Here is an 83,582-nt window from a genome sequence, read left to right on the forward strand (position 1 = left end):
CCTCCGGCACCCGTACCTCAAGCCGGCCCATCAGGACGCCGCGCACGGGAATGTCAACGCTGACCACCGTTTTGCCGGGCCGCCCGGCCCCGCCGGCAGGGCTGCCATGAGCGCCTGGTCCGGAGCCGTCGTCGTCCGCTGGTCCTTCCCCGGCGTCCGCGTCCACCCCGCTGCTCCACCCCTCGGGGACGGCGCTGCCCATGGTTACTCCCCACGGGGAGGTGAGGTGCACGGGGGACCCTGTGATGCCTGCCAGCACGGCCAGGATCTTGTCCAGCGAGGCCCCGTGGGCCAGTTCCGCCGCCATGGCGCGGGTAGCGGCGTCTGCCTGCTGCAGGTGCCCCACCGACTCGCTGACCAGGATGGAATTGATGGCCTGCATGACGCCTACAAAAGGCACCACCTCCCGCAACTCAACTACCGGGAGGCCGTATTCCTCAGCCGTCCGCAGCATGTCCGCCGGGATTTCCGGCAGGGCGCCCCCCGTCTCGATGGCGAGCGCCGCGATACCCCGCTGGGCCAGTTCACGGACGTAGTCCTCGCGTTTGGCGGGGGTGGCCGTGGCCAGGGTGATCCCGCCGCAGAGCAGCAGCTCGCCGCCACGGAGCAGGGGAGCGATGTCCAATACCTCGCTGGAGTGGACCCAGCGCACCGGCTGCGCATCGGCCACCACGCCCAAGGGATGGAGCACGGGATCGGCGGCCGCAAGGGCGGGATGGGCGAGTATTTCGCCAAGAAACACTGACACGACATTCCGTAACGTAGTAGGGGAATCTGTTCGACAGATTGTATCTTGTTCCTTGTGATGGGGGCCACATAGCCTTTGAGTACTTATCCACCTCACGGAGGCCCCCATGCAAGAAAAGCTTTCACCAGCAACGCACGGGCACGCGGCCCCTGCCGGCCAGGACCACAACGTCGTGGACCACGAAGCCTGGCTGCAGCCCATCCCCGAATCAGCGCGCACACGCAAGGTATCCGGCCAGTTCTGGATCTGGGCGGGCGCCAACCTGGCTCCCATCAACTGGGTGCTGGGGGCACTCGGGATCCAGCTGGGACTCGGGCTGGCGGACACCGTCACCGTCCTGGTCCTGGGCAACCTGATCGGCATGCTCCTCTTTGGCTGCTTCGTCCTCCTGGGCCAAAAGACCGGAGCCACCGGCATGGTCCTGGCCCGGGCCGCCTTCGGCCGCCGCGGCAACTACCTGCCGGCCGCCATCCAGGCCCTGCTGGTCATCGGCTGGTGCGCGGTGAACACCTGGATCATCCTCGACCTGGTCATGGCACTCTTCGGAACCCTCGGCTGGGTCGACCCTGAAGCCCCCAACTACGCCTGGAAGATCGGCGTCGCCACCTTCATCATGGCCCTGCAGGTCGCCATCGCCTGGTTCGGCTACAAAGCCATCGCGGCCTTCGAAAAATGGACAGTACCGCCCACCATCCTCATCCTCGCCGTCATGTCCGCCGTCGCCTGGTTCGGCATGGACATCGACTGGGGCTACGCCGGACCGGCCGGGCACATCCTGGAAGGCTCCGAGCGCATCGCAGCCATGAGCGCCGTCATGACGGCCATCGGCATTGGCTGGGGCATCACCTGGTTCACCTACGCCGCCGACTACTCCCGGTTCGTCAGCACCAGCGTCCCCAAGAAGAAGGTCTACCTCGCTTCGGTCCTGGGCCAGTTCATCCCTGTGGTCTGGCTCGGCGTCCTCGGTGCCAGCCTGGCCACCAACTCCGGGGAAATCGATCCCGGCAAGCTGATCGTCCTCAACTTTGGCGCCATGGCGCTGCCCGTGCTGCTGATGGTGCTCCACGGCCCCATCGCCACCAACATCCTGAACATCTACACGTTCTCGGTCGCCACCCAGGCCCTGGACATCTCCATCAGCCGCCGCAAGCTTAACCTGTTCGTCGGCGTCTTCTCGCTCGCCGCCGTCGTCTTCTTCATCTTCCAGGAGGACTTCGCGGCGGTGCTTGACGCCTGGCTGATCGGCCTGGTGGCCTGGGTGGCCGCCTGGGGCGGAATCATGCTGGTGCACTACTTCTGGCTGGACAAGCGCTGGCCCGGTGAGCCCGAGCGCCTGTTCGACGCCGTAGGCACCAAGCGCCTGCCCGGCGTCAACTGGGCCGGTGTTGTCTCCCTCGTGGCCGGCATCGTCGCCACCTGGCTGTTCATGTACGGCCTGATCCCCATCATGCAGGGCCCCATCGCCGTGGCCCTGGGCGGCTGGGACCTTTCCTGGCTGGCCGGCGGACTGACCAGTGCCGGGGTGTACGCCATCCTCGGACCGCGGCAGCACATCCGGTACCTCGCAGTGAAGCCCCGGACGGCCAACGCCGTGAACCCCGCTCCCGGGGCAGGCGGCAAGGAAACGGACACCGCGCCTGCCCTTCCCGCCCGCTAAGCCGCACAGCTTCCCTTCCCACAAAACCTGGCGGGCGCCCTGCGCCCGCCGAAAGGATTTCCCGTGAACCAGCCCGCCATCGCGGACGCCCTGCATCCGGTCACCTGGCCCGACGGCGCCAAAGCCGCAGCCTCCTTCACCTTCGACGTGGACGCGGAGTCCTGCACGATCGCCCACGACCCCACCTCCACCCGGCGCATGTCGCTGATGACCCACCAGTCGTACGGTCCCAAAGTCGCCGTGCCGCGGCTCCTGAAAATCCTCGAGCGCCAGGACATCAAGGCCACCTTCTTCATCCCCGGCTTCACCGCCGAGTCCTATCCGGACGTGGTCCGGCAGATCGTCGACGGCGGGCATGAGGTGGGCCACCACGGCTACCTGCACGAACCGATGCAGGGCATCGACGCGGCCACCGAGGCCGGCTACCTTGACCGCGGCCTCGAAGCCCTGGCGAAGGTGGCCGGGGTACGGCCGGTGGGATACCGGGCACCGTGGTGGGAACTGAACTGGCACTCCCCGGGCCTCCTCGCCGACCGCGGCTTCCTCTACGATTCCAGCCTGCTCGACGGCGATGCCCCCTACCGGTTCGCAGTCGCCGCCGATGATCCCAGGGACATCGTGGAGATCCCCGTGGACTGGACCCTTGATGACTGGGAGCAGTACGCCTTCTACCCCGGTGTGACCGGCAGCGGCGTCATCGAAAGCCCGGCGAAGGTCCTGGAAATGTGGACCCTCGAGGCGCAGGCCCACCACTCCCAGGGCAGCTGCTTCGTCCTGACCAACCACCCGTTCATCTCCGGCCGGCCCTCCAAGGCCGTGGCCCTTGAGCAGCTGATTGAGCGGGTGAAGGCGATGGACGGCATGTGGGTCGCCACCATGGAACAGATTGCCCGGCACACCAAGGCCTCGGTCACGGAGGTCCACACCCACGCGCGGATTGACGTGCCGGTATTCCCGGGCGTGGGTGCACAATTCCAGCCGGCCGTGGTGCGGCAGGGGGTGCTGGCCTAGCGTTTGCGGATGAAAGATGAGGCCGGCGGCGGGGTTACCCGCCGCCGGCCTCAGTGGTTCTCCGAGACGGTCACCCGTCTGACAGCAGGGACCGCATCTGCGCGGCCGCGTCGCTGCCCGGTGCGGGGGTGTACACCACGATGTGGAGGTCCGGCCGGTCGGACGGGGACACCTGGTGGTGTTCCAGCTGGAGCACGCCGACAGCCGGGTGGTGGAAAAGGCGCTCGCGGGATTCGAAACCCAGGATGTCGTACAGGTCCCAGCCCTGCCGGAATTCCGGGCTGGCTTCCTTCAGCCGTTCCACCTGGTACTGGATGTCCGGATCACCGAGCCGCTGCCCGGCTTCGGCGCGGAATTCGGCAAGGAACCGCTTGCTGGTGGTTTCCCAGTCCGGCAGGAGGTTGCGGACATAGGGATCGGTGAACACCAGCCAGAGGAGGTTGCGGTCCGCCGGGGCCACGGTGGCGATGTTCGGAAACAGGGCGGCGTAGGCCGTGTTCCAGCCGGCCACGCCCCAGTCCGGGAACAGCGCGAAGCTCGGGTTGGGGTCCAGCGCATCGAGCAGGCGCTGGATGTGGGGCGGCGCAGAATCCGCTGCGGGGCCGGCTGGGGCCGCCGACGCGTACCCGCCCAAGGACAGGACGTAGCCCACGCCGGTTGCCGAGAGATGCAGTGCCCGGCTGACCGCCTCCAGGACCTGCCGGGACGGGCTGATGTCCCTGCCCTGCTCCAGCCACGTGTACCAGGTGACGCTGACGCCCGAAAGGAACGCCACCTCTTCGCGGCGCAGTCCCCGGTCGCGCGCCCGGCCGATCGGCGGCAGCCCATAATCCGCCCGGAGGGCCTGGTCCCGGCGGGCGCGGAGGAAGAGGCCCAGCTCTTTGCGGCGCCCTGGTTCAGTCACCAGGAAATACTATTACTCTGGTACTCCTACTACTAGTAGTAAGAGCGTCTTCCGCATGGGGGGCCATGCCCGCAGGATGGTAAGCATGCCTGCACTTCGCTCGAAAACTGTCACCCACGGCCGCAACATGGCCGGAGCCCGCGCACTGCTGCGCGCCTCCGGCGTCGCCAACGCGGACATCGGGAAGCCGATCATCGCCGTGGCCAACTCCTTCACCGAATTCGTCCCCGGCCACACCCACCTCGCGCCCGTGGGCAGGATCGTCTCCGATGCGATCCTCGCCGCCGGCGCCGTGCCCCGCGAGTTCAACACCATTGCCGTGGATGACGGCATCGCCATGGGCCACAGCGGCATGCTGTACTCGCTGCCGTCCCGCGACCTGATCGCCGACTCCGTGGAGTACATGGTCAACGCCCACTGCGCCGACGCCCTGGTCTGCATCTCCAACTGCGACAAGATCACCCCGGGCATGCTCATGGCGGCACTGCGCCTGAACATCCCCGTGGTCTTCGTCTCCGGCGGCCCCATGGAAGCCGGACGCGTCACCCTCACCGACGGCTCCGTCCGCTCCCTGGACCTGGTGAACGCGATTGCCGACGCCGTGGACGAGTCCATCTCCGATGCCGACATCAACCTCATCGAAGAGAACGCCTGCCCCACCTGCGGTTCCTGCTCCGGCATGTTCACCGCCAACTCCATGAACTGCCTCACCGAGGCCATCGGCCTGTCCCTGCCGGGCAACGGCTCCGTGCTGGCCACCCACACCGCCCGCAAGGCGCTCTACGAGAAGGCCGGCGCCACCGTCGTCGAGCTGGTGAAGCGCTACTACGACGGCGACGACGAGTCCGTGCTGCCGCGCTCCATCGCCACCGCCAAGGCCTTCGACAACGCCATGGCCCTGGACATCTCCATGGGCGGCTCCACCAACACCATCCTGCACCTGCTGGCCGCCGCCCAGGAGGCCGGCGTGGACTACGGCCTGGCCGAGATGGACGCCAAGTCCCGCCAGGTGCCCTGCCTGGCCAAGGTGGCACCCAACGTCGCCAAGGATAAGACCTACTACATGGAGGACGTGCACCGTGCCGGCGGCATCCCGGCCCTGCTGGGCGAGCTGAACCGCGGCGGACTCCTGCACAAGGACGTCCACTCGGTCCACTCCAATGACCTGGACGGCTGGCTGGATGACTGGGACATCCGCGGCGGAAAGGCCACGGAAGAAGCGAAAGCCCTCTGGCACGCGGCCCCGGGCGGCGTCCGTTCCTCCACGGCGTTTTCGCAGTCGAACGAGTGGACTTCCCTGGACACGGACGCAGCGGAAGGCTGCATCCGCTCCGTGGAGCATGCCTACTCCAAGGATGGCGGCCTGGCCGTGCTCCGCGGCAATGTGGCCGTCGACGGCGCCGTGGTGAAGACCGCCGGCGTGGACGAGTCCATCTGGGTCTTCTCCGGCCCGGCCGTGGTGTGCGAATCCCAGGATGAAGCCGTGGAGAAGATCCTGAACAAGACCGTCAAGGAAGGCGACGTGGTGGTCATCCGCTACGAAGGCCCCCGCGGTGGTCCCGGCATGCAGGAAATGCTCTACCCGACCTCGTTCCTCAAGGGCCGCGGCCTGGGCAAGAAGTGCGCCCTCATCACTGACGGCCGTTTCTCCGGTGGCACCTCCGGCCTGTCCATCGGCCACATCTCCCCGGAGGCTGCCTCCGGCGGAGCCATCGCCCTCGTGGAAGACGGCGACATCATCAGCATCGACATCACCCAGCGCTCCATGCAGCTGGAGGTCTCGGACGAGGTCCTGGCCGAGCGCCGCGAGAAGCTGGAGGTCAACGGCGGCTACAAGCCCAAGGACCGGGACCGCCAGGTTTCCGCTGCCCTGCGCGCCTACGCCGCCATGGCCCTCTCCGCGGACAAGGGCGCCGTTCGGGACGTGTCGCTGCTCGAGCGGTAACGCTGGTTCCTGGCGGGGGAAGGGCAGGTCCATTGGCCCTCCTCCGCCAGGGAATATGGCGCCACACTTGAGGGGTCATCGTCGGGCCCGGGGAGGTGTGGTGCGCAGGTTCGAACCGTCCCTCGCGGCAGCCGTCCTTGTGGTGGTGCTGCTGGCCGGATGCTCACCGCAGCCGGCGAGCCCACAGCCCTCGCGGTCCTCCTCTGCTGCCTCCGCACCGGCGACCGGGGCCGCCCTGCCGACGCCGTCGGAGGTTCCGTCTGCAGCATCAGCCGTGCCCGGCACTCCCGCGGCGGGTTCCGCTGCGGCGGCCTGGACCACGTTTACGACGGCGGATGGCACCATGGCGTTCGACCTTCCCGCCGACTGGCGCGTCAAGGACCCCGCGGGGGAACTGGCCGAGGGTGGCGGGGCATTCGCCGAGGTCCGGAACCAGGCCGGAAAGTTTATGGCCACGCTGAGGACCAACATGGCCACCGGATCGACCTGCACCGAAAGGTACCCCTACGAAATCCTGGACACAGTGGACGTCCCGGCACTGGTCCAGGGCGGAGTGGTGCCGGAGTTCGTGTTCGAATCCCGTGCGAATGCCCAGACCCCCGGCCTTTACAGCACCCCGGCTGCCGGTTACGGCATCACCTCGGGACCGGCGGCCAGCGGACCGGACGCGTGCCCCATCTTCCAGTTCTTCAGGTGGCCCCCAAACGCTGCCATGTTCGGTGCGTCCTATGATCCCAACAACAACGCGACGCCCGGAGACCAGTCGCTCCCGTACCTTGAACTCGCACGGAAGTACCGGGGCACGGCCGAGTATTCGGACATCAGGAAAATGATCACGTCGCTGCGGCCCGTGCAGCACTAGCCGGACGCTGGCAGGGGGCCGCCCGGCCAATGGGGGGACCAACGCCCCGCCCTGCCGTCCTGCCCCTCCGGTACCCTTTTCACATGGTGCAGGAAGCAGCCGATTACCGGGCGGAAGGCATCCTGCTCGCCGGGGCGGGACGGGCCATCCTGCTGCAGCTTGCCAACCCCGCCATCGGCCGCGGGGTGGCGGCACACAGCACCTTCACCGAACGTCCCGTCAACCGGCTCAAGGGCACGCTCACCTACGTTTACGCCGTCGTGTACGGAACTGATGAGCAGGTGCATGAGGTGCGCCGCAGGGTGAACCGGGCCCACGCCCCCGTGCGGCGGGCTCCCGACGAATCGTCCGCCGGGTACAGCGCCTTCGATCCCGCGCTGCAGCTGTGGGTGGCGGCCACGCTCTACGACACAGCGCTCACCGTCATCGAGAAGATCTACGGCCCGCTCGATGACGCGGCCGCGGACGCCATGTACCGGGACTATGCACGGCTCGGTACGGCACTGCAGGTTCCGGCGGCCATGTGGCCTGCGGACCGGGACGCGTTCGGCCGCTACTGGCAGGAGCAGCTCGCCGCCCTGCGGGTGGAAGCCGAAGGCGCCCAGGTTGGCCGTGGCCTGCTGTACCCGGAAAACACCGCCCTCTGGTACCGGGCCATCATGCCCTCGGCCCGGTTCCTGACCGCCGGGCTGCTGCCGGGCCAGCTGCGGAAGGACTTCGGCCTCACCTGGAGCGACCGTCACGAACGGCGATTCAACCTGACCATGCGCGTCCTGGCGGTGGCCTACCCCAAACTTCCACGGCGAACCCGGCACTGGTTCAAGGACTACTGCCTGGGCGAACTCGACAAGGACCTGCGCGGGACCGGCCGGCTGCAGCAGCGCCAGGGGAGCCGTGCGTAGTTCCACCCCCGTCGAACAGAGGATCGACGACTACGCCCGCCGCTTCCTGGCCACCGCCCCGGCCCGCGGCGCCAGGGCACGGCTCACCGAGTTCACCGTTTTCGGCCTCAAACAGGGCTGGGCCTGCATCTTCGGAGCAGCGCTCCTGGCCGTGCTCATGGCCGCCCGGCTGTGGTACCCGGACACAGCGGTGCTGGCGCGGAACGATTTCCTGACGCTCGCCGCCGTCGTCATCCAGGTCCTCATGGTCGCGTTCAAACTGGAAACCCTGAAGGAACTGCGCGTCATCGTCCTGTTCCACCTGGTGGGGACAGTGATGGAACTGTTCAAGACAGACGTCGGCTCCTGGTCCTACGAGGCCGAGGGCGTCCTCCGGATCGGGGCTGTACCGCTCTTCAGCGGCTTCATGTATGCCGCCGTGGGCTCGTACATGGTGCGCGTCTACCGGCTCTTCGACCTCAGGTTCGATGCCTACCCAAGGCGCTGGATCACGGCTGTCCTCGCCGGCGCCATCTACGCCAACTTCTTCACCCACCACTACATCTGGGACCTGCGCTGGGTGCTGCTGGCCGCCGTCGTGATTGTGTATGGCCGCTGCGTGATGCACTTCCGTGTCTTCCGCAGGGAGTTCCGCATGCCGCTGGTGGCCTCCTTCCTGCTGGTGGCCCTGTTCATCTGGATCGCCGAGAACATCGCCACCTGGTCCGGGGCCTGGCTCTACCCCAGCCAGGCCGCCGGCTGGCATCCGGTGGGCCTGGAGAAACTCGTGGCCTGGTTCCTGCTGATGCTCATCTCCGTGGTGCTGGTGGCCTGGGTCTACAAACCCCGGCCGCCGGAACCACGAGGCATGCGACGCCGGGACATTCCGTCGGCTGCATCGCGGCGCTAAAAGGGGGTCTGCCAAGACCCGTTTCAGCAGGGCCCTCGCTACGGCTTCGGGACCACGCTTTGATGGACTGTATGCCTCCCGAAACCACAACCAGCAGAACCAGCACGCCGCAAAAAACCCACGGCAGCGAGCATCGCCAGGCCCACTGGGGAGGCGTCTTTGCGATGTCGCTGTGCGTCTTCGCCCTGATCGCCTCCGAGTTCATGCCGGTCAGCCTGCTCACGCCAATGGCAGCGGAGCTCCAGGTCTCCGAGGGGATGGTGGGGCAGGGCATCTCGGTGTCCGGCCTGTTCGCGGTCCTCACCAGCCTGTCGGTCTCCCGCCTGGCCGGCAACCTGAACCGCAAGGCCGTGCTGCTGGGCCTCACGGCATTGATGGCGGTCTCCGGGGCGCTGGTGGCCCTGGCGCCGGGATACCTGATCTTCATGACCGGCCGCGCCCTCATCGGCGTGGTCATCGGTGGATTCTGGTCCCTCTCCGCGGCCACCGCCATGCGGCTGGTCCCGCCCCACCAGGTAGCGCGCGCCCTGGCGATCTTCAATGGCGGCAATGCCCTCGCCACCGTCCTGGCCGCCCCGCTGGGCAGCTGGCTGGGCGCCGTCATGGGCTGGCGGGCGGCCTTCTTCTGCCTGGTTCCATTGGCCGCCGTTGCTTTGGCCTGGCAGTGGTTCAGCCTTCCGTCCATGTCGGTGGACAAGCCGCGGGAAGCAGGCAGCGTCCTGGCGATCTTCGCCGCGTTCAAGAACCGCCCGGTGGCTTGGGGCATGGCCGCATGCGGGTCCTTCTTCATGGGACAGTTCGTCCTGTTCACCTACATCCGCCCGTTCCTGGAACGGGTTACGCGGGTTGATGCCGCCACGGTGTCCCTGGTCCTGCTGGTGCTTGGCGTGGCAGGCTTTGCCGGCACCATGCTGATCGGCCGGTTCCTGGGGAAAGCCCTGTACCGGACGCTCGCCTTCGTTCCCGCGCTCATGGCCGTCATTGCGGCGCTGCTCGTGCCGGCCGGCGGCTGGTTCGCCGCCGTGGTGGTTTTGTTGGGTTTGTGGGGCTTGCTGTCAACGGCCGCGCCGGTGGGCTGGTGGAGCTGGATCGCCGAGGCCATGCCGCACGACGCCGAGGCAGGCGGCGGCCTGATGGTGGCCGTAGTCCAGACCTCGATCGCCATCGGCTCAACCCTGGGCGGTGTCCTGTTCGACTCCGCCGGTTACGGCGGCACCTTCATCGCGAGCGCAGCAGTCCTGTCCGTCGCGGCCGCCTTGGTGGTCGTGACAGCCCGGGCCACTCGCCGGTCGGCGTGACCAACAGATTTCCAGTTAACCGAAGCAACAGGAGGAGACCATGAAGTTCACCAAGAGCGGCGGCCAGACCGGCGCCGGGCCAAAGGAATGGTTCACGGGAACGGTGCAGATCGACGGGATCCGCAACCCCGATGAACAGTCGGCCATCGGCTGCGCCCATGTCCGGTTCGCCCCGGGCGCCCGCACCGCGTGGCACCACCACCCGAAGGGCCAGACCCTCTACGTCACCGACGGCATTGGGCTGGTTGCCCGCCGCGGCGGCGAGGTCCAGGAAATCCGTCCGGGCGACGTGGTCTACATCGAGCCCGGCGAGGAACACTGGCACGGGGCCACCCCCGAGCGCTTCATGGCGCACGTGGCCATGCAGGAAGCCGACGCGGACGGCCAGGTGGTCACCTGGCTCGGCCACGTCACTGACGAGGAGTACGGAGCGTAGCTTCCGCCCCGGGCAGGAAAAGAGCGGACGACGCCGGAAGAATCCGGCGCCGTCCGCTCTCCTCGTCGCGGGGGAGCGTCAGTCGTCGTAGGTGTTGGCGATGTAGACATCGCACGGGGCGTTGTGCGCGACGCTGTTGGCGACACTGCCCAGGAGCCGGCCGATGCCGCGCATCCTGCGGTTGCCCACCACGATCAACCGGGCGTCCAGGCGGATCGCTTCCTTGATCAGGGAATCGGCGGGCTTGCCCCGGGCAGCGAAGTGGGTGACCTCCACTCCGGGCCGGGAGTTGGCCAGGTCCCTCGCCACGATCTCCGAGCTGTCCGCATTGGAAATCCTGACCTTGTCCGAACCCACGCCGAAAGTTTCGGCGGTTTCGCTTTCAAACCCGGTCACCACATGCAGTGACGCGCCCAGCGATTCCGCCAGGCCCAAGGCCACTTCCGCAGCCTTCCGTGCCGACGGGCTCGCGTCCACGCCTACAACCACTACTCCACTCATCCTGCACTCCTTCGTTAGTCCTGGCGCAATGTCCACCTGCCAGTCTAGGGAGTACCCCCGTCATGCTTCGGTATCACACAGTTGCTGCCGCAAACGCCGCCGCTGCCTGTCCATCAGAACGCCGAACCGATCGAGGCCAGTTCAGGGGCGGCAGTTCCGGCGTACCGGTTTTCCGGACGCGCCAACCCGTAGTGCTCCCGCAGGGTCCGTCCGGTGTACTCGGTGCGGAACAGTCCGCGCTCCTGCAGGATGGGAACCACCTGGTCCACGAAGGTTTCCAGCCCGGAGGGGAGCACCGGCGGCATGATGTTGAATCCGTCCGCCGCGCCGCCGTCGAACCATTCCTGGATGGCGTCCGCCACCTGTACGGGCGTACCGGTGAAGGTGCGGTGCCCGCGGCCGCCGCCCAGCCGGCCGATCAGCTGACGCACCGTGAGCTGCTCGCGGCGGGCCAGCTGCACGATCAGCGTGTAGCGGCTCTTTGCCCCCTCGATCTCATCCTCGCTGGGCAGGTTGGCCGGCAGTTGGCGGTCCAGGGGCAGGTCCTCCGGGTCCACGCGGAGGGTCCTGGCCAGCTGGATCCGGGCGTACTCCGGCTTGATCAGCCGGTCCAGTTCGCGCTCCAGTTCCAGGGCCTCCTCCTCGGTGGCACCGATGACCGGGACAATGCCCGGCAGGATCTTGATGGTTTGCGGGTCGCGGCCGGCGGCGGCGGTGCGGGCTTTGAGGTCGCGGTAGAAGTCCTGCGCGTCGGCCAGGGTCTGGTGGGCGGTGAAGACGGCGTCCGCGTAGCGGGCGGCGAGGTCCTTGCCGTCCTCGGACGATCCGGCCTGGACAATCAGGGGATGGCCCTGCGGTGAGCGGGGGACATTGAGGGGACCGCGGACTTTGAAGTGCGTGCCGTGGTGGTCGATGGTGCGGATCTTGTCCGCGTCGCCCCATACGCCGGCGGCTTTGTCTGCGAGCACTGCGTCGTCCTGCCAGCTGTCCCAGAGTTTCTGCGCCACCTCGATGAATTCGGCGGCACGCTCGTACCGGACGGCGTGGGCGGGCTGATCGTCCACGCCGAAGTTCCGGGCGGCGTCGGGGCCGGCGGTGGTTACCACGTTCCAGCCGGCGCGGCCGCCGCTGGCCCAGTCCACCGAGGCGAAGCGGCGGGCCAGGTTGAACGGTTCGTTGTAGGTGGTGGAGGCGGTGGCGATCAGCCCGATGTGTTCGGTGGCGCCGGCGATGGCCGTCAGCAGCACAGTAGGCTCCAGCTTGCCGGCCGGGCGGCGGCCCACCTCGCCGAACAGGACGGGGGAGTCGGCAAAGAAGATCGAATCGAGTTTGCCGCGCTCGGCAGTTTGGGCGAGCTTTTGGTAGTGCCCAATGTTCGTGCCCGCGTGCGGGTCGCTTTCCGGCAACCGCCAGGATGCTTCGTGGTGGCCTGTGCTCATCAGGAAGGCGTTGAGGTGAAGCTGGCGGTCGGTGGGCTGGTTGTTGGCAGTCATGGCTGTTTCCTTGCTGGATGGAGGGAAGGGGCGTGGGTTTTGGCAGGCGCAGCCACCGGGGTCAGTGGCCCGCCGTTGCATCGACGCCGAGTGCGGCCAGGAGATCGCGGCGGAGGGCCTCGTGTCCGGCGGCGTCGGCGGAGGTGCGGATGGGTGGCGCCACGGGCCGGACTGTGGCGATCCGGCCCTGGTCCAGGACCACGATCCGGTCAGCAAGCGCAATGGCCTCGTCCACGTCGTGGGTGACCAGCAGGACGGCGGGACGATGGACTGCCACCAGGTCCTGGAGGAGGCCGTGCATCCTGATCCGGGTCAGCGCGTCCAGGGCACCGAACGGCTCGTCCGCCAGCAGCAGCTGCGGTTCGCGGACCAGGGAGCGGGCCAGCGCCACGCGCTGCTGTTCGCCGCCGGAGAGTTGGTGCGGCCAGGCCTTTTCGCGCCCGGCGAGCCCCACCTCGGCGAGGGCCTTGCGCGCCCGGGCCTCGGCGTCGTGCTCGCGAATACCCAGGGTGACGTTGCCCAGGACGGTGTCCCACGGCAGCAGCCGGGAATCCTGGAAAACCACGGAGACGCGGTCCGGGACGCTGATCACGCCGCTGCCGCGGACCTCGTGGTCCAGGCCGGCCAGGGCACGCAGCAGGGTGCTCTTCCCGCAGCCGCTGGGTCCCAGCAGGGCCACGAATTCGCCGGGCGCGATGTCCAGGTCCACACCGTCCAGGACACTCTTGGTACCGAAGCTGCGGATGAGCCCGCGGACTGAAACAGCGGCGCCGGACTTGGTGCCGGCGGGGGAGGGGGCGACGGCGGTCAGCCCGCCAGGGTGCGCTGCCATGAGAGGGCCTTTCGTTCGATGAAACGGACAATTCCGTCGGAGAGGAGGCCAAGGATGCCGTAGACGGCCAGGCCCAGGATGATGATGTTGGTCTGGCCGTAGGTGCGGGCGAGCTCCATCATGTAGCCGATCCCGCTGGTGGCGTTGATCTGTTCCACCACCACCAGGGACACCCAGGCGCCGGTCACCGCGAAGCGCAGGCCCAGGAAGAAGCCCGGCAGGGCGCCGGGGAGGACCACCTTGCGGATGAAGCCGGCCCGGCCCAGGCCCACCGTCCGGGCAAGTTCGACGAACCGCAGGTCGATGCCGCGCAGCCCGGCATGGGTCTGAAGGTAGACGGGGACGAAGACGCCCAGGGTGATGGTGAGGACCTTCATGGTCTCGTCGATGCCGAACCACAGGATGAGCAGCGGGATCAGGGCCAGGCCGGGGATGGCACGCTTGATCTGCACCGGACCGTCAATCAGTGCTTCACCGATCCGGCTCAGCCCGGACAGCAGGGCCAGCACCGCTCCCACCAGGATGCCGAAGAACAGTCCCAGGCCGGCGCGCTGGGCGGAGATCGCCAGGTTCTCCTGGAGCCGGCCGTCGGCGATGAGCTCACCGGCGGTGGCCACGACGGTCCAGGGTTCGGAGAGGATGCGCGGATCCAGCGCCCCGGTGGCGGACGCGGCTGTCCACAGCAGCAGCAAAGCGGACGGACCCACCCAGGCGAGCCGCCGTCGTCGTCCGGGCCCCAGCCTCCTGCCCGCGGGCCGCACGTCCGGACGGCCAGCCTGCGCCGGGTCCTGGTGGGGTGCGACGACGGGACGGTCCAGTACCGCGCTCATGCCGCGCCACCCTTGGCGGCGGAGGCGAACGCCGTGCCGGCGATGGCCTCGAAGCGGGTGTCATACAGGTCCGCCGCCGTCAACTGCGGCTTCTTCTGCTCGCGTGCCAGCAGGTCGATGGTTTCCTGGTGCCGGGCGATCGCGTCGGTCCACGTGGTGGGCAGGTCGCGCTTGCCCGTGGCGTCGATCAGGTACTGGCCATCCTCACGGGACAGGCCCTGGTCCTTGACGTAGTAGCCCGACAGCCACTCGGCGGGGTGGTCCTCAATCCAGCGCTGCGCCTTGCCCCAGACCTTCGCGTAGGCGGCAAGGGCGGCGGCCTTGGCGGGATCGGCCAGGACTTTGGCAGGGGAGTAGAGGAGGCTGGGATCATCGCGGAGCCCGTGGCGGAGGGTGGTGGCGCCGTCGGCCTTGTACTTGGCCAGGTAGCGCTTGATCTGGACGCCGCCCAGCGGAGCCGCGTCCACCTGCTTGCTGGCCAGCGCGGTGGCGTAGGCGTCCCCGGTGCTGGGGAGCTCCACGAGCTTGACGTCTTCCTGCTTGAGGCCGGCTTTGTCCAGGATGCGCAGCACCAGGGCGCCCTGTGCCTGGCCGGGGGAGTAGGCCACTTTCTTCCCGCGCAACTCCTCGAGCTTGCCGATGCCGGCTCCCGGTGCCACACCGAGCTCGTAGATGGGATGGTTCACCGCGTCCTGCCGGTAGCCGGCGGCGATGATGCGGACGTCCAGCCCGGTCCACGTGGCGTGGATGGGCGGAATGTCCGCCACTGACCCGACGTCCAGGGCGTTGGCGCGGAAGGCCTCGGTGGTCTGCGGGCCGCCGGAGATGTTGGCGAATTCCACCGTAAATCCGTCCAGGTCCGTGATCAGGCCGGACAGTTCCAGGGCCACTTTGATGCTGGGATCTCCCACCGTGATGGTGGTTCCGGCGGGGACGGAGGCGCCCAGCGGGCCAAGGGATGACTGGCTGATGCGTTCGGCGCCCGCGGTGGCGGCACCGCCGCAGGCTGAGAGCAGCCCCGCGGCAGGCAGGGCCAGGAGGGCGCCCAGGGCGCGGCGGCGGGTAAACGCCCGAGCGGGGCCGGGTCGGGGCGGGGATGCTGGGAAGGACATGGTGTTCCTTTCGGGAAGATTCCGGGTACGACGACGGCACCCGGGATGGGTGCCCGGGTGGGCGTGGGAGGTTGGTGGGGGTGCCTGAACGGCGCTGGGTGCGTGGTTTTGCGCTGATGTCCCAGGTGGTGCGTACGGCTTGGCCGGTGCCGTGGAAACACCTAAACACGGCTTGCGGGATCTTGGCCAGCATCACGCAACGGACGCTCAACGCGACGAAACGGCACTACTCATGGCGCCATCCTGGAGACAAAGCAGGCAACCCGGCGCCATGAACCGCAACGGACGTTAATGTGACTGGACGTCCGCGAGGGGCCGGCGTCAGGTGCGGAAAAGCTTCCTGCCCAGGCCCTGGAAGAACCCCGGTTCCAGCGCAGGGTCGATCACCGCCGGCCGTGCGCCGGTATCCGTCCCCCAACGTGCCACCGGCCGGCGCCTGTTGTTCCAGTCGACGGCCCCGAACTGCGGGTTGTAGAGCGGCGGGTCTACCCCTTCCGCCGTGAAGATGGCCCACATCCAGTCAGGGATGCAGTCCGCCGTCCGGGGGTAGGCCAGGAGTTGCCGTGCCCAGATGGACGCACCAGCCGGTTCCGCGCCGGGGTGCCACCGGCCGTCGTCCGTCTTCTTGAGAAGTTCTTCATCAAACAGTTCCACGGCTCCGGGGCGGTCAGGGTATACATGGACCTCCGCCGAGGTCCAGGTTCCGATACCCGGTTCGTAGGCCCGGCTGCGGTATTCGTCCAGCCATACGATCAGCGCCTCGTAGGAGAACTCTTCCTTGCCATCCACAAGGTCACGAAGTTTGCCGCCGGTGCGGGCATAGCCGTGGCCAAGGGTACTGGAGCCCCGGTGGACCAGCACCTGCACCACTTCCTCCGCGCCACGGGCAAACCCGGCGGGGCCAAAAGCCTCACGGCTGAGCTGTTCAAGGCCCTCAATGACGAACGGATCAGCTCTCAGGTCACGCACGGGCAGGTCGCCGGCTTTCTTTGGTCGGAGGGTGGAACGAAGGGTCCGGTGTCAGGCCCGTACGTGGCCCTGGGCCAAGCCGGCAATGTTCTCGGTGACCGCCCAGGACGCCAGGAGCTTGAGGGCTTCCTCGGAGGCGCTGCCGGGGGTTGCGGGATACACCGTGAGGGTATGTCCGGGGTCTTCCTCCAGTCCGAGGACCTGGTAGTTCAGCTCAAGGAGCCCCACCACCGGGTGCTGGAAGAACTTGGTGCCCGCATAGTGGCGCCGGACGTTGTGCGCGGCCCACAGGGTGCGGAATTCGTCGCTGCGCATGGACAGTTCGCCGATGAGTTCCGCGATCCCCTTGTCATGCGGGTTGCGGCCGGCCTCGCGGCGGAGGATGGCCACGTTGGTGTTCGCTGCCCGCTCCCAGTCCGTATAGAAGTTGTGGGCGCGGGGGTCCAGGAAGATGAACCGCGAGTGGTTGGCCGGCCGCGACGGAGTGCGGTACATGTCCGAGTAGAGGGCATACCCCAGGGTGTTGGCGGCCACGATGTCCAAACGGTTGTTGCCGATAAAGGCCGGCGCCCCCGTGATGGTGTCCAGGAGGAACTGCAGCTCCGGCCGCACCGCCGTGGACGCCGAACCGCCGGCGCTCGCAGCCCGCTTGCGTCCCGAGGTGTTGGCTGCCCGGGCCAGGTCGTAGAGGTGGTCGTGCTCGGCCCGGTCCAGTTCCAGGGCGCCGGCAATGGCATCCAGGACGCTGTCCGAGACGCCATTGAGGTTGCCCCGTTCCAGGCGGGTGTAATAGTCCACGCTGACGCCCGCCAGCCGGGCTACCTCCTCGCGCCGCAGCCCGGGAACGCGGCGCCGGCCGCCGTACGGTTCAATGCCTGCCTGCTCGGGGGTGATGCGTCCACGGCGGGAGGAGAGGAACTGCCGTACCTCGGCTCGGTTATCCATAGGGACCACGTTACGACGATTCCGCGAACCCTAAGGAGGGTCTGCCAAAACCAGTTAGGGCAGGGCCCTCGCCAACTGCCCGCGATGCGGGTTTCATGGGATTGTCCGCTTTCAGCCTTTCAGCATTTGGAGGACCCAGCATGCGCGCAACCATCATGCACGCCCCCGGAGACGTCCGCGTCGAGGATCGTGACAAGCCAGCCATCCAGCGGCCCACTGACGCAGTCATCAAGCTCGTGGCCGCCTGCGTGTGCGGGTCCGATTTGTGGCCCTACCGGGGCGCCGACAAGCTGGCCCGGCCGCAGCCCATGGGCCACGAGTACGTTGGCATCGTCGAAGAAATCGGCGCCGACGTGAAGAACGTCCAGCCCGGCCAGTTCGTCGTGGGGTCCTTCTTCGCCTCGGACAACACCTGTGAGATCTGCCGCTCCGGCTACCAAAGCGGCTGCGTCCACCGCCAGGGCGTGGGCGGCGCCCAGGCCGAATACCTGCGCGTCCCGCTGGCGGACGGCACTTTGGTGGCCACCCCGGAAATTCCCGACGACGCACAGATCCCATCCTTGCTTGCCGCCTCCGATGTCCTGGGCACCGGATGGTTCGCCGCCAAGGCGGCCGAGGTGGGCCCCGGCAAGACCGTAGCGGTCGTGGGCGACGGCGCCGTGGGGCTCTTGGGGATCCTCGCAGCCAAGCAGATGGGCGCCGCGAAGATCATCGCCATGTCCAGGCATGCCGACCGGCAGGCCCTGGCCCGTGAGTTCGGTGCCACCGACATTGTCGAAGAACGTGGCGACGCAGGCGTGAAGAAGATCAAGGAACTCACCGGCGGCCTTGGCGCGCATTCGGTGCTCGAAGCCGTGGGCACCCAGGAATCAATGCTGCAGGCCATCCACGCCACCCGCGCCGGAGGCCACGTAGGGTTCGTGGGCGTCTCCCATGATGTGGCGCTCCCCGGCCGGGACCTCTTCAATTCGCACGTGCACCTGCATGGCGGCCCTGCCCCGGTCAGGCAGTACCTGCCCGAGCTGATCGACCTGATCCTCCGCGGCGAGATCAATCCCGGCAAGGTCTTTGACCTTGAACTGCCACTGGAACAGGCAGCGGACGCATACAAGGCCATGGACGAACGCCGGGCCATCAAGGTGCTGCTGCGCCCGTGACCACGGTCCTGCCTTCGACAGGCGGCCGGCAAGGGTAGGACTCCCAAGACCAGTTACAACAGGGCCACCCTGGCTGCGCCCACACACAGGGTTTCACCAGGGAAGCCCTTGTAGCATCGAGTTATCCCCCAACAGATCAGAGGAGAACCATGACTACCGTCAAGGCTTATGCATCCCCGTCCGCAACGGAGGACCTGGTGGCCACCACCATTGAACGCCGCGAGGTGGGTCCGCACGATGTCATGATCGAAATCAAGTTCGCCGGCATCTGCCACTCGGACATCCACACCGTCCGCGGCGACTGGGGCCCGCAGCAGTACCCGCTGGTCCCCGGCCACGAAATCGCCGGCATCGTCACCGAGGTTGGCTCGGCCGTGACCAAGCACGCCGTTGGCGACCGCGTGGGCGTTGGCTGCATGGTCAACTCGTGCAAGGAATGCGTCAACTGCCAGAAGGGCGAGGAGCAGTACTGCCTCAAGGGCAACGTGGGCACCTACGGCGCCGTTGACCGCGACGGCACCATCACCCAGGGCGGCTACTCCACCCACGTCGTGGTCACCGAGGACTTCGTGGTGACCATCCCCGAGGGCATCGACCTCGACGTTGCCGCGCCGCTGCTGTGCGCCGGCATCACCACCTACTCCCCGCTGCGCCACTGGGGTGCCGGCCCCGGCAAGAAGGTCGCCGTCGTCGGCCTGGGCGGACTCGGCCACATGGCCGTCAAGCTGGCCCACGCCATGGGCGCCGACGTGACGGTCCTGTCCCAGTCGCTGAAGAAGCAGGAAGATGGGCTGCGCCTGGGCGCCGACAACTACTACGCGACCAGCGACGAGAACACCTTCTCCGAGCTCGCCGGATCCTTCGACCTGATCATCAACACGGTCAGCGCCTCGATCGAGATCAGCTCCTACCTGGGCCTGTTGAAGCTGGACGGCGCGCTGGTGAACGTCGGTGCCCCGGCCGAGCCGCTTCCCGTCAACGCCTTCGCCCTGATTGGGGGCCGCCGCTCCTTCGCCGGTTCCATGATCGGCGGCATCCGTGAAACCCAGGAGATGCTCAACTTCTGCGCCGAGCACCACCTGGGCGCCGAGATCGAGGTCATCCCGGCCGAGAAGATCAACGAGGCCTACGAGCGGGTCCTCGCCTCGGACGTCCGGTACCGGTTCGTGATCGATACCGCCACCCTCTAAAGCACCACCATGTGCGGCGGGCCGGCTCCGAAAGGGGCCGGCCCGCCGTAGTGCTTAAACCGTGGGTGAAGGACGACGCCGGACCGGCCTCAGGGCGCGAGGCTTCGCAGGATCGACGCGGCCGGGCCCGCCATGGTGGTCCGGTAGTTGATGCCTGCCCAGAGGTTCAGCCCTTCCGGATCCCCCGCGGCTGCCGCCGCGGCACGCAGGGGAGTGGTGAGGTGATGGATCTCCGGGTACCCGTAGGGGGCATCGGCGTCATGGCGGCGCATGAACGCGTTGTACAGCCCGCGGGCATTGCGGCCGGAAAACGCGCGGGTAACGGCGGTGGTGGTGAAGTGGTCCGGGGACGCCAGCGCCGCCCGGTGCGCCGGTTTGGTTCCAGCTTCGTCGGCGCGGAGGAACGCCGTGCCGGCCTGGACGGCTGCTGCACCGACGCTGAGGGCGGCCCGCGTTTCGTCCGCGGTGGTGATCCCGCCGGCCGCGACCAGGGGCACTTCGAGGTCGGACAGTTCCTCGAGGATCCCGTGCAGGGGCACCTCCGGCGGGGCGCCGGCGGCGTTGAAGGTGCCGCGGTGGCCGCCGGCCTCGGGACCTTGGACGCAGAGGGCATCAGCACCCCGGGTAAGTGCCTGGAGTGCCTCGTCTCGGCCCGTCACCGTGGCCATGACGTATACGCCGCGTTTCTTCAGGGAATCCACAACGTCAGCACCGGGAAAATCGAAAGTAAAGGACACCACCGCCGGTGCCAGGTCCAGCAGGACCTCCAGCTTCCTCTCCCAGCCGTCATCGTCGTGCCGTGGATCCCCCAGTTCGACGCCGAAGCGTTCGGCGTCCGGGGCAAGCGAGGCGGCATAGCGCTGCAGGGCCTCGGGAGTGATGACGGAGGGCTGGGGGACAAAGAGGTTGACCCCGAAGGGTGCGCCCGTGTGTTCCCTGACGGCTTCAATGTCGGCGCGCATCGCGTCCGCCGTCTTATACCCGGCGGCCAGGAAACCCAGGCCGCCGCCGGCGCTGACCGCTACCGCCAGTTCCGGAGTGGACGGCCCGCCCGCCATGGGCGCCTGGATAACGGGCAGTTCCAGGGACCCGGGACTGAACCGACGTGGTTTCCGCTCGCTGTTCAACTCATGCCTCCCGGGCCGGCTGCGCCTACCTGACGAATGCTACGCCGGTCCGGCTTCCGGCACGAAGCGGCGAATCAGGAGCCGGTTGTCTGAACCCGCCGTGACAGGGCCGGGCCGGGCGGCGGAACGTCCCTAGGCGTCGTGGCTTCCGTCCTGGACCGGGCCTGCGGGCGCGATCCGCGCCACCGTGACTTTTACGGAGACGTCCGCCGGGGCAAAGTGCTTCCGGACCGCGGCGGCAACACCCCGGACCACGTCCGGGGTACGTGCCTCCGCGCTGACGCCTACCCGCACGGTCACCTGGGTGCGGCCGTCCTGGTCACGGACGTCCACCAGTGCGTCGTCCTCCGGCTCAGTGCCCTGGCGGTTCAGTACTGCGACGGCCCGGGCCGGAAGCCGCTGCCACAGGGTCCGTGCGGGAAATACTTCCGTGACGCCGTCGACCGCCATGACGACGTTCTTCAAGGGTGTGGTCACTGTTCCTCCCGGGGGGCGTCGATGACGTCGGTGATAGTGATGTCGATGGCCGCAATGGTCAATTCCGTGTGCCTGGCCAGCGCCTCGGCCAGATCCTGCCGCAGCGATGCCGCGCTGTCCATGAGATGCTGGCCGAACAGCACGGCGAGGTCCACGCGGACCGTCACCGGCGCTCCCGGGAGGGTGACGTCGCCGTCGAGCTTTACGCGTCCGGCGACTGTCCCGGGCAGGTTGTCAGCCACGGACCGGACCAGCGCAAGCACTGCCCCTTCCGTTTCGGACAGCGTGTCGGCGGGGTCCTCGGACTGCAGCGGAATGGTCCGGCCGGGCCGCAGTTCCAAGGCCAGGTTCGCCAGGATGTTTTTCATCCAGTCGTCCGTACCACTGCCGGCCGCGGCAACGTCGCTGGCAAAGAGCTCGTTGCCGGCGGCGGAAAGCCGGCGGAGGGAGTCGAGGCCGTTGCGGCACTCCGGGCAGGATTCGAGGTGGTGCGGGTCAGCGAATTCACCGGTGTCCAAGTAGACGCTGAGTTCCTCAAGTGTGTGGCCGCACTCGAATGTGTCGTGGGGCATGCTCATCGCCAATCCTCCATTTCGCGGACCAAGGCGGTCCTGGCACGGGCAAGCCGCCCCCGGACGCTGGCTGGGCTGATGTTCAGGGTTTGCGCAATTTCTTCGTAGCTCTGTCCGTTGATCTCTTTCAGGATCCAGCAGCGCCGCTGCTCTTCGGGCAGGGTTGCCAGGGCCGCCTTCAGCGATTCAATGCCGGCGCCGGCCACTACTGCGGTCTCGGGCCCGGCTCCGGGCGAGACAGTGTCCGGCGGCGCGTCGTCCTCCCCGCCGGCCAGGCTGGTGTGGTTCCTGCGGCGGCGCAGCAAATCGATGCTCCGGCTGCCCGTAAGCCGCAGCAGCCAGCCTTTGACGGCCGCCGGGTCGCGCAGGGTGTCCAGTTGCTTCCAGGCTTGGACCAGTGCTTCCTGCACGGCGTCGTCGGCGTCCGCGTAGGAGCCTGTCAGCCTGCGCGCGGAGGCCCGCATGTGGGGGCCGTAGCGCCGGGCGAGGGCTTCGAAGGCCGCCGTGTCGCCGTCGGCCGCCCTGCCCACCAAAATGGCATCGGGGACCAAATCCAACTGGTCCCGCATCAAGGGTGAACCTGTCACCGAACCCTGCTTTCACTATCGCCGCGAACGCCGGACGCGCGGCAGGCAGGTCCGCGGACCGCCGTGGCGGTGCCGCGGGCCTGCCGCTGGGATTGGCTAGTCTTTGCGGAAACCTTCTTTGACCTTGGCTGTAGCGTCCTTGAGGTTGCTGCCGATGCCCTTGGCTGCGTCCTTGACCTTTTCGCCGGCTTCCTGGAGTTTCGCCTGCGCCTGGTCCCGCTGGCCTTCGCGTTCCAGTTCCTCGTTGCCGGTCAGCTTGCCGGCACCTTCCTTGGCGGCGCCGAGGTGGTTGGTTGCCGCGTTGTTGAGCTTGTCGTCGAGTCCCATGAGGGTGTGCCTTTCTGTCGTGTTCGGTTCCTGCTAGCCCGCGCGCAGTGCCCGGGCCAGTTTGGTCCTGGTTCCAGTTCCTATTCGGACCAGGACGTCATTGCGATGGCCCAGCAGCGCATCGATGGCGCTGACCAGGTCCTCGGCCACGTCTGCCACCTCCCGCGGCGAAGCGCCGCGGCGTGCCTGGAGGGTCAGGCGCAGGGAGGTGCGCGCGGTATTTTTCGAGCCGCGCCGGCGCCAGGCGGTCAGGGAGCTCCCGACGACGGACCGGTTGCCTTCCAGCGCCGCCTCCACGGCTGCCGCCAGGTAGGAGATCTCTACCGCCGTGTCGCCCAGTTCCGCGTCATCCTGCCGCGCCGCTGTCCTGGTCCTGCCACCGCCTTGGCGGGCCAACCAGAGAATGGTGATGAGGGCCCCGAGCAGCAACACCGCCGGCGCCGCCAAAGACCACCAGCTGCCCACCGGTTCCGGCGACGGCGCGGTGTCCCGCAGGGCCTGCCACGCCGTCAAGGCGCTGCCGGCTGCGGCGCTCCAGCCCGTGCGCACGTCCGCGTTCAGTCCGGCGGCCGCCGCCAGGATTCCAGCGCCGATCAGGATCACTCCGGTAAGCGCCAGGAAGGTCCGGTTCATTGCCCTGTTCGTGTTGTTCATTGTCCTACTGCCCCTTCCGCGGCGATGGTCACGTCCGCTGCCAGGTTCCTGGCCAGCCGGCAGGAAGCGACTTCCCGGGCTGCCGCTTCGGTGAGCACTTCCCGGTCAAGGGGCTGGCCCGACGTCGGCCGGACCGACACGTGCGCGCGGCGCCGTCCCACCGTTGTGCTCACCTGCTCCGGCGCCAGGTTGGCGGCCAGGCGCACTTGGCGTGAAACGGCGGCGGCAATGGCTTCGTCATCCACCACCAGCGCCAGGCGTTCGCTGTGCATGGCCCGCCGGCCCCGGCGGCCACCCTTGACGGCAGCCACGAGAAGCGCGGCACCGAGTACCGCCGCCGCGGCGCCGGCTGCTGTCATCACGGCCGGTTGCACCGCCTGGGGCAGGTCCCTCACGGCAGTCGCCATGGCATCGGGGCTGGCCACGAGCGGGCCGCGGCCCAGGAGCGCGAGGACGCACTCGGTCCCCAGCCACAGGAAGCCGGCGAGTAGCAGCACGGCCGAGGCCACGGACAGTCCGGTGCGCGATGAGTGCGTCTCCCTCCGGAGCATCCGCTTTTGCATGCGGCCCTGGTTCATGGCTACCTCCCGTCCTGTTGCTGTGCCCGGTCCGTGCGGGCTTCCTTGGCCGCCCGTGGTGCCGCGGTGAGCCGGATGTTGATCCGGCCAATGTCCATCCCGGTGATCCGCCGCCCGGCGAAGGCGATCCTCAGCCGGGCAATGTTTGCCTGCTCGAAGGTGGAGTGTTGCTCCCTTCCCGCCGGGGCCGGGTCCAGGAGCGGGGGAACAGGGAGCCGCATCTGCAGATCGACCCCGAGTTTTCCGGCATCGTCCCGGAGGGCGGCGGAAGCGTCATCCCGCGGGACGCCGTACGCGCCGGCTGCCACGGCCTCCAAGGTGTGCCGCAGGGCAGCCGGGGCGATCCGGGTATGGCCCCGGCGGGTCACGACGACGAGCGCCGGCCGCGCAGGGCGTCCAGCACGGCGCCGAGGTCCAGTTGCCCCTCGGCCGCCCGGCCCAGGAGCGCGCCGATGGCCATGAAGATGGCCGTCAGCAGGAAGCCCCAGAAACCGAAGGCGAGGGCGGCCAGAGCCAGCACGGCCCCTGCGGCCGTGCCGGCGACGACGGGGGTCATGCGACCCTCGGTTCGCGCTCGGCGTCGTCCGCGTCATCGCCCTCGGACGGGACGTGGATATCTGTGATGGTGATGTTGACCTCGGTGACTTCCATGCCCACCAGGTCTTCCACTGCCGTGTAGACGGCATCGCGGGCCCGGTCCGCCACCTGCTGCAGGGGGTGCGGGTACTCGACCACCAAGGTGACATCCACGGCCACCTGGGTCTGGCCGACCTCCACGCTGACGCCCTGGGTGAGGTCCTTCTGGCCCACCTTCTCGCGGAGGGTGCCAATGGCGCGGGCTGCCCCACCGCCCAGCGCGTACACGCCGTCAATTTCCTGGATGGCGATGCCGGCGATCTTTGCCACCACGCCGTCGGCCACCGTGGTGCGTCCGCGGCCGTCCGCGCCGTTGGCGGGGGACAGTTCATGGCCGGGTGCGGTGGCTGCCTTCTTCTGCTGGACTGCTGCGGGGTTCTGCGCCTGGGTAGTCATTGCGTCACTCCTTGTTTGCTCTGGAATAGGGTTCCAAGGGCGCGTTCTGCGCCTTCACAAGTAAGGACGGGGCCAGGGCGGAAAACGTCACGCGGTTTTTGGTGTGACCCTTGTCACATCTGACTAAAGGCGTGAAAAAGGGGAGTGGGCGGCGATGTGAGGTCCCGTCGTCGTCCACTCCCCGCGGGGTGCTGTTTAGACGGCCGCGAGGGCCGCTTCGTCGCTTCGGACGCTCAGCGTGAAGGTGTTGGGTCCGCTGCACGTGACGGCGATGCGGCAGGTGGTGGTGTTGTGCCGGGTGGAAAGGTCCGTGACCGCGGAATCAAGGGTCTCGTGGAAAGAGGCCCGGTCCCAGATCTTCAGCGTCACGGATTTGGCAGCGTTAAACGTCATTGTTCAGTACTTTCCTTCGTCAGTGCGGCCCCCTTCGGGCCGCTGGAGTGGCCTGTCCACGCTTCGGGGATCGGTGGCCTGCGCTCACCGGTGGGCCTCGTTGCGTCACCAGGATTTCGGGGCGGGAGCTTGCCCGCCCTTCATATCCATAGTGCCCAAGCCGGAACGGCGCCCGGAACCAAAAAGTGCTTTGTTGCGGGTGTTTTTCGTCACGTTCGAGCCAGGGGCGCGGCCCTTGTCCTTCGACATGCGACTCTTTCGGAGGGCGGGGCAACCGTAGGATAAAGCCATGCTGAATCCTGTCGATAACGAGACCGTTCATCACCTGCAGGAGATCCTGGTGGGCGCCGGGAATGCCGTGGAATTCCTGTCCGGCCTGTCCGGCTTGGCGGCAGAGGCAGTATCTGACGCCGCCGGGTCCAGGATCGAGTGCGCCGTCACCCTCCAGCTCCGCCGGCGGCCCTCCACTGCGGCGGCAAGCAGCGCCCGTGCGCTGGAACTGGACCAGGTTGAACAAATGTTGGGCGACGGGCCCTGCCTCCGGGCCCTCCGGGACATGGCCCCGGTGCTGATTGACGACGTCGCGCAGGATTCGCGGTGGAAGGCTTACAACCAGGAACTGGTCAAACGCAACGTCCACAGCACCCTCGGTGTGCCGCTGGAAATCACCAGCGATGCCGGAGCTGCCTTGAATTTCTTCGCCACCCGGCCTGGCGTTTTCACGGCGGACGTGTATGGCAAGGCTGCGGGTTTCGCGGCTGCGGCCCGCAATACGCTGCACCTCTCGGTGCGGATCGATACGGCCCGGAACCGTGCGGACGACCTGGAAGCTGCCCTGGAGAGCAGGACCGCCATCAACCTTGCCTGCGGGGTGATCATGGCGCAAAACCGCTGCTCCCAGCAGGAAGCGATGGATATCCTCACCCGGGTCTCCAGCAACCGCAACCGGAAACTCCGGGATGTCGCCAAGGAACTTATCGAGCAGCTGCCCGGCAATGGCGTGAAGACCCACTTCGACGCGTAGAAGCGCAGGCCCTGCCGGCGTCCTGGGTTTTCGGAAATCCATTGACACCCGGATTTCGGCGGACTAACGTGCAACCAAATGGTTGTAGATCAGCTCCGCGAGTCCGAACTTGACCGCCTCTTCCAGGCGTTCGCCGATCCCACCCGGCGTGACATCGTCCGCCGGGTCACGGTGGGCGAGTACACCGTGTCCGGGCTCGCGGCCTTCTATGCCATGAGTTTCGCCGCAGTCCAGAAGCATGTGGCGGTGCTGGAACGCGCATCGCTGGTCACGAAGGAAAAACGCGGAAGGGAGCAGGTTGTCCGGGGCAACCACGAAGGGCTCCAGGAAGCCCGGCGGCTGCTCGACGAATACGAACAGATCTGGCGGCAGCGGGCCGCCAGGATGGCAGACATTCTTGCTGAAGGTTAGGAAGGCACGGCCATGACAGTCATCAGTATGGACAAAAATCCCGAGGCGCTCTCCCTCACGCTCGTCGCCGAGTTCGACGCCGGCGTCGAACGGGTCTGGCAGCTCTGGGAAGATCCCCGCCTGCTCGAGCGCTGGTGGGGCCCACCCACTTGGCCGGCCACGTTCCACAGGCACGACTTCGTCCCCGGCGGGCGCGCCAACTACTACATGACCGGCCCGGAGGGTGAGAAGGCCCATGGCTGGTGGGAGTTCACGGCCATCGAGGCTCCCCGGGAGCTTCAGTTCGACGACGGGTTCGCGGACAGCGACGGAAACCCTGCGGGTGACTTGGGCGTCACCCATGCGACGGTCACGCTCGAGCCGCTGGGGGAGCGGACGCGCATGACCATCCACTCCGCGTTCGAATCCGAAGAGCAGCTGGAACAGATGGTTGCCATGGGCATGGAGGAAGGGATGACGCTGGCCGCCGGCCAGATCGACGGCATCCTCGCAGAGCACGCCAACATCTGAAACCGGGCAACCAGCAGGAGCCTTGCGGCGGCCCCAGGCGGGCAGGCGACGGCGGGACGTCCCGCCGTCGCCTGCCCGCCGGTGGGCGTTGAACGCAAAAGCCGGCGCCGCAATACTGGAAAGCGGACCAACCTGAGGTGAGGCGGTGGCGGCAATGAGTGGCGGGTCGGCGGGATTCCGGAGGCGGCTGGAGCGGGCAGCCGAGGTGCGCTCCTACCGGGGCGCGGGCATCAGTGCCGAGGAAGAAGCCGCGTTGGACGCCCTGGATGCCCAGGAGCGAGACAAGCGCCGGAAAGTCAGCGACGCCGCCCGGGCGGAGTACCTGGTCCGCGATGCCATGGCACAGGGCAAGTTCGACAACCTCAAGTACGCCGGCAAACCGATCCCAGGCCTTGGCGATTCCTATGATCCGGATTGGTGGGTCAAGGGGCTGATCCAGCGGGAGAATATCAGCGGCCTGGGGCCGGCCGCCATCCTGCTCCGTGCTGAGGACGCCCAGCTCGATGCAACGCTCGACGCCCTGCCCACGGAACAGCAGGTCCGGGACCTCCTGCAGGACTTCAACAGGCGGGTGGTCGATGCGCGCCGGCAATTGCAGGGCGGTCCGCCCGTCATCACGAAGACGCGGGACGTCCAAGTGGAGCTGGACAGCTGGCGGAGCCGCCGGGCAGCGCGCTTTGTGGAAGTTCCCGCGGAGCCGGAACCCGCGCGTTCCTGGTGGCAGCGGCTGTGGAAAGGGCCCGGCCGGGGGTAGCGCAGTTTATGGCGCAGGCCGATCCCGCGCTGGTATCAGGCCTTCGGATACTAGGGCTTCGGTGTCGGATTTGGGCCGATCATCGATGCAGGTGGCGGCGCGAACGGTGCTGCGGGATACAGGGCCGCCACCTTGAGCATGTAGTCGGCCCACTGCGGCCCGGCAATCATGTATCCGTCCAGGCTGGGATAGAACGTGCCGTTGATGGTGACGTTCTGGCCCGCACGCTTCTGGCCTCCCAGGGCATCCCCAAAGTAGGACGCGGTGACCAGGCCGGTGGTGTAGCCCACCACCCAGGTGGAGCCGTTGTTGTTCGACGTTCCGGTCTTGGCTGCGGTGGGGAACTTGTCCTGCACCTTCGGGTTGATCCATACACCTGATCCCCGCTTCAAGACGTCCTGCAGCACCGAGTTCACGCCACGGGCTACATCAGGCTTGACGGCGTCACGGCAGTCCGGGGCCGGTACGGGAAGTTTCGCGCCAGCGCCATCAGTGACCTCCACCAGGGCAATGGGCGTGCAATAGCGGCCCTCGGTGGCGAAGGTGGCAAAAGCGTTCGCAAGGGTCAGGGGCGCGACTCCTGTGCCGCCCAGCAAGTTGCCCAGCTGGTGCATGTTGACCGGCGTGCTGTCCAGCCCGCTATGCAGGCCCACCGAATCCACCATCTTCTGGATGCCACAGAAATCGAGCTGTGCTGCCGAGGCGAACGTAGCGGTGTTGATCGAGTTGTAGAGGCCGAAATTGACAGGCATTGGCCGGTAGAAGCCGTCCTCGGCATTCTGCAGGTCGTCCGCTGCGCCGAGCGTGGGATTGTTCTGCGCAGTGTCATAGGCGCCCAGTACTTTGCCGCAGCTGTCCTTCCACGGGAAGTCGAGGGGATAGACCCGGCGTGACGCGTCCACCACCGCCGTAAGGGCCTTCCCCTCGTTCAGCCACTCGGCAAACGTGAACGGCTTCATGGTCGATCCGGGCTGGAACCCGCCCGCCCCGTTGAGGTCGTTCCCCTGCGCGTCCTTGGCGTCGACGTTGAAATTCAGGTTCGTGTCAAACTTGCCAGGGTGCGGAAGGAACACCGTGTTCTGGGCCATCGCCAGGATCTTGCCGGTGCCCGGCTGGATGCTCACCAGGGATGCGGCCCAGCGGTCCGGGTTGGCGCCTGCCGTCCCGTCCACCTGTGCCTGGGCCGCAGCTTGGAGCCTGCTGTCCAGGGTGGTCACGATCGTGAGTCCGCCACGGTACAACCGCCGCTCCCGTTCGGCCTCGCTTGGCCCGAACGCGGGATTGTCCAGGATCAGGTGGGAAATGTAATCGCAGAAGTATGGCGCCGTCGCGGCATTAGCGCACCCCTGTTCCGGGGGCGTGATCTTCACTTCGATGGGAGCGGCCACGGCCTCGTCATGCTGGGCCCGGGTGATCTTGCCCAGGCGCAGCATTTCGGACAGGACCTGGTTCCGGCGCACTGCCGAGTTGTCCGGATGGGTGTCCGGATTGTAGAACGTGGGGCTGTTCACCAGCCCGGCCAGCAGGGCCGCCTGCGGCAGGGTAAGGTCCTTTGCCGTGGTGCTGAAGAAGTATCGGGCCGCCGCCTCGATCCCGTAAGCGTTGCTGCTGAAGAAAACGATGTTCAGGTAGCCCTCAAGGATCTGGTTCTTGGTGTACTTCTTCTCGAGGGCGATGGCCAGCTTCATCTCCCGCAGCTTGTCACCGAGGTTTTTCTGCCCGCTCAGGACCACCGCATCAGGCCTGTCCTGGGAAAGCTGCGCTTCATTGAGCACATTCGTGACGTACTGCTGGGTGATGGTTGACGCCCCTTGCTCGCCGCCTTTGGTCAGGTTGGAAAACAGTGCGCGGAGGATGCCCTGCGGATCCACCCCGGCATGCTCGTAGAACCTGCTGTCCTCGATCGAAATAATGGCGTCCTTGATGAAGGGTGACATCTGGTCCAGTGGCACCCGAACGCGGTTCTCCGCATAGAGGGTCGCGATCGGCTGGCCGTCGGCGCTCAGGACCCTGGTGGCTTGCGACGGCGGCTGCACCGTCATTTCCGCAGGCAGGTTGTCAAAGAATCCAATGGACGAGCTGACGCCGAGGCCCGCGGCCGCCACTGCCGGGACCACCAGGCTGGCAGCCAGTACGCCACACAGGATGCTGGCTGCAATGAACCCCACGAGCCGTCCCACGGCTGCGCCGAATCCATGCCTGCGCTTCCGCTTCTTCGCCATTCCTCAGCCCTCGTGCTCCAGGGTGTGATTAGGATACGCCGCCGGCCACCGGCGTAACAGAGGCCCGAAGGTCTGGATTTGGTCACGCCAAAGTCTTGACCAGCGATAGTTACCGACATATCGTTAACTATCGCTGAAGGAATCAGCGAGATACCTGAAGTGAAAGGACGATGCCGCTATGAAAGGCATATTCGACGACAAGCACTCGGGCCCGGAATTCGCCAAAGGCCGCTTCGAACGGGGGAGGGCCCATAGGGGTCCGCACGGGCACCGCGGGCCAGGCTTTGGGCCCGGCTTCGGTCCTGGTTTTGGACCCGGTTTTGGACCCGGGTTCGGCCCGGGCTTTGGTCCCGGTTTTGGCCGCGGCGGCCGGCGGGCCAGCCGGGGGGATGTCCGCGCGGCCATCCTCTCCCTCCTGGCTGAGGCGCCTTCCAACGGTTACGGGCTGATCAAGACCATCGCCACGAAGACCGGTGGCATGTGGCGGCCCAGCCCCGGATCGATCTACCCCACCCTCCAGCAGCTGGTGGACGAAGGGCTGATCGAGGCGCTCAGCGAGGGCCGGGGAACTGAGTTCGCGCTCACGGACGCGGGCAAGGCGTATGTGGCAGAGCATGCAGAGGAGATGGAAAACGCCTGGAATGCTGAGCCCGACAGCGCAGACCGGGACTTCCACCAAAGCATTGGGAAGCTGCTGGGGGCCATCCATCAATTCCGTACGGGTGTTACGGAGGAACAGCGTGCTGCAGCCGTCGAAAAGATGGATGAAACGCGCCGGGCCCTCTACAAGATCCTTGCCGACTAGCAGCTCCGGGCGGGCCGGGCCGGCGGGCGCCGGCTCCGCCCGGACCCTAGTCCCGGGAAAGGAGTTCCCGGGCCGGGAATCTATGCGAACGCGTCTTCCTTGGCGGGGACGTCGGTCTTGGTTGGTGCCGCGGCTTTGGCTGCGGTCGCGGAGGCGTGGGCAGTGTGGTGGGTCAGCATGTGGCCCAGGGCGCTGAAGCCCGAACCCATTTCCCCGAAGGCGTAGGCGGTTTCCGCATGCTCGGACAGGTCCACGCCGGCGGTTTCGGCCTCATGGCTGACACGGAATCCGACCGTCTTGTTGATGACCAGGCCAATGATTGCCGTCCCGATTCCGGAGAGCAGCAGGGTGATGACGACTGCGGCCGCCTGGGCCACCAGCTGCTGGATGCCACCGCCGTAGAAGAGTCCGCCTCCTTGGCCGTTTACGGGCAGGGCAATGAATCCCAGCGCCAAGGTGCCGATGAGGCCCGCGCCCAGGTGGACTCCCACCACGTCCAGGGAGTCATCGAGGCCGAAGCGGTACTTGAGGTCCACGAATACGCAGCAGGCAACCCCGGCAACCAGGCCCAGGCCGACGGCCGCCAGCGGGCTGATGTTCGCACAGGACGGCGTGATGGCGACCAGGCCGGCAACCACGCCGGAGGCGGCACCCAGGGAGGTCGGGTGCCCGTGGCGGACCTTTTCGGTCACCAGCCAGCTCAGCATCGCCGCGGCGGGGGCTATCAAGGTGTTGACCCAGATCAGACCGGCCTGCTCCACGCTGGTTGCGGCGCCGCCATTGAAGCCAAACCAGCCGAACCACAGGATGGCTGCGCCCAGCATGATGAACGGGATGTTGTGGGGGCGGTGGTTGGGGTCCTTCGCGAACCCGTGCCGCTGGCCAACGATGATGGCGAGCACCAGTGCGGCCGTGCCGGAGCTGATTTCCACCACCGCGCCGCCGGCGAAGTCGATGACCTGGCCGAAGATTGCCGTGACGGCGCCGCCTGCACTCATCAGGCCGCCGCCCCAGATCATGTAGGCGAGGGGGCAGTAGATCACCGTGATCCAGACGGGCACGAAGAGGGCCCAGGCACTGAATTTGGCGCGGTCGGCGATGGCACCGCTGATCAAGGCCACGGTGATGATGGCGAAAGTGGCGCTGTACCCGGCCTTGAGCAGGTCCGGCGACCCAATGAGGTTCTGCAGGCCGAAGCTGGCGAAGGGATTGCCGAAGATTCCCAGCACGCCGTCGCCGGTGGTCATGGAGTAACCCCACAGGACCCAAACCACGCCGACGATGCCGGAAGAGATGAAGCTCATCATGATCATGTTCAGGGCGGCCTTGGCGCGGGTCATGCCGCCGTAGAAGAGGCCAAGGCCAGGAGTCATCAGCAGTACCATCGCGGCTGAAATCATCAGCCAGACGTGTTGGGCAGTGATTTCCACTGGTGGGTCCCTTCGCAGCGTGAACGTTGTGCGGGGCCCTTTTGGCCCCGTGGCATTTCCCCCGCGGTCTATTTTTCGTGCCGCGTGTTTCAGCCAGTGCCGCTTAAAGTTGCGGCTGCGTTACACAAATCGCTCCTGCGTGAAGTTCACGTATCAGCTATGTTTCGGGAATGTAAACGCGTCCCCACCGTGACGGGTCGCCCTGGGCGCCTCACCCCGCGATCCTGCGGAATTCGCGGGGTTCCGGCTGCTCCAAGGGTGAGAACCCGCCGTCGTACGTCTTTTTGCCCTATGTTTCCGGGCCGTGAACGGCGATTCGCCCGTTCAGAAGCTGCGGGCGTTGGCCAGGACCGGCAGCGTGGCGCGCACCGACTCCACGGACGCCGGATCGATGTCGACGACGGCGAGTTCGGGTTTTCCGCCGAGTGACACCAGGGCGGTACCCAGGGGAGTAACGACCGCGCTGTGCCCGATTCCGGTGGGTGCCGCACTTGCGGGGCCGGCGCCGATGGTTTCAGGATCACCCTGGCCGCACGCCACCACAAACGTGGTGCTGTCCAGCGCCCGGGCGCGCACCAGCAGGTCCCACTGTTCGGCTTTGCCCTCACCGGCTCCCCAGGACGCGCACACAATGTTGACGTGTGCTCCCGCGTTGGCGTTGGCCGTGAACAGGGCCGGGAAGCGGACGTCGTAGCAGGTGGCCAGGCCGAACACGGTGCCGTCGAGCTCGAACGTTACCGGCGCCTTCCCGGCGTCCACCGTCTTGGACTCGGTGAAGCCGAAGGCGTCAAACAGGTGGACCTTGTCGTAGGACGCCTCCACGGCGGGGCCGGTGACCAGCAGGGTGTTGCGGACGCGGCCTTCCGCTCCAGGGGTGAACATCCCTGCCACGATGGTGATGTCCAGGTCCTTGGCGACACGGCGCACCTCGCCTGCCCACGGGCCGTCAAGTGGTTCGGCAATGTCTTTCAGCGAGTTTCCGAAGGCCCGCATTGCCGCCTCCGGAAAGACCACCAGCTGTGCGCCGGCGTTTTTCGCCTGGGCCGCGTAGTCCCTGATGATGCCGAGGTTTGCTGCGGTGTCGGCGCCGCTGATGATTTGGGCGATGGCGATACGCATGGAAGATCTCCGATCTGTTGTATACATAATGTATGGTAAAAATTTCGGGTTCGGCCGCCTCGGGCCGCGAAAAGGCGTACGCCTACCTGCGCGAGAACGTCCTGACGGACCCGGAACTCCAAGGCCGTTTCCTCAACGAACAAGAACTTGCGGCGGACATCGGGGTGTCCCGCACTCCGGTCCGCGAGGCGCTGTTGCTTCTGGTCTCCGACGGTCTGGTGGAGCTCATTCCGCAACGGGGCGCCTACGTTCCCGTGGTCACCGGCCGGGAGATTTCCGAACTGATGGAACTTCGCGGCGTGCTCGAAAGCCATGCGGCCAAGCTTGTCATTGACGAACACCGGGTGCCTGCCAGACAAATGCAAGACACCCTCGAGCAGCAGGCGCAGATTCCGAACAACAATGAACCGGACGATGCCCGCGAATTCATCCGCCTGGACACGCTCTTCCATCAGCAGCTCATCGACGCCGCCGGAAACGAACTCATTTCCCGAACGTACAGCAAGCTCCATGTGCGGCAGGTCCTGGTGGGCGTTGCCGCGCTGTTCCGCACCGGAGGCAGGCGCCAGGCGGTGTGCGCCGAACACCAGGACATCCTCGATGCCCTGGTGGCCGGCGATTCCACCCGTGCCAAGGAGGCTATCGACCATCACCTCGCGGTGACGCGGGACATCCTCCTGCGGAGCTGATCACCGGCCTTCGCCTGCTCCGGACACGCGGGCCGCTTCGCCGGCCGCCCGGGATTCGGCGCTGCCCTCCAGCAGCAGGCGGTAGTCCTGGTCCTCCACGGTGTTGCTGTCCCGGCCAAGGGCAAGTCCCACGAGGGTCACGGCCGCTGCGACCGCAACGTAAATGGCCACCGGAATCCAGGTGCCGAACTGCGACAGCAGCACGGTGAACAACAAGGGTGCGATGGCACCGCCGATGACGCCAGCGAACGTGTAGGCCAGTGAACTGCCCGTGGACCGCAGCCGGGGTGAGAACTGCTCCACGATGAAGGCCGCCTGCGGCCCGTACATAAAGGAGTGCGCCGCCAGGCCCAGGACGATGCCCGCGATCAGCATCGGCTCATTGTTTCCGCCAAGGACGCCAAAGAAGACAAAGGTCCAGACGGCGCCGGCCACGGCGCCCACACCGTAGACCAGTCGCCGGTTGAATCGGTCCGAGACTGCGCCGGCCAGGGGAATCATGAACAGCTGGAAAGCCGAGCCCACCAGCACGGCGGTGAGCACCTGGTTGCGTTCGTAGCCGAGCGCCTGGATGCCATAGGTGAGGGTGAAGACGGTGAACAGCGCGTACAGCACGTCCGGGCCCACCCGGCACAGGATGGCGGCAACCAGCGGCCGCAGTTCCGTGCTGAACACTTCCCGGATAGGCGCGGCCGGCTGTTCGCCATGGGCTTCGATCGCCTTGAAGATGGGGGTGTCCTCCAGCTTGAGCCGTATCCACAGGCCGAAACCGACCAGCAGCGCGGAGACCAGGAACGCGATGCGCCACCCAAAGCTGATGAACTGTTGCTCGGTGAGCATCAGGGTCAGGACCGCCAGCGCACCGTTGGCCAGCAGGTTCCCGGCGGGCGGACCGACCTGGGCGGCCGAGGCCCAAAAACCCCGCCGCTGCGGGTCGCCGTATTCGCTGCTGAGCAGCACTGCGCCGCCCCATTCACCGCCCACTCCCACGCCCTGGGCAAAGCGCAGGAGCACCAGGATGATCGGGGCGGCTATGCCAATGCTGTCGTAGCCCGGAAGGATACCGATCAGCACCGTTGCCACGCCGATGATCATCAGGGTGGCGACCAGGACCTTTTTGCGTCCGATCCGGTCGCCGAGCCGCCCGAAAACCACACCGCCCACGGGCCGTGACACATAGCCGACCGCGTAGGTGGAGAAGGCGAGGATGGTGCCCGTCAGGGGATCTGAGGACGGAAAGAAAACGATGGGGAAAACGACGGCGGCCGCCGCGGAATAGACGGCGAAGTCGTACCACTCCAGGGCCGTGCCGGTCAGGCTCGCCGCAAAAGCCTTGACCAGGCCTTTGGGGCGGATTGGCGGGCCTGGCTGGGACGCTGCGCCCGCACCAGAAACCGGAGAATTGCTCATTGTGTCCTCCACGGTGGATTTTGAGGTGACGCCTGTCACGCTGGCGTTAAATGTATACATTACGCATACTGGATGTACATTGGCGACTGTTTCCGGTTTCCGGTTTGTTAATTTTCCCGCGGTGCACCGGCTCCGCGGCCTTCGAAAAGGACGGCACCATGACGGCTCTCAGCTTTGAACTTCCCGACGGCAGCATCAAGAACGTGCAGGTCCGGCACCTCCTCAATGCCGGCTACGCAGGGCGTGAGCAGGATGAGGTGCAGGCCCACATCGCAGAACTTGCCGAGCTCGGCGTGCCCGGCCCCACCACCACTCCGGCCATGTACCCCGTCTCGCCCTACCTCGCGCAGCAGGTATCAGAGGTCCGGGTCCAGCACGGACGGACGTCCGGCGAGGCGGAATGGGCGCTGGTCATCACAGACGACGGCGTCCTGCTCACCGTCGCCTGCGACCACACGGACCGTGAGCTCGAAGTGCACGGTGTGGCGTGGAGCAAGAACGCCAGCCCTGACGTCCTTGGCCGCAAGGCGTGGCGGCTTGACGATGTGCGGGACCACCTGGACCGCATCACGCTTCGCGGCTGGGTAGGGGAGGGGGAGACCCCGGACACCCTCATCCAGGACAGTTCACTCGAGGCCCTGCTGACCCCCGACTACTGGCTGGAGGTGCTGGCCGCGCGCGGGCTCAACCAGCCGGGCACCGTACTGATTTCCGGCACCGTGGCGATGACCGGCGGTGTCAACCAGTTCGCCCGCAGCTGGAAGGTGGAGATGGCGGATCCGGAGACGGGAGAATCGCTGGACGTCCAGTACGTTGTGGAACAGATGCCGCAGCCGATCGGCTAATCGCTCCGCCGGCGGCGTTTACGGCATGGAAAAGGGTTCTGCGGCCCCCGCAGGGGCGGCAGAACCCTTCCGTGCCGCGAAGCTACTGCCTGTAGCCCTCCACTTCACTGATGGGGCGGGCCTGGGCCTCGTTGGGGTTTTCGCCGGAGTCCTTCTTGGCCCGCCTTTGTCGCAACAGGTCCCAGTATTGGTCCAGGCTTTCTTCCACGTACTTCAGGCGGGCCTGGTCCGGGGCCTGCCCTCCAGTGGACCCCTCGCGCAGCGCATGCTCCTCTTCAACGAGGGCTTGGATGTGCGTCAAAATATCCTGATCATTCATTGGCTTCCCCTCACTCCGGTCCGGTCACCTTCAGCCTACGTAGCCGGTGCTGAAGCCACCAGTCCCCGCGCTGTACCATCGATTTCATGCCCACTGCGCTCGATATGGCAGGTCCCATCCTGGAAGTACTGACCTGGTTGTGCCTGCCCGCCGGGCTGGGACTGCTGTTCTACACCGGGTTCCTCCGCCGCTTCATCAATCCGTGGGACGTGGCCGAAGCCGTGGTGTATTCGGACTCCACCGGCGTGGGGTTCCGCTGGTACGACCGGAAGCACCAGGTGCACAACGCCCCCATGTCCCCGTACGACATCCGCGACATGGCCGTGGGGGACACGTTGCCCATCTACTACCACCCCAAACGCCCCACCCAGTGGCAGGCCACCGTGCCCGAAGAGGCCGGCAGGACGGCGTCAGTCCTGGGCCGCTGCCTGACGGCCATCGGCACCGTAGCCCTGTTGGGCGGCTTCGTCCTGCCGATGTTCTAGGCTCCGCACCTAACCCGCCGCCACCACCACAATGCCCAGGGCACCGAGGACGACGCCCGCGACCGCGGTCCAGAGCACAGCCGAAAGGTCCGCTTCGATGCTCTCCCCGGCCAGGCCGTGCGACCTCGCCCGGTAGCGGCGGCGCTGGGTGAGGTAGATGGCCAAGGCGGCGCCCCCGGACACCGCCGGGAGCATCAGGATGGGCGGCCCGTAGGTGGGAAGCCAGCGCAGGAAGAAGGCGCTCGCCGTCACCAGCGCCAACATGGTCCGGCCCCAAGCCAGCGCCGTCCGTTCGGGTTGGAGGCCCGGATCGCCGTGCGGCCGGGGTGCGCCGGACGCCATCAGCGCAGGAGGATAAAAACGAGGACGACGGCGGCTGCCAGCGCGCCTGCCCCGGCCAGCAGGGGGACGAAGAACGGCAGGGGAAGCGGTGCCTTGTTGCGCATGCTGCGCTCCACGCGAAGCCACCGCACGGCGGCGCCACCGCTGAGCATCATGCCCATCAGGAGCAGGACGACGGCCAGGCCTTTGCGGACCGGCTCGATGAAGAGGCCTGAGGTAAAGGCCTCGATGGCAATGCCACCGGCGAGCAGCGCAAGGGAGGTGCGGATCCATGCGAGGAAGGTGCGTTCGTTCGCGAGGGTGAATCGCGGGTCCGGTTCCTCGCCGCCTGGCAACAGGCGTTCGGCGAGCCGTCCGCGCGGCGGCGTGGGCGCGGTCCCGGGCGGATGCTCACTGTTGGTCACGGGCCCAGTGTAGCCGCGCCGTCAAAGCAGGGACTCCGGTCAGGCCGCCCGTCGGAGTGCCGCTTTGGCGGCCAGATGCTCACCGATGGGGAGCGCGGCGGTGGCTGCGGGGGACGGGGCATTCAACACGTGGAGCATCCGGTCCGTCCCTGCCAGCAGGAAATCGTGGAGGAGGGTCCCATCCCGGCGGACCGCCTGCGCCCTGATGCCTGCCTCTCGCGGCAGCAGGTCCTCTTTGGCCAGGCCTGGCGCGTATTTGCGGCATTCCTGCAGGTAGCTTCCCTTGAACAGGGAGTTCCGGACCTCCCGCACGGCGGTGGCGGCATTGGATCTCGCCACGTGCCACAACCCCGGAAAGCGCAGGTAGCGGGCCACGTCCTTCGGATGGACCGAGAACTTGGCGTACCCCTCCCGGGACAGGCCCAGCACCGCGTTGGGTCCTACGGTGATGCCGCCGTCGATGGTGGGGGTCAGGTGCACGCCCAGGAAAGGCAAGTCAGGGTCGGGTACCGGGTAAATAAGGTGTTTGACATAGTGCGATTTTGCGGACGCCAGCTCAAAATACTCGCCGCGGAAGGGAATGATCTGGACGTCGATTTTCATTCCCGCCACTTCGGCGAGCCGGTCCGATTGAAGCCCGGCGCAGGCCACCAGGCGGCGGCAGGCATAGACGTCCCGGTCCGTGCCAACCTCCACGTGGCTGGCGTGCTCCACGATTGAGGTGACCCGGGCTCCGGTGTGGACGCGTCCGCCGGCGGCCGTGATGAGTCCGGCCAGCTTGCGCGCCACCTCCTGGTAGTCAACGATGCCGGTGCTGGGGATGAACAGGGCCCCCAGCCCTGCAACGTTGGGTTCGCGCCGGTTGAGCTCGGACCCGTCGATCCGCTCGCAGTCCAGGCCGTGGATGGCTGCGCGCTCCTCGAGGCGGTCCAGCCGTTCCAGTTCCACCGCCGAGGTTGCCACCAGCAGTTTGCCCGGCTCGGCGTACCTGATGCCTTGGTCCCGGCAGAATTCCTTGGTCTGGCGGGCTCCGGCCTTGCTGAACCGGGCCTTGAGGCTGTCCGGGGCGTAGTAGATCCCCGAGTGGATGACCCCGCTGTTGTGCCCGGTCTGGTGGGAAGCCAGTGCTGGGGCCGCCTCCAGCAGGACCAACGACGCGTCGGGCTCTTTCCTCAGGAGTTGCCAGGCGGTGGCAAGGCCCACGATTCCGCCACCAATGATGCAGTAGTCCGTCCGGTCCACGGCTCTCCGCCTTTCGTCGTGGCTAGAGTCTAGCCACCCGTCACGTCCCGCTCCGCGGTGCGAACATGATCAGTGCAACGCCCAGCAGGCACACCACGGATCCGGCGATGTCCCACCGGTCCGGACGGAAACCGTCGAATGCCATGCCCCAGGCCAGGGAACCGGCCACGAACACTCCGCCGTACGCCGCCAGGATCCGGCCGAAGTGCGCGTCGGGCTGGAGGGTGGCCACAAAGCCGTAGGCGCCCAGGGCGATCACGCCCAGTCCGGCCCACCACCAGTCCCTGCCCTCGCGGACGGATTGCCATACCAGCCAGGCGCCCCCGATTTCGGCTGCGGCGGCCAGGACGAACAGCACAATCGTCTTGAAGACACTGACGGTTTCTTCGGGAATATCCACGCAGCCATCATGCCAGCCGGGAATTCAGCAGGCCGCCGCGCGGTTGGGAGGAAGTATGGAGCGCATTGGATTTCTTTCCTTCGGCCACTGGGGTCCCGGACAGGGTTCCCGCACCCGGACAGCGGCCGACGCCCTGCTCCAGGGGATTGAGCTCGCGGTAGCTGCCGAAGAGCTCGGGGTTGACGGCGCATTTTTCCGTGTCCATCACTTCGCCCGCCAGCAGGCCTCGCCGTTCCCGCTCCTTTCAGCCATTGCCGCGCGCACCAGCCGGCTGGAAATTGGCACGGGCGTTATTGACATGCGCTACGAGAATCCGCTGTACATGGCCGAGGAAGCGGCTGCGGCAGACCTGATCAGTGGCGGCAGGCTGCAGCTGGGAATCAGCCGCGGCTCACCCGAACCTGCCCGGGACGGCGCATCGGTTTTTGGCTACCTGCCGCAGCCCGGGGAAACCGACGCGGACATGGCCCGGCGCCATACCGCGGCTTTCCGCCTGGCCATTACGGGTGCGGGCGTGGCCCAGGCAGACCCCCGGTACGCCGGCGGTGCCACCGGACTCCTGCCCGTCCAGCCCCAGTCACCAGGCTTGGCGGACCGGATCTGGTGGGGTGCCGGCAGCCGGAAGACCGCGGTATGGGCGGCTGAACTCGGCATGAACCTGATGAGTTCCACCCTGCTCACGGAGGACACAGGCGTTCCGTTCCATGAACTCCAGTCCGAACAGATCCAGCTGTTCAGGGAAGCATGGGCCGCGGCAGGACATGCACGCCCTCCACGGGTGTCGGTCAGCCGCAGCGTCCTTCCCATCGTGGATGACGAGGACAACTACTACTTTGCCGACAGCGCTCTCCGTGACGGCCGCGACCAGGTGGGAGTAATTGACGGTTTCACCGCACGGTTCGGCAAGAGCTATGTTGGCGCTCCTGATCTCCTGGCGGAGCAGTTGGCGGCAGACACGGCAGTGCAGGCGGCGGACACGCTGCTGCTGACCGTCCCCAACCAGCTGGGCGTGGAGTACAACGCCAAGCTCCTGGGCGCCGTCGTGGAACACGTTGCGCCTGCCCTGGGATGGCGCCGCCGCTGAAGCCGGGGAACTTTCGGTGAGACCTAACCGTTACTCTTGAAGAGCGTGGTGGGGGCTTCGCGCCCCTACTACTGTGTGACTGCGGAACGGTCATATGACGGAGAGAGAGAAATATGGCTCACACCGCCTTAGGCTTGATCGCATGATCCGGCTACGACAGCTGGCCCAAGCGGCCTCCGTGCTGACTACACCCTTGGCGCCAGAGGACATTCTGTCCCTGTTCAACCCGGTCTACTCGGCCCGGCAGCTACGGGGCGTCGTGACCCGCGTGGTCCAGGAGACTGCCCAGTCGGCCACGATCTTTTTCCGTCCCGGGCGCGGCTGGAAGGCGCACCTTGCCGGGCAGTGGGCGCGCATCGGCGTCGAACTCGACGGCGTGCGCCACTGGCGTTCCTACTCCCTCAGCGCCCCGGCGGGCAAGGACCCCGCCATCACCGTTACGGATGTGGGAGCTGTTTCCGGCACATTGGTGCGTACCACCAAGCCGGGCGATGTCTTGTTCCTTGCCCCGCCGCAGGGTGATTTCGTACTTCCGGAGCACCCCCGGCCCCTGCTCATGGTCACGGCCGGCAGCGGCATCACCCCGGTGATGTCCATGATCCGCACCCTTGTCCCGCGGCGGCCCGATGCCGACGTCGTCCTGGTCCATTCCGCCCGCACCCCGGGTGACAGCCTGTTCCGCGAGGAACTGGCCGAGTTGGCGGACCAGTTCCCCAACTTCCGCCTGGCGCACTGGTACACGGGCGAACAGGGCCGGATGGACTTCTCCAGCACCCGGGAGCTGGACGAGATCTGCCCCGACTGGAAGGAAAGGTCAGCGTACGCCTGCGGCCCGGACAGCTTCCTGGACGACGCCGAAGCCCTGTGGAAGCGGGCAGCCCTGACCACCCGCGCGCCCGGGACGGACGTCGCGGTGGCCGGAGACCCCGGCAACCTGATGATCGAACGCTTTAACACCACCTTCAATGCCGGTGTAGGGCACGACGGCGGCCTGGTCACCTTTGAGGCCTCCGACCGCGAGGTGGAGGCCGACGGCGACACCCCCATCCTGGACATCGGCGAGGACGCCGGGGTCCTGATGCCCAGCGGGTGCCGGATGGGTATCTGCCACAGCTGCCTCACCCCGCTCCTGGCCGGCCAGGTCCGCGACCTCCGCACCGGAGAAGTCCATGGCGAACCCGGCGAACTTATCCAAACGTGTGTCTCGGCAGCCGCCGGACCCGTCAACCTCGAAATCTGAGGAGCACCACGGTATGTCAGTAATCTCACCCGCCAAGGCCACGGCCACGGGAAGCTCAAGAACGCGCCCCGGCAAGCTCGCAGAATCCGGCAGCCCCACGGTCCGGCCCCCGGCGGCAGCGCACCTCAGCGATGAACAGGTGGCGGAGCTGGGCCGTGAGCTCGACGCCATCCGGGACGAAATCCTGGGGAAGCGCGGTGCGGAAGACGCCGCTTACATCCGCCGCATGATCAAGATCCAGCGCGGGCTCGAAATCTCCGGCCGGGCCGCCCTGCTGGTCAGCAAGAACAAGGCTGCCTGGGTTACCGGCACCACCCTCCTGAGCCTTGCCAAGATCCTGGAAAACATGGAGCTCGGCCACAACATCCTGCACGGACAGTGGGACTGGATGCGGGATCCGGACATCCACTCCACCACGTGGGAGTGGGACTTCGTCACCCCGTCGCGCTCCTGGCAGCACACGCACAACGACCTCCACCACCGCTGGACCAACGTGGTTGGCAAGGATAACGACGTTGGATACAACCTCCTCCGGATGGATGAGAACCAGCCGTGGAAGCCCATCAACCTGGCCAACCCGCTGTTCAATGCGATCCTTGCGCCGGTGTTCGAGTGGGGGATCGCCGTCTACGACCTCGAACTGACCGAATACAAGGAAGGCACCAAGTCCAAGGAGGCCCTGCTCAAGGACCTCAAGGCCCTTGGCCGCAAGGTGATCACCCAGTTCACCAAGGACTACGCTGCCACGCCTGCCCTCGCGATGCTCACCGGCTCCGCCAAGCAGGCGCTGTTCGGCACCATCGCCGCGAACGCCATCCGCAACGTGTGGGCCCACGCCGTTATCTTCTGCGGCCACTTCCCGGAAGGCACCGACACCTTTACCGAAGAAATGGTGGAGGGTGAAACCCGGGGTGACTGGTACGTTCGCCAGATGATCGGCTCCGCCAACATTTCCGGGTCCCGGTTCATGCACCTCATGACCGGCAACCTGTCGCACCAGATCGAGCACCACCTCTTCCCGGACCTGCCCTCGAACCGGTACGCGGAGGTAGCCCCCAGGGTCCGCGAGATCTGCCAGCGCTATGGCCTGAAGTACACCACCGGTCCGCTGCTCAAGCAGGTGGGTTCGTCTTGGGCGAAGGTGTTCAAGCTGGCGCTGCCCGGCAAGGCTGCCCGGGCTTAGGAACCACACGCACGACGCAGGAAGTGGCCTTGCCGGAGGTGTCCGGCGGGGTCACTTCCTGCGTTTGGGCCCTAGCGCCGGGCTTCAGGCGCCAGGAGCATGTGGTCCAGTTTCGGCAGGGCGTGCCGGAGCCGGTGCTCGGCGCGGTCCAGGGTCTCTGCCGCCTGCGACAACCCGGTTTCGGCCAGTTCCAGGCGGGCAGACCCCTGCAGCCGGTGGCCGGACCACCGCAGCTGCAGCTGCCGGACCGCGAGGACCCCGGGAGTCTCTGCGAGTGCGGCCTCGGCGAGGTCCACCAGTTCCGGCTCGATGCCGTCCATGAGCCGGCGCCCGATGCTGCGGACCGTCCCCCACAGGAGCACCATGATCGCGGCGGAAATGACCAATCCCACGATCGGGTCCGCCAAGGGGAAACCAAGCATGACGCCAACGGCGCCGATCACCACGGCCAGCGACGTGAAGCCGTCCGTCCTGGCGTGCACACCGTCCGCCACGAGCGCCGCAGAACCGATCCTGCGGCCTACCCGGATGCGGTAGATTGCCACGGCCTCGTTCCCGGCGAAGCCAATCAGGCCCGCCGCCATGACCCACCCCAGGTTTTGCAGGGGCTGCGGATGGATAAGCCGGTCAACGGATTGCCAGCCCGCCACAATGGCGGAAAGGGCCACCACGGCCACGATGAACAGGCCCGCGAGGTCTTCTGCCCGGCCGTACCCGTACGTGTACCGGCGATTTGCGGCCCTGCGCCCCAGGATGAAGGCGATCCACAGTGGCACTGCGGTCAGGGCGTCGGAGAAGTTGTGGATGGTGTCCGCGAGCAGGGCAACGGAACTGCTGAACAGGACCACCAGGAACTGCAGCAGCGTGGTGGCCAGCAGGACGAACATGCTGATCTTCAGCGCCCGGATGCCCTCGGTGCTGGCCTCCATGGCGTCATCGATGGAATCCGCGGCGTCGTGGGTGTGCGGCACGAACAGCTCGAAAAGCCATCCTTTGAAACCGGAATGGTGATGGTGCCCGTGGTCATGGACGTGGTCGTGCGCATGGTGGTGATCGTGATCGTGCCCATGGTCGTCGTCGTGGTGGTGGCTGGCGTGGCCGTCGTCGTGATGGCTGTGCGCATGCGTCGATTCCTGGTGCGGCCCGCTCATGAGGCGCTCCCCGGTGCGTGGTGGGCGGGTGCGCGGTGGTGCGCCGGTTCGCCGCCGAGTGCGTGTTCGGTCTGGAAGATGGCGTCGGCCACCAGCTGACGGGCGTGTTCGTTCTCCAGCCGGTACAGCACCCGCGTCCCGTCCTGCCGGGTGGACACCATCCTGGCCAGCCGCATTTTGGCCAGGTGCTGGGACACGGCGGCGGGGGATTTGCCTACCGCGTCGGCCAGCGCGCCCACTGCCATTTCGCCGTCGCGAAGGGCAAGGATGATCCGCACCCTCGTGGCGTCAGCCAGCATCGAGAAGACCTCCACGGCCAACTCCACGTACTGGCTGTCCGTTCCCAGCGAGCAAGCATTCTTATCTGCATTCATGCGCATATAGTGTCACAACAAAGTCCCGGCCGCATGTTGACGGCAGGGGTCAAGCGTCGCTTTGGCTACTCTCCACACAAGGGTTCATGGGGCGCCGGCGGGACTTCCGACGTTGCCGTTGCCCGTCCGCTCAGCAGAGGGAGGTGCCGGTGGTGCTGGGCTCCTCTGCCAAGGGTGCGGGGCACAACTGCCCGGCCAGCGCTTCGAGTTCCCGCGGGTGGAAAGGCTTGGTGAGGTAGGCGGCGGCCCCGGACGCCATGCCTGCCAGGACGTCGTCGCCCTCCGAACGGGCTGTGAGGAAGAGCAGCGGGGCGGAACTCCTGGCACGGATGGCACGGGCAACCACATGCCCGTCCATGTCCGGGAGGCCAAGGTCCAGGGTGATCAGGGCGATGCCGGGGTCGGACGCCGCGGCGATGGCTTCCGCTCCCGTGCCGACGGTTTTCACGTCGAAGCCCGCACGTGAAAGGACCAGTGAAATCAGTCCGCGGATGTCGACGTTATCTTCAACGACAAGGCAGGTGCGCTGCTGTTCCATCCAAGCCCCCCGGCGAAAAAGTTGGCAACAGTCTATCGTCCCCGTGCCGGGTTTCCGGGGCCTTGGCCTTATCCGTCGTAATGTGTCCGCGCGGGCCCCTGGCCCAGGGAGTTGACCACGGCAGCGGCCACATCGTGAAGCTTGGAATTGCGGGTGCTTGACGCGGTCTTCAGGATGTCGAAGGCGTCCTGCTGGCTGCACCGGTTCTGGGCCATGATGATCCCGACGGCCATGTCAATGACGGTCCGGCTTTCCAAGGTGGCGCGGAGGTTCGCCGCCGTTTCGCTAAAGTGCGCAAAGCGGATCGCCAGCCGCAGGGCCAGCGAGGTCTGGCTGACAAAATCCTCGGCGCATTTCATGATGCGGCCCTCGAAACGGTGCGCACGGCCGGAATAGAGCAGCAAGGCTGCCTTGGTGTCGCCCTCCAGCCGGAACGGGAGCGCCGCGACGGACCGGATCCCCTCTGCCTGCACAGCTGAGGAGTAGTCGGGCCAGCGGCCATCAGCGTTGAGATCCGGGACGTGGACAGTTTCCTGGGCTGTTGCTGCAGTCATGCCCGGTGTCTCGGTGAACCGGTGCTCAAACCGTCCAATGACCCGTGCCTCATCGCTGCTGCTGGCTACCGTGGTGCCCTTCCGCTGCCTGAGCAGGGTGACGGCGCACAGCATCTCATCGCCGGGTTCGGAGAGGTTGCGCGCGGAGACCTGCGCCAACTCATTGAGGAAGTCCTCGACGTCGGAGCTGTCCAGGACAATTTCATGCAGGTACTCGGTTATGGATGTATCGGGTTTAGCTGTTGACTCGCTGGCCACTGTTTCTTGGTGCCATTCGCTCAGGTCAAAACGAGCCGGCAACACACAAACGCCCCGCAACGTGGGCGGGGAGTCGGTGATGGTCGCTGGATCGAAGAACTTTCCAACGGCCCGCTGCTAAACCGATAACCAGAGTATATACATCCGCAAGGAAGGCGAAACGTCATGCCCGCTCCGCCGTCACAGCCCGGACGCTGGCGCCATGCAGGGGGTAACCGGCACAATGAAGCGGGAGCCGGCCACCGGATGCGGCGCCAACCCAAAGGCTGCCCGCCGGGGAGGACAGGAACATGACCAGGCTTCTTATCATCGGCCCGCCGGGCTCCGGCAAGGGAACCCAGGCTGAACACCTGGCCAGGCACTTCGGGGTCCCGGCGGTGTCCACAGGGGATATCTTCCGCAGCAACGTCAGCCGGAAGACGGAGCTGGGGAACCAGGCTGCCGAATACCTCGACGGCGGCCATTTCGTTCCCGACCACCTCACCAATGCCCTCGTGAAGGACCGCCTCCTTGACGGCGACGTCAGGGACGGTTTCCTGCTCGACGGTTACCCGCGCACGGCGCCGCAGGCCACGGAACTGGACAGTATGCTCGCCGCCCAGGGGCAGGGGCTGGACGCTGTCATCGAATTGCAGGCCCCCGACGCTGAACTGGAAGAGCGCATGCACCGGCGGGCGCAGGAACAAGGCCGCACCGACGACACCATCGACGTCTTCCGCCGCAGGTTGGACCTCTACCACCGCCAGACGCATGAAGTAGTCTCGGTGTACGCGCGCCGGGGAATCCTGGTATCCGTCAACGGCAGCGGGGATCCGGGGGAGATTACCGCGTTGGCGATTGCCGCCGTCGAACAATTCCTGGCAGCACCGCGACGGCCATCCTGACCGGAGCAAAGCATGGTGGACTCGAACAGAAGGAAACACTGATGAGAATTGCGGTTACAGGCGGAAGCGGAAAACTTGGCCGGCACGTGGTCCGCCGGCTAAACGATGACGGCCACGAGGTCCTCAACCTTGACCGCGCCGGTACCCGGAGCCCCGGCCTGCTGGTGGTGGACCTGCGCAACTACGGCCAGGTGGTGGATGCGCTGCTGGGCGTCGATGACCGCCATGACGGATTCGACGCCGTGGTGCACCTTGGCGCCATCCCCGCCCCCGGCATCCTTCCGGACGCTGCGACGTTCGAGAACAACATGCTCTCCACCTACAACGTCTTCCAAGCCGCGCGGCGGGCCGGCATCAAGAAGGTGGTGTACGCCTCCAGTGAGACCGTACTGGGCCTGCCGTTCGACATCGATCCGCCCTATATCCCGGTCGATGAGGAATATCCTCCCCGCCCGGAGAGCACTTATTCCCTGGTGAAGACGCTGGAGGAACGGATGGCGGTGGAACTGACCCGCTGGGACCCGGAGCTGAGCATCACCGGGCTGCGCTTCTCCAATGTCATGGACGAGTCCGACTACGAGCGGTTTCCCTCGTTCGATGAGGACGCCACGCTGCGCAAGTGGAACCTCTGGGGCTACATTGACGGCAGGGACGGCGCGCAGGCAGTGGCCCGGGCACTGGAGAATGCGAAGCCCGGCTTTGAAGCCTTCATCATCGCCAACGCAGACACCGTTATGAGCCGCTCGAGCGCCAGCCTGGCCGCGGAGGTCTTTCCCGGCGTGAAGGTCACCAAGGAACTCGGCGAACACGAAACCATGCTTTCCATCGACAAGGCCCGCCGCGTGCTCGGCTTTGAACCCGAGCACAGTTGGCGGAACCACGCAGCCGCTGCCTCCGGCCCGGCAGGCGGCATCGGGTAGCGCCTGCGGTTTTCCCGCGGCCGCCGCGATTGCCGGGCACATGATGGAGTGAATGGGCCTTCACCGGGATAGTGTTCAGCCTTAAGCATTTATCACGGCGCAGGGACAAGGCAGCACATTGGTACAGAGATCATCAGGGTCCGGGGTCGCGGAGAACAAGGCCGGCAAGTGGCATACCTTCAACGAGAAGTTCGTGGTGGAGGAGCGCTACGTTGACGTGGCGGACCGGCGCGGGCTTTACCGGGCGTCGGTCATCCTTTCCGTCGTGGGGCTGGCGCTCTTTATCGCCATCCTTGTCAGCGTGGTGCAGTCCACTGGATTGCACGCGATGGACGAACCCATCCATGACTGGCTGGTGACCACCCGTTCCGGTGCCCTCACCGCCTTCATGATCTTCCTGGCGGTGTTTTTCGGCCCCATCGCGCTTCCCATCATTGTCCTGGTGGTGGTCGTCGTCTGGGGCGTCGCCGCCAAACATGCCTGGCGGCCCATCCTGCTGGCATCCGCAATGCTGGCAGGGGTGATCGTGTCCCAGATCATCCTCCACATCGTGCAGCGCTCGCGGCCGCCTGTGGACCAGATGTTGTTCGGAGCGGACCAGACGTTCTCGTTCCCGTCCGGCCACGTCCTGGGTGCCTGCGACTTCCTGCTGGTGGGTGCATACCTGATCGTCTCCCGGCGGAGGAGCCGCCGGGCTGCCGTCATCGGATTCGCCGTTGCCGCCGTCGGAATCATCCTGGCCATTTCCAGCCGCCTTTACCTGGGCTACCACTGGCCCACTGACACCTTGGCGTCCTTCTCCCTCTCGCTGATGATCCTCGGCGGAGTCATCGCCCTGGACACGTGGCGGACGGCCAGGATCGAAGGTGAACCGATCACCGGGGAGCTCTCCAAAGGGGAATCACCGCGGGAGTGAACCGGCGCGACGAACCGCTTCCCTTCCTGCCCCGCTAAGGCCTGGACTGCGCCCGTTTCAGTGCCCGGTGCAGTTTCAGGTTTGCTGCCTCCAACTCCAGGACCTTGGCGACACCGGCGAGGTTCAGGCCCTCCTGGAGGAGTTCGCCAATCCGGAGCAGCACCGCGATGTCCTCTGCACTGTATTGGCGCGTGCCGCCTGCGGTCCGGGCGGGCGTCAGCAATCCTTTGGCCTCGTACAGCCTGATGTTCTGCTGTCCGGTGCCCGTCAGTTCCGCCGCTACCGAGATCGCGTACAGTGCGCGCGGGCCGGGGGAGCGGCCGGGCCGGCCGCCCGCAGGTTCCGTCATGGGTTCTCCCAAAAATCCGCCGAAAAGGGTCTTGCCCGATTTTCCCACTGGTGCTATAAAAAATCTACATTCACCACCATAGATACGTTGATGGTGGATGGCCGGATATCCGACACCTTGAAGCTGAAGGAGTGGGAAATGATGTTGATGCGTACGGACCCGTTCCGTGAGCTTGACCGGCTCGCGCAGCAGGTTTTGGGAACCGCCGCCCGCCCGGCAGCCATGCCGATGGACGCCTGGCAGGAAGACGGCGAATTCGTGGTGGCGTTCGACCTTCCCGGCGTGGACGTGGACTCCGTGGACCTGAACGTGGAACGGAACGTCCTGACAGTGCGGGCCGAACGCCGGGACCCCACCCAGCCCAACGTGGAACTGGTGGCGTCCGAGCGTCCACGCGGCGTGTTCAGCCGCCAGCTGATCCTTGGCGACACCCTGGATACTGACAGGATTAAGGCCGCTTACGACCAAGGCGTGCTCACCCTGCGGATCCCGGTTGCCCAGCAAGCCAAGCCGCGAAAGATCGAGATCCAGACCCAACAAGGCGGTATGCAGCAGATCGACGCCTAGGAGCCGTGGCGCTGTGCCGGCGTCCTTGCCTTCGGGTGGGGACGCCGGCGGCCATTGGCGGGCACAGAGGACTTCATCCAAGGAGGCGGAAACCCCATGAGTGAGTGGCGGCGCTACGATTCACCGCTGATTCCTGCATTCCATGAGCGCTTCGAGCAGCGGTGGGGGCCGGGAACCGCGCCGTTTTTGGACCCGGAGGCCCATGAGCAGCCCATGCCGCGGGCGCAATGGATCAATCCGGCCACCGGTGCTGCCTTGGCGGTGGTCCCCATCTGGACTGCCGATGAGGCGCAGCAACGGTCCTTCGGTGTGTTCTACCTCCCGCCGGCCGGCGATATCTGGGTCCTGCGGCCGGGCTACACCGGGTACCTGGAACCGTCCGACGGCGACACGGAGCATCTGGTGACCCTGCGCAATGACGCCTTCCGCAAGGCGGTGGCGCACGCCAAGGAGTTCCTCTTCGGCTCGCAGTAGCCAACGTGCCGGGTCAAGGGAGTTGCTGCTCGTCAGCCGGTCCCTGCTGTGTAATCCTGAGACGTACCCGAACCACCGCAACAAAGGCTGGCCTCCATGCACAAATCCGCCAAGGACCTCGCAGCGCTTATCCCCCCGGGGTTCACGCTTGGCGTCGCCACCGCAGCTTTCCAGATTGAAGGGGCGCTGGACGAAGACGGCCGCGGCAAGTCCGGCTGGGAGGTGTTCGCTGCCAAACCGGGGATGATCATTGACGACCACAGCCCGGCAGTCTCCACGGACCACTACCACCGCATGCCGCAGGACGTGGCCTTGCTGAAGCAGCTGGGCGTGGACTCATACCGTTTCTCGTTCTCCTGGCCCCGCATCCAGCCTGGCGGAACCGGGCCGGTAAACCGTGCTGGCCTGGCGTTCTACGACCGGCTCCTGGACGAGCTCCTGGCCAACGGGATCTCGCCCATGGCCACCATCTACCACTGGGACACGCCGCTGGAGCTGGACGAGGCGGGTGGCTGGATGAACCGGGACATGGCCTACCGGCTGGGGGAATATGCCGGCCTCGTGGCCGACGCGTTCGGCGACCGGGTGGCACGGTGGGTCACCATCAACGAACCGGCAACGGTGAGCGCCAACGGCTACTCGCTGGGAGTGCATTCTCCTGGCAAGGAGCTGGCCTTGGGGGCATTCCCCACCGTCCACCACCAGCTGCTCGGCCACGGCCTGGCGGTCCAGGCCCTCCGTGCCGCGGGGGTGCCGGGAGAGATCGGCATGACCAACGTTTATTCACCCATGGTGCCGAACTCCATCAACCCGCTGGACAAGCTCAGCGCCGGCCTCATGGACCTCGGCCAGAACCGGCTGTACGCGGACCCGGTCCTGACCGGCAAGTACCCTGACCTGATCCGGGCGGCCAAGTTCTTCAGCTCCTTCGAGCATCCCGAGGAGGACATGCAGATTATTTCGCAGCCCCTGGATTTCTACGGGTTGAACTATTACATGCCCACCAAGGTCGCCGTGGGGCCCGGCAGTGGAGCGGTGCCACCGAGCATGGCGGAGGCGATGGGGAGCGACCTCAACGCAGGCGGAGGTGCCACACCGTTCCACGTCGAGGCGTGGCCTGAAGCGGACATCACCGCCTACGGGTGGCCGGTCAAGCCCGAGTACATGGCGGTCGCCCTGAAGGAGATGGCGGAGCGGTACCCCAACCTGCCTCCGGTGATCATTACCGAGGGTGGTGCGAGCTTCGAGGACATCATTGTCCGGGACAAGTCCACCAATACCAGGTTCATTCCGGATGAGCGGCGGCTGAAGTACATTTCCGACCACCTTGAGGCCGCCTTGAAGGCCACGGCCCCTGGCGGGGAGGCCGAATCGGTGGACCTCCGCGGCTACTACGTCTGGTCCTTCCTGGACAACTTCGAATGGTCCGCCGGGTACAAGCAGCCGTTCGGCCTCCTGCATGTGGACTTCGAAACCCTGGAGCGGACGCCCAAGGCCTCCTACTTCTGGTTCCAGGAGCTCATCGAAGAACGCGACCTCGCCTTGGCTGCGGATGCCGCCATCGCCCAGGCCGTCGTACCGGAGGTCCTGGACGGCAGTGAAGCGCCCGACGACGGCGCGGCGCTGGGTGCCAGCGCCTAGACGGTGCGGGGCTGGGCCGGTTCCGGGTCAGCCCCGGAGCAGGTCCAGCATGGCCAGCTGCTTGGCGATGCCTGCCCCGTCCGGGGAGTAGATCCACGGAACCCGTGATGAGGTATGGTCACCGTCTTCGGAGTGGCCGCCGGCGAACACCGATTCGCTGACGGACAGCTGCCGGATGGCGATGGCCGCCACTTTGTCGGCGTTTTCCGCGGCGAACGCCGAATAGATGGCTTCATCGTGCTGCCCGTTGTCACCGATCAGGAGCCACCGCATGTCCGGGAATTCCTGGGCCAGCCGCTCCAGGTTCCGCCGCTTGTGTTCCTGGCCGCTCCGGAACCAGCGGTCCTGGGTCAAGCCCCAGTCCGTCAGGAGCAGCGCGCCCTTGGGGTACATGTTGCGGGTCAGGAAGCGCCCCAGGGTGGGGGCCGCATTCCAGGGGCCGGTGGAGAGGTAGATGACGGGGGCGTCGGGATGCTCGATGGTCAGCCGGTCCAGCAGCACCGCCATGCCCGGAGTGGCCATCCGTGCCCGTTCGCTGAGCACGAAAGTGTTCCACAGCGCCAGGAACGGCCGGGGCAGCGCGGTCACCATGACGGTGTCGTCGATGTCCGAGACGATTCCGAACTTCACCTCCGGTGCGATTACCTGGATCAGCGCCTCGGCCGGTTCGGTTCCCTCCGCGCGCAGGACCGCCGTGTGCCAGCCGGGGGAAAGCTGGACGTCCACTTCGGTGTCGATCAGGCCGCCCCGGTCCGCGGTCATGTGGGTGACGACGTCGCCGATGGTGATCTCGACGTCGGAAAACTGCAGCGGCACGCCGGTGAAGGCACGCCAGCCGCGGATGTTCTGGTTGCCGACTTTCGCTTCCTGCTCCGCCCGGCTTCCCGGCAGCGGCTTCTGCGTCAGCAGCACCCGGCCCAGCACACGTACCCGGGCGGTGGAACCGTACCCCTGGTAGGCGATGGTCTGCGGGACGAAATCCCAGCGCTTCGCCAGCCGGATTCGCAGGCTGTTGACCGCGTCCGAGACCCGGTGGGCCAGCCGGAAGGCCTGGTTCCCGGAGAGCGCGTACTGGGCCAGCACCGCCTGCGTGGGCTTGCGTGCGTACTTCCGGGCCGGATGCTGGGGAGCCGTGTCCATGGCACCACTCTGCCACAGCGTGGAGTATGGATCAGCCGGCGCCGAGGATCCCGCGCAGTGTTTCGGCGTTGCGCACGGCGTTCCCGCCGCCGTCGTTGTTGAAGTACGCGTAGACGTCGAGGCCACCGCTGTCCCATTCGCGGATCCGGTCCGCCCACCAGTGCAGGTCGGCCTCCGAGTATGAGCCGCCATACAAATGCTCGTGGTCGGGACCGTGCAGGCGGACATAGGTAAATGGCGCGGTGGCGCGCAGGATGCACGGCAGGTTGGCGCCGCTCATGATGCAGTAGGCCGCCTGGTGCCGCTCCAACAGGGAAAACACCTCCGGGCAGTCCCAGCTGGGGTGCCTGAACTCAACGGCAACCCGGATCCACTCCGGAACCGCTGCCAGGAAGTACTCCAGCCGTGCGTCATCGCGGCCCAACTGCGGCGGCAGTTGGACCAGGAGCACCGCCCGTTTATCCCCCAGTTCGTGCCAGCACCGGGCGATGCGTTCCACCCAGACTTCCGGTGCGTACAGCTTGCGGGCGTGGGTAAGGCCGCGGGGAGCCTTGACGGACATGCTGAAACCGGGTGGCAGCCGCCTGTTCCAGCCGGCAAAGGTGGTGTCGCGGGGCCACCGGTAGAAGCTGGCATTCAGTTCAACTGTGCTGAACCTGGCGGCATACCGCTGGAGCCGGTCCCGGACCGGCAGGCCGGGCGGGTACAGGACGTTCTCCCAATGGTCGTAGCTCCAGCCGGAGGTACCGATGTGTACTGCCATTCTTCGATGTTCCTACAGTGTTGTGTGGCAGGGTAATGCCATGGCGCGAATTGAGGATTATGCGGTCGTCGGCGACCTTCACACGGGTGCCCTCATCAGCAAGGAGGGTTCGATCGACTGGCTCTGCCTGCCGCGGTTCGATTCGCCTGCGTGTTTCAACGCTTTGCTGGACTCGCCGGACGCCGGGCGATGGCTGCTGGCTCCGGAAGGCGGTGGTACCTGCACCCGCCGAAGCTACCGCGACGGAAGCCTGATCCTGGATACAGAGTGGGAGACACCGGACGGAACGGTGCGCGTCACAGACTTCATGCCGCCCCGCGATTCGGTGGCCGACATCGTCCGGATCGTCGAGGGCGTCAGTGGCAGCGTAAAGATGCACGGCGAGTTGGTGCTTCGCTTCGACTACGGGCATATCGTGCCCTGGGTGCGCAAGGACAAGCGTGGCCTGCACGCCATCGCCGGCCCGGATGCCGTCTACCTGGTGACCCCCGCACCCTTGCATGGCGAGAACATGCATACCGTCAGCGACTTCACGGTCCACGCGGGCGAGAAAGTGCCGTTCGTGCTGACTTGGGCTCCCAGCCATGTGGGCCGGCCGGTGTCGGTCGAGTCGGAGAAAGTCCTGCGCAGCACGTTCGAGTTCTGGCAAGGCTGGTCCTCCCAATGCACGGTCCAAGGGAAGTACCAGGATGCCGTGGTGCGCTCCCTGGTAACGCTGAAGGCCCTCACCTACGCCCCCACCGGGGGGATCGTTGCCGCTGTCACCACATCACTGCCCGAACAGCCGGGCGGTCAACGCAACTGGGACTACCGCTACTGCTGGCTGCGGGACGCCACCATGACCCTCCAGGCGCTGCTGGCTGCCGGGTACAAGGCCGAAGCGGCCGCCTGGCGGGACTGGTTGCTCCGTGCTGTGGCGGGAGACCCCGCGGACCTGCAGATCATGTACGGGATCCACGGTGAGCGGCGGCTGCCGGAGATGGAACTGCCTTGGTTGAAAGGCTACGAGAATTCCGCCCCGGTGCGGATCGGCAATGCGGCGGCCGAGCAGTTCCAGCTGGACGTGTGGGGCGAGGTCCTTGACTGCCTGGCGCTGACCCGGAACTCCCTGCTCAAGCACACGGACGAGGCCTGGGACGTCCAGATTGCCTTGATGGAGCACCTGGAGACCATCTGGGACCAACCGGACAACGGACTCTGGGAAATGCGGGGGCCCCGCCGGCACTTCACGCACTCAAAGGTCATGGCATGGGTGGCCGCGGACCGGATGGTGAAGGGCGTCCGGGACTCCGGGCTGCCGGGGCCGGTGGAGCGCTGGGAGGCGTTGCGGGACCGGATCCGGCAGGACATCCTGGCCAACGGCTACGACGCAGAGCGCAACACCTTCGTCCAGTCCTATGGCCGGCCTGAGCTGGACGCCAGCCTTCTGTTGATTCCCCGGGTGGGCTTCCTGCCCCCGGACGATCCCAAGGTGGTGGGGACCATCGAGGCGATCCAGCGGGAGCTGACCCAGGACGGGTTCGTGCTCCGGTACCGGCCGGAACAGAGCGACGACGGCCTGCCGGGGGACGAGGGCGTTTTCCTGGCCTGCTCGTTCTGGCTGGTGGAGGCGCTCCTGGGCGCCGGACGTCATGAGGAGTCACGGGCACTGTTTGAACGGTTGCTGGAACTGCGCAATGATGTGGGGCTGCTGAGCGAGGAGTGGGCTGTCAAAGCAGGCCGCCAGTTGGGTAACACGCCGCAGGCGTTCAGCCACTTCGCCCTTGTGACTAGCGCGCTGGAGCTGCATCAGGATACGGTTCGGCGCAGCGACGCTCCCATTCCGCCGGAAGGGGCGGACTCGCGCTGAGGCGGCGCGGGCCGGGGCCGCAACTTCTCCTTCGCAGGATAGATAAGTATACTTACTAACACCTCATGGAGTGCTCCCCAGCACAATGCCGTGATTGACGGAGGAGTGATAGTTGTGGCCGGATTTTTTGAACTCGTGGATGCCCCTGACGGCGGATACCGGATCAGGATGATGGACGGAAGCGGGAACCTGATGGCCATTTCAGTGACTTTCCCGACCAAACGGGCGGCCGTCGCAGGCGTTGCCATGGCCAGGGAGATCGCGGGAACGGGACTTATCCGGGACAAGAGCCTGGACGGTGCGGGATCCGTGATCCGGGAGCGGGTGCGGCCTGTCAGCTCCCCTAAAGAAGACGCAGCGAAACGGAAGAAAGCGCCGGATGTGCGGCGGACGGCTGTCGGCTGATGCCCGGCGCCTCTTCCCCGCCTGACAATGCACGCAAGGGTGTCCTTTTTGACGTTGACGGGACGCTGATCGACTCTTCCTATATCCACACCCTCGCCTGGTGGGGCGCGTTCCGCCAGTATGGACACGATGTCCCCATGGCGGCCATCCACCACTTTGTCGGCATGGGCGGCGCCCGCCTGGTGGACAACCTCCTGCCGCAGGACCGTGACCGCTCCGAAGACGACGACATCATGGCCAGCCACGGCGCCCTGTATGCCTCGCACTGGCCCTCGCTGCGTGCCTGCACAGGGGCAAAGGAGCTCCTGGAGCGATGCCACGCGGACGGCCTGGCGGTGGCGCTGGCTTCCTCGGCCCGGGAAAAGGACTTGCAGGTAATGCGTTCCGTGCTGGACGCGGACGCCGTCATCGATGCCGCCACGAGTTCCAACGACGCCGAGGAAAGCAAGCCGGCGCCGGACATCCTCGTTGCGGCCCTTGAATCCCTCGGTATTGACGCCGTGAACGCCGTCTATGTCGGTGACGCGGTGTGGGACATGAAGGCTGCTGCGGCGCTGGATATTCCCGCGATCGGCGTTACCTGCGGCGGAATCAGCGCGGCGGAACTCCGGGACGCGGGCGCCGTCGAGGTCTATGGAAGCCCCCGCGACCTGCTGGAGAACCTTGGCTCAAGCGCCATTGGCCGGCTGTTGGCGCGCCAGGACCACTGACCAGGATCACTGACGCGCCTCCGCACCCGGGGTGCGCGCCTAAGTGAGTTTCACCTGGCGGTTCATGTCCTTGTACAGCAGGTAGCGGAACTCGCCGGGTCCGCCGGCGTAGCAGGCCTGCGGGCAAAACGCGCGCAGCCACATGAAGTCACCCGCTTCCACCTCCACCCAGTCGTTGTTCAGCAGGTACATGGCCTTGCCCTCCAGGACGTACAGGCCGTGCTCCATGACGTGGGTTTCAGGGAACGGGATCACCCCGCCGGGCTGGAACGTCACGATGTTCACCTGCATGTCGTGGGCGAGGTCGTTGGAGTCCGTGAACCGGGTGGTCTTCCAGACGTCATCCGTGTCCGGCATGGACGTGGGCTCCACGTCCTTCTCGTTGGTGACGAAGGACTTTGCTTCGTATCCTTCGAGGCGTTCGTAGGCCTTGCGGATCCAGTGGAAGGACACGACGTCGTCCGAAACGTTCTCCAGGCCCCACTCCGAACCCGCGGCCAGGTAGGCGTAGCCGCCTTCCTCCAGCGGGTGCAGTTCGCCATCCAGGGTGAGGTTGACCTTGCCGCGGGTTACAAAGATGACGCCTTCTGCGCCGGCCTCGAACTCGGCCTTGGGAGCCCCGCCGCCCGGGCCGATTTCCACGATCAGCTGGGAGAAGGTGGTGGCGAAGCCGGAGATCGGACGGGCAATGATCCAGGACCGGGTGTTCGAAAAGCCGGGGAGGTTGGACGTGACGATGTCCGTCATGACGCCCTTGGGGATCACCGTGTACGCCTCGGTCACGATGGCGCGCTCGGTGGTCAGGTGGGTCTGTGGCGGGAGTCCGCCGGTGGGGGAGTAGTACTTGCCCATGAGAGGGATCCTTTGCCTAGGAGTTGGAAGTGGTGGCGAGCCGAGGATGCGCCAGGCCGGTCAGCTGTGGAATTCCGACGCCGGCAAGCGCCTGGACTTCCTCGGCACCGACGGCGCCGCATTGGACTCCGCGGAGCACGAACGCGGCCAGGGCCCGGGCGGTGGCGGGCTCGTCCATGACGCCGCCTTCGGTCCGTTCCACGTAGTTGCGCAGCCGGGCCGCCGCGGCGGGCAGGCCCTCGCGGTAGAAGGCGTAGGTGGCTGCGAAGCGGCTGGCCAGCTGGGCCGGGTGCAGGTCCCAGCCCTGGTAGTAGCCGCGCTCCAGCGACCGCCGGACCAGCCTGCCGTGCAGCTGCCAGGCGTTCTCCACGTTGTCGCCCACCGGGATGATGTTGGTGGACCCGTCGGAGAGCCGGATGCCGGTACCGGCCACGGCCAGCTGCATGACTTCCTTGGCGAAGTCGGCCACCGGGTGCTCCATGGACTGGTACTCCGCGGAGATCTGCAGCGAGGCCGAGTAGTCGTACGTGCCGTAGTGCAGGCCGCTGATCCGGCCGGGAACGGCGTGCGGCAGCTGCGCCACCGGCGAGGTTCCCTCCGGGCCCAGGATCAGCTGCGGGGTTTCCACCTGGACTTCGAACCGCAGCCGCCCCGCGGGCAGCGAGTGGACTTCCTCCAGGCGGGACACCGCGTAGTCCATCGCCAGGACCTGGGCAACGGTGGTCACCTTCGGCAGGGTCAGCACCAGGCCGTCCGGCAGTTCTCCGGCGGCGGCAAGGCCGGAGATGAACAGGTCCAGAGTCCGCAGGCCGCGGGCCCGTGTGGCGGCCTCGAAGCACTTGAAGCGGATGCCGATGAACGGGGGAGCGGACCCGGCCGCGACCGCGCCGGCCACGGCGGCCGCCGCGGACGCCGCGGCGGCGTCCTCAGCGTCCTCGCCGCGGTCCCCGAAGCCGTCTTCGAAGTCCAGCCGCAGGTCCTCGATCGGCTCCGCAGCCAGCTTGGCCGCCACACGGGTGGCTACCGCTCCTGCCAGGCCTTCGTCCTGGCCCAGGAGCCGCCCCAGCGTTTCGAAGCCGCCGTGCGCATCCGCCGTCGCGGTTGCCTGGGTGCCCCAGTCCGCTGCGAACGACGACGTGAAACGGTCCGCGGGCACGTACACGGTGTGCACGGGCTGGCGTGAGCCGTCGTCACCGGGGTAGTTCTGCTCCAGCAGCCGGTCCGTGGCGGCCAGCTGTCCGTCGATGTGCGCGAGGTCCGCGGCTGAAAGGGAGGGCTTGGGTGCTGCCATCTCAGCCCACCAGTTCGTAGGCGGGGGTGGTGAGGAAGTCCGTGTAGCCGTCCGAGAGGCAGATGTCCGCGATCAGGTCGCTGGCAGGCTGGTAGTAGCGGCGGAACGCCTCGTCGCCGAACTCGGTCCGGAGCCGCTCCGTTTCCTCGCCCAGGATCCGTTCCACCAGCTCCTTGGTCACCGTGTTGCCTGTGTCCGCCAGGATAGACTTGTTGCGGATCTGCTGCCACACCTGCGAGCGGGAGATCTCCGCGGTGGCGGCATCCTCCATCAGGTTGTGGATGGCCACTGCGCCGTTTCCGGACAGCCACACCGCCGTGTAGGCCACGGCCACGTAGAGGTTCAGGCGCAGCCCGGCCTCGGTGACCTGGCCGTCGGCGGAGGAGACGTCGAGCAGCTGCTCCGCCGTGACCGATACCTCCGGGCGCTGCTTGTCCACCTGGTTCGGCTTGTCGCCCAGCACGGAGTCGAAGACCTCCCGGCAGGTGGAGACCAGGTCCGGGTGCGCAACCCAGGAGCCGTCGAAGCCGTCGTTGGCCTCGCGGGTCTTGTCCGCCCGCACCTTTTCGAACGCGGCTTCGGTCACTTCCGGGTGGCGCCGGTTGGGGATGACCGCGGCCATGCCGCCCATGGCGAATGCGCCGCGCTTGTGGCAGGTCTTGACCAGGAGCTCGGTGTAGGCGCGCATGAACGGGGCGGTCATCGCCACGGAGGCGCGGTCCGGGAGGACGAATTCCTCGCCGGCATCGCGGAAGTACTTGATGATGCTGAAGAGGTAGTCCCAGCGGCCTGCGTTCAGGCCCGAGGCGTGGTCCCTCAGTTCGTAGAGGATTTCGTCCATCTCGAAGGCTGCCGGGATGGTCTCGATCAGGACCGTTGCCCGGATGGTGCCCTGGTGCAGGCCCAGGTAGTCCTGGGCGAACACGAACACGTCGTTCCACAGCCTGGCCTCAAGGTGGCTCTCCATCTTGGGCAGGTAGTAGTAGGGGCCCTGGCCGTTGAGCACCAGCTGCTTGGCGATGTGGAAGAAGTGCAGTCCGAAGTCCACCAGGGCACCCACGGCGGGTTCGCCGTTGAGCAGCAGGTGTTTCTCCTGCATGTGCCAGCCGCGGGGCCGTGCCACCACGACGGCCAGCGGCGCGTCGGTGCGGAGCCGGTACTCCTTGCCTTCATCCGAGGTGTAGCTCAGGGTGCCCTGGGCGGCGTCCCGGAGGTTCAGGATGGCGTCAATGACGTTGGCCCAGGTGGGGGTGCTGGCGTCCTCGAGGTCCGCCAGCCACACCTTGGCTCCGGAGTTCAGGGCATTGATGGCCATCTTCGCCGGTGAGGCAGGCCCGGTCATTTCCACCCGGCGGTCCTGCAGGGCGGCGGGTGCGGGCGCAACTCTCCAGTCGCCGTCGCGCACGTCCTGCGTCTCCGGCAGGAAGTCCAGCTTGCCGGTCTCTGCCACCTGCTGCCGCTTGGCGGCGCGGGCCGCCAGAAGCTCGTTGCGGGTGCCGGCGAACCGGTTGTGGAGCTCCTCCACGAAGGCCAGTGCCTTGGGGGTGAGGATCTCCTCAGCGCGGTTGATCGGCCGGGGATCTGTGACGGTGATGGCCATTTCTGGTCCTTTCCTTGTGCGGGAAGTCGGGCGGTCAGGCGGAGGCCAGTGCTGCCACCGGCTCCTTGGCGGAATCGGCGGGAACGGCAGCCGTTGCCACGTTCGAGGCGTGGGCCGCGGCCGCGACGGCTGCCGCGACGTTGGCGGTCACGTGCGGGTCGAAGATGCTCGGGATGATGTAGCTGGCATTGAGCTCATTATCATTCACCCGGTTGGCGATTGCCTCCGCGGCGGCCACCAGCATTTCCGGGGTGATGTCGCTCGCTCCGACGTCCAGGAGCCCGCGGAAGAGTCCCGGGAAAGCGAGGACGTTGTTGATCTGGTTGGGGAAGTCGCTGCGGCCGGTGGCCACGACGGCGGCGTGCCGGGACGCGATGGCCGGGTCCACTTCGGGGGTGGGGTTGGCCATGGCGAAAACGATGGAGTCCTTTGCCATGGAGGCCACGTGCTCTTCGCCGAGGATGTTCGGGGCGGACACTCCGATGAAGACGTCCGCGCCTGCCAGGGCCTGGTGCAGGCTGCCGGAGAAACCCTCCTGGTTGGTGTTTTCAGCGATCCAGGTGCGGTGCGGATCGTTGTAGGTCTCGCCCTGGTGGATGGCACCCGAGCGCCCTGCCGCCACGATGTGGCGGGCGCCCTGGGCCTTGAGCAGCTGGATAATCGCTGAGCCCGCGGCGCCGACGCCGGAAACCACGATCTTCACGTCCTCGATCTTCTTGTCCACCACACGCAGCGCGTTGACGAGTGCCGCGAGGGTCACGATGGCGGTGCCGTGCTGGTCGTCGTGGAACACCGGGATGTCCAGTTCCTCGCGCAGGCGGGCTTCGATTTCGAAGCAGCGCGGCGCGGCGATGTCCTCCAGGTTCACGCCGCCGAAGACGGGGGCCAGGAGCTTGACGGTGCGGATGATTTCCTCGGTGTCCTGGGTATCGAGGCAGACCGGCCACGCGTCCACGTTGGCGAACTGCTTGAAGAGGGCGGCCTTGCCTTCCATGACCGGGAGGGCGGCGGCGGGGCCGATGTTGCCCAGGCCAAGCACTGCGGAGCCATCGGTGACGACGGCGACGGTGTTGCGCTTGACGGTCAGGTTGCGGGCGGCGGCGGGGTCTTCGGCGATGGCCAGGCAGACGCGGGCCACGCCGGGGGTGTAGGCGCGCGACAGGTCGTCGCGGTTGCGCAGCGGGACCTTGGGGACCACTTCAAGCTTGCCGCCGAGGTGCATCAGGAAAGTGCGGTCCGAGACGTGCTGGACGGTGACCCCGTCGAGGGCGTTGAGGGCGTCCTTGACCCGCGCGGCGTGGGCGTCGTCGGTGGTGTTGCAGGTGACGTCGACGACGAGGGTTTCGTGGTGGGACTCGGTGACGTCCAGTGCGGTGATTGCGGCGCCGGCTGCTCCGACGGCTGCCGCGAGTTCGCTGGTGGCGCTGAAGCTCGACGGTGCTTCCACGCGCAGGGTGATCGAATTTCCGGGGCTGGGGTTCGCCATTGAATGTCCTCCTGTTAGGCCTTGTCCGGCTTCTGCTCTGATCCGAATATTTTCGTATTATGGATATTATTATCTACTTTATGGAAACACAACCCCTTCGCGATGTGACTGCCGAGGGACATCGCCGCGCGTCCTGCCGTGCTGTATGTTGGGTGGTCTAAGCAACTCTTTTCACGATGCGGATAAGAGTTGTCGGATTCCGAGCCATAGGAGACAACGGAATGGCAGAAAAAGCCTCCGGCGGAGTGCAGTCGGTGGAGCGCGTCTTCGAGCTGCTGGAGCTCATCACGGATGCCGGCGGCGACGTCACGCTCAGTGAACTGTCCTCGTCGACCGATTTGCCCCTCCCCACCATCCACCGCCTGCTCCGCACGCTGGTATCGCTCGGCTACATCCGCCAGCTGCCCAACCGGCGCTATGCCCTGGGTCCCCGGCTGATCCGGTTGGGCGAAGGCGCCAACAAGCAGCTCGGCGCCCTGGCCCGCCCCCAGCTCAAAACCCTGGTGGACCGCCTGGGGGAGACCTCCAATATGGCCGTGCTTGATTCGGACATGGTGATCTACGTGGCCCAGGTCCCTTCGCTGCACTCCATGCGCATGTTCACGGAGGTGGGCCGGCGCGCCCACACCCACGCCACCGGCGTCGGCAAGGCCATCCTGGCCCAGCTTGACGACGACACCGTCCGCGGCATCGTGGCCCGCGCCGGAATGCCCACCCCCACCGCCAAGAGCATTGGCGACGTCGAAGAACTCCTGGCCGACCTCAAGCTCATCCGCGAACGGGGCTACTCCATCGACGAGGAGGAGCAGGAGCTCGGTGTCCGCTGCTTTGCGATGGCGGTGCCCAACGCCCCCACGCCCACCGCGATCTCGGTGTCCGGCCCGGTGTCCCGGGTGGACGAAAACTTCGCCGACAAGGCCGTTCCCGTCCTCCGCGAGGCCGCCGAGGCCATCTCCCGCGAGCTCAACCGCACTTGATACTGCGGAACTGCTGACGACGACGGCCCGCACCTTCGCTGGAAGGTGCGGGCCGTCGTCGTTCGCTGTGTCCTTGCTAATGCTCCGATGCCTTTTCGGCTGAGTCGATCCGGACTTCCTTCCCGTCGCAGTCGATGAGCTTGCCGTTCTCGAACCTGTCGCCGTCCGCCAGGGAACGGAGGGCCTCCGCCTTGACCAGCCGCTCGGTGCCAGCGACGAAGACGGACTGGTTGTCCGAATTTCCAGCCCGGAAGTGGTTGAAGAGAAGGTTCAGCAGGATGGCCATGACGGCCGCGGAGCTGATGCCGGAGTGGAAGATGGTGCCGAACCAGGACGGGAACTGGTCGTAGAACGTGGGTGCGGCTATGGGGATCATCCCGAAGCCGATGGATGCGGCCACCACGATCAGGTTCATGTTGTTCTTGTAGTCCACTTTGGACAGGGTCCGGATGCCGCTGGCTGCGACCGTGCCGAAGAGCACCACGCCGGCACCGCCCAGGACGGGCGTCGGCACCGCGGCCACCACCCGGCCAAGGACGGGAAGCAGCCCGAGGACCACCAGGATTACGCCGCCGGCGCTGACCACGAACCTGCTCTTGACGCCGGTGATGGCCACCAGGCCCACGTTTTGGGCGAAGGCGCTCTGGGTGAAGGAGTTGAAGAGGGGCGAGACGGCGCTGGACAGCATATCCGCGCGCAGGCCGTTGCCGATCCTCTTGGAGTCCACCTTGGTGCCCACGATCTCGCCCACCGCGATGATGTCCGCGGACGTCTCCGTGAGGGTCACCAGGATGACGATCAGCATGGAGACGATGGCTGCGATCTCGAATGTGGGGGGTCCGAAGGCGAAGGGGGTGGGAAAGGCGACAATCTCGCCCTGGCCCACCTTGGAGAAGTCGGTCATGCCGAAAACCAGGGCGATGAGGGTGCCCAGGACCATGGCAAGGAGGATGGAGAGCCGGGAGATGGCCGCACTGCCCACCTTGCTCAGGAGCAGGACAATGCCCATGGTGCCGGCGGCGAGGCCGATGTTGGCCACGCTGCCGTAGTTCGGAGCCTTGTTGTTGCCGCCCATGGCCCAGTTGGCAGCCACCGGCATCAGCGTCAGGCCGATGGTGGTGATCACGGTTCCGGTCACCACCGGCGGGAAGAATCGGATGATCTTCGAGAACAGCGGGGTGATCAGCAGGCCGATCAGGGAGGCTGCGATGACGGATCCGAACACCGCCTGGATCCCGCCGCCGCCGTGCACGATGGCCACCATGGTGGAGACACCGGCAAAAGACACGCCCTGCACCAGCGGCAGCTGCGAGCCGAAGAACGGAATGCCGACGGTTTGCAGGATGGTGGCGAGGCCGCCGACGAACAGGCAGGCGGCGATGAGCAGGCCGATGTCCTGGGAGTTCATTCCCGCGGCGGCACCGATGATCAGGGGAGGGGCAATGATGCCGCCATACATGGTCAGGACGTGCTGGAAGCCGTAGGCAAACATGCTTCCAACGGGGAGCCGCTGGTCCTCGGGACGGGCAGGCCGTGCGCCTTTTCCAGCGGCTGCGGCGGCAAGTTTCTTCTTGGTGTTCATGGCAGACTTTCTTGGTTCATGGCAGACGTCATCGTCTGGCTAACTGGTGTCTGGCTAACAGGTGTTGTGAAGATGCGGGAGTGGTGCCGGGTTTGGCTTCGACAGGCTCAACCACCGGTGGCTGAGCCTGTCGAAGCCATGAGCGTGGCTTCTTAGCAGAAGCCGGCGATGCCCGACCACGCCGCGGGTGCTGAAGTTGCGTCATCACGCTGGACGGTGGCCTCGATCAGGCCGTACGGCCGGTCGGCTGCGAAGAAAACCTCGTTGGGGTTGTCCAGGCCAAACGGGGAGAGGTCCACCAGGAAGTGGTGCTTGTTGGGCATGGAGAACTTGATCTCGTCGATTTCGCTGTGCGCCTCCAGCACCTTTGCGCCCATGTCGAACAGGGTCTGCTGAAGTGCGTGGGAGTACTTCTCCGTAAAGCCTTCGAGCAGGAGGCCCTTGACGTCGTCGTAGCTCTTGTTGAAGTCCAGGCTGCTGAAGTCGGTGCCGGCCTTGAAGCGCCAGCGGGCTGAAACGTCCGTGGCGAGGATGCGGTCGGTGGTCTCCGGAAGCGTCGTGTAGCGGTCGCGGGGGTAGCCCACGAAGCCGGACTCCGTGGACTTGAGGACGGTCAGGTCCTTCAGTCCGGAGATCAGGTGGCTGGCGGCGCCGTCGCGGACCAGGACCGCGGTTCGCACTTCCTGGCCGTTGCGGACGAATGAGTGGTCGTGTTCGCTGCCGTGTGCCTGGATGCGGCTCCAGGCGTACGATTCCGCTTCCCAGCGGCCGCCGGAGACCCAGTCGAAGCTGGAGGTGAAGTGCTCGCCGAGCCGCAGCAGGAACGCCTCGGGCGAACCGATGCCGTCCCGGGCGAAGGCGTAGATGGTGTTCTTCTGGGTATCCGTGGCCACCACGTGGGCGTTGTCGCCTTCAAGGTGGGCCGCGGCGAAGTCGCCCCGCAACTGCGAGGTGACGTTCAGGTCTTCGATCTCGTGGCGGTTGGTGTCCCTGGTGATTTTGACGACGCGGACTTCGGCCTTGCCGTACTGGTTTTCGCCGAGAATGATCTTGCTGCTCATGGTCTTTTCCCAATCTCCGGTAAGTGGAACCAAGGTTCCATCACTGAAATTAAGCGCGCGTTTCAAGCGCGTTTCCGGTGGAGCCGACCCAACAAAAAAGAGCCGGCATCCATTGATGCCAGCTCATTACGACCCTGCCTGCTGCTCCCAGGTTACGTGACGTGCGCCACGAGTTGCCTACCAGCGTACCCCCGCCGGCCGGTGGTGTACATCACAACCCCAAAATTCAGTTTGTGACCGGGTTGCCCGGGCTGGGGTTCCCGAGCGACTGTTGACGGCCCGGCGCGTTGATCCTAAACTTTCACAAAGTAGAATTTGCTTTCCGTATTACGAAATTAGGAGGTTTCGATGTACCAGCAGGACACCCCTCCCGTGCCGGCCGCCCCGGCAGCGGGAACCGGCGCGCAGGAGTTCTACCTCCCGATCGGCGGCGGGATCGACCCGGACCTGTTTGTGCCGGAAGAACGGCACCATGAACGCGGGTTGTTCTCGCGTTGGGTCCACTCGTTGCCGGTATTCGGCCGGCGGATGTGAGTACCGCCCCTGCCTACCTGCGGAACCGCACCGGCTAAACACAAGTAGTGGCTACTGGCGACCCCGAAAGGGAACTCCCATAGCCTGAGGCGGTAAGTCGTTGCCCGGAGTTGGGCTTGCGTGCCTGCCCGGGCCGGATTTCCGTTGAGCGCCGGGGAGGCGAGGATGCAGGAACGCGTGAAGCAGCCCGATTCCCGAGATGGGACGGGCGGGGCATGCCCATGAAGACCCGCCTCCTGCAATGCGTGTGCTGCCTCCTGGTGGTTGGCGGCCTTTCGGCCAGTGCGGTCCTCGCCCCGGCCGAGTCCGGCCTGCCCGCAGATCCCGCGGAGGCGGCCTCCGGGTCGCCCGGGGTTATTGTCCCCGCCCCTACTGGCAGTCTGGGGCCGACGGGCTCAGTCGCGCCGGCAGCGCCGCCGGCGGCCCCGGAAACGCCCGGATTGGATGCCTCAACCGCGGCCGCAGCGCCGGCCGACGCGGCCCCCTCCGGGCCCGTTCCTTCCGACGCGCCGCCCGCCGATGACACAGCCCAGGGCGACTCGTTGAATGGCAAGCCCGTCGTGTCCAGCCAGGGACTGGGCCCCGCCGGGGTTCCCGGCGCGTGGCACTTGGTGTTCGATGAGGAATTCAACACCCTGAACCCGGCTGTCTGGACCCCTTACTGGTTCAACGACTGTGATCCCAAGTCCAAGATGAACGGTGTCAAAACCTGCTCCAGCAACATTACGGTCGCCAACGGCGAGGCCGTCCTCCAGCTCTCCGACTCCGATTCCGGGGCCCTGCTGTCCACGAACCCCAAGGACGGGGTCCCCGGCCACGTGGGCTTCCAGTACACCACGGGGTACGTCGAGGCCAGGATCTATTTTCCCGGTACCTGCTCGGGCGGCATCTACAACTGGCCAGCCTGGTGGTCCACCGGACAGTCCTATCCGAAAACCGGCGAGATTGATATCGCGGAGCCCTTGGCCGGAAACATGAGCACCGTCTACCACTCTGCGAGCGGCGGCGAAGTGGGCAGTGCCATCGTGGGGTGCTGGGCCGGTGGATACCATACCTACGGCGTGCACCGGATGGCGGGTGTCAACGACATTTACTTCGACGGCCGCCGGGTCTACTCATATTCGTCCCAGGACGGCAACTCGCCGCACTACCTGCTCCTGAACGTGGGACTCAACCCCAACCAGAGGACGTTCGGATCCGCCGGCGCCATCAAAGTGGACTGGGTGCGGGCCTGGCAGTAGCGGCAAGGCTCAGGAGCCGGGGCGTCCCGGCCACTGCTTGCCTGCCCAGGGGTCGTAGTCTGCGATGAGGTCTTCCTGCGGAGGGCGTTCGTCCTCGGGGACGTGCTGGAGGTTGACGCGGACCCGGTACCAGAGCGAGCTGGACCCGCGCATCCCGTCCACAAGGACATCGGCCGGCTGGAGCGCGCCAACCGCTGCGGGATGCCGGTCCTTCCACTGGTCAAGGGCTGCCAGCGCCTCGGGCTTGGTCTTGGTCCGGGCAACCTCGATAAGCGGCATGAGCGACTGCCGGCGGCCGGTTCCATTGCCGCTGCGGGGCGCCTTCTCTGCCGGGCCCAGCTTTTCGGCCAAGGCAAGGAGTCCGTCGAGTGCGCCCACCGCGTCATCGATTCCGGCGTGCGGGTCGCCCATGTCCGCGAAGCGCTGCGGTACCGTCTGCACCGTGAATTGCTCCGGCCGGGCGGTGCGGACCTCCTCCCACGTGAGCGGCGCAGACACCCGGGCGTCCGGCAGGGGCCTGACGGAGTAGGCGGAGGCCACGGTGCGGTCCTTCGCGTTCTGGTTGAAGTCCACGAACACGCTCTCGCCGCGCTCCTCCTTCCACCACCGTGCCGTGGCGAGGCCGGGCGCGCGGTTTTCCACCTCCCGTGCAAGGGTTTCGGCGGCGAGCCGGACATCGCGGTACGACCACTGCGGGGCGATGCGCACCAGGATATGCAGTCCCCGTGATCCGCTCGTCTTCGGCCAGCCCACCAGCCCTGCGTCGGCCAGGACCTCCCGGGCCACGTAGGCGACGTCCACGATCTGCGACCAATCCACGCCGGGCATCGGATCGAGGTCCACCCGCAGTTCGTCCGGGTGATCCAGGTCTTCGGCCCGCACGGGATGCGGATTCAGGTCCAGGCAGCCAAGGTTGATGACCCAGGCCAGGCCCGCCGCATCCCGGATGACAGCTTCCTCCGCCGACGTTCCGGACGCGTAATGCAGTGTGGTGGTGTCGACGAAGGATGGATGGTTCTCCGGCACGCGCTTCTGGAAGAACGGCTCGGCGTTGATGCCCTTCGGAAACCGCTTGAGCACCATCGGCCGGCCACCCGCGCCGCGCAGCGCCCCGTCCGCCACGGCCAGGTAGTACCGCACCAGGTCCAGCTTGGTCAGCCCGGGGTCCGGGAATACCACCTTGTCCGGGCTCGAGATCCGGACCTCAACACCTTCGATATCCAGGACCTCGGCCGGCGTCTTTGACGGAGTCATGCCGCCACGGTAGCAGTGGCCCGGACCCGTGTCAGCCGATCACCGGCCCCCGTTTACCAGGCGCTTGGCCGCCGCTGAGTGCTCCGCGATGAGCCCGGCGATGTCCAGGCCGGGGATTTGCCCATCCACGACGCGCCACTGGCCGCCCACCATCACGCGGTCGGCGCGGTCGGCGGCGCACAACAATAGAGCGGCGACGGGGTCGTGGCTGCCGGAGAAGCGCAGGTCATCGAGCTTGAACAGGGCAAGGTCGGCCTGCATCCCTGGCGCCAGCTGGCCAAGCCCGGGCCGTCCCAGCACTGCGGCCGAACCACGGGTGGCCCAGCCGAGTGCCCGCTCCACGGGGACATCAGCGCCGTAGCGGAGGCGCTGGAGGTACAGCGCCTGCCGGGCCTCCAGGATCATGTTGGAAGCATCGTTCGACGCCGAACCGTCCACTCCCAGCCCCACCGGAACGCCCGCGTCCTCGAGTTCCAGGACCCGGGCCGTGCCCGAGGCGAGCCGCATGTTGGAGGTGGGGCAGTGGGCGACGGCGGTCCCCGCCGAACCGAGGCGGGCGATTTCGGTGTCGCTGAAGTGGATCCCGTGCCCCAGCCAGGTGCGGTCCGTCAGCCAGCCCACACTGTCCAGGTAGTCCACGGCCCGCAGGCCGAACATCTCCCGGCAGAAGTCTTCCTCGTCAAGGGTTTCGGCCAGGTGGGTGTGCAGCCGGACGTCCAGCCGTTCGGCGAGTGCGGCACTCTCGGCCATGATTTCCTTCGTGACGGAGAATGGCGAGCACGGCGCCAGGGCGATCTGGATGACGGCGTCCTCCCCACGCTCGTGGTACGCGCCGATCAGCCGTTCGCTGTCCGCCAGCACCACCTCCGGTGCCTGGACCGTTGACTGCGGCGGCAGGCCGCCGTCGTCCGTTCCCAGCGTCATGGAGCCGCGGGTGAGTGTTGCCCGCATGCCCAGCCGGCGCACGGCCGCGACCTCGATGTCGATGGCGTCTTCCAGGCCGGCGGGGAAGAGGTAGTGGTGGTCGGCGGCGGTGGTGCAGCCGCTGAACAGCAGCTCCGCGAGGGCGGCGGTGGCGGCGAGCTCCACATCCTTGGGGGTGAGCCTGGCCCAGACCGGATAGAGGTTCTGCAGCCAAGGGAACAGCGGGGCGTTGGCCACGGGACCCCAGGCGCGGGTGAGGGTTTGGTAGAAGTGGTGGTGCGTGTTGATCAGTCCCGGCAGCAGCACGTGGCTGCCGGCGTCGAACGTCTCGGCACAGGGTTCGGACGGTATCTGTCCGGCGGCCAGGACCTCGGTGATGACGCCGCCGCTGATGACAATCCCGCCGGAGGCGTCAAGGTTGTTGGCGGTGAACGCGGCCTGCGGATTCCGGATCCAGAGCCGGTGGGCGGGTGTGGGAAGGGGCTGGTGCATGGGATGTTCCTGTCCTGAGCGCGGTGGCAGTTGTTCCAGCTCAGTGAGGCCCTGTCTGCTGATCCAGGTGGCCGCGGCGGGCCGCGGATCCGATGAGATTAGCCAGCCCGGGCGCGGAGCGTCAATACCGGCGGGATGTGACTGGCAGGGGTTAGCGGACCGAAACATGGATTTCACATAGCGAAATTAAATTTCCAGAAACTATGGCGCGGGCCACAAACCGGTGCTAATCTCGATTCTGCCAAAGGCGGGCACCCGAACCCGGGAAGCTATCTACCAGGCGCAACTTAACCTTCACAGCACATGCTGAAGCCTGGTAACCGTCGCACCTGGTTCTACTGGTCCTTGCACGGCATCAGGCTTCCCGGCAAAAGGAAGTCGCATCATGAGTACCACCGTCACGGCCGAGCAGTTCCTGGCCAGATCCATCCGGCTGGCAACAGCCAACGTCCTGAACAGCGGCGGCCCTTTCGGCGCCATGATCGTTACCGCGGACGGCAAAACGTTCGACGGCGTCAACCGCGTCACCGCGGACAACGATCCCACGGCCCACGCCGAAGTCACCGCCATCCGCACCGCCTGCCGTGAACTCGGCACCTTCGACCTCAGCGGTGCGGTCCTCTACACCAGCTGCGAGCCATGCCCCATGTGCCTCGCCTCCGCCCTCTGGGCCCGGGTTGACCGGGTGGTCTACGCCGCCGACCGGCACGATGCCGCCTCCGTGGGCTTCGACGACGCCGTCTTCTACGAATACTTCGAAAACCAGGACAGGGACTCCCTGATGCCGGTCTCCAAGCTGGAACTGGGCGATCCCCAGGCCCCTGCGCCGCTGGAGCCGTTCAATACCTGGAACACGCTCGAATCCAGGATCGACTACTAGGCCGGGCGGCTGAGATGACCATCCTGGACCATTCCCACGAGGAGCATCCGGCTCCAACCACCAGCACCTCGCGGCGGTCGCCGCGTACCCCATCCGTACCCGGCCCGCCGGCGTCGGGATCCTTCCTGGACCGCTTCTTCCAGATAACCCGCCGTGGCTCAACCGTTGCCCGGGAATTCCGGGGCGGCCTGGTCACCTTCTTCACCATGGCGTACATCGTCATCCTGAACCCCCTCATCCTCGGCGGGTTCAGCGCGGACAACGCCCCCACCGACGTCGCCGGGGGCTGGTTGTCCGCATCCCAGGTGGGTGCCGTCACCGGCCTCACCGCCGGCGTCATGACCATCCTGTTCGGCCTCATCGCCAACCTGCCGTTCGGACTCGCCGCCGGACTGGGCATCAACTCCTTCCTGGCCGTCTCGGTGATCCACGACGTCACCTGGCCCGAGGCCATGGGGCTGGTGGTCATCAACGGCATCCTGATCGTCCTGTTCGGCGTCACCGGCGCCCGGACCGCCATCTTCAGGGCCGTTCCCAAGGAACTCAAGGCCGCCATCACCGTGGGCATCGGCCTGTTCATCGCCTTCATCGGCTTCGTCGACTCCGGCTTCGTCCGTCCCACCACCGGCGGCCCGCCCGTCCAGCTGGGCGACGGCGGTTCCATCACCTCGGTGCCAACGCTGGTGTTCGTCGTCGGCCTCCTGGCCATGGGGATCCTCGTGGCGCGCAAGGTGCAGGGCGGCCTGCTCATCGGCATCGTCGGCACCACCGTGCTGGCCGCCGTCGTGGAAGCCATCATGAAACTGGGCCCTGCCGGCACCACCAACCCCGGCGGCTGGCACCTGAACACCCCTGTCCTGTCCGGCCAGCTGGTCTCCGCGCCCGACCTGGGGCTGGTGGGGCACTTCGACCTCTTTGGTTCGTTCAGCCGGATCGGCGGGCTTGCGGCCACCATGCTGGTGTTCACGCTGGTGTTCACCAACTTCTTCGACGCCATGGGGACCATGACCGGCCTGGCCAAGAGCGCAGGCGTCGCACACAAGGACGGAACGTTCCCGCGGCTGAAATCCGCCTTCATCGTCGAAGGCTTCGGCGCCGTGGCGGGCGGGGCAACCTCCGGTTCGTCCAACACTGTGTACATCGACTCCGCAGCGGGTATTGGTGAGGGCGCCCGGACCGGCCTGGCCTCGGTGGTCACCGGACTGCTGTTCCTCGGCTCCATGTTCCTCACCCCGCTCACCAGCGTGGTGCCGCTCGAAGTCGCCGCCGCCGCGCTGGTGGTGGTGGGTGCCATGATGATGGCGCAGATCCGCGAGATCAAGTTCACCAAGTTCACCGTGGCGCTGCCGGCCTTCCTCACCATCGTCACCATGCCGCTGAGCTACTCGATCGCCAACGGCATCGGCGTCGGCTTCGTGAGCTGGGCGGTCATCGGGGCGGCGTCAGGCAAGGCGAAAAAGATCCACCCGCTGATGTGGGTGGTGAGCGCCGGGTTCCTGGTGTACTTCGCCCGCGGACCGATCAACCTCCTGCTGGGCGGCTGATCGTTGCCCCAACCAGACCAGGGGCCGGGCCAACCCTTGGCCCGGCCCCTGACAGGACAGACAATGGACACCACCGCCGCGCGGAAGAAGGAGTGCCGCCATGCTTGACCTGATCCCTTCGCTCGCCCCCTGGCTGCCCCGCCTCGCGGAGAAGAAGTTCGCCGTGGCCACCATCGTTGCCGCCTCGGGTTCAGTGCCCCGCCCCGTGGGGACCTCCATGCTCGTCACGGAATCCGGTGAGGTGCTCGGCAGCCTCTCCGGCGGTTGCGTGGAGGGCGCCGTGGTGGCGCTCGCCCAGGAGGCAATGGACGACGGCGGCCCGCGCCACCATGTCTTCGGCTTCAGTTCCGCCGATGCCTTCGCCGCCGGGCTCACCTGCGGGGGACAGCTGGAGGTCCACATCCAGCCGGTGCCTGCAGCCGTTACCGGTGAACCGGAGCAGCCGCTTCGGGCGGCCGTCCGGCAACTCGCTGGCCTCCGCCACGACGAACCCGTGGCCCTGGTAGGGCTGCTGGGCGCACCGGGCGGCGCCGCCGTCGTGCTCTTGGACCCGGCGCAGCACCATGGACCGGTTTCCCCGGAACTGGCCCCGCTGCTGCACGGGGAGTCCGCGCGTCGGGTGGAATCCATCCTGCGCAGCGGCGGCGCCGGTGTGGTCCCGTTGGTCCCGGCAGGGCAGTGCCTCCCGGACCGCGACGGCCACAGCCGGCATCCCGGGGAGCCCGCCGTCCTGGTGGAGTCCCGGATCGCCCCGGCACGCATGCTGGTGTTCGGTGCCAACGACTTCGGTGCGGCCCTGGTGCCGGCCGCCAAGCTGCTCGGCTACCACGTGACCCTGGTGGATGCCCGGCCCGCTTTTGCCGGCCAGCCACGGTTCGCCGCCGCAGACCTAGTGGTGACGGACTGGCCGCACCGGTACCTCGCAGCGGAAGCTGCAGCAGGCCGCCTGGACAGCCGCACCGTGGCGGCCGTCTTGACCCATGACCCCAAGTTCGATCTTCCACTGCTGGAGGCCGCACTAGCCCTGGACCTCGCCTACGTGGGCGCCATGGGATCGCGCCGCAGCCACCTCCAGCGGATCGAGGAACTCCTCAGCGCCGGAGTCCTGCCGGAACGGATTGCCCGGCTGCACTCACCCATCGGCCTGGATCTCGGCGCCACCACCCCCGCCGAGGTGGCGGTATCCGTCACCGCCGAGCTCATCGCCGCACGCAGCCGCGACGCCACCTGCGCGCCGCTGCGCGACACCACCGGCACCATCCACCACCGCGCGCCGGCAACGGCGCCCACAGACCTTACCCCGCAGGAGATCGCATGGACATGAACACCATCGAGGCGGTGGTCCGCACCACCGACCCCGCACAATGGCGCGACGGCGACGCCTGGCTGGCCGGCGGAACGGTCCTCTTCTCCTACGGCAGCTACGCCTTTGGACCCGAACCCCTCAAACGGCTGCTGGACCTCGGCTCAGCCGGCTGGACACCCATCACCGTCAGCGACGACGGCATCAGCCTCGCCGCCACCTGCACCATCGCCGAGCTGTATACCCTGCCTGTCACGGCCCGCGCGGACGGCCGTGGCTGGTCCGGTCTGGACCTGGTCCGGGCCTGCTGCGATTCCTTCGTGGCCTCGTTCAAGGTGTGGAATATGTCCACCGTGGGCGGCAATCTTTGCACGTCCCTGCCCGCCGGGCCCGTCATTTCGCTCTGCGCCGGGCTGGACGGCGTGGCCACCATCCTCGCTCCAGGCGGCGGCAGCCGCACCGTTCCCGTGGCGGGCTTCGTCACCGGTGATGCCACCAACTGCCTGGCACCGGGCGAGCTGCTTCGCAGCGTCCACCTCCCGGCGTCGGCCCTTTCCTCCCGGGTGGCGTTCCGCCGCCTGTCGCTGAGCAACCTGGGCCGGTCCGGGGTGCTCCTCATCGGACGTCTCGACGCCGGTACCTCCCTGGTCCTGACCGTCACCGCGGCCACCAAGCGGCCCGTGCAGCTGCGCTTCGACGGCCTGCCCGATGCCGACCGGCTGGCAGCTGCCCTGGACGACGCCATTCCCGCGGACCTCTACCACGACGACGTCCATGGCCTGCCGGCCTGGCGCCGGGACATGACCTACCGATTGGCCGAAGAAATCCGCGCCGAGCTCGCTGCGCCGTCGGGGACGTCCGGGCTGCCCGCGTCCGGTGATTTCTGGCCGCCCCGGAGCGACTCCGCTCCCGGTTCCACGGCACTTCCGAAAGGGGCCTGAGCATGGCCATCGAGATCAACGGCACCGCGGCCGAGGCGGCTCCGCGCCCGGGCCAATGCCTTCGGACGTTCCTGCGCGAGCAGGGCAACACCGGCGTAAAGAAGGGCTGCGACGGCGGCGACTGCGGCGCGTGCACGGTACATGTGGACGGCACGCCCGTCCACAGCTGCATCTATCCCGCCGTCCGCGCCGAGGGGCGTGCAGTGACCACTATTGAGGGGCTGGCCGATGCCACCGGCGGCGGCCTGCATCCGGTGCAGCAGCAGTTCATGGAGCGCCAGGGGTTCCAATGCGGCTTCTGCACGGCCGGCATGGTGATGACGGCTGCCACGTTCGACGACGCCCAAAAGGACAACCTGCCCCGCAACCTCAAGGGCAACCTCTGCCGGTGCACGGGCTACCGCGCCATCGCCGACGCCGTCTGCGGGAACCCGGGGCACCCGGCTCCAGCCGGGCCGGGCTCGGGCATCGCAGGGGAGGGGCAGCCGGATCCGGAGCCGGGCCGGCTGGGTGACGACGTCCCGGCGCCGGCCAGCCGCGCCGTGGTCACGGGCGCTGCCCGCTACACCCTGGACCTGCCCAAAGACCAGCAGCAGGGACTCCTGCACCTGAAGATCCTCCGTTCCCCCCACCCGCACGCCCGGGTGCTGTCCATCGGCAAGGACGCGGCGCTGAACGTGCCGGGCGTAGTGGCGGTCTTCACGTCCGAGGACGCCCCGGAGCAGCTGTTCTCCACCGCCCAGCACGAACTCTTCACCGACGACCCGGACGATACCCGGGTGCTCGATGACGTGGTGCGGTTCATCGGGCAGCGGGTGGCCGCCGTCGTGGCTGAATCGGTCGCCGCCGCGGAAGCCGGCGTCCGCGCACTCCAGGTGGAATATGAGGAACTTCCCGCCGTCTTCTCACCGCAGGAAGCGCTGCTGCCTGGTGCCCCCCTGGTCCACGGAGGCAAGGATGCCGTGAAAGCGCGCATCTCCCGCCCGGAGCGTAACGTGGTGGCTGAACTCCATTCGGAACTGGGCAACGTCGCCGACGGCTTCGCCGCCGCCGACTTCGTCCACGAACAGACCTATCAGACCCAGCGCGTCCAGCACGTCGCCTTGGAAACCCATGCGGCCATCGCCACCGTAGACGACGACGGGCGGCTGCAGGTGCGCACGTCCAGCCAGGTCCCCTTCCTGGTCCGCCGCACGCTGTGCCGGGTGTTCGGGCTCGAAGAGGACCGCGTGCACGTGGTGGCCGGACGCGTGGGCGGCGGATTCGGCGGCAAGCAGGAAGTCCTCACCGAGGACCTCGTGGCGCTCGCGGCCCTGAAACTGAAGCGGCCGGTCCAGCTGGAACTGACCCGCACGGAACAGTTCACCGCCACCACAACCCGGCACCCCTTCACCATCAAGCTGAAAGCCGGTGCCGCCAAGGACGGCCGGCTGACAGCCCTGCAACTGGAGGTGGTGACCAACACCGGCGCCTATGGCAACCACGGCCCGGGCGTCATGTTCCATGGTTGCGGTGAATCGCTGGCAGTCTACAAGTGCGCCAACAAGAAGGTGGACGCCCGGTCGGTCTACACCAACACCGTCCCGGCCGGCGCGTTCCGCGGCTACGGCCTGAGCCAGATGATTTTTGCGATCGAGTCCGCGATGGATGAGCTGGCCGCCGGGATCGGGATGGATCCGCTCGAGTTCCGCCGCCGGAACATGGTCCGCGAAGGGGACCACATGCTCTCCACCCAGCCCCAGCCGGAGGAGGACGTCCACTACGGAAGCTACGGTTTGGACCAGTGCCTGGACCTGGTCCGGGACGCCCTGGACCGGGGCAGCGAACGCTACCGGCAGGCAGGCCTTGAAGACCTCGGGCCGGACTGGATGGTGGGCGAAGGCGCGGCCCTCTCCATGATCGATACCGTCCCGCCTCGCGGCCACTTTGCCCACGCCCGGCTCCGGCTCCTGCCGGACGGAACGTACCAGGCCGACGTCGGGACCGCCGAGTTCGGAAACGGCACCACCACGGTGCATGCCCAGCTTGCCGCCACGGCGTTGTCCACTGAGGCATCCCGGGTGGCGGTGCGGCAGTCGGATACCGACCTGGTGGAGCACGACACGGGCGCGTTCGGTTCGGCCGGAACCGTGGTGGCCGGTAAAGCCACCCTTGAAGCTGCCGAAGAGCTGGCCGTCCGGATCCGGGCGTTCGCGGCCGGCATCCGCCAAACGCAGGCCTCCGCGTGCGTCCTCGACGGCGACGCCGTGGTGGCCGACGGAACCCGCGTGGCACTTGCTGAGCTGGCGCAGGCCGCCGAGGAAGCCGGCGTCGACCTCGCCGCCGAGGGACGCTGGGGCGGCACGCCGCGTTCGGTTGCCTTCAACGTGCACGGGTTCCGGGTGGCGGTTAACCGCGCCACCGGCGAGCTGAAGATCCTGCAGAGCGTCCAGGCGGCCGACGCCGGCGTGGTGGTCAACCCGCGACAGTGCCGTGGACAGATCGAAGGCGGGATCGCCCAGGCCATTGGTGCCACGCTCTACGAGGAAGTGGTGGTGAACGACGACGGCAAGGTCACCACGGACATCCTGCGTCAATACCACATTCCGACCTTCGCGGACGTGCCGCGAAGCGAGGTGTACTTTGCGGACACCAATGACACGCTGGGGCCGCTGGGTGCCAAATCGATGAGCGAGAGTCCGTTCAACCCCGTGGCCCCGGCGCTCGCCAACGCCATCAGGAACGCCACCGGCGTCCGCTTCGCACAGCTTCCCATCGCCCGGGACCGGATCTACCTGGGGCTGAAGGAAGCAGGCCTCGTTCCGGCTGAGGCGGGCGTGGTGCGGTGATCGACGTGTTGCCCGCGGCTTGGCGGGCGAGGCAGCGGTGGAGGGGGCCGGGGCGGAGGCATGCCGGGCCCGGCCAGGCAAATTCCTTCGGAGGATTCACCCAGCTTTGCGCCAAACCCATATAGTCAGGGGATGGAACAGCGGATTTTAGGCAAGACCGGACGGAACGTCTCCATCGTGGGGCTGGGCACCTGGCAGCTCGGCGCTGACTGGGGCACCGTGGACCCGGCACAGGCCCAGGCCATCCTCGCCGCCTCCGTGGAGGCCGGCGTCACCTTCTTTGACACGGCCGATGTCTACGGCGATGGAAAGAGCGAGCAGGCCATCGGTAAGTTCCTCGCGGACAACCCTGGGCACGGCGTCACCGTTGCCACCAAGATGGGCCGCCGGATGGAGCAGCGGCCGGAAAACTATTCACTGGCCAATTTCCGCCAGTGGGTGGACCGGTCACGCAAGAACCTGGGCGCCGAAACCCTCGACCTGGTCCAGCTGCACTGCCCGCCCACTGCCGTCTACAGCAACAACGAGGTGTATGACGCGCTGGACACGCTGGTCTCCGAAGGCGCCATCCGCAACTACGGTGTCAGCGTGGAACGAACGGACGAGGCCCTGGAAGCGATCCGCCACGAAGGAACGGCATCGGTCCAGATCATCCTGAACGCCTTCCGGCTCAAGCCGCTGGATGAAGTCCTCCCCGCAGCCAAGGCTGCCGGCGTGGGCATCATTGCCCGGGTGCCCCTCGCGTCCGGACTGCTGTCCGGCAAGTACTCGAAGGACACCACCTTCGCGGAGAACGACCACCGGAACTACAACCGCCATGGCGAAGCGTTTGACGTGGGTGAGACCTTCTCCGGCGTCGACTTTGAGCTGGGCCTGAAGGCAGTGGCGGAGTTCGAGCAACTGGTGCCCGCCGGGGCCACCACGGCACAGGCCGCTATCGCGTGGATTGCGGCGCAGGACGGCGTCAGCTCCGTCATTCCCGGCGCGCGCAACGTGGAGCAGGCCCAGGGCAACGCCGCCGCTGCCGGTGTAAGTGTCGGCAAGGAGTTCGACGACGGCGTCCGCTGGATCTACGACCACTACTTCCGCGAGGCCATCCACCCCCGCTGGTAATACCTGTCCGCAGCTATCGGCGTGCGTTCCGGCAGCGGCATCAAGGAGTTCGTGGAGCGGCTGGCAGCCACGGAAACGGGACCGGCCTGCACCAACTTCTTCTCCGATGCCGTGCCGGAGAATGCGCTGCGCCGCCGGAACCTGGAGATTTACCTGCAGGAAATGCGGGACCGGCAGCCGGGCGTGCTGTTGGTAGGGGAGGCACCGGGTTTCAGGGGCATGCGCATTACCGGCGTTCCGTTTACCAACCGGACCATCCTGGAAGGCCCGGCAAACAGCTTTGGGCTCTTCGGCCCGGGCAAGGGTTACGTTGTGCCGCCCGAAGCTGTTGGGGTAGCTGCCGAGCCAACGGCAACGGTGCTGTGGCAGGTCCTCGAGGAAGTGAATTTTCTCCCACTGCTGTGGAGTGCCTTCCCCTGGCACCCGCACCAACCCGGAAAGCCGTGGTCCAACCGCACGCCCAAGCCGTCCGAAACCAAACTCGGCACGCTCTTCTGGCAGGAACTGGCCGGATTATTCGGTATCAGCTCCATCGTGGCGGTGGGCAACGTGGCCCAGAACAGCCTGCAACGCAGCGGGGTGTCTGCGCCCAAAATCAGGCATCCGGCCCACGGCGGCCGCTCTGGCTTCAAGCAAGGGCTGCAGGAATTGCTCGCCGCTGGTGGTTGAGCGCGCCGGTGGTTGGGCTTGCCGAACCCCCGGCGGTTGAGCTTGTCGAACCTGGCACCTGGGCTTGTCGAAACCCGAAACCTGGTGGTGGGGCTTGTCGAAATCTGGAACCTGGTGGTTGAGCTTGTCGAAACCCAATCTGCCTTCTGTGGGTGACCGGCTGTGGTGGGCGGCCGCTTAAATGTCGTACCTCCTTGCCATGATGGGTTTATGGGGAAAGCGGCGGTGGTGGAGGCGTTGGCGGATATTCGTGCTGCCCTTGCCGTGTTGGTTGCCGAGGTGGACGGGTGTGGTGGGGAGCCGTTCTGTGCTTCTGATCCGTTGGCTGGTTTGGCGGATGGCTGTCTTGATGTTCTGGCCGGGGCCAGGGAGGTGGAGGCCCGGGTCGCGGGTTTGAAGGCGCGGGCTGCGGTGGCGTTTGCGGATGCTGCCGGTGTTGTGGCGGGGCCGGGGGTGCCGGTGGTGGCGCAGGAGATGGCGGTCGCTGCGGAGATCGGGTGTGTGTTGGCGCTGGGTCCGCGGGCTGCGTCTTCGTTCCTGGTCACCTCGCAGGCTGTGGTCAAGGGGTTGCCGCGGACTGCGGCTGCTTTGAACAACGGGACCCTGTCCTGGCAGCACGCCACGGTGATGGCTGATGAAACGGCCGGGCTGGATGCTGCGGGGGTGGCGGGGTTGGAGGCTCATTTCCTGGACCCTGGTGCACCGGATGCGGTGCGGGGGTGTGCGGTGGGGGAGTTGCCGGCGCACCGGTTCCGGGCTAGGGCCAGGGTTTGGCGGGAACGCCACCATGCCGGGAGTATCGAGCAGCGCCACGCCAAGGGGGTGGTGGACCGGCGGGTGGAGTACCGGCCGGACCGGGACGGGATGGCCTGGCTGGGGGCTTATCTGCCCGCGGACCAGGCGGCGGCGGGGTGGAATCGGCTCACCGCTGTGGCCCGCGGACTCCAGGGCACGGGCGAGGCCAGGACCCTCGCCCAGCTCCGGGCGGATGTGTTTGCCGCAGCGATCCTTACCAAGGGGCTCGCCCCCGGCCGCGCCACAGGGAGCGGTACCGGAGGCGGTGGCGGAGGTGGTGCTGAGGGGCTGAGCACGGGACAGGCGGCCGGGAGGGTAGACGTGGGGCCAGGCGAAGGTTGCGCCAGCCCCGATACCTTCGAGAGGCCTGCCGATGTCCCGCCTGATGCGGTCCGGGCGCAGGTGTTGGTGACCGTGCCGGTGTTTTCGTTGTTGGGGTTGACGGATGAGGCGGCGGTGCTGGATGGGTATGGGCCGATTCCGGCGTCGATGGCCCGTCGGTTGGTCGCTGAGGGGGCGGGCTCGTTTTACCGGGTTCTCGTGGATCCGCGGGATGGGGCACCGTTGGAGATTGGCCGGAAGAGTTACCGGGTGGGCAAGGCGATGCGGAACTGGCTCCGGATGCGGGACGGTAAGTGCCCGTTCCCGGGCTGCAGCAACAGCTCACTGGATACCGAGGCCGATCACATCCTGGCCTGGGCTGATGGTGGGACCACCGGAGTCAGCAACTTGGGACAGCCCTGCCCGAAACACCACCGGCTCCGGCATACCACCGGTTGGAAACCCACCCCGGCCAGCAAAACCGAACCACCGGGCTGGACCTCACCGGCCGGCCGCCACTACCACAGCGAACACCAGGACTGGGAACCCACAAAGTGGCCCCATGGATGCCTTGGGGGTGCCGCAGACATTGTCCGCCACCGCGGATCTCCTTGGGAGGATGCCTTGGAGGGGTTCCTGAGCGCCCATTCCTGAGTACCTGAGTGTTTACCGGAGAAGGCGGAGCTGGTCCGGGGTGTCGATATCCTCGCCGCTGGACTGGTCACTGCAATCCACTTCATCTACGAGTTCCGGATGGGTACGGAGGAAGATGCGCGCGCCGGCGTCACCGGTCACCGTTGCGGCCACCGAGGCCCGCAGCGACCCGTCGATGAGCAGTGGATGCCCGCGGCGCAGTTCCCATGACTGCCCTCCGTTGCCGCCGTGGCCGGCACTGCCATCCGGGCTGTGGGTGTCCGGCGAGCCGCCGAGCGGGCTGCCGGCGTCCGGAAGGCCACCGAGCTGGCCGCCGTCGGACTCAGGACCGCGGTAGGCTGCAGCCGTGATCCGACCCGGACGGTGGGCGGCCAACAGCCGCCGTACGATCTCAGGGGTCAGCCCTGGCTGGTCCACGAGGGCAATGAGCAGGTGGTCTTCAGGATCCGCGGTGTTGTTACCCAGCAAGAACGAGCTGCCCATGCCGGACTGCCATTCCGGATTGACCACCACGCGGCAGCAAGCGAGGGCGGCGGCAGCCTGCACCTCGGATGCTCCTGCGCCAACGACAACTACCACCTCCCGGCAGCCGCCCTTCAGCAGCTTGCCGGCGAGCACCTCCACCAGGGGCCGCCCCCGGTATGAAAGCAGGGCCTTTGGGCCCAGCCCCAGGCGGGTGCCCGCCCCCGCGGCAAGCAACACCCCCGTCACCCGCACGCCCGGCCCTCCGGATTCCTCAATGTTCTCCATAGCTGCACCCTAGCCAACGCCAAAGCAGTCGGGGCAGCTTCCCCCGGAAACTGCCCCGACTGCCGCCGACGTGGACTTAGGCGTCCCCGCCAGCCCCGCCGGTAGTGCCGGCGTTGACGTCCAGGAGCTTGTACCGGTCCATGGCGTATGACGGGGCGCCCTCCTCAACCTCCCCACGTGCCGCGAGCATCTGCAGCGCTTTGACCACGATGGAGTGGGTGTCGTTTTTGAAGTAGCGGCGGGCTGCTGCGCGGGTGTCGGAGAAGCCGAAGCCGTCGGCGCCGAGGGTGGCGAATTCGTTGGGGACGAATTGCCGGATCTGGTCGGGGACGGCTTTCATGTAGTCGGTGACGGCGACGATGGGGCCGGTGGCGCCTTCGAGTTGCTGGGTGACGAACGGGGTGCGGGCGGGTTGGCCGGGGTTGAGGAAGGCTTCTTCTTCGGCGGCGAGGCCGTCGCGGCGCAGTTCGTTCCAGGAGGTGACGGACCAGACGTCGGCGGAAACGTTCCAGTCGTCGGCGAGGATGCGTTGGGCGTCGATGGCCCAGGGCACGGAGACGCCGGAGGCGAGGATCTGGGCGCGGGGGCTGTTTTCGTTCAGTCCTGCGGCCTTCGCTGGGTTGAGCAGGTAGATGCCCTTGATGAGGCCTTCGATGTCGAGGTTTTCGGGTTCGGCGGGTTGGACGATGGGTTCGTTGTACACGGTGAGGTAGTACATGAGGTTTTTGTCCGTGGAGTCCGGCCCGTACATGCGTTCGAGGCCGGAGCGGATGATGTGTCCGATTTCGTAGCCGTAGGCGGGGTCGTAGGTGAGGACGGCGGGGTTGGTGGAGGCCAGCAGGGGGGAGTGGCCGTCGGCGTGCTGGAGGCCTTCGCCGGTGAGGGTGGTCCGTCCTGCGGTGGCGCCGATGATGAAGCCGCGGGTCATTTGGTCCGCGGCGGCCCAGAAGGCGTCGCCGGTGCGTTGGAAGCCGAACATGGAGTAGAACACGTAGACCGGGACCAGCGGCACGCCGTGGGTGGCATAGGCGGTGCCGGCGGCGGTGAAGGCTGCCACGGCGCCGGCTTCGTTGATGCCGGGGTGGATCAGCTGGCCGGCGGGGGACTCTTTGTAGGCCAGGACGAGGTCGCGGTCCACGGAGAGGTAGTTCTGGCCGCCCGGGTTGTAGATCTTCGCGGTCGGGAAGAACGCGTCCATCCCAAACGTCCGGGATTCATCCGGCACGATGGGCACAATCCGGTCCCCGAACTTCTTGTCGCGGAGCAAATCCTTCAGCAGGCGCACGAATGCCATGGTGGTGGCAGCCTGCTGCTTGCCCGAACCGCGCATGGCAACCTCGTAGGACTTCGGCTCAGGCAGTTCAACCGCCTCATGACGGGAACGGCGCTCCGGAACGGACCCTCCCAGCGCCCTGCGCCGCTCCATCAGGTAGGCAATCTCCGGGGCATCGGGGCCAGGGTGGAAGTAGGGAGGGCGGTAGGGGTCGGCATCCAGTTGTTCATCCGAAATGGGAATGCGCAGGTAATCCCTGAAGTCCTGGAGGTCCTCGACCGTCAGTTTCTTCATCTGGTGCGTGGCATTCCGCCCCTCAAACCGTGGTCCGAGTCCGTAGCCTTTGACGGTGTGGGCGAGGATGACGGTGGGTTTGCC

87 protein-coding genes (1 of these 87 only partly in view) are annotated in these 83,582 nt (G+C 66.8%); 41 read left to right on the forward strand and 46 right to left on the reverse strand.

The genetic code is table 11. From position 1 onward, the window contains the following. On the reverse strand, positions 1-748 hold the beginning of the coding sequence (locus tag QRM95_RS15270) for a PucR family transcriptional regulator (protein WP_285248387.1). The gene continues 863 nt to the left of window position 1, outside the view; the window shows 748 of its 1,611 coding nt (coding positions 1-748); the start codon lies at positions 746-748; its stop codon lies off the left edge, out of view. A 106-nt stretch (positions 749-854) separates the two neighbouring features. Between QRM95_RS15270 and QRM95_RS15275 the strand changes: the two genes are divergently transcribed. Beyond that, positions 855-2,405 carry a purine-cytosine permease family protein gene (locus tag QRM95_RS15275; RefSeq protein WP_285248388.1) on the forward strand — a complete coding sequence of 517 codons (1,551 nt, stop codon included), beginning with the start codon at positions 855-857 and terminating at the stop codon, positions 2,403-2,405. A 63-nt stretch (positions 2,406-2,468) separates the two neighbouring features. Further along, positions 2,469-3,416: a polysaccharide deacetylase family protein gene (locus tag QRM95_RS15280; protein ID WP_285248389.1), complete on the forward strand. Its 948-nt coding sequence runs from the start codon at positions 2,469-2,471 to the stop codon at positions 3,414-3,416. A gap of 70 nt (positions 3,417-3,486) precedes the next feature. On the opposite strand, the gene QRM95_RS15285 is transcribed toward QRM95_RS15280, so the two are convergent. Next, positions 3,487-4,320, reverse strand: coding sequence for a helix-turn-helix transcriptional regulator (locus QRM95_RS15285; protein ID WP_285248390.1), 834 nt, complete (start codon positions 4,318-4,320; stop codon positions 3,487-3,489). An 85-nt stretch (positions 4,321-4,405) separates the two neighbouring features. On the opposite strand from QRM95_RS15285, the gene ilvD reads away from it, so the two are divergent. The 6 genes from ilvD (at position 4,406) to QRM95_RS15315 (ending at position 10,652) form a co-directional block, all read left to right on the forward strand. Beyond that, positions 4,406-6,265 carry a dihydroxy-acid dehydratase gene (gene ilvD / locus QRM95_RS15290; RefSeq protein WP_133831760.1) on the forward strand — a complete coding sequence of 620 codons (1,860 nt, stop codon included), beginning with the start codon at positions 4,406-4,408 and terminating at the stop codon, positions 6,263-6,265. Positions 6,266-6,362: 97 nt separating this feature from the next. Continuing rightward, positions 6,363-7,127, forward strand: coding sequence for a hypothetical protein (locus QRM95_RS15295; protein WP_502934977.1), 765 nt, complete (start codon positions 6,363-6,365; stop codon positions 7,125-7,127). A gap of 83 nt (positions 7,128-7,210) precedes the next feature. Next, on the forward strand, positions 7,211-8,029 hold the full coding sequence (locus tag QRM95_RS15300) for an oxygenase MpaB family protein (protein WP_285248392.1): 819 nt from the start codon (positions 7,211-7,213) through the stop codon (positions 8,027-8,029). Beyond that, positions 8,022-8,918: a DUF817 domain-containing protein gene (locus QRM95_RS15305; protein WP_285248393.1), complete on the forward strand. Its 897-nt coding sequence runs from the start codon at positions 8,022-8,024 to the stop codon at positions 8,916-8,918. The genes QRM95_RS15300 and QRM95_RS15305 overlap by 8 nt, the downstream gene beginning before the upstream one ends. Positions 8,919-8,989: 71 nt before the next feature. Continuing rightward, the gene (locus tag QRM95_RS15310) at positions 8,990-10,216 is read left to right on the forward strand and encodes an MFS transporter (RefSeq protein ID WP_285248394.1); all 1,227 of its coding nucleotides are present in this window, start codon (positions 8,990-8,992) and stop codon (positions 10,214-10,216) included. Positions 10,217-10,256: 40 nt separating this feature from the next. Then, the gene (locus tag QRM95_RS15315) at positions 10,257-10,652 is read left to right on the forward strand and encodes a (R)-mandelonitrile lyase (RefSeq protein WP_285248395.1); all 396 of its coding nucleotides are present in this window, start codon (positions 10,257-10,259) and stop codon (positions 10,650-10,652) included. Positions 10,653-10,730: 78 nt separating this feature from the next. On the opposite strand, the gene QRM95_RS15320 is transcribed toward QRM95_RS15315, so the two are convergent. The 7 genes from QRM95_RS15320 to QRM95_RS15350 all read right to left on the reverse strand — a co-directional run bounded on the left by QRM95_RS15320 (position 10,731) and on the right by QRM95_RS15350 (position 17,334). Next, a complete protein-coding gene (locus QRM95_RS15320; protein WP_285248396.1) occupies positions 10,731-11,153 on the reverse strand; it encodes a universal stress protein in 423 nt (140 codons plus the stop codon). A gap of 113 nt (positions 11,154-11,266) precedes the next feature. Next, complete coding sequence (locus QRM95_RS15325) at positions 11,267-12,646, reverse strand: LLM class flavin-dependent oxidoreductase (RefSeq protein WP_285248397.1); 1,380 nt, start codon at positions 12,644-12,646, stop codon at positions 11,267-11,269. Between the two features lie 61 nt (positions 12,647-12,707). Then, positions 12,708-13,478, reverse strand: a complete 771-nt coding sequence (locus QRM95_RS15330) for an ABC transporter ATP-binding protein (protein WP_285248398.1) — start codon at positions 13,476-13,478, stop codon at positions 12,708-12,710. After that, a complete protein-coding gene (locus QRM95_RS15335; RefSeq protein WP_285248399.1) occupies positions 13,454-14,308 on the reverse strand; it encodes an ABC transporter permease in 855 nt (284 codons plus the stop codon). The genes QRM95_RS15330 and QRM95_RS15335 overlap by 25 nt, the downstream gene beginning before the upstream one ends. Beyond that, the gene (locus QRM95_RS15340) at positions 14,305-15,420 is read right to left on the reverse strand and encodes an ABC transporter substrate-binding protein (RefSeq protein ID WP_285248400.1); all 1,116 of its coding nucleotides are present in this window, start codon (positions 15,418-15,420) and stop codon (positions 14,305-14,307) included. Before QRM95_RS15340 ends, QRM95_RS15335 begins: the two co-directional genes overlap by 4 nt. A 321-nt stretch (positions 15,421-15,741) precedes the next feature. Then, entirely contained in the window at positions 15,742-16,389 is a 648-nt protein-coding gene (locus QRM95_RS15345; RefSeq protein WP_285248401.1) for a hypothetical protein, read from the reverse strand. Positions 16,390-16,440: 51 nt separating this feature from the next. After that, positions 16,441-17,334, reverse strand: coding sequence for a helix-turn-helix transcriptional regulator (locus tag QRM95_RS15350; RefSeq protein ID WP_285248402.1), 894 nt, complete (start codon positions 17,332-17,334; stop codon positions 16,441-16,443). A 140-nt stretch (positions 17,335-17,474) separates the two neighbouring features. Between QRM95_RS15350 and QRM95_RS15355 the strand changes: the two genes are divergently transcribed. Further along, positions 17,475-18,491 carry a zinc-dependent alcohol dehydrogenase family protein gene (locus tag QRM95_RS15355; RefSeq protein ID WP_285248403.1) on the forward strand — a complete coding sequence of 339 codons (1,017 nt, stop codon included), beginning with the start codon at positions 17,475-17,477 and terminating at the stop codon, positions 18,489-18,491. A gap of 149 nt (positions 18,492-18,640) precedes the next feature. Next, positions 18,641-19,681, forward strand: a complete 1,041-nt coding sequence (locus tag QRM95_RS15360; protein ID WP_285248404.1) for an NAD(P)-dependent alcohol dehydrogenase — start codon at positions 18,641-18,643, stop codon at positions 19,679-19,681. A gap of 89 nt (positions 19,682-19,770) precedes the next feature. Here the strand turns inward: QRM95_RS15360 and QRM95_RS15365 are convergent, their stop codons facing one another. The 11 genes from QRM95_RS15365 to QRM95_RS15415 all read right to left on the reverse strand — a co-directional run bounded on the left by QRM95_RS15365 (position 19,771) and on the right by QRM95_RS15415 (position 25,428). Continuing rightward, positions 19,771-20,808, reverse strand: coding sequence for a nitronate monooxygenase (locus QRM95_RS15365; protein WP_285248405.1), 1,038 nt, complete (start codon positions 20,806-20,808; stop codon positions 19,771-19,773). Between the two features lie 132 nt (positions 20,809-20,940). Then, complete coding sequence (locus tag QRM95_RS15370) at positions 20,941-21,285, reverse strand: hypothetical protein (RefSeq protein ID WP_285248406.1); 345 nt, start codon at positions 21,283-21,285, stop codon at positions 20,941-20,943. After that, entirely contained in the window at positions 21,282-21,857 is a 576-nt protein-coding gene (locus QRM95_RS15375; protein WP_285248407.1) for an anti-sigma factor, read from the reverse strand. The genes QRM95_RS15370 and QRM95_RS15375 overlap by 4 nt, the downstream gene beginning before the upstream one ends. A gap of 2 nt (positions 21,858-21,859) precedes the next feature. After that, positions 21,860-22,426 carry an RNA polymerase sigma factor gene (locus QRM95_RS15380; protein ID WP_285248466.1) on the reverse strand — a complete coding sequence of 189 codons (567 nt, stop codon included), beginning with the start codon at positions 22,424-22,426 and terminating at the stop codon, positions 21,860-21,862. A gap of 114 nt (positions 22,427-22,540) precedes the next feature. Beyond that, entirely contained in the window at positions 22,541-22,771 is a 231-nt protein-coding gene (locus tag QRM95_RS15385) for a CsbD family protein (protein ID WP_285248408.1), read from the reverse strand. Positions 22,772-22,804: 33 nt separating this feature from the next. Further along, positions 22,805-23,425 (reverse strand): hypothetical protein, encoded by a 621-nt coding sequence (locus QRM95_RS15390; RefSeq protein WP_285248409.1) that lies wholly within the window; start codon positions 23,423-23,425, stop codon positions 22,805-22,807. Next, positions 23,422-24,003: a hypothetical protein gene (locus tag QRM95_RS15395; protein ID WP_285248410.1), complete on the reverse strand. Its 582-nt coding sequence runs from the start codon at positions 24,001-24,003 to the stop codon at positions 23,422-23,424. The genes QRM95_RS15390 and QRM95_RS15395 overlap by 4 nt, the downstream gene beginning before the upstream one ends. Positions 24,004-24,005: 2 nt before the next feature. Beyond that, on the reverse strand, positions 24,006-24,371 hold the full coding sequence (locus QRM95_RS15400) for a hypothetical protein (RefSeq protein WP_285248411.1): 366 nt from the start codon (positions 24,369-24,371) through the stop codon (positions 24,006-24,008). Further along, positions 24,368-24,559, reverse strand: a complete 192-nt coding sequence (locus QRM95_RS15405; RefSeq protein WP_285248412.1) for a DUF2273 domain-containing protein — start codon at positions 24,557-24,559, stop codon at positions 24,368-24,370. The genes QRM95_RS15400 and QRM95_RS15405 overlap by 4 nt, the downstream gene beginning before the upstream one ends. Next, positions 24,556-25,035: an Asp23/Gls24 family envelope stress response protein gene (locus tag QRM95_RS15410; RefSeq protein WP_018761007.1), complete on the reverse strand. Its 480-nt coding sequence runs from the start codon at positions 25,033-25,035 to the stop codon at positions 24,556-24,558. Before QRM95_RS15410 ends, QRM95_RS15405 begins: the two co-directional genes overlap by 4 nt. A gap of 195 nt (positions 25,036-25,230) precedes the next feature. Then, entirely contained in the window at positions 25,231-25,428 is a 198-nt protein-coding gene (locus tag QRM95_RS15415) for a hypothetical protein (protein WP_285248413.1), read from the reverse strand. Positions 25,429-25,717: 289 nt separating this feature from the next. Here QRM95_RS15415 and QRM95_RS15420 point away from each other — a divergent pair, with 289 nt between their 5' ends. The 4 genes from QRM95_RS15420 to QRM95_RS15435 all read left to right on the forward strand — a co-directional run bounded on the left by QRM95_RS15420 (position 25,718) and on the right by QRM95_RS15435 (position 28,127). After that, positions 25,718-26,452, forward strand: a complete 735-nt coding sequence (locus tag QRM95_RS15420; protein WP_285248414.1) for a GAF and ANTAR domain-containing protein — start codon at positions 25,718-25,720, stop codon at positions 26,450-26,452. Between the two features lie 78 nt (positions 26,453-26,530). Then, positions 26,531-26,863: an ArsR/SmtB family transcription factor gene (locus QRM95_RS15425; RefSeq protein ID WP_285248415.1), complete on the forward strand. Its 333-nt coding sequence runs from the start codon at positions 26,531-26,533 to the stop codon at positions 26,861-26,863. 12 nt (positions 26,864-26,875) lie between these two features. Beyond that, positions 26,876-27,373, forward strand: coding sequence for an SRPBCC family protein (locus QRM95_RS15430; protein ID WP_285248416.1), 498 nt, complete (start codon positions 26,876-26,878; stop codon positions 27,371-27,373). A gap of 154 nt (positions 27,374-27,527) precedes the next feature. After that, entirely contained in the window at positions 27,528-28,127 is a 600-nt protein-coding gene (locus QRM95_RS15435) for a DnaJ family domain-containing protein (RefSeq protein WP_285248467.1), read from the forward strand. Between the two features lie 50 nt (positions 28,128-28,177). On the opposite strand, the gene QRM95_RS15440 is transcribed toward QRM95_RS15435, so the two are convergent. Then, complete coding sequence (locus tag QRM95_RS15440; protein ID WP_285248417.1) at positions 28,178-30,349, reverse strand: transglycosylase domain-containing protein; 2,172 nt, start codon at positions 30,347-30,349, stop codon at positions 28,178-28,180. 178 nt (positions 30,350-30,527) lie between these two features. Between QRM95_RS15440 and QRM95_RS15445 the strand changes: the two genes are divergently transcribed. Beyond that, entirely contained in the window at positions 30,528-31,154 is a 627-nt protein-coding gene (locus tag QRM95_RS15445; protein WP_285248418.1) for a PadR family transcriptional regulator, read from the forward strand. A gap of 80 nt (positions 31,155-31,234) precedes the next feature. Here the strand turns inward: QRM95_RS15445 and QRM95_RS15450 are convergent, their stop codons facing one another. Continuing rightward, positions 31,235-32,584, reverse strand: coding sequence for an ammonium transporter (locus QRM95_RS15450; RefSeq protein ID WP_285248419.1), 1,350 nt, complete (start codon positions 32,582-32,584; stop codon positions 31,235-31,237). Between the two features lie 324 nt (positions 32,585-32,908). Further along, complete coding sequence (locus tag QRM95_RS15455) at positions 32,909-33,703, reverse strand: carbon-nitrogen hydrolase family protein (protein WP_285248420.1); 795 nt, start codon at positions 33,701-33,703, stop codon at positions 32,909-32,911. 32 nt (positions 33,704-33,735) lie between these two features. Between QRM95_RS15455 and QRM95_RS15460 the strand changes: the two genes are divergently transcribed. Continuing rightward, a complete protein-coding gene (locus QRM95_RS15460) occupies positions 33,736-34,392 on the forward strand; it encodes a GntR family transcriptional regulator (RefSeq protein WP_285248421.1) in 657 nt (218 codons plus the stop codon). Here the strand turns inward: QRM95_RS15460 and QRM95_RS15465 are convergent, their stop codons facing one another. After that, positions 34,393-35,802 carry an MFS transporter gene (locus QRM95_RS15465; protein ID WP_285248422.1) on the reverse strand — a complete coding sequence of 470 codons (1,410 nt, stop codon included), beginning with the start codon at positions 35,800-35,802 and terminating at the stop codon, positions 34,393-34,395. A gap of 158 nt (positions 35,803-35,960) precedes the next feature. Between QRM95_RS15465 and QRM95_RS15470 the strand changes: the two genes are divergently transcribed. Further along, positions 35,961-36,647 carry a DUF2848 domain-containing protein gene (locus QRM95_RS15470; protein ID WP_026264390.1) on the forward strand — a complete coding sequence of 229 codons (687 nt, stop codon included), beginning with the start codon at positions 35,961-35,963 and terminating at the stop codon, positions 36,645-36,647. A gap of 82 nt (positions 36,648-36,729) precedes the next feature. Here the strand turns inward: QRM95_RS15470 and QRM95_RS15475 are convergent, their stop codons facing one another. Further along, positions 36,730-36,966, reverse strand: a complete 237-nt coding sequence (locus tag QRM95_RS15475; RefSeq protein ID WP_285248423.1) for a DUF2630 family protein — start codon at positions 36,964-36,966, stop codon at positions 36,730-36,732. Positions 36,967-37,052: 86 nt separating this feature from the next. Between QRM95_RS15475 and QRM95_RS15480 the strand changes: the two genes are divergently transcribed. Beyond that, on the forward strand, positions 37,053-37,451 hold the full coding sequence (locus tag QRM95_RS15480) for a DUF3592 domain-containing protein (protein ID WP_285248424.1): 399 nt from the start codon (positions 37,053-37,055) through the stop codon (positions 37,449-37,451). 9 nt (positions 37,452-37,460) lie between these two features. Here the strand turns inward: QRM95_RS15480 and QRM95_RS15485 are convergent, their stop codons facing one another. Genes QRM95_RS15485 through QRM95_RS15500 form a run of 4 tightly spaced genes read right to left on the reverse strand, consistent with a single transcriptional unit; the run spans position 37,461 to position 39,839 of the window. Then, a complete protein-coding gene (locus QRM95_RS15485) occupies positions 37,461-37,793 on the reverse strand; it encodes a DUF202 domain-containing protein (protein WP_285248425.1) in 333 nt (110 codons plus the stop codon). Continuing rightward, positions 37,793-38,197, reverse strand: coding sequence for a YidH family protein (locus QRM95_RS15490; RefSeq protein ID WP_285248426.1), 405 nt, complete (start codon positions 38,195-38,197; stop codon positions 37,793-37,795). Before QRM95_RS15490 ends, QRM95_RS15485 begins: the two co-directional genes overlap by 1 nt. A 39-nt stretch (positions 38,198-38,236) precedes the next feature. Then, positions 38,237-39,439 (reverse strand): L-2-hydroxyglutarate dehydrogenase, encoded by a 1,203-nt coding sequence (gene lhgD / locus QRM95_RS15495; protein ID WP_285248427.1) that lies wholly within the window; start codon positions 39,437-39,439, stop codon positions 38,237-38,239. A 40-nt stretch (positions 39,440-39,479) separates the two neighbouring features. Then, positions 39,480-39,839, reverse strand: a complete 360-nt coding sequence (locus tag QRM95_RS15500; RefSeq protein ID WP_285248428.1) for a YnfA family protein — start codon at positions 39,837-39,839, stop codon at positions 39,480-39,482. Positions 39,840-39,894: 55 nt separating this feature from the next. On the opposite strand from QRM95_RS15500, the gene QRM95_RS15505 reads away from it, so the two are divergent. From QRM95_RS15505 to QRM95_RS15515, 3 genes are all read left to right on the forward strand, one after another. Continuing rightward, entirely contained in the window at positions 39,895-40,923 is a 1,029-nt protein-coding gene (locus QRM95_RS15505) for an LLM class flavin-dependent oxidoreductase (protein WP_285248429.1), read from the forward strand. A gap of 142 nt (positions 40,924-41,065) precedes the next feature. Next, positions 41,066-42,163: a ferredoxin reductase gene (locus QRM95_RS15510; RefSeq protein WP_285248430.1), complete on the forward strand. Its 1,098-nt coding sequence runs from the start codon at positions 41,066-41,068 to the stop codon at positions 42,161-42,163. 13 nt (positions 42,164-42,176) lie between these two features. After that, positions 42,177-43,346 (forward strand): fatty acid desaturase family protein, encoded by a 1,170-nt coding sequence (locus QRM95_RS15515; RefSeq protein ID WP_109045728.1) that lies wholly within the window; start codon positions 42,177-42,179, stop codon positions 43,344-43,346. A 71-nt stretch (positions 43,347-43,417) separates the two neighbouring features. Here QRM95_RS15515 and QRM95_RS15520 read toward each other — a convergent pair whose 3' ends face one another. The 4 genes from QRM95_RS15520 to QRM95_RS15535 all read right to left on the reverse strand — a co-directional run bounded on the left by QRM95_RS15520 (position 43,418) and on the right by QRM95_RS15535 (position 46,221). Further along, complete coding sequence (locus tag QRM95_RS15520; protein WP_285248431.1) at positions 43,418-44,497, reverse strand: cation diffusion facilitator family transporter; 1,080 nt, start codon at positions 44,495-44,497, stop codon at positions 43,418-43,420. Then, the gene (locus QRM95_RS15525) at positions 44,494-44,871 is read right to left on the reverse strand and encodes an ArsR/SmtB family transcription factor (RefSeq protein ID WP_285248432.1); all 378 of its coding nucleotides are present in this window, start codon (positions 44,869-44,871) and stop codon (positions 44,494-44,496) included. Before QRM95_RS15525 ends, QRM95_RS15520 begins: the two co-directional genes overlap by 4 nt. Before the next feature lie 130 nt (positions 44,872-45,001). Beyond that, positions 45,002-45,409: a response regulator transcription factor gene (locus QRM95_RS15530; RefSeq protein WP_285248433.1), complete on the reverse strand. Its 408-nt coding sequence runs from the start codon at positions 45,407-45,409 to the stop codon at positions 45,002-45,004. A gap of 68 nt (positions 45,410-45,477) precedes the next feature. Next, entirely contained in the window at positions 45,478-46,221 is a 744-nt protein-coding gene (locus tag QRM95_RS15535) for a GAF and ANTAR domain-containing protein (RefSeq protein WP_285248434.1), read from the reverse strand. A 290-nt stretch (positions 46,222-46,511) separates the two neighbouring features. On the opposite strand from QRM95_RS15535, the gene QRM95_RS15540 reads away from it, so the two are divergent. The 3 genes from QRM95_RS15540 to QRM95_RS15550 all read left to right on the forward strand — a co-directional run bounded on the left by QRM95_RS15540 (position 46,512) and on the right by QRM95_RS15550 (position 48,941). Beyond that, a complete protein-coding gene (locus tag QRM95_RS15540; RefSeq protein ID WP_285248435.1) occupies positions 46,512-47,105 on the forward strand; it encodes an adenylate kinase in 594 nt (197 codons plus the stop codon). A 41-nt stretch (positions 47,106-47,146) separates the two neighbouring features. After that, positions 47,147-48,025: an NAD-dependent epimerase/dehydratase family protein gene (locus QRM95_RS15545; RefSeq protein ID WP_285248436.1), complete on the forward strand. Its 879-nt coding sequence runs from the start codon at positions 47,147-47,149 to the stop codon at positions 48,023-48,025. Between the two features lie 118 nt (positions 48,026-48,143). Continuing rightward, positions 48,144-48,941, forward strand: a complete 798-nt coding sequence (locus QRM95_RS15550) for a phosphatase PAP2 family protein (protein ID WP_285248437.1) — start codon at positions 48,144-48,146, stop codon at positions 48,939-48,941. Positions 48,942-48,975: 34 nt separating this feature from the next. On the opposite strand, the gene QRM95_RS15555 is transcribed toward QRM95_RS15550, so the two are convergent. Next, positions 48,976-49,290, reverse strand: coding sequence for a MerR family transcriptional regulator (locus tag QRM95_RS15555; RefSeq protein WP_285248438.1), 315 nt, complete (start codon positions 49,288-49,290; stop codon positions 48,976-48,978). 141 nt (positions 49,291-49,431) lie between these two features. On the opposite strand from QRM95_RS15555, the gene QRM95_RS15560 reads away from it, so the two are divergent. From QRM95_RS15560 to QRM95_RS15570, 3 genes are all read left to right on the forward strand, one after another. After that, positions 49,432-49,857 (forward strand): Hsp20/alpha crystallin family protein, encoded by a 426-nt coding sequence (locus tag QRM95_RS15560; protein WP_285242758.1) that lies wholly within the window; start codon positions 49,432-49,434, stop codon positions 49,855-49,857. Between the two features lie 96 nt (positions 49,858-49,953). After that, positions 49,954-50,331: a hypothetical protein gene (locus QRM95_RS15565; protein WP_285248439.1), complete on the forward strand. Its 378-nt coding sequence runs from the start codon at positions 49,954-49,956 to the stop codon at positions 50,329-50,331. Positions 50,332-50,427: 96 nt separating this feature from the next. Continuing rightward, positions 50,428-51,972, forward strand: a complete 1,545-nt coding sequence (locus QRM95_RS15570; RefSeq protein ID WP_285248440.1) for a glycoside hydrolase family 1 protein — start codon at positions 50,428-50,430, stop codon at positions 51,970-51,972. A 27-nt stretch (positions 51,973-51,999) separates the two neighbouring features. Here the strand turns inward: QRM95_RS15570 and QRM95_RS15575 are convergent, their stop codons facing one another. Together QRM95_RS15575 and QRM95_RS15580 are read right to left on the reverse strand one after the other, a co-directional pair. Then, positions 52,000-53,112: an App1 family protein phosphatidate phosphatase gene (locus QRM95_RS15575; protein ID WP_285248441.1), complete on the reverse strand. Its 1,113-nt coding sequence runs from the start codon at positions 53,110-53,112 to the stop codon at positions 52,000-52,002. A 31-nt stretch (positions 53,113-53,143) separates the two neighbouring features. After that, on the reverse strand, positions 53,144-53,875 hold the full coding sequence (locus QRM95_RS15580; protein ID WP_133831725.1) for a DUF72 domain-containing protein: 732 nt from the start codon (positions 53,873-53,875) through the stop codon (positions 53,144-53,146). Between the two features lie 40 nt (positions 53,876-53,915). Between QRM95_RS15580 and QRM95_RS15585 the strand changes: the two genes are divergently transcribed. From QRM95_RS15585 to QRM95_RS15595, 3 genes are all read left to right on the forward strand, one after another. Then, positions 53,916-55,724, forward strand: a complete 1,809-nt coding sequence (locus tag QRM95_RS15585) for a glycoside hydrolase family 15 protein (protein WP_285248442.1) — start codon at positions 53,916-53,918, stop codon at positions 55,722-55,724. A gap of 114 nt (positions 55,725-55,838) precedes the next feature. Beyond that, complete coding sequence (locus QRM95_RS15590) at positions 55,839-56,129, forward strand: hypothetical protein (RefSeq protein WP_285248443.1); 291 nt, start codon at positions 55,839-55,841, stop codon at positions 56,127-56,129. Then, on the forward strand, positions 56,129-56,839 hold the full coding sequence (locus tag QRM95_RS15595) for an HAD family hydrolase (protein ID WP_285248444.1): 711 nt from the start codon (positions 56,129-56,131) through the stop codon (positions 56,837-56,839). Before QRM95_RS15590 ends, QRM95_RS15595 begins: the two co-directional genes overlap by 1 nt. A 39-nt stretch (positions 56,840-56,878) precedes the next feature. Here QRM95_RS15595 and QRM95_RS15600 read toward each other — a convergent pair whose 3' ends face one another. From QRM95_RS15600 to QRM95_RS15615, 4 genes are read right to left on the reverse strand one after another with little or no spacing between them, the layout of a single operon-like run. Further along, the gene (locus tag QRM95_RS15600; RefSeq protein ID WP_285248445.1) at positions 56,879-57,691 is read right to left on the reverse strand and encodes a bifunctional allantoicase/(S)-ureidoglycine aminohydrolase; all 813 of its coding nucleotides are present in this window, start codon (positions 57,689-57,691) and stop codon (positions 56,879-56,881) included. A 16-nt stretch (positions 57,692-57,707) separates the two neighbouring features. After that, complete coding sequence (locus QRM95_RS15605) at positions 57,708-58,982, reverse strand: DUF6986 family protein (RefSeq protein ID WP_285248446.1); 1,275 nt, start codon at positions 58,980-58,982, stop codon at positions 57,708-57,710. A gap of 1 nt (position 58,983) precedes the next feature. Beyond that, positions 58,984-60,582, reverse strand: a complete 1,599-nt coding sequence (gene aceB / locus QRM95_RS15610; RefSeq protein ID WP_285248447.1) for a malate synthase A — start codon at positions 60,580-60,582, stop codon at positions 58,984-58,986. 34 nt (positions 60,583-60,616) lie between these two features. Then, on the reverse strand, positions 60,617-62,068 hold the full coding sequence (locus QRM95_RS15615; RefSeq protein WP_285248448.1) for an NAD-dependent malic enzyme: 1,452 nt from the start codon (positions 62,066-62,068) through the stop codon (positions 60,617-60,619). A gap of 221 nt (positions 62,069-62,289) precedes the next feature. Between QRM95_RS15615 and QRM95_RS15620 the strand changes: the two genes are divergently transcribed. Further along, positions 62,290-63,045 carry an IclR family transcriptional regulator gene (locus tag QRM95_RS15620; protein ID WP_018761057.1) on the forward strand — a complete coding sequence of 252 codons (756 nt, stop codon included), beginning with the start codon at positions 62,290-62,292 and terminating at the stop codon, positions 63,043-63,045. A gap of 76 nt (positions 63,046-63,121) precedes the next feature. Here the strand turns inward: QRM95_RS15620 and QRM95_RS15625 are convergent, their stop codons facing one another. Both QRM95_RS15625 and pucL read right to left on the reverse strand, forming a co-directional pair. Further along, a complete protein-coding gene (locus tag QRM95_RS15625) occupies positions 63,122-64,627 on the reverse strand; it encodes a nucleobase:cation symporter-2 family protein (protein ID WP_285248449.1) in 1,506 nt (501 codons plus the stop codon). Between the two features lie 152 nt (positions 64,628-64,779). Next, on the reverse strand, positions 64,780-65,688 hold the full coding sequence (gene pucL, locus QRM95_RS15630; RefSeq protein ID WP_285248450.1) for a factor-independent urate hydroxylase: 909 nt from the start codon (positions 65,686-65,688) through the stop codon (positions 64,780-64,782). A 348-nt stretch (positions 65,689-66,036) separates the two neighbouring features. On the opposite strand from pucL, the gene QRM95_RS15635 reads away from it, so the two are divergent. Together QRM95_RS15635 and QRM95_RS15640 are read left to right on the forward strand one after the other, a co-directional pair. Next, entirely contained in the window at positions 66,037-66,222 is a 186-nt protein-coding gene (locus tag QRM95_RS15635; RefSeq protein ID WP_285248451.1) for a hypothetical protein, read from the forward strand. Between the two features lie 221 nt (positions 66,223-66,443). Beyond that, entirely contained in the window at positions 66,444-67,463 is a 1,020-nt protein-coding gene (locus tag QRM95_RS15640; RefSeq protein WP_285248452.1) for a glycoside hydrolase family 16 protein, read from the forward strand. 9 nt (positions 67,464-67,472) lie between these two features. Here QRM95_RS15640 and ligD read toward each other — a convergent pair whose 3' ends face one another. Together ligD and QRM95_RS15650 are read right to left on the reverse strand one after the other, a co-directional pair. Continuing rightward, complete coding sequence (ligD, locus tag QRM95_RS15645; protein WP_285248453.1) at positions 67,473-68,717, reverse strand: non-homologous end-joining DNA ligase; 1,245 nt, start codon at positions 68,715-68,717, stop codon at positions 67,473-67,475. A gap of 39 nt (positions 68,718-68,756) precedes the next feature. Beyond that, the gene (locus tag QRM95_RS15650; RefSeq protein WP_285248454.1) at positions 68,757-70,133 is read right to left on the reverse strand and encodes an 8-oxoguanine deaminase; all 1,377 of its coding nucleotides are present in this window, start codon (positions 70,131-70,133) and stop codon (positions 68,757-68,759) included. 385 nt (positions 70,134-70,518) lie between these two features. On the opposite strand from QRM95_RS15650, the gene QRM95_RS15655 reads away from it, so the two are divergent. The 8 genes from QRM95_RS15655 to QRM95_RS15690 all read left to right on the forward strand — a co-directional run bounded on the left by QRM95_RS15655 (position 70,519) and on the right by QRM95_RS15690 (position 81,181). Continuing rightward, complete coding sequence (locus QRM95_RS15655; protein WP_018761064.1) at positions 70,519-71,013, forward strand: nucleoside deaminase; 495 nt, start codon at positions 70,519-70,521, stop codon at positions 71,011-71,013. Between the two features lie 14 nt (positions 71,014-71,027). Further along, positions 71,028-72,557 carry an NCS2 family permease gene (locus QRM95_RS15660; RefSeq protein ID WP_285248455.1) on the forward strand — a complete coding sequence of 510 codons (1,530 nt, stop codon included), beginning with the start codon at positions 71,028-71,030 and terminating at the stop codon, positions 72,555-72,557. A 100-nt stretch (positions 72,558-72,657) separates the two neighbouring features. Next, on the forward strand, positions 72,658-73,881 hold the full coding sequence (locus tag QRM95_RS15665) for an XdhC family protein (protein WP_285248456.1): 1,224 nt from the start codon (positions 72,658-72,660) through the stop codon (positions 73,879-73,881). Next, on the forward strand, positions 73,872-74,801 hold the full coding sequence (locus QRM95_RS15670; protein WP_285248457.1) for an FAD binding domain-containing protein: 930 nt from the start codon (positions 73,872-73,874) through the stop codon (positions 74,799-74,801). The genes QRM95_RS15665 and QRM95_RS15670 overlap by 10 nt, the downstream gene beginning before the upstream one ends. 2 nt (positions 74,802-74,803) lie before the next feature. Then, on the forward strand, positions 74,804-77,629 hold the full coding sequence (locus tag QRM95_RS15675; RefSeq protein ID WP_285248458.1) for a molybdopterin-dependent oxidoreductase: 2,826 nt from the start codon (positions 74,804-74,806) through the stop codon (positions 77,627-77,629). Between the two features lie 132 nt (positions 77,630-77,761). Continuing rightward, positions 77,762-78,742 carry an aldo/keto reductase gene (locus QRM95_RS15680; protein WP_285248459.1) on the forward strand — a complete coding sequence of 327 codons (981 nt, stop codon included), beginning with the start codon at positions 77,762-77,764 and terminating at the stop codon, positions 78,740-78,742. A gap of 21 nt (positions 78,743-78,763) precedes the next feature. Beyond that, complete coding sequence (locus QRM95_RS15685) at positions 78,764-79,411, forward strand: uracil-DNA glycosylase (protein ID WP_285248460.1); 648 nt, start codon at positions 78,764-78,766, stop codon at positions 79,409-79,411. A gap of 210 nt (positions 79,412-79,621) precedes the next feature. Next, the gene (locus QRM95_RS15690) at positions 79,622-81,181 is read left to right on the forward strand and encodes an HNH endonuclease signature motif containing protein (protein ID WP_285248461.1); all 1,560 of its coding nucleotides are present in this window, start codon (positions 79,622-79,624) and stop codon (positions 81,179-81,181) included. A gap of 12 nt (positions 81,182-81,193) precedes the next feature. Here QRM95_RS15690 and QRM95_RS15695 read toward each other — a convergent pair whose 3' ends face one another. Further along, positions 81,194-81,931 carry a nucleotidyltransferase family protein gene (locus QRM95_RS15695; RefSeq protein WP_285248462.1) on the reverse strand — a complete coding sequence of 246 codons (738 nt, stop codon included), beginning with the start codon at positions 81,929-81,931 and terminating at the stop codon, positions 81,194-81,196. Positions 81,932-82,007: 76 nt separating this feature from the next. Then, on the reverse strand, positions 82,008-83,582 hold a 1,575-nt coding region (locus QRM95_RS15700), incomplete at its 5' end, for a transketolase-like TK C-terminal-containing protein (protein ID WP_502934978.1).

Origin of the sequence: Pseudarthrobacter sp. efr-133-R2A-89 (assembly GCF_030209315.1) — a bacterium.
In the GTDB taxonomy this organism is placed as follows: Bacteria; Actinomycetota; Actinomycetes; order Actinomycetales; family Micrococcaceae; genus Arthrobacter.

Excerpts from the sequence above, each read along its gene's own strand:
- QRM95_RS15470 (WP_026264390.1), top strand. The coding sequence starts at position 35,961 with ATGACGGCTCTCAGCTTTGAACTTCCCGACGGCAGCATCAAGAACGTG.
- QRM95_RS15300 (WP_285248392.1), top strand. The coding sequence starts at position 7,211 with ATGGTGCAGGAAGCAGCCGATTACCGGGCGGAAGGCATCCTGCTCGCC.
- QRM95_RS15325 (WP_285248397.1), bottom strand. The coding sequence starts at position 12,646 with ATGACTGCCAACAACCAGCCCACCGACCGCCAGCTTCACCTCAACGCC.
- QRM95_RS15440 (WP_285248417.1), bottom strand. The coding sequence starts at position 30,349 with ATGGCGAAGAAGCGGAAGCGCAGGCATGGATTCGGCGCAGCCGTGGGA.
- QRM95_RS15615 (WP_285248448.1), bottom strand. The coding sequence starts at position 62,068 with ATGGCGAACCCCAGCCCCGGAAATTCGATCACCCTGCGCGTGGAAGCA.
- QRM95_RS15680 (WP_285248459.1), top strand. The coding sequence starts at position 77,762 with ATGGAACAGCGGATTTTAGGCAAGACCGGACGGAACGTCTCCATCGTG.
- QRM95_RS15525 (WP_285248432.1), bottom strand. The coding sequence starts at position 44,871 with ATGAATGCAGATAAGAATGCTTGCTCGCTGGGAACGGACAGCCAGTAC.
- QRM95_RS15445 (WP_285248418.1), top strand. The coding sequence starts at position 30,528 with ATGAAAGGCATATTCGACGACAAGCACTCGGGCCCGGAATTCGCCAAA.
- QRM95_RS15350 (WP_285248402.1), bottom strand. The coding sequence starts at position 17,334 with ATGGATAACCGAGCCGAGGTACGGCAGTTCCTCTCCTCCCGCCGTGGA.
- QRM95_RS15390 (WP_285248409.1), bottom strand. The coding sequence starts at position 23,425 with ATGAACAACACGAACAGGGCAATGAACCGGACCTTCCTGGCGCTTACC.
- QRM95_RS15505 (WP_285248429.1), top strand. The coding sequence starts at position 39,895 with ATGGAGCGCATTGGATTTCTTTCCTTCGGCCACTGGGGTCCCGGACAG.
- QRM95_RS15640 (WP_285248452.1), top strand. The coding sequence starts at position 66,444 with ATGAAGACCCGCCTCCTGCAATGCGTGTGCTGCCTCCTGGTGGTTGGC.
- QRM95_RS15420 (WP_285248414.1), top strand. The coding sequence starts at position 25,718 with ATGCTGAATCCTGTCGATAACGAGACCGTTCATCACCTGCAGGAGATC.
- QRM95_RS15665 (WP_285248456.1), top strand. The coding sequence starts at position 72,658 with ATGCTTGACCTGATCCCTTCGCTCGCCCCCTGGCTGCCCCGCCTCGCG.
- QRM95_RS15540 (WP_285248435.1), top strand. The coding sequence starts at position 46,512 with ATGACCAGGCTTCTTATCATCGGCCCGCCGGGCTCCGGCAAGGGAACC.
- QRM95_RS15395 (WP_285248410.1), bottom strand. The coding sequence starts at position 24,003 with ATGAACCAGGGCCGCATGCAAAAGCGGATGCTCCGGAGGGAGACGCAC.
- QRM95_RS15410 (WP_018761007.1), bottom strand. The coding sequence starts at position 25,035 with ATGACTACCCAGGCGCAGAACCCCGCAGCAGTCCAGCAGAAGAAGGCA.
- QRM95_RS15545 (WP_285248436.1), top strand. The coding sequence starts at position 47,147 with ATGAGAATTGCGGTTACAGGCGGAAGCGGAAAACTTGGCCGGCACGTG.
- QRM95_RS15585 (WP_285248442.1), top strand. The coding sequence starts at position 53,916 with ATGGCGCGAATTGAGGATTATGCGGTCGTCGGCGACCTTCACACGGGT.
- QRM95_RS15600 (WP_285248445.1), bottom strand. The coding sequence starts at position 57,691 with ATGGGCAAGTACTACTCCCCCACCGGCGGACTCCCGCCACAGACCCAC.
- aceB (WP_285248447.1), bottom strand. The coding sequence starts at position 60,582 with ATGGCCATCACCGTCACAGATCCCCGGCCGATCAACCGCGCTGAGGAG.
- QRM95_RS15670 (WP_285248457.1), top strand. The coding sequence starts at position 73,872 with ATGGACATGAACACCATCGAGGCGGTGGTCCGCACCACCGACCCCGCA.
- QRM95_RS15580 (WP_133831725.1), bottom strand. The coding sequence starts at position 53,875 with ATGGCAGTACACATCGGTACCTCCGGCTGGAGCTACGACCATTGGGAG.
- QRM95_RS15570 (WP_285248440.1), top strand. The coding sequence starts at position 50,428 with ATGCACAAATCCGCCAAGGACCTCGCAGCGCTTATCCCCCCGGGGTTC.
- QRM95_RS15595 (WP_285248444.1), top strand. The coding sequence starts at position 56,129 with ATGCCCGGCGCCTCTTCCCCGCCTGACAATGCACGCAAGGGTGTCCTT.
- QRM95_RS15310 (WP_285248394.1), top strand. The coding sequence starts at position 8,990 with ATGCCTCCCGAAACCACAACCAGCAGAACCAGCACGCCGCAAAAAACC.
- QRM95_RS15415 (WP_285248413.1), bottom strand. The coding sequence starts at position 25,428 with ATGACGTTTAACGCTGCCAAATCCGTGACGCTGAAGATCTGGGACCGG.
- QRM95_RS15340 (WP_285248400.1), bottom strand. The coding sequence starts at position 15,420 with ATGTCCTTCCCAGCATCCCCGCCCCGACCCGGCCCCGCTCGGGCGTTT.
- QRM95_RS15425 (WP_285248415.1), top strand. The coding sequence starts at position 26,531 with ATGGTTGTAGATCAGCTCCGCGAGTCCGAACTTGACCGCCTCTTCCAG.
- QRM95_RS15480 (WP_285248424.1), top strand. The coding sequence starts at position 37,053 with ATGCCCACTGCGCTCGATATGGCAGGTCCCATCCTGGAAGTACTGACC.
- QRM95_RS15320 (WP_285248396.1), bottom strand. The coding sequence starts at position 11,153 with ATGAGTGGAGTAGTGGTTGTAGGCGTGGACGCGAGCCCGTCGGCACGG.
- QRM95_RS15565 (WP_285248439.1), top strand. The coding sequence starts at position 49,954 with ATGAGTGAGTGGCGGCGCTACGATTCACCGCTGATTCCTGCATTCCAT.
- QRM95_RS15330 (WP_285248398.1), bottom strand. The coding sequence starts at position 13,478 with ATGGCAGCGCACCCTGGCGGGCTGACCGCCGTCGCCCCCTCCCCCGCC.
- QRM95_RS15360 (WP_285248404.1), top strand. The coding sequence starts at position 18,641 with ATGACTACCGTCAAGGCTTATGCATCCCCGTCCGCAACGGAGGACCTG.
- QRM95_RS15555 (WP_285248438.1), bottom strand. The coding sequence starts at position 49,290 with ATGACGGAACCTGCGGGCGGCCGGCCCGGCCGCTCCCCCGGCCCGCGC.
- QRM95_RS15635 (WP_285248451.1), top strand. The coding sequence starts at position 66,037 with ATGTACCAGCAGGACACCCCTCCCGTGCCGGCCGCCCCGGCAGCGGGA.
- QRM95_RS15335 (WP_285248399.1), bottom strand. The coding sequence starts at position 14,308 with ATGAGCGCGGTACTGGACCGTCCCGTCGTCGCACCCCACCAGGACCCG.
- QRM95_RS15515 (WP_109045728.1), top strand. The coding sequence starts at position 42,177 with ATGTCAGTAATCTCACCCGCCAAGGCCACGGCCACGGGAAGCTCAAGA.
- QRM95_RS15405 (WP_285248412.1), bottom strand. The coding sequence starts at position 24,559 with ATGACCCCCGTCGTCGCCGGCACGGCCGCAGGGGCCGTGCTGGCTCTG.
- QRM95_RS15485 (WP_285248425.1), bottom strand. The coding sequence starts at position 37,793 with ATGGCGTCCGGCGCACCCCGGCCGCACGGCGATCCGGGCCTCCAACCC.
- QRM95_RS15315 (WP_285248395.1), top strand. The coding sequence starts at position 10,257 with ATGAAGTTCACCAAGAGCGGCGGCCAGACCGGCGCCGGGCCAAAGGAA.
- QRM95_RS15520 (WP_285248431.1), bottom strand. The coding sequence starts at position 44,497 with ATGAGCGGGCCGCACCAGGAATCGACGCATGCGCACAGCCATCACGAC.
- QRM95_RS15625 (WP_285248449.1), bottom strand. The coding sequence starts at position 64,627 with ATGAACACCAAGAAGAAACTTGCCGCCGCAGCCGCTGGAAAAGGCGCA.
- QRM95_RS15475 (WP_285248423.1), bottom strand. The coding sequence starts at position 36,966 with ATGAATGATCAGGATATTTTGACGCACATCCAAGCCCTCGTTGAAGAG.
- QRM95_RS15460 (WP_285248421.1), top strand. The coding sequence starts at position 33,736 with ATGGTAAAAATTTCGGGTTCGGCCGCCTCGGGCCGCGAAAAGGCGTAC.
- QRM95_RS15435 (WP_285248467.1), top strand. The coding sequence starts at position 27,528 with ATGAGTGGCGGGTCGGCGGGATTCCGGAGGCGGCTGGAGCGGGCAGCC.
- QRM95_RS15660 (WP_285248455.1), top strand. The coding sequence starts at position 71,028 with ATGACCATCCTGGACCATTCCCACGAGGAGCATCCGGCTCCAACCACC.
- QRM95_RS15695 (WP_285248462.1), bottom strand. The coding sequence starts at position 81,931 with ATGGAGAACATTGAGGAATCCGGAGGGCCGGGCGTGCGGGTGACGGGG.
- QRM95_RS15510 (WP_285248430.1), top strand. The coding sequence starts at position 41,066 with ATGATCCGGCTACGACAGCTGGCCCAAGCGGCCTCCGTGCTGACTACA.
- QRM95_RS15530 (WP_285248433.1), bottom strand. The coding sequence starts at position 45,409 with ATGGAACAGCAGCGCACCTGCCTTGTCGTTGAAGATAACGTCGACATC.
- pucL (WP_285248450.1), bottom strand. The coding sequence starts at position 65,688 with ATGAGCAGCAAGATCATTCTCGGCGAAAACCAGTACGGCAAGGCCGAA.
- QRM95_RS15650 (WP_285248454.1), bottom strand. The coding sequence starts at position 70,133 with ATGCACCAGCCCCTTCCCACACCCGCCCACCGGCTCTGGATCCGGAAT.
- QRM95_RS15575 (WP_285248441.1), bottom strand. The coding sequence starts at position 53,112 with ATGGACACGGCTCCCCAGCATCCGGCCCGGAAGTACGCACGCAAGCCC.
- ilvD (WP_133831760.1), top strand. The coding sequence starts at position 4,406 with ATGCCTGCACTTCGCTCGAAAACTGTCACCCACGGCCGCAACATGGCC.
- QRM95_RS15355 (WP_285248403.1), top strand. The coding sequence starts at position 17,475 with ATGCGCGCAACCATCATGCACGCCCCCGGAGACGTCCGCGTCGAGGAT.
- QRM95_RS15605 (WP_285248446.1), bottom strand. The coding sequence starts at position 58,982 with ATGGCAGCACCCAAGCCCTCCCTTTCAGCCGCGGACCTCGCGCACATC.
- ligD (WP_285248453.1), bottom strand. The coding sequence starts at position 68,717 with ATGACTCCGTCAAAGACGCCGGCCGAGGTCCTGGATATCGAAGGTGTT.
- QRM95_RS15465 (WP_285248422.1), bottom strand. The coding sequence starts at position 35,802 with ATGAGCAATTCTCCGGTTTCTGGTGCGGGCGCAGCGTCCCAGCCAGGC.
- QRM95_RS15690 (WP_285248461.1), top strand. The coding sequence starts at position 79,622 with ATGGGGAAAGCGGCGGTGGTGGAGGCGTTGGCGGATATTCGTGCTGCC.
- QRM95_RS15375 (WP_285248407.1), bottom strand. The coding sequence starts at position 21,857 with ATGCCCCACGACACATTCGAGTGCGGCCACACACTTGAGGAACTCAGC.
- QRM95_RS15455 (WP_285248420.1), bottom strand. The coding sequence starts at position 33,703 with ATGCGTATCGCCATCGCCCAAATCATCAGCGGCGCCGACACCGCAGCA.
- QRM95_RS15620 (WP_018761057.1), top strand. The coding sequence starts at position 62,290 with ATGGCAGAAAAAGCCTCCGGCGGAGTGCAGTCGGTGGAGCGCGTCTTC.
- QRM95_RS15380 (WP_285248466.1), bottom strand. The coding sequence starts at position 22,426 with ATGCGGGACCAGTTGGATTTGGTCCCCGATGCCATTTTGGTGGGCAGG.
- QRM95_RS15655 (WP_018761064.1), top strand. The coding sequence starts at position 70,519 with ATGAGTACCACCGTCACGGCCGAGCAGTTCCTGGCCAGATCCATCCGG.
- QRM95_RS15675 (WP_285248458.1), top strand. The coding sequence starts at position 74,804 with ATGGCCATCGAGATCAACGGCACCGCGGCCGAGGCGGCTCCGCGCCCG.
- QRM95_RS15275 (WP_285248388.1), top strand. The coding sequence starts at position 855 with ATGCAAGAAAAGCTTTCACCAGCAACGCACGGGCACGCGGCCCCTGCC.
- QRM95_RS15385 (WP_285248408.1), bottom strand. The coding sequence starts at position 22,771 with ATGGGACTCGACGACAAGCTCAACAACGCGGCAACCAACCACCTCGGC.
- QRM95_RS15430 (WP_285248416.1), top strand. The coding sequence starts at position 26,876 with ATGACAGTCATCAGTATGGACAAAAATCCCGAGGCGCTCTCCCTCACG.
- QRM95_RS15560 (WP_285242758.1), top strand. The coding sequence starts at position 49,432 with ATGTTGATGCGTACGGACCCGTTCCGTGAGCTTGACCGGCTCGCGCAG.